Origin of the sequence: Chitinophaga polysaccharea, from assembly GCF_007829335.1 — a bacterium.
GTDB classification, from domain to species: Bacteria; Bacteroidota; Bacteroidia; order Chitinophagales; family Chitinophagaceae; genus Chitinophaga; species Chitinophaga polysaccharea_B.
The window spans coordinates 1-115,343 of the sequence record NZ_VIWO01000005.1; the positions used below are offsets into that span (position 1 = coordinate 1).

General features: G+C 44.0%; 97 protein-coding genes and 2 tRNA genes (1 of these 99 running past the window's edge). 48 read left to right on the plus strand and 51 right to left on the minus strand.

Annotated features, from left to right (window positions below):
* A partial coding sequence (locus FHW36_RS16955) for a DUF6443 domain-containing protein (RefSeq protein ID WP_222429110.1) occupies nucleotides 1-1,136 on the minus strand: 1,136 nt, incomplete at its 3' end.
* Nucleotides 1,137-1,592: 456 nt separating this feature from the next.
* Here FHW36_RS16955 and FHW36_RS16960 point away from each other — a divergent pair.
* The gene (locus FHW36_RS16960; RefSeq protein ID WP_145670768.1) at nucleotides 1,593-1,925 is read left to right on the plus strand and encodes a YegP family protein; all 333 of its coding nucleotides are present in this window, start codon (nucleotides 1,593-1,595) and stop codon (nucleotides 1,923-1,925) included.
* Between the two features lie 122 nt (nucleotides 1,926-2,047).
* On the opposite strand, the gene FHW36_RS16965 is transcribed toward FHW36_RS16960, so the two are convergent.
* Nucleotides 2,048-2,395, minus strand: coding sequence for a helix-turn-helix domain-containing protein (locus FHW36_RS16965; RefSeq protein WP_145670769.1), 348 nt, complete (start codon nucleotides 2,393-2,395; stop codon nucleotides 2,048-2,050).
* A gap of 261 nt (nucleotides 2,396-2,656) precedes the next feature.
* Between FHW36_RS16965 and FHW36_RS16970 the strand changes: the two genes are divergently transcribed.
* The 3 genes from FHW36_RS16970 (at nucleotide 2,657) to FHW36_RS30560 (ending at nucleotide 3,641) form a co-directional block, all read left to right on the plus strand.
* Nucleotides 2,657-2,887, plus strand: a complete 231-nt coding sequence (locus FHW36_RS16970; RefSeq protein WP_145670770.1) for a SymE family type I addiction module toxin — start codon at nucleotides 2,657-2,659, stop codon at nucleotides 2,885-2,887.
* A gap of 144 nt (nucleotides 2,888-3,031) precedes the next feature.
* Nucleotides 3,032-3,502, plus strand: coding sequence for a PIN domain-containing protein (locus FHW36_RS16975; protein ID WP_145670771.1), 471 nt, complete (start codon nucleotides 3,032-3,034; stop codon nucleotides 3,500-3,502).
* Nucleotides 3,489-3,641, plus strand: coding sequence for a hypothetical protein (locus FHW36_RS30560; RefSeq protein ID WP_186452495.1), 153 nt, complete (start codon nucleotides 3,489-3,491; stop codon nucleotides 3,639-3,641). Before FHW36_RS16975 ends, FHW36_RS30560 begins: the two co-directional genes overlap by 14 nt.
* A gap of 668 nt (nucleotides 3,642-4,309) precedes the next feature.
* Here FHW36_RS30560 and FHW36_RS16980 read toward each other — a convergent pair.
* The 4 genes from FHW36_RS16980 to FHW36_RS16995 form a co-directional block, all read right to left on the minus strand.
* A complete protein-coding gene (locus tag FHW36_RS16980; RefSeq protein ID WP_145671195.1) occupies nucleotides 4,310-4,945 on the minus strand; it encodes a P-loop NTPase family protein in 636 nt (211 codons plus the stop codon).
* Complete coding sequence (locus FHW36_RS16985; RefSeq protein ID WP_145670772.1) at nucleotides 4,914-5,813, minus strand: hypothetical protein; 900 nt, start codon at nucleotides 5,811-5,813, stop codon at nucleotides 4,914-4,916. Before FHW36_RS16985 ends, FHW36_RS16980 begins: the two co-directional genes overlap by 32 nt.
* Complete coding sequence (locus FHW36_RS16990) at nucleotides 5,813-6,097, minus strand: helix-turn-helix domain-containing protein (RefSeq protein WP_145670773.1); 285 nt, start codon at nucleotides 6,095-6,097, stop codon at nucleotides 5,813-5,815. The genes FHW36_RS16985 and FHW36_RS16990 overlap by 1 nt, the downstream gene beginning before the upstream one ends.
* A gap of 164 nt (nucleotides 6,098-6,261) precedes the next feature.
* Complete coding sequence (locus FHW36_RS16995; protein ID WP_145670774.1) at nucleotides 6,262-7,515, minus strand: hypothetical protein; 1,254 nt, start codon at nucleotides 7,513-7,515, stop codon at nucleotides 6,262-6,264.
* A gap of 836 nt (nucleotides 7,516-8,351) precedes the next feature.
* On the opposite strand from FHW36_RS16995, the gene FHW36_RS17000 reads away from it, so the two are divergent.
* The 3 genes from FHW36_RS17000 to FHW36_RS17010 all read left to right on the plus strand — a co-directional run bounded on the left by FHW36_RS17000 (nucleotide 8,352) and on the right by FHW36_RS17010 (nucleotide 10,917).
* Nucleotides 8,352-8,921 (plus strand): hypothetical protein, encoded by a 570-nt coding sequence (locus tag FHW36_RS17000; protein WP_145670775.1) that lies wholly within the window; start codon nucleotides 8,352-8,354, stop codon nucleotides 8,919-8,921.
* Between the two features lie 156 nt (nucleotides 8,922-9,077).
* The gene (locus FHW36_RS17005; RefSeq protein ID WP_145670776.1) at nucleotides 9,078-9,350 is read left to right on the plus strand and encodes a hypothetical protein; all 273 of its coding nucleotides are present in this window, start codon (nucleotides 9,078-9,080) and stop codon (nucleotides 9,348-9,350) included.
* Nucleotides 9,351-9,453: 103 nt separating this feature from the next.
* Nucleotides 9,454-10,917 (plus strand): TlpA family protein disulfide reductase, encoded by a 1,464-nt coding sequence (locus tag FHW36_RS17010; protein ID WP_145670777.1) that lies wholly within the window; start codon nucleotides 9,454-9,456, stop codon nucleotides 10,915-10,917.
* A gap of 562 nt (nucleotides 10,918-11,479) precedes the next feature.
* Here the strand turns inward: FHW36_RS17010 and FHW36_RS31070 are convergent.
* Both FHW36_RS31070 and FHW36_RS17020 read right to left on the minus strand, forming a co-directional pair.
* Nucleotides 11,480-11,716, minus strand: a complete 237-nt coding sequence (locus FHW36_RS31070) for a 2OG-Fe(II) oxygenase (protein ID WP_394349219.1) — start codon at nucleotides 11,714-11,716, stop codon at nucleotides 11,480-11,482.
* A gap of 291 nt (nucleotides 11,717-12,007) precedes the next feature.
* Complete coding sequence (locus FHW36_RS17020; RefSeq protein ID WP_145670779.1) at nucleotides 12,008-16,585, minus strand: ATP-binding protein; 4,578 nt, start codon at nucleotides 16,583-16,585, stop codon at nucleotides 12,008-12,010.
* A gap of 515 nt (nucleotides 16,586-17,100) precedes the next feature.
* Here FHW36_RS17020 and FHW36_RS17025 point away from each other — a divergent pair.
* From FHW36_RS17025 to FHW36_RS17055, 7 genes are all read left to right on the plus strand, one after another.
* Nucleotides 17,101-18,567 carry a P-loop NTPase fold protein gene (locus FHW36_RS17025; RefSeq protein ID WP_145670780.1) on the plus strand — a complete coding sequence of 489 codons (1,467 nt, stop codon included), beginning with the start codon at nucleotides 17,101-17,103 and terminating at the stop codon, nucleotides 18,565-18,567.
* A gap of 578 nt (nucleotides 18,568-19,145) precedes the next feature.
* On the plus strand, nucleotides 19,146-19,478 hold the full coding sequence (locus FHW36_RS17030; RefSeq protein ID WP_145670781.1) for a YegP family protein: 333 nt from the start codon (nucleotides 19,146-19,148) through the stop codon (nucleotides 19,476-19,478).
* A gap of 173 nt (nucleotides 19,479-19,651) precedes the next feature.
* A complete protein-coding gene (locus FHW36_RS17035) occupies nucleotides 19,652-19,999 on the plus strand; it encodes a hypothetical protein (RefSeq protein WP_145670782.1) in 348 nt (115 codons plus the stop codon).
* 75 nt (nucleotides 20,000-20,074) lie between these two features.
* Entirely contained in the window at nucleotides 20,075-21,184 is a 1,110-nt protein-coding gene (locus tag FHW36_RS17040; RefSeq protein ID WP_145670783.1) for a sensor histidine kinase, read from the plus strand.
* On the plus strand, nucleotides 21,181-21,885 hold the full coding sequence (locus FHW36_RS17045; RefSeq protein WP_145670784.1) for a LytR/AlgR family response regulator transcription factor: 705 nt from the start codon (nucleotides 21,181-21,183) through the stop codon (nucleotides 21,883-21,885). The genes FHW36_RS17040 and FHW36_RS17045 overlap by 4 nt, the downstream gene beginning before the upstream one ends.
* A gap of 214 nt (nucleotides 21,886-22,099) precedes the next feature.
* Nucleotides 22,100-22,912, plus strand: a complete 813-nt coding sequence (locus FHW36_RS17050) for a CPBP family intramembrane glutamic endopeptidase (protein ID WP_145670785.1) — start codon at nucleotides 22,100-22,102, stop codon at nucleotides 22,910-22,912.
* Between the two features lie 759 nt (nucleotides 22,913-23,671).
* The gene (locus FHW36_RS17055; protein ID WP_145670786.1) at nucleotides 23,672-25,033 is read left to right on the plus strand and encodes a site-specific integrase; all 1,362 of its coding nucleotides are present in this window, start codon (nucleotides 23,672-23,674) and stop codon (nucleotides 25,031-25,033) included.
* 348 nt (nucleotides 25,034-25,381) lie between these two features.
* On the opposite strand, the gene FHW36_RS30565 is transcribed toward FHW36_RS17055, so the two are convergent.
* The 5 genes from FHW36_RS30565 to FHW36_RS17080 all read right to left on the minus strand — a co-directional run bounded on the left by FHW36_RS30565 (nucleotide 25,382) and on the right by FHW36_RS17080 (nucleotide 29,013).
* On the minus strand, nucleotides 25,382-25,555 hold the full coding sequence (locus FHW36_RS30565; RefSeq protein ID WP_186452496.1) for a hypothetical protein: 174 nt from the start codon (nucleotides 25,553-25,555) through the stop codon (nucleotides 25,382-25,384).
* A 566-nt stretch (nucleotides 25,556-26,121) separates the two neighbouring features.
* Nucleotides 26,122-26,430, minus strand: coding sequence for a hypothetical protein (locus tag FHW36_RS17065; RefSeq protein ID WP_145670788.1), 309 nt, complete (start codon nucleotides 26,428-26,430; stop codon nucleotides 26,122-26,124).
* A gap of 119 nt (nucleotides 26,431-26,549) precedes the next feature.
* The gene (locus FHW36_RS17070; RefSeq protein WP_145670789.1) at nucleotides 26,550-27,626 is read right to left on the minus strand and encodes a helix-turn-helix domain-containing protein; all 1,077 of its coding nucleotides are present in this window, start codon (nucleotides 27,624-27,626) and stop codon (nucleotides 26,550-26,552) included.
* 213 nt (nucleotides 27,627-27,839) lie between these two features.
* Nucleotides 27,840-28,520: a hypothetical protein gene (locus FHW36_RS17075; protein ID WP_145670790.1), complete on the minus strand. Its 681-nt coding sequence runs from the start codon at nucleotides 28,518-28,520 to the stop codon at nucleotides 27,840-27,842.
* A 10-nt stretch (nucleotides 28,521-28,530) separates the two neighbouring features.
* Nucleotides 28,531-29,013, minus strand: coding sequence for a hypothetical protein (locus FHW36_RS17080; RefSeq protein WP_145670791.1), 483 nt, complete (start codon nucleotides 29,011-29,013; stop codon nucleotides 28,531-28,533).
* 181 nt (nucleotides 29,014-29,194) lie between these two features.
* Here FHW36_RS17080 and FHW36_RS17085 point away from each other — a divergent pair, with 181 nt between their 5' ends.
* Nucleotides 29,195-29,620, plus strand: coding sequence for a helix-turn-helix domain-containing protein (locus tag FHW36_RS17085; RefSeq protein WP_145670792.1), 426 nt, complete (start codon nucleotides 29,195-29,197; stop codon nucleotides 29,618-29,620).
* 182 nt (nucleotides 29,621-29,802) lie between these two features.
* Here FHW36_RS17085 and FHW36_RS17090 read toward each other — a convergent pair whose 3' ends face one another.
* The 6 genes from FHW36_RS17090 to FHW36_RS17115 all read right to left on the minus strand — a co-directional run bounded on the left by FHW36_RS17090 (nucleotide 29,803) and on the right by FHW36_RS17115 (nucleotide 33,136).
* Complete coding sequence (locus tag FHW36_RS17090; RefSeq protein WP_145670793.1) at nucleotides 29,803-30,402, minus strand: hypothetical protein; 600 nt, start codon at nucleotides 30,400-30,402, stop codon at nucleotides 29,803-29,805.
* A 37-nt stretch (nucleotides 30,403-30,439) separates the two neighbouring features.
* Nucleotides 30,440-31,213 (minus strand): relaxase/mobilization nuclease domain-containing protein, encoded by a 774-nt coding sequence (locus tag FHW36_RS17095; RefSeq protein WP_145670794.1) that lies wholly within the window; start codon nucleotides 31,211-31,213, stop codon nucleotides 30,440-30,442.
* Complete coding sequence (locus FHW36_RS17100; RefSeq protein ID WP_145670795.1) at nucleotides 31,203-31,565, minus strand: plasmid mobilization protein; 363 nt, start codon at nucleotides 31,563-31,565, stop codon at nucleotides 31,203-31,205. Before FHW36_RS17100 ends, FHW36_RS17095 begins: the two co-directional genes overlap by 11 nt.
* Nucleotides 31,566-31,790: 225 nt before the next feature.
* On the minus strand, nucleotides 31,791-31,973 hold the full coding sequence (locus FHW36_RS17105) for a hypothetical protein (protein ID WP_145670796.1): 183 nt from the start codon (nucleotides 31,971-31,973) through the stop codon (nucleotides 31,791-31,793).
* A complete protein-coding gene (locus FHW36_RS17110) occupies nucleotides 31,970-32,308 on the minus strand; it encodes a helix-turn-helix domain-containing protein (RefSeq protein WP_145670797.1) in 339 nt (112 codons plus the stop codon). Before FHW36_RS17110 ends, FHW36_RS17105 begins: the two co-directional genes overlap by 4 nt.
* Before the next feature lie 108 nt (nucleotides 32,309-32,416).
* Entirely contained in the window at nucleotides 32,417-33,136 is a 720-nt protein-coding gene (locus tag FHW36_RS17115; protein ID WP_145670798.1) for a hypothetical protein, read from the minus strand.
* 245 nt (nucleotides 33,137-33,381) lie between these two features.
* Here FHW36_RS17115 and FHW36_RS17120 point away from each other — a divergent pair, with 245 nt between their 5' ends.
* Entirely contained in the window at nucleotides 33,382-34,512 is a 1,131-nt protein-coding gene (locus tag FHW36_RS17120) for a hypothetical protein (protein WP_145670799.1), read from the plus strand.
* 542 nt (nucleotides 34,513-35,054) lie between these two features.
* Here FHW36_RS17120 and FHW36_RS17125 read toward each other — a convergent pair.
* The 3 genes from FHW36_RS17125 to FHW36_RS17135 form a co-directional block, all read right to left on the minus strand.
* Entirely contained in the window at nucleotides 35,055-36,881 is a 1,827-nt protein-coding gene (locus tag FHW36_RS17125; protein ID WP_145670800.1) for an ATP-dependent nuclease, read from the minus strand.
* A 40-nt stretch (nucleotides 36,882-36,921) separates the two neighbouring features.
* Nucleotides 36,922-38,214, minus strand: a complete 1,293-nt coding sequence (locus FHW36_RS17130; protein WP_145670801.1) for a hypothetical protein — start codon at nucleotides 38,212-38,214, stop codon at nucleotides 36,922-36,924.
* Between the two features lie 446 nt (nucleotides 38,215-38,660).
* Complete coding sequence (locus FHW36_RS17135; RefSeq protein WP_145670802.1) at nucleotides 38,661-39,641, minus strand: DUF4238 domain-containing protein; 981 nt, start codon at nucleotides 39,639-39,641, stop codon at nucleotides 38,661-38,663.
* Nucleotides 39,642-40,106: 465 nt separating this feature from the next.
* Here FHW36_RS17135 and FHW36_RS17145 point away from each other — a divergent pair, with 465 nt between their 5' ends.
* Both FHW36_RS17145 and FHW36_RS17150 read left to right on the plus strand, forming a co-directional pair.
* Entirely contained in the window at nucleotides 40,107-40,880 is a 774-nt protein-coding gene (locus FHW36_RS17145) for a hypothetical protein (RefSeq protein WP_145670803.1), read from the plus strand.
* A 47-nt stretch (nucleotides 40,881-40,927) separates the two neighbouring features.
* Nucleotides 40,928-41,137 (plus strand): hypothetical protein, encoded by a 210-nt coding sequence (locus FHW36_RS17150; RefSeq protein ID WP_145670804.1) that lies wholly within the window; start codon nucleotides 40,928-40,930, stop codon nucleotides 41,135-41,137.
* A gap of 83 nt (nucleotides 41,138-41,220) precedes the next feature.
* On the opposite strand, the gene FHW36_RS17155 is transcribed toward FHW36_RS17150, so the two are convergent.
* Nucleotides 41,221-41,532, minus strand: coding sequence for a helix-turn-helix domain-containing protein (locus FHW36_RS17155; protein ID WP_145670805.1), 312 nt, complete (start codon nucleotides 41,530-41,532; stop codon nucleotides 41,221-41,223).
* 199 nt (nucleotides 41,533-41,731) lie between these two features.
* Between FHW36_RS17155 and FHW36_RS17160 the strand changes: the two genes are divergently transcribed.
* The 3 genes from FHW36_RS17160 to FHW36_RS30570 all read left to right on the plus strand — a co-directional run bounded on the left by FHW36_RS17160 (nucleotide 41,732) and on the right by FHW36_RS30570 (nucleotide 42,785).
* Nucleotides 41,732-41,953, plus strand: a complete 222-nt coding sequence (locus FHW36_RS17160; RefSeq protein ID WP_145670806.1) for a SymE family type I addiction module toxin — start codon at nucleotides 41,732-41,734, stop codon at nucleotides 41,951-41,953.
* Nucleotides 41,954-42,283: 330 nt separating this feature from the next.
* The gene (locus FHW36_RS17165; RefSeq protein WP_145670807.1) at nucleotides 42,284-42,640 is read left to right on the plus strand and encodes a PIN domain-containing protein; all 357 of its coding nucleotides are present in this window, start codon (nucleotides 42,284-42,286) and stop codon (nucleotides 42,638-42,640) included.
* On the plus strand, nucleotides 42,627-42,785 hold the full coding sequence (locus tag FHW36_RS30570; protein ID WP_186452497.1) for a hypothetical protein: 159 nt from the start codon (nucleotides 42,627-42,629) through the stop codon (nucleotides 42,783-42,785). Before FHW36_RS17165 ends, FHW36_RS30570 begins: the two co-directional genes overlap by 14 nt.
* 264 nt (nucleotides 42,786-43,049) lie before the next feature.
* On the opposite strand, the gene FHW36_RS17170 is transcribed toward FHW36_RS30570, so the two are convergent.
* A complete protein-coding gene (locus tag FHW36_RS17170; RefSeq protein WP_145670808.1) occupies nucleotides 43,050-43,229 on the minus strand; it encodes a hypothetical protein in 180 nt (59 codons plus the stop codon).
* Between the two features lie 968 nt (nucleotides 43,230-44,197).
* Between FHW36_RS17170 and FHW36_RS17175 the strand changes: the two genes are divergently transcribed.
* Genes FHW36_RS17175 through FHW36_RS17185 form a run of 3 tightly spaced genes read left to right on the plus strand, consistent with a single transcriptional unit; the run spans nucleotide 44,198 to nucleotide 47,947 of the window.
* A complete protein-coding gene (locus tag FHW36_RS17175; protein WP_145670809.1) occupies nucleotides 44,198-46,228 on the plus strand; it encodes an ATP-dependent helicase in 2,031 nt (676 codons plus the stop codon).
* 52 nt (nucleotides 46,229-46,280) lie between these two features.
* Nucleotides 46,281-47,186 carry a hypothetical protein gene (locus tag FHW36_RS17180; RefSeq protein WP_145670810.1) on the plus strand — a complete coding sequence of 302 codons (906 nt, stop codon included), beginning with the start codon at nucleotides 46,281-46,283 and terminating at the stop codon, nucleotides 47,184-47,186.
* A 44-nt stretch (nucleotides 47,187-47,230) separates the two neighbouring features.
* Entirely contained in the window at nucleotides 47,231-47,947 is a 717-nt protein-coding gene (locus FHW36_RS17185; RefSeq protein WP_145670811.1) for a restriction endonuclease, read from the plus strand.
* Nucleotides 47,948-48,152: 205 nt separating this feature from the next.
* Here FHW36_RS17185 and FHW36_RS17190 read toward each other — a convergent pair whose 3' ends face one another.
* The 10 genes from FHW36_RS17190 to FHW36_RS17235 all read right to left on the minus strand — a co-directional run bounded on the left by FHW36_RS17190 (nucleotide 48,153) and on the right by FHW36_RS17235 (nucleotide 59,567).
* Nucleotides 48,153-49,124, minus strand: a complete 972-nt coding sequence (locus tag FHW36_RS17190) for a TIR domain-containing protein (protein ID WP_145670812.1) — start codon at nucleotides 49,122-49,124, stop codon at nucleotides 48,153-48,155.
* A gap of 2 nt (nucleotides 49,125-49,126) precedes the next feature.
* A complete protein-coding gene (locus tag FHW36_RS17195) occupies nucleotides 49,127-50,185 on the minus strand; it encodes a nucleotidyltransferase family protein (protein WP_222429111.1) in 1,059 nt (352 codons plus the stop codon).
* Between the two features lie 51 nt (nucleotides 50,186-50,236).
* Nucleotides 50,237-51,259: a nucleotidyltransferase family protein gene (locus FHW36_RS17200; RefSeq protein WP_145670813.1), complete on the minus strand. Its 1,023-nt coding sequence runs from the start codon at nucleotides 51,257-51,259 to the stop codon at nucleotides 50,237-50,239.
* 402 nt (nucleotides 51,260-51,661) lie between these two features.
* Nucleotides 51,662-54,445: a tetratricopeptide repeat protein gene (locus FHW36_RS17205; protein WP_145670814.1), complete on the minus strand. Its 2,784-nt coding sequence runs from the start codon at nucleotides 54,443-54,445 to the stop codon at nucleotides 51,662-51,664.
* Between the two features lie 126 nt (nucleotides 54,446-54,571).
* Nucleotides 54,572-55,204, minus strand: a complete 633-nt coding sequence (locus FHW36_RS17210) for a P-loop NTPase family protein (RefSeq protein ID WP_145671198.1) — start codon at nucleotides 55,202-55,204, stop codon at nucleotides 54,572-54,574.
* Nucleotides 55,173-56,072, minus strand: a complete 900-nt coding sequence (locus tag FHW36_RS17215) for a hypothetical protein (RefSeq protein ID WP_145670815.1) — start codon at nucleotides 56,070-56,072, stop codon at nucleotides 55,173-55,175. Before FHW36_RS17215 ends, FHW36_RS17210 begins: the two co-directional genes overlap by 32 nt.
* Nucleotides 56,072-56,350, minus strand: coding sequence for a helix-turn-helix domain-containing protein (locus FHW36_RS17220; RefSeq protein WP_145670816.1), 279 nt, complete (start codon nucleotides 56,348-56,350; stop codon nucleotides 56,072-56,074). The genes FHW36_RS17215 and FHW36_RS17220 overlap by 1 nt, the downstream gene beginning before the upstream one ends.
* Before the next feature lie 160 nt (nucleotides 56,351-56,510).
* On the minus strand, nucleotides 56,511-57,770 hold the full coding sequence (locus tag FHW36_RS17225; protein WP_145670817.1) for a hypothetical protein: 1,260 nt from the start codon (nucleotides 57,768-57,770) through the stop codon (nucleotides 56,511-56,513).
* 210 nt (nucleotides 57,771-57,980) lie between these two features.
* Nucleotides 57,981-59,243: a site-specific integrase gene (locus FHW36_RS17230; RefSeq protein WP_145670818.1), complete on the minus strand. Its 1,263-nt coding sequence runs from the start codon at nucleotides 59,241-59,243 to the stop codon at nucleotides 57,981-57,983.
* 251 nt (nucleotides 59,244-59,494) lie between these two features.
* Nucleotides 59,495-59,567, minus strand: a tRNA-Lys gene (locus FHW36_RS17235).
* 191 nt (nucleotides 59,568-59,758) lie between these two features.
* Between FHW36_RS17235 and FHW36_RS17240 the strand changes: the two genes are divergently transcribed.
* The 4 genes from FHW36_RS17240 to FHW36_RS17255 all read left to right on the plus strand — a co-directional run bounded on the left by FHW36_RS17240 (nucleotide 59,759) and on the right by FHW36_RS17255 (nucleotide 65,316).
* Nucleotides 59,759-60,571: an SDR family oxidoreductase gene (locus FHW36_RS17240; RefSeq protein WP_145670819.1), complete on the plus strand. Its 813-nt coding sequence runs from the start codon at nucleotides 59,759-59,761 to the stop codon at nucleotides 60,569-60,571.
* A gap of 209 nt (nucleotides 60,572-60,780) precedes the next feature.
* Nucleotides 60,781-61,608, plus strand: a complete 828-nt coding sequence (locus FHW36_RS17245) for an SAM hydrolase/SAM-dependent halogenase family protein (RefSeq protein WP_145670820.1) — start codon at nucleotides 60,781-60,783, stop codon at nucleotides 61,606-61,608.
* The gene (locus FHW36_RS17250; RefSeq protein WP_145670821.1) at nucleotides 61,605-61,898 is read left to right on the plus strand and encodes a putative quinol monooxygenase; all 294 of its coding nucleotides are present in this window, start codon (nucleotides 61,605-61,607) and stop codon (nucleotides 61,896-61,898) included. Before FHW36_RS17245 ends, FHW36_RS17250 begins: the two co-directional genes overlap by 4 nt.
* Before the next feature lie 184 nt (nucleotides 61,899-62,082).
* The gene (locus FHW36_RS17255) at nucleotides 62,083-65,316 is read left to right on the plus strand and encodes a glycosyltransferase family 117 protein (RefSeq protein ID WP_145670822.1); all 3,234 of its coding nucleotides are present in this window, start codon (nucleotides 62,083-62,085) and stop codon (nucleotides 65,314-65,316) included.
* A 275-nt stretch (nucleotides 65,317-65,591) separates the two neighbouring features.
* Here the strand turns inward: FHW36_RS17255 and FHW36_RS17260 are convergent, their stop codons facing one another.
* Complete coding sequence (locus FHW36_RS17260; RefSeq protein ID WP_145670823.1) at nucleotides 65,592-66,437, minus strand: sugar phosphate isomerase/epimerase family protein; 846 nt, start codon at nucleotides 66,435-66,437, stop codon at nucleotides 65,592-65,594.
* A gap of 172 nt (nucleotides 66,438-66,609) precedes the next feature.
* Here FHW36_RS17260 and FHW36_RS17265 point away from each other — a divergent pair, with 172 nt between their 5' ends.
* The 4 genes from FHW36_RS17265 (at nucleotide 66,610) to FHW36_RS17280 (ending at nucleotide 71,502) form a co-directional block, all read left to right on the plus strand.
* The gene (locus FHW36_RS17265) at nucleotides 66,610-67,704 is read left to right on the plus strand and encodes a vWA domain-containing protein (protein ID WP_145670824.1); all 1,095 of its coding nucleotides are present in this window, start codon (nucleotides 66,610-66,612) and stop codon (nucleotides 67,702-67,704) included.
* 26 nt (nucleotides 67,705-67,730) lie between these two features.
* The gene (locus tag FHW36_RS17270; protein ID WP_145670825.1) at nucleotides 67,731-69,239 is read left to right on the plus strand and encodes a sigma 54-interacting transcriptional regulator; all 1,509 of its coding nucleotides are present in this window, start codon (nucleotides 67,731-67,733) and stop codon (nucleotides 69,237-69,239) included.
* A gap of 165 nt (nucleotides 69,240-69,404) precedes the next feature.
* Entirely contained in the window at nucleotides 69,405-70,715 is a 1,311-nt protein-coding gene (locus FHW36_RS17275) for a Gfo/Idh/MocA family protein (RefSeq protein WP_145670826.1), read from the plus strand.
* Between the two features lie 49 nt (nucleotides 70,716-70,764).
* The gene (locus FHW36_RS17280; RefSeq protein WP_145670827.1) at nucleotides 70,765-71,502 is read left to right on the plus strand and encodes a 3-keto-disaccharide hydrolase; all 738 of its coding nucleotides are present in this window, start codon (nucleotides 70,765-70,767) and stop codon (nucleotides 71,500-71,502) included.
* A gap of 65 nt (nucleotides 71,503-71,567) precedes the next feature.
* Here the strand turns inward: FHW36_RS17280 and FHW36_RS17285 are convergent, their stop codons facing one another.
* Together FHW36_RS17285 and FHW36_RS17290 are read right to left on the minus strand one after the other, a co-directional pair.
* A complete protein-coding gene (locus FHW36_RS17285; protein ID WP_145670828.1) occupies nucleotides 71,568-72,053 on the minus strand; it encodes a GNAT family N-acetyltransferase in 486 nt (161 codons plus the stop codon).
* A gap of 455 nt (nucleotides 72,054-72,508) precedes the next feature.
* A tRNA-Cys gene (locus tag FHW36_RS17290) sits at nucleotides 72,509-72,579 on the minus strand.
* 204 nt (nucleotides 72,580-72,783) lie between these two features.
* Here FHW36_RS17290 and FHW36_RS17295 point away from each other — a divergent pair.
* The 3 genes from FHW36_RS17295 (at nucleotide 72,784) to FHW36_RS17305 (ending at nucleotide 75,783) form a co-directional block, all read left to right on the plus strand.
* Nucleotides 72,784-73,665, plus strand: a complete 882-nt coding sequence (locus FHW36_RS17295) for a nucleoside phosphorylase (protein WP_145670829.1) — start codon at nucleotides 72,784-72,786, stop codon at nucleotides 73,663-73,665.
* Nucleotides 73,666-73,703: 38 nt separating this feature from the next.
* Nucleotides 73,704-74,489: a diaminopimelate epimerase gene (dapF, locus tag FHW36_RS17300; protein WP_145670830.1), complete on the plus strand. Its 786-nt coding sequence runs from the start codon at nucleotides 73,704-73,706 to the stop codon at nucleotides 74,487-74,489.
* 115 nt (nucleotides 74,490-74,604) lie between these two features.
* Complete coding sequence (locus FHW36_RS17305; RefSeq protein WP_145670831.1) at nucleotides 74,605-75,783, plus strand: TDP-N-acetylfucosamine:lipid II N-acetylfucosaminyltransferase; 1,179 nt, start codon at nucleotides 74,605-74,607, stop codon at nucleotides 75,781-75,783.
* A gap of 9 nt (nucleotides 75,784-75,792) precedes the next feature.
* Here the strand turns inward: FHW36_RS17305 and FHW36_RS17310 are convergent, their stop codons facing one another.
* Nucleotides 75,793-77,280 carry a polysaccharide biosynthesis C-terminal domain-containing protein gene (locus tag FHW36_RS17310; protein WP_145670832.1) on the minus strand — a complete coding sequence of 496 codons (1,488 nt, stop codon included), beginning with the start codon at nucleotides 77,278-77,280 and terminating at the stop codon, nucleotides 75,793-75,795.
* 87 nt (nucleotides 77,281-77,367) lie between these two features.
* Between FHW36_RS17310 and FHW36_RS17315 the strand changes: the two genes are divergently transcribed.
* Both FHW36_RS17315 and FHW36_RS17320 read left to right on the plus strand, forming a co-directional pair.
* Nucleotides 77,368-78,306: a magnesium transporter CorA family protein gene (locus tag FHW36_RS17315; protein WP_145670833.1), complete on the plus strand. Its 939-nt coding sequence runs from the start codon at nucleotides 77,368-77,370 to the stop codon at nucleotides 78,304-78,306.
* Between the two features lie 18 nt (nucleotides 78,307-78,324).
* A complete protein-coding gene (locus FHW36_RS17320; protein ID WP_145670834.1) occupies nucleotides 78,325-78,777 on the plus strand; it encodes an NUDIX domain-containing protein in 453 nt (150 codons plus the stop codon).
* A 16-nt stretch (nucleotides 78,778-78,793) separates the two neighbouring features.
* Here the strand turns inward: FHW36_RS17320 and FHW36_RS17325 are convergent, their stop codons facing one another.
* The gene (locus FHW36_RS17325) at nucleotides 78,794-79,600 is read right to left on the minus strand and encodes a queuosine precursor transporter (RefSeq protein WP_145670835.1); all 807 of its coding nucleotides are present in this window, start codon (nucleotides 79,598-79,600) and stop codon (nucleotides 78,794-78,796) included.
* Nucleotides 79,601-82,005: 2,405 nt separating this feature from the next.
* Here FHW36_RS17325 and FHW36_RS31075 point away from each other — a divergent pair.
* Complete coding sequence (locus tag FHW36_RS31075) at nucleotides 82,006-82,458, plus strand: YfhO family protein (RefSeq protein WP_394349231.1); 453 nt, start codon at nucleotides 82,006-82,008, stop codon at nucleotides 82,456-82,458.
* 72 nt (nucleotides 82,459-82,530) lie between these two features.
* Here the strand turns inward: FHW36_RS31075 and FHW36_RS17335 are convergent, their stop codons facing one another.
* The 6 genes from FHW36_RS17335 to FHW36_RS17360 all read right to left on the minus strand — a co-directional run bounded on the left by FHW36_RS17335 (nucleotide 82,531) and on the right by FHW36_RS17360 (nucleotide 87,946).
* Complete coding sequence (locus FHW36_RS17335) at nucleotides 82,531-83,283, minus strand: glycosyltransferase family 2 protein (RefSeq protein WP_145670837.1); 753 nt, start codon at nucleotides 83,281-83,283, stop codon at nucleotides 82,531-82,533.
* Complete coding sequence (locus tag FHW36_RS17340) at nucleotides 83,280-84,536, minus strand: glycosyltransferase (protein ID WP_145670838.1); 1,257 nt, start codon at nucleotides 84,534-84,536, stop codon at nucleotides 83,280-83,282. Before FHW36_RS17340 ends, FHW36_RS17335 begins: the two co-directional genes overlap by 4 nt.
* Before the next feature lie 3 nt (nucleotides 84,537-84,539).
* The gene (locus FHW36_RS17345) at nucleotides 84,540-85,538 is read right to left on the minus strand and encodes a polysaccharide deacetylase family protein (protein WP_145670839.1); all 999 of its coding nucleotides are present in this window, start codon (nucleotides 85,536-85,538) and stop codon (nucleotides 84,540-84,542) included.
* 23 nt (nucleotides 85,539-85,561) lie between these two features.
* Nucleotides 85,562-86,254 carry a methyltransferase domain-containing protein gene (locus FHW36_RS17350; protein WP_145670840.1) on the minus strand — a complete coding sequence of 231 codons (693 nt, stop codon included), beginning with the start codon at nucleotides 86,252-86,254 and terminating at the stop codon, nucleotides 85,562-85,564.
* Nucleotides 86,247-87,185: a glycosyltransferase gene (locus tag FHW36_RS17355; protein WP_145670841.1), complete on the minus strand. Its 939-nt coding sequence runs from the start codon at nucleotides 87,183-87,185 to the stop codon at nucleotides 86,247-86,249. The genes FHW36_RS17350 and FHW36_RS17355 overlap by 8 nt, the downstream gene beginning before the upstream one ends.
* A gap of 89 nt (nucleotides 87,186-87,274) precedes the next feature.
* Nucleotides 87,275-87,946: a C40 family peptidase gene (locus tag FHW36_RS17360; protein ID WP_145670842.1), complete on the minus strand. Its 672-nt coding sequence runs from the start codon at nucleotides 87,944-87,946 to the stop codon at nucleotides 87,275-87,277.
* Between the two features lie 81 nt (nucleotides 87,947-88,027).
* Between FHW36_RS17360 and dnaE the strand changes: the two genes are divergently transcribed.
* The 8 genes from dnaE to FHW36_RS17400 all read left to right on the plus strand — a co-directional run bounded on the left by dnaE (nucleotide 88,028) and on the right by FHW36_RS17400 (nucleotide 102,483).
* Nucleotides 88,028-91,669: a DNA polymerase III subunit alpha gene (dnaE, locus tag FHW36_RS17365; RefSeq protein WP_145670843.1), complete on the plus strand. Its 3,642-nt coding sequence runs from the start codon at nucleotides 88,028-88,030 to the stop codon at nucleotides 91,667-91,669.
* Nucleotides 91,670-92,415: 746 nt separating this feature from the next.
* Nucleotides 92,416-93,975, plus strand: coding sequence for an autotransporter outer membrane beta-barrel domain-containing protein (locus FHW36_RS17370; RefSeq protein WP_145670844.1), 1,560 nt, complete (start codon nucleotides 92,416-92,418; stop codon nucleotides 93,973-93,975).
* 38 nt (nucleotides 93,976-94,013) lie between these two features.
* Nucleotides 94,014-96,311 (plus strand): beta strand repeat-containing protein, encoded by a 2,298-nt coding sequence (locus tag FHW36_RS17375; protein WP_145670845.1) that lies wholly within the window; start codon nucleotides 94,014-94,016, stop codon nucleotides 96,309-96,311.
* Complete coding sequence (locus FHW36_RS17380) at nucleotides 96,311-97,915, plus strand: T9SS type A sorting domain-containing protein (protein WP_145670846.1); 1,605 nt, start codon at nucleotides 96,311-96,313, stop codon at nucleotides 97,913-97,915. Before FHW36_RS17375 ends, FHW36_RS17380 begins: the two co-directional genes overlap by 1 nt.
* Before the next feature lie 233 nt (nucleotides 97,916-98,148).
* Entirely contained in the window at nucleotides 98,149-98,466 is a 318-nt protein-coding gene (trxA, locus tag FHW36_RS17385; RefSeq protein ID WP_133810785.1) for a thioredoxin, read from the plus strand.
* A 142-nt stretch (nucleotides 98,467-98,608) separates the two neighbouring features.
* The gene (locus tag FHW36_RS17390) at nucleotides 98,609-100,747 is read left to right on the plus strand and encodes a M43 family zinc metalloprotease (RefSeq protein WP_145670847.1); all 2,139 of its coding nucleotides are present in this window, start codon (nucleotides 98,609-98,611) and stop codon (nucleotides 100,745-100,747) included.
* Nucleotides 100,744-101,925: an aminofutalosine synthase MqnE gene (gene mqnE, locus FHW36_RS17395; RefSeq protein ID WP_145670848.1), complete on the plus strand. Its 1,182-nt coding sequence runs from the start codon at nucleotides 100,744-100,746 to the stop codon at nucleotides 101,923-101,925. Before FHW36_RS17390 ends, mqnE begins: the two co-directional genes overlap by 4 nt.
* 12 nt (nucleotides 101,926-101,937) lie before the next feature.
* Nucleotides 101,938-102,483, plus strand: a complete 546-nt coding sequence (locus FHW36_RS17400; RefSeq protein WP_145670849.1) for a DUF192 domain-containing protein — start codon at nucleotides 101,938-101,940, stop codon at nucleotides 102,481-102,483.
* 98 nt (nucleotides 102,484-102,581) lie between these two features.
* Here the strand turns inward: FHW36_RS17400 and FHW36_RS17405 are convergent, their stop codons facing one another.
* The 3 genes from FHW36_RS17405 to FHW36_RS17415 all read right to left on the minus strand — a co-directional run bounded on the left by FHW36_RS17405 (nucleotide 102,582) and on the right by FHW36_RS17415 (nucleotide 107,111).
* Nucleotides 102,582-102,959, minus strand: a complete 378-nt coding sequence (locus tag FHW36_RS17405) for a GreA/GreB family elongation factor (RefSeq protein ID WP_145670850.1) — start codon at nucleotides 102,957-102,959, stop codon at nucleotides 102,582-102,584.
* Between the two features lie 15 nt (nucleotides 102,960-102,974).
* Entirely contained in the window at nucleotides 102,975-104,540 is a 1,566-nt protein-coding gene (locus FHW36_RS17410; protein ID WP_145670851.1) for an FMN-binding glutamate synthase family protein, read from the minus strand.
* A 279-nt stretch (nucleotides 104,541-104,819) separates the two neighbouring features.
* Nucleotides 104,820-107,111: a DUF7133 domain-containing protein gene (locus tag FHW36_RS17415; RefSeq protein ID WP_145670852.1), complete on the minus strand. Its 2,292-nt coding sequence runs from the start codon at nucleotides 107,109-107,111 to the stop codon at nucleotides 104,820-104,822.
* A 148-nt stretch (nucleotides 107,112-107,259) separates the two neighbouring features.
* Here FHW36_RS17415 and FHW36_RS17420 point away from each other — a divergent pair, with 148 nt between their 5' ends.
* A complete protein-coding gene (locus tag FHW36_RS17420; RefSeq protein ID WP_145670853.1) occupies nucleotides 107,260-108,522 on the plus strand; it encodes a NupC/NupG family nucleoside CNT transporter in 1,263 nt (420 codons plus the stop codon).
* A 217-nt stretch (nucleotides 108,523-108,739) separates the two neighbouring features.
* Here FHW36_RS17420 and FHW36_RS17425 read toward each other — a convergent pair whose 3' ends face one another.
* Nucleotides 108,740-109,135, minus strand: a complete 396-nt coding sequence (locus FHW36_RS17425) for a DUF4259 domain-containing protein (RefSeq protein WP_145670854.1) — start codon at nucleotides 109,133-109,135, stop codon at nucleotides 108,740-108,742.
* A gap of 77 nt (nucleotides 109,136-109,212) precedes the next feature.
* The gene (gene smc / locus FHW36_RS17430; RefSeq protein ID WP_145670855.1) at nucleotides 109,213-112,743 is read right to left on the minus strand and encodes a chromosome segregation protein SMC; all 3,531 of its coding nucleotides are present in this window, start codon (nucleotides 112,741-112,743) and stop codon (nucleotides 109,213-109,215) included.
* Nucleotides 112,744-112,993: 250 nt separating this feature from the next.
* Between smc and FHW36_RS17435 the strand changes: the two genes are divergently transcribed.
* Nucleotides 112,994-115,228: an FUSC family protein gene (locus FHW36_RS17435; RefSeq protein ID WP_186452498.1), complete on the plus strand. Its 2,235-nt coding sequence runs from the start codon at nucleotides 112,994-112,996 to the stop codon at nucleotides 115,226-115,228.
* A gap of 111 nt (nucleotides 115,229-115,339) precedes the next feature.
* On the opposite strand, the gene bshC is transcribed toward FHW36_RS17435, so the two are convergent.
* A protein-coding gene (bshC, locus tag FHW36_RS17440; RefSeq protein ID WP_145670857.1) for a bacillithiol biosynthesis cysteine-adding enzyme BshC crosses the window boundary here: on the minus strand, nucleotides 115,340-115,343 show its 3' portion. It continues 1,583 nt past the right edge of the window; only the last 4 of its 1,587 coding nucleotides appear in the window; its start codon lies beyond the right edge, outside the window; the stop codon is at nucleotides 115,340-115,342.

The following is a 115,343-nucleotide window of genomic DNA, read 5'->3' on the forward strand; positions in this document are numbered from 1 at the left end:
TTATATAAAGCAGTCATTACCGGCCGGTTTAACCCATCGTAAAAAGTTGCCAGCCAGTTTTTTCCTTTCATATTACCATCACGGCTAAACGCTAATCTGTCCCGGACATCGTATACCATCTCTGTAGAGTCGGCGCCCGGTACTTTTTTTACCATCATCCGGTTGCGGCCATCGTAGCGGTAAATAAAGCAAAGCTCTCCTGCTACGGCGGTGCTAATCACCCAGCCACTGGAAAGAGCCACTTCCACTGCTTTGGGAGGAATCACAAAACGAAGGTTGCCTAAGTCATCATAAGCATAGTACGTACACAACCATCCCATATGCCCGGTACCAGGCGTGACAGATAATTGTACTTTCTTGAGCACCACCCGGTTTTCTTTGTCTTTGTACTCCACTACCTGGTTGCTGGCTTCATCGATAGTTACATTCTTATACAACTGACCCGCGGCATATATGCGACCGGCGGCACTGGTAGGTATTACCTGGCCGTTTGTAAAGTCCCATATTCTTACAGAATCGCCGGCGACATTCACCAGATACTGGCTCTCTACGTACTTATTTCCACCCCGTTCTACGCCGGCAGGATTGTTCTTTGCCCAGCTGGCGCCAGGAGCATAGGTTTTCAATACCCGGTTTAAAGGCGAGGCCTCGAAATCAATATTACTGTAATGTACTTTTTCACCCGGCGTTTGTGATAAGTAAAAAGTGTTTTGTGCATTAAACGGATCAGTTTTAAACTTTCCATCGGCCGTTCCGGGAGCTGCATAAGGCAGGTACTTCTGTTGTTCCCTGCCGAAAGCATCGTATATCACCGGCGCTACCAGGTCCTTACCACCCGGACTGACGGCTTTGGATACCGTTTGCAATGGTCTGCCCAGTCCATCAAAGTATTGGGTAGTTTGCCGCACCTGGTCTACCGTACGCACAGTAGCCGCAACATAGGCAGTATCCGTAGTGGCTACCGCAGGCTCCCAGGTGCGGACATAATTAATCGTTGTATTCGTATAAGCTCCTGGCACGGTAACCGGAGTTGCCAATGGACGAGTTGTGGCGACTGGTGTTTGGGCAACCAGACGGCTACCATGTAATAGAAGTGCCAGTATATAGCTATTTATTAGTAGTATACTTCGTTTCATAGATTTAACTTCCGCATTAAGGACAACAAGCGAAGGGCTCACAGCTATGTATTAATAGGTATATTCCAATAGCTCATAACGACCCTTGAAAATGAAAAAATGATGAATTAACTGGATTGAATAAATCAGCTACAGCCTTTGCCAGTATATAACTGGCGACATGACATAATCAGAGCTGCTGAATGGAACTAACGACAGGGTATTTCTCTTCATAAATATAGAGTACTTCTAAAGGGTTAAAGTACCAAATGCACCAGAATATAACTATTTGGTTACTCTCTATAAATATACATACTATTTATCAAAAATTGACGCCTCTTATTTAATACATTAAGCATGCATATGCCGTAATAATTCGCTTGGCATAAATTTATCTAGTATGGCTTTCACTGCTACAATGTCACAGCCTGTTTTGAAATATTACTTAACTTCAAGGACACCTAAACTCAAACCAATATGGGAAAATTTGTTATCACCAAGGACTCCAAAGGAGAGTTTCGCTTTAAACTCAACGCTGGTAACGGAGAAACTATTCTCGTTAGCGAAGGTTACACCACTAAAGCAAATTGCGAAAACGGCATTGCATCTGTACGCACTAATTCCCAACATGATGAACGATTCGAAAAGAAAACGTCTACTAACGGGAAACCCTATTTCAACTTAAAAGCCACAAATGGCCAGGTAATCGGCACCAGCGAAATGTACGAAAGTGTTTCCGGGCGCGATGGCGGTATTGCTTCCGTTAAAAGTAATGCCCCTACCGCTACTATCGATGACAAAACTGTATAAGACTTTATCATACATGGCCAGATCCTATGTCTGGTCATGTATACTCCCCCAATTACTTCCGGACTGAAGTGCGGTTAACCCTGTGGTTTACGTATAGACCTCGGTTTGTAATACCTGTTTTTTTATTCCATTATAGATTGAATTTTCAGTTTTGCCGTAAAAGCATCAATTACAGCTAAGACATGTTCCCGGTCTTTATATGAAAGCTTTTCAATCTTATTGAAATGTTCTATCAAGGCAGGTGAAATACTGTTTTCTTTCTTATCTACGTTTTGAATGTCCCGGATTAGATAATCTAGTGTACTGTCCAGGGCATCCGCTATTTTAGCCGCAACTTCAATAGAAGGTTTAATGGCATCACGTTCATACTTTCCTACCATATCTCCGGTAGTGCCAATTGCAGCGCCCAGCTGTGCCTGTGTTAATTTTTTTTCTCGTCTTACAAATGTGACTCTTTGTCCAAACGTCATTAGGGTTAATATTTAGATATTAAAAATAGGATTTTAAAGTAAAATGTCAGCCAATAGCAGGCCATATAGCACACGCATAACTATTTATAATAATATAAATCAATTTTCTCATTATCCCTTATTTGATGTTTATATGCCTTTTATGGCACATTAAACTTACAATTTAATGACATAAAAAAATTAAAATACTGCTTATCCGACTTGTTTCAATAAGTTAAATAAGGTATATTTACATCAAATAACAATTAAAAATTCTATCTTATGCAAAGTAAAACAGCTAGAATTCATGCAAGAGGGGGAGAAAGAGCTGATGGCAGAAAAACAGTTCCCTGGTTAAATTTATCGGGAATATGGCTTGAGAAAGCCGGCTTTGATATTGGAGACGGAATATCCATTTCAGTAGCTCCAAACTCTATCACGATTACCGTAACAGAAAAGATCCCTAAACCTCCAAAGCGTGGTTACTGCTTTGATAGTAACGAGGAACTATAAGAATGTATAACCTCTAATACGGACGCCTGGGATTTGAGGGCGGGCCATATTAATTAACAACATTCCCGCCCACAAACACCAGGTAAAAGGTTACCCCAGCTGAGTAAAAAAGAAAACTGTTTGTTAACCATTTAATGTCATTTCATGATACATGTTTATACTGATACATCAGTTGTAGGAGGATGTTTTGACAAGGAATTTAAAGAACACAGTCTTGCCCTTTTTGAAGAGTTTAAAATAGGCTCAAAAAAACTTATCCTTTCTGACCTAGTTAAAATGGAACTCGAACTGGCTAGTGACCTGGTAAATGCAAAAGTAGATGAAGTACCAGGTCGATTTAAAGTTGAAATTAAAAGTACGGTTAAGGCGGCTACACTTGCAGCCACTTACATTGCGCAAGGGGCGTTGAGTAATAAATGCTATAATGACGCGCTGCATATAGCTCTAGCTACGCTTCACCATGCAGATGTGCTAGCCAGTTGGAACTTTAAGCACATTGTTAATTTAGATCGTATCAAATTATATAATTCCATTAACTTGCTGATGGGGTACCGTTCAATTGAGATCAGAACTCCCCGCGAAATTTTAAAACCATATAGCCATGAAAAAAAATAAAAGCTACGATGCTGTAGCAGAAGCACGAAAGATCAAGGAAAAATTAAGCGTGAAGTATTGGGGCCATCCAGACCAGTTAATGAAAGACCTGAAAGCCGTAAGAAAAAGATATAGCCTGCGACTAAAAGCGGCAAAATAACCCACTCCCGGTACAGATATTTTCTCACTGTACAATCGTCCACCTCAATATTTAATAATGCCCAACTGACAACCCACGGTTGTTGTCAGCATGTGCTACTTATTTCGACTCAACATGGTATTCTTATACCTAATGCAACCTGCTATTGCCTGGGGTTGGGGCCGCCGAGGGGATAATTTGATTTAGAGGTAGCCAGGCCTGAAAGGGCTTGTTTTTCCAAAGAAAAGATAATAAAGAGGCCCGGGGAGAGGTGATCCCGGGCCTTTTGTTATGGAGTAAGTTTAATACTACTTACGGTTGCAAAGTACAGGGTGACGACCTGCCGGCAGGCTAATTCCGGAAACTCCTGGCTTACTGCCTCCTGCTCATGCGTGGTAAGCAAGCGGCCGCCGGGGGGCAGCTTTTAAAAGAAAAAAGGAAAAAAAGAAAGCCCTCTCCGCACCCAGCGCTGGCGGATATACCAAAAGGAAACGGAATAAATGCGTGGGTGATACGGTCTGATGGCTTGATGACGCTGGTGCAGGATCAGGTGTTGAGCATATGTTCTGAAGCTTTATGCCGTAGTCTTTTGGTATATCCACCAGGTGCTGGGTAATTTTGCTTTCTTCTTTTTCGCTTTTTCTTTTAAAGGGTGATCTCCATATCTATCATAACCTTGCTAAATAAGATTATTGCCGCTTATCTATTGAGTCGGCATGAAAGGGTAACAAATTAAACATTGCCCTCATCCGGCTACGAAGCCGATTACCATAATGCTCTTCTAATTCCTGGCTATTCAGGTTTGTTGTCACATGGGTAATCATCTTATTGGAGATAAACAGATCATATCGGGATAACAGTATCTCCCCCATTACATTGCAGTTATTTCCCCAGTAGTTCACTGTTTGCTCTACACCCAGGTCATCAAAGCAGTGTACCTTCGGTACATTGGTATACGGGAAAAATGCCTCGGTACTATACCGACTAATAACGTCGTATCCTATTTTGCTGAATTCAAAGCTGATTTGCCGGCAGGATATCATGTGCGGCCGGTATGACTCCGGCGCCAGGGCTCTTATAAGGCTTATCAGGGAGGTTTTACCACAGCCAATTTTACCCGTAAGCAATATGCCTTTATGCAGATCAATTCCCTCCACAGCAGCTATTGCTTCATCTTGCAGGAAGTAGGCCAGCAACTTAATCACCACCGGACGATCCACATCATGGAGCAAGAACTTAGGACCGTAGATAGTTTTTCCATGTTCTTCCAGCTGCCGGAAAAGCAGATAGTAATCATAGGGGCTCCGAATAGCTTTTGTTTTCATTGGTGTGGAGCTTTCCTGCCCCGGTTGATTGGCTGGGATGGTTGTCATGATGTTCCGGTTTGAGTGGGTGAATGTTGAGTATCCATTTGTGGGCGGCTGCCTGCCAGTTGGTGATCAACGTTTTGCCGCCCTGCCGCCAGCCATTGGCCTGGTAGTGATGAAAGAATTTGCCGGCTTCTGTTTCCGGGTACTTACAGACGGTGAAGAGTTCCTGCACCTCGGGCAGCGAAGGAATAAACCGCGCGGCGCCGGGTGTATTTTCCGCGCCGGGTGTATTCGGATCGTGCGGGAGGTTTTCGGTTTTATTTTTATTTTTTTTAGATGGGTGCGTGAGCGTGTTTTCTCCCTCCCGTTTACTATTGTTTATTTGTTTATTAAAGTGGCCCAGTTTGGGGCCTGTATGTGGCCCGGATTTGGACCGTGTTCCGGGCTCAATATTGGGCCTAATATGTGGCCCAGTTTTGAGCGGGTGCTGTGGCTCACTTTTGGGCCTCATATATGCAGCCTCCGGATCTTGAAACAGGAACAGCTGTTCGGGGTGAGGATCAGCAATAAAATCGGCCAGGGGAATGATGGACACATAGCTGGCGGCATACGCTTGCCGGGCCTGTGCGTAGATGATGTAACGGCAATGGTCCAGGTGCTTCAGGCAACGTACATAAGTGCTCCGGGAGCCGATGCAGGAAAGGCTCATGACTTCTTCGCGCAGGATGGGAAAGGGATTCTGGAAACGGTGATAGTTCCAGACCTGGAACAATGCCAGGTAAAGGCTTACATGATTGGCCTGTAAGCGGTTTTCTTTCCGCACCTGTGCGAAGAAAGCATTGAGGTGCCTGATATAGTTAGTGTGAGCTGATGGCGCCGACATCAGGAACGCTTAACAGGTTTCTGATTACCTTCCATCAGTTTGAGGATATCATCGTAATCGTAGTAGATTAAGCCGCCGATTCTAGTAAAGGACAAAGTACCATTGACACGCATATTTTGAAGAGTGCCGGGAGAAAGACCTAACATTTCACGGACTTCATATGTTTTAATCCATTTCTTGGGTTGGATGGTTGGGGCATTGAAATTGATCAATTCCCTCAGCTCCTGAAATAATTCAGCTTTGAAGGCTGCCAGGTCTTCGCGGGTTAGGATTTCTACTGTCATAAGATTTTCGGTTGTTTGTTATGCAACAAAAGAAAAAATATTACTTATGCAGGAACAGTCACAGGGGTGACAGTATCCCCTGTAACTGTTTGACTATTAGGAAGAAGAATTTGGTATAATTATTTTCTCAATATTATTGTTACCGTCTTATAATGAAAACAATATTATTGCAGGAGATAATTCATTACCAGGAAGGCGACCATGCCCGGCCCCTTATGTGACAGGTTGGCCAGCTGCATCAGGATATCCTGAACAGACCTGGATACAGCAGCATTGTCTTTATAGAAATTGGTACGCAGACTACCAGGCGATACACTGTCTTGCTTAACGGAAGTAAAGAAATAGGAAAAGAACTCCAGTACTTCGGACCTGTTTTTATTCAGATAAAGACCACTATCCAACAGGAGTTTGAGAATATGGCCCAACTGGGGAACGGAAAAAATGGTTTGTATTTTAAAGCCCTTCCAACGTATCAATTCATCCGGTAAATAGGCGCCGCCGTTAGCTGTACTGACCTCCTTGTAGTAGGTAATTTCTTCTGCCAGCCAAGCCTGCATTTTGTTTTGGAGCAAAGGCCTCATAGTATTAAATGCTAAAGCCGGTTTCAATACCGCCTGGCTTATCTCCTTTTGCAGATACATTAAGCGCTCCAGCTTTTCACGGATGGTATGATGGTTGGTAAGCGCTGTGGTGATCATGTTACGCCAGTATTCAAAATAATGAATGCTATTAAAGTTGATAAACAATAACAATTCATGCAGTTTCTCCGGAAAATGGTCGCTACCACCACTGGCATCGAGCAACTGGAACAGCCGTTTATTCATTTCAGTTAGATAATGTAGCTGACGATAAGTAAGCCTGGAATTGATATGGTTGCCCTTTGACAGCTCAAGGAACGGCATTCCTATAATGCTTTGTAATTGCTCATCGACGCCGGAGACAACAAGACCTTCGTTTAATAACGCGATGTCTTGCTGGAATTTCAGTCGCGCTTTAACCTGGTAGGAGGCTGGAACACAACAATCGATATCCAGGTATCGCTCAAATTTTTGCTCAATATAGGAAAGCAACTCCCCAAGGTTGTGGTAAATAACCTGGTAAAGATTGGGCCAAGTGTATTCAAGACATGGCACGTGGACCTGGAGGAGACTATCTGCCGGCAGATGAGCTGCTAACTGGTTCATTAAATTGACCAGGTGCTGTTGGCTATGCTGGATAAACCAACCTACCTGTTTCTCTTTCCGGAGTTCGTACAAGTATCTGCCGATGCGTTCGAGAATGTTGTTTTTCTCATTGGCGACTTTAGTTACCAGCTGCGTAAATAGCTCTTCATCTGGTTGTTTTTGTATGTGCGCCATTTGGGGCAGATCAACTTGAATGAGTTTTTCAAAAAAGGATAATGGGTAAAATTGTTGCATATGGGAGTTTTTAGTAAGCGTGCGGATAGCTGTTTTGGTTGCTTAATGGTTGTTCATATATCACGTGGTCGGGGTTACGACGCAGCAGGTATCAATAAGGGCTGCAAGAAAAGAATTTGTGCAGAAAATAAGTGTTAATGAATTGTTATTCAAACGCTTATAACAAGACCTTGCTTTATGGTGGGGTAAATGTCTGCGTAAGCAAGACCGTTAGCGCGTTTCTAATACCCTGGTTAATTGTGTAACATTCTTACGGCGATAATATTTAAAAAAGAGACTATAAAATATATTGTGCAAGCAGTTGCTTAACTGTTTACACAATATATTTTATAGTCTCTAACCATATTTGATCTCCCCTCCTTCAAAGTGCCCTACTTCTTACCTATAAAACTTGTTTGTACCTGGGATCTCTTAGTTTAAAAGATGGAAAAAATGAAAACGTCATATATAGATCCATGAGTGTTTGCTGGTCAATAGCCTGGAGATCAGCAGCCTTTAACTTATCGCCTTCCCCTGCCTTCCAGGCGCTTTCCCAAAACAAAGCCAGGTTCAGGCATGATGCCCTAAGATACACAGTAGCGATATCATTCCTAGTATTCCAGATTAACTTTATATATGCCCTGCTGTTAGCCGAGTCTGGCCTCTTTACAGATATGGACCCCGATGGGATCAAAAAAGCATCGATAAAGGTCAGGTTTGTGGTAGTTTAAGACATTGCCTATATTTATCTTCATCTGAGAGCTATGTCAAAAACCCATAACCCGAATTATATAACGTAGCTACAGAATTAGTTTTATTATTCTAAACCCTCATCATCCTTCTAATCTCCCGACGTTATGCAACTTTTACTGTCAGCCCGCCGTTCATCAAAAGAAAGCAAGCGCAATAAAGCCGAACTACAACGCCTTAAACATAAGCCACAGATTTTTGGAATCTTACCGGAAAAACAAAAGCAGGTAACAACAAGTACTGAAGGATTAGGTATCAGGTTAGGCAACTCGAATGCTACTCATAAAATAATAAATGTCTGCAACTCCTACTGTGACTCCTATGCTAAGGCGCATCCACCCATAGAAGAGCTGTTGCATACTAACCAGAATGTACAGGTACAAATCATATTTGTTGCCACCACGGAAACAGGCGATAGAAGGACTGCCCCCGTTAGACATCTATTGGCCATTGCTGACAAGGGTATAGAATCACTAACCCGCCAGGCACTGGATGACTGGTATTCAGCTGACAAAAGGGATTATGAAGCTTTTACAGCTAAATATCCTATGAATGAGGAGTTGGAGCAACAAAATACTAAAATAGAAGGAATGCTTGCATGTACAAGCACCTGGATGTTGCTTGTACACCTACATTTTTTGTTAACGGCTATCAATTACCAGACATATATAATGTAAGTGATTTAAAATATTTCCTTTCCGCATAGGCAGGCAGAAAGGGAATTGCCTATTATACCCGTGGCTATCGGTTGCAAACGATAACCAATTGCTAAGCCTCAATGCTACTGGGCTTTAAATAAGGAGCAGCTATATTCCAAACCTAAATTTTAAATTATGAAAAAGTTAAAATTAAAGACCTTGGGACTGGGTATTGACGAAGTTCTTACCCGCGAGCAATTAAAAAATGTTTTAGGAGGTAGTGGCAGCTCCGGTTCTGGAGATAAAATCAATTGCAATGTATATGGAACCACAGGTGATGGTACTCCTTACGATTTCACCGGACCTTGCGCGAGTTTAGATCCGGCATCATGTAACAGTTACGCGCAAGCACAGTGTGATGCATATATGACCAACCAGGGTGGAACCTGTAACTGGGGCTGTTTCTGATTTTCAGGTATATTATTCCATGGTGTACCTGGGATGTAACATTAGCCCGGGTACACTATTTTATCACTGAACAGTGTGTCTGTTTTTTTATAATCATTTTCTTATGAGTAATCCTTTTAAAATATTACTACTTCTATTGCTTTCTATCAGCTGTTATAACCTTGCTAAAGGCACTGTATCATCAAAAAAAGAGCACCAGGAAAATACACCACGGCATGGCGTAGATTCAGTTATAATATTATTTCATCTATCTCCAGGAGAAATAGCGCACTTTTTCTATCAGGATGACTATAACGATCTATTTAGGGCTACTCAAAGAACCGATGATTCCGGTTATCTCAGGATGGCATTGTATATACCCCATAACTTAGTAATAACGTTTACAAATCTAATGACTGTATATCCGGCACTTGTTATTCCAGGTGACAGCCTGATTGTACGTAAATTATATCAAAATGATCAGACCAGTTATGAATTTCAAAGTACTAAACATATTTACGCCAACTTTCTTAACGAATTGGAAAAAAAATATGGATTTTTCTATGGGTCTTTGCAGCTTTCACCGGATATGAATATTGAATACTATCTTAAAGAGATCAAAAATAGGAATGCTCAGAGATTACAATTGCTAAGAGAATACGGGAGAATAGATACTACGGGTAGTAGTCTGGCATCGTATTTACGGAAAGAAATAAGATCAGTATATATAATGGACTTCTGCGCGCCATACTATACGAAGAATTTTAATTATCGGGAGAAAGTTCCTCCTGAATACACTAATGAGTTGGGCACTTTACTGAATGAATTGAACTGCGATACATGTGTTACCTCGCCGAAATATCGCTTGGCAATAAGAAACTATCTATTGTATCTCACCAGAGATTCATTATCTGGAAATAATGAATTCACTACTATGTTTAGAAATGCATATTCCAGTTTTACGGGAAAAAGCAGGGATGTTGCGCTTTTCATAACGATGAAAAGCTACCTCGAAAAAGATAATTCTGAGGCGATCAGCCACCTCCCCTATTTTGATACGAAATGCGTGAATACTGGATACCGACGCTATATTGATAGCTTAGTAAAAAGAGAAAGCAGGGCATTGGATAGCACTGAAGGCTCAAATTCAATGTTAAGCGACCTGACGGGAATAACCATTCCATTTAAGTCCATCATATCAGAACAGAAAGGAAAAATAGTGCTATTGGACTTTTGGGCAAGTTGGTGCGGTCCCTGCCGCGCAGAAACACCAGCCATGAAAGCCCTCATTGAAAAATATCAGAAAGAAGATTTGACGGTAATATTTATTTCAATTGACGACAACAAAGATAAATGGGCTACGGCTGTAGATCAATTAGGTATTAAAACGGCAGGCAAACATTATCTCCTGGATTCAAAACAGCCATTATGTAGGCTAGTTGGCATTCCTCCCATTCCAAGATATATTTTAATTGATCAATCTGGAAGGATTACTGCCTTTAATGCACCAAGACCCAGTGAATCAGAACTAAGTCTGAAAATAGAAAAACTATTACACAATAACAGTATCAAAATAACAGCGAAATAAATCAATATATAGCCCTTACCAGGAAATATCACTAACTGATTCAGCATATTTTTCTCTGTTAAACTCGAGTAATATCGAAGAAACAATAGCCTTACATGTTCCGTAGCTCAAAAGAAAGAACAGCTATGTTAATCTAAATCTATAAAAATGAAAAAGTTAAAATTATACCCATCTATCATCATTATAGTAATTTCTCTGAAATGACATTGCTTTCCGGAGTAGCTATTAAGACAGAGGCATCATCGGAAATTACCAATGTAGTATGCCAATATTCACGGACCTAAGTTTTAAAGAAATAGTATTCAAACATGACTTTTCAGGGTACAGTAATATGTATCGGCTTTTTAATACACAATACAAATTTCCGTTGAGCCATATCTCAAGGCTGCTTAATTTTATATGATCAATGAAAATATTCCTCCAAAACAATATTTGTGATATTACAACCCCTTTCCATGATATCAAAGCCAGGATAAGGCATCTTTTTTTTGAATTATGTGATCGATTAAAACGAATGGTATGAATCAGGGCAAAAGCATATGAACATATCCAAGATATTTTCTTACATCACTAATCGGAGGTGAGCTTGATACGAAAAATCAGTAGTATTAAACAACGCCAGTCTGTTAAAAAGGGGAAGAATTTTCATTTTGTATGATTTCATTTCCTTATCCTGCAATTCAAAGTTTCCACCATTGGACGGATCTAAATTCTCGTTCAGATATACTAACAGATAAATTCTTTTGTCCAGCTTCATAAAAGAATGTCTATTAAAATCGGCATGTATTAAGGAAGCCACCTGGCTGCGGCCATCTATAGGTATTTCCGTTTATACTAAACCGAAAGATCAAACCGAAAAGAGCCACAACAAACAAAGCCCTTTCACTCATTGAATTAAAGAAAAGCCAATTAATCATCGAGAGCCAGGCAGTAGGTGCTGGCTTTATCCCGCCGCATAAATTCAAAGCGAATTTCCTGGATTATTATGAGGAATATGTAAAAAAAACACAAGTGTAAAGGCATGACGATCGTCACCTAGATCATTCAGGATTTTGATACCAAACTGACACACCAGCTCACAAATATCATATTATCCAATCTCCTCCAGGACCGCCTCTACATTTTCACCAAATCTAAAATCCTTTAATGTAGTATCCAGAGATGTTAGCAGCCTATTTCTAGCAGTTCTACTTTGCATGTCATTCAGTTTGATAGTATTAAAAGCTGCTACAACAAATTTCACAGCATTCTCCTGTCCTCTAAAAAAGTTCATGTCTTGACCTTGTCCCAGACTGCGTTCTATACAAAGGTTGAACAATTCAACACATTTAAATGGAGATCTAGCACATTGCTCAGTTAAATAATCAAGGAGATCATTACTAAATGTAAAATTAGGCATATCAATAAATTGCCTAATAACATCTTCAATTTCATCAATCGGAATATGATCTATATTAAAAAGACTAATTCTTGCCTCTTCCTTTTGTACTAATGCAGCTTTATTCATTAAAATCAGTAAAATACGATGTGACTTGTTAGGAAACAAAAGGTAGTTTTCGGTAACATGATACAACATCCTATTTAACACATCTGGAAATTTGTCAATAAATGTATCTAGTAAGTCCTCTGAATCACTCTCATCATAAAGATAAGCACGATAGAGAATAGGAAATAAATCTTCTTGTTCGTCTTTACTAATCTCAGCCAATGCTGTAATACTTCCAATTGCTTTCTTTACTTTATCAAACGCATGTGCGCTAATATACGACAATGACCAAAGAGCAGAAACCTGAACCCTTGCACTTTGTTCTTTGTTAAAATGATCGACGAATACCCTACATGTCCTTTCAAGGTTTAAATTCATTAAATAAGCAAATTTAAAATACATGCAAGCACGTTTCCTCTCTCCACCGGTTTCAAGTATTTTCTCAACTATACTGAATAATAGATCTTCATATCTTTTGTCCACTACATGCACTAATGCTATAATGGCTGCACCAGGAATAGAATTAACCCCCTCCTCCAATAGCTTCATTTTTTGTGACGGCTCAGTATTATAAATATTCCGTGGAGTATCCTCTATCTCTCTTTCAGCAAATGAGATCAATAAATTTAGCACCTCAATATCAACAACCTCTCCCGAAATCAAATATCCAGCAACGGTGATTAAAAGCCGCTCCTGCCCTGATAATTCTTCAGTCCGCTCTTTAACGACCCGCTTAAACAATGGAAGTATGATAGCTCTCTCTACATTCGCCTCAGTTAGTCCCAACAATCCCATAATTATATAGTCAATATGAATGCTGTTATCCCCTATACTAGCTGCAATCACTAAAACCACTACATTATTAGGGTTCTCCTTAATGCAATTTCTGAATGCCTGAGCGTGTTGGTATAGTCCTCCTTTCAAAAAATCGCTCCTTTTATAGTCGGAATGCTCTCTTTCTTTGTTATATCTCTTAAAAGACTTCAACCACTGTTTCGCCCCCATTTTCTTATAAGCACTTTCCTTCAGTGGATTCCGAACCATTCCTCCATGGGGCAACGGCAAAATGGTGTCAGGATCTACTCCAAATTTTCTGTTTAGTTCCAAGAAATCTCTTCTTAGCTTCAAATCACTATCAATGACTGCCTGCGGAAATTTTTGCAACAGTGCATGTTTACATTCCCCAAATATCTTGTAACGGTGGTTTCTGTCTTTCATTAGCTGTATTTCTTCCTGTACAATGAGATATTTTACAGCATTAATTACATACAGTTGCTCTTGTTCTCCCCACATGGAAAATGTTAACTGAAGAAGTGCTCTAAATTCACGATCAAAATTCCTTTCAAATCGCAGATTCCTGAAAGCATGAAGATGCCTAAACAACTCGTATATTTCATGGTGAAAAACCTGTTCATTAGTGGTAAGGCTGTAGACTAATAATCTCAAGATAAAAGTATGCACAGAGTTCCCAAACCTCTTTAAAAACAAAACAAATTCGGGAGCACTTCTTCCTGCTGCGGTACGCAAGCAACCTCCAAGAAGCCAATAAATATATTCGATACCTGAACGTTGTTCAGAATTCCAGTTTACTTTATCAAACTTCCACTCTAGACTAAAAAGTTTAGTATCATTTGGCTTATCTCCCAAATAACTCACAAAAACATCCGTAAGAAAATTTATCATTTTCTCCGGAATCTTTTCAGATAGTATACTTAGGACCTTTTTCTCGTCCCGGCTAACGGATTCTTGCAATTCGTCATCTAAATCAATTTCCAGCCTAATTCTACTCAGTGCTTGATGGGGGGCTGTTTCTGACATCTGCTCTAATATATGCTGATACACAATAGGGTCCTTGTCTTCCAATTCTTTGCACTTTTCTAATAAAATATGTAATCTAGGGTCTTTCCAGCTATCTATCCTAAAAAGTACTTCCCAAATAAAATAATTGTCATTGACTCTCATTAGAAAATCCCATCCAACAGAATTATCTCGCTCTATATGATATCGGATTAAATTAACCACCTGAAACCATTTAAATCGTTCATTTCTCTGCTGAAGCCCTAACGCACGTACATCTATCTTACGCCAAGGCATATCATCAGCTATCTCCAGGTACGCCAACAAGTTATTGCGTATCAGAAAAATTAGCCATGGGGTTGATCGACAATGCTTAACCAATAAGATTTCAAGTTCTATGGATGAGGAGATTGCATTAAGAACTATACGATATTCTTCCTCAAACGGTTCGTCTATATAGGCTAATATAGACATTAGCAAATGCTTAATGTGGAAGCAGATCTCATTATCCTCAAAAAGACATTTAATAACATCAAAATAGCTTTTAGGATCGAAGTCGCGTAAATAGCTTAAAATCATCTTTATCGCTGATCGGACATGTATGGATTGATCTTGTTGTTTAATATATTCGACCAAGTTTTCACCGTCCTCAATAAATCTTTTAGCAAAAACGTAATCATAGAAAGTTTGATGAAAAAACTGAACTTGTTGCCTATCTCTAGTAATTAAATGTTCGCTCTCCAAATATAAAACCTCTCTATTATAATCATCTAGCAAATGATCGCCTATGGTTATCTGTTGTTTCTCAAACATACATTTCACCATAAAAAATGCCACCTTTTTCACATCTTTTCCAGAAAGGTTTGATAAAGATGATATATTACTCACTTTTTGTTTCCAAAGGGCTGAATATAAACTCTGTAAACTTGTAAAACCAAAATCTGTTTCACCGGCTGCAACAATCTTCGAAAAGACATTCAAATTATTAGGAATTCGCAATAACTCAATCAGCCGACTAGAAACCTGTAACTTTGATACACCTAACCGTTCGAGATGACTCAATACCTGGTCATCGCTTAAACTACGCACATCTATAGTTTTTGATCCTTTATAATAATTCAAGGATGGATCAAAGTGAAGATCAAATGTTCTGATTGAAATAATGATCCTTATATTTTCATCATGTGTGTAGTTATCGATAAGAGACTTAAATGTATTGATGTACTCTCTATTTGAAGACAATGCCTGCGACAACGCATCAATTTGATCAAATATTAAAATAGTTTTGCTATACTGCTGTTTACATTGCTCTATGAAATCATATACTGGAATAGAGAGACCTATTTTCTGCTGCAAATCGGACATATTTGATGCATATAGCTTATCAGCTTTTAATGCAAGAGTGGCGATCCCTTCTCTTTCCAATTTATCATATAGATCCTTTAATATCGTTGTTTTTCCTATGCCTGCATTTCCCGCCAAAAGGCAGATATTTAGATCTCGGCCCTCTTTATCCTTCACCACGTCATTTTTTACCCACATCAACAGTTCTTCGGTTTCGATTCGCTCGATATGGGAATCGGGAATATCTGCGAAGACATTCTTTTCAAATCTCAAACTTGAAGATCCTCGCTGTAATTCGGCCTTAAGCTTGTTGTTATCGAGGTTCTTGTTAAAATGTCCATCAAATTTCTCTTCAAATCTCTGTATTGCGCTATTATCGGTGACAACTCGAACACTAAAAAAATTTTGAATAATGTCGGAAGAATCGTCATTAGATAACATGACGTCCATGTCTACCGGAAATATTTTTCTTATCTTGATCTTCAATAGAATAGCCAATACTTTAGGCCTGACCAGAACTGGATCTAAATGGGAAAGCCGTTTAAAACTATTTATATTTTGAGTAATCCAGCTATTCAGATCACTTTCCTCCTCTATCAATTCGCTAAACTGATCTATAAATTCAGTACACTTCTGTACAAAGCCGGTCGAAACGGCAATATAATAGGTAAAATCATCCAGATCAGAAATTAACTTTTCATCTTGTGTTCGGTGCAAAGCGAACTTAGTAATCTCCAGGCCAAAGTCACTTTTACTCAGGCTATTTTTGTGCTTTTTGCATTGAATTACCCCTCTATTCCTTCCTTGTTTAAGCAAAACACTGTCTCGCCCTTTTTCTCCAACACCCTGCATTAATGATATTGTGTCAAACTCCGGTAGCTCTCCTTTTTCGATACGTCTTTTATACAAGCTATAGACCAATTCTTCGAATCTTCTATCATCAGCTAAGTCATTATAGGAAAAAGATTTATTAGCTATTGGCGCTAGCTTTTCAACACTCATATCTGACATGCCCTTATTTGCTTTTTCTCTCTTTGCCATCAATATTGCAATTTAAACAACCCCATCCCACGTTCATTTGACTAATGAGAATGTTACAGGATCAACTTTTCTGCTAATCTCAATGTCTGCTCCTAATACTCTATTAAATATTTAATGATACAAAATGTATTATTAGTGGCTATACCTTGGGATATATTATATAATTGTGGTTACCAGCATTTAAATTTTTTGGTATCTCGAGTTCAGGTTAAATGTAACAAAAAAACAAATTTTAGCAAAGGGGCGCCTTGATCTCAAAGCTGCTCTTTTTCCAGTTATCCTTATGTGGTGCCTCTTGAAACGTCTCTATGTATAGAAAATGTAGTACAACCAAATATATACATGAAAAAGCTGCTTTCTGATTTACTTTGCACTTATTATTCAATTCAATCGAGACTGCTTTTTTGATCTCTTAATCTATATTGGAATTCCAGAATAAAATATAACTTCGATCTCGTGATTTAATAGCCCGATTATCGAAACCTGTTCTTAATTAGTACATTATAGCTTAATATATGGCAGTCCCTTATTATAAAGAAATATTTGAGTATCCCATTGCTGAATTTACCAAACACCTGGAGCTAGAATTCAATGAAAGAATTTTCTTTTCTGGCAAATATGGAACTGGGAAAACCACTTTCCTTAAAAAATATTTCGAGCAGAGTGATATCAAAGAAAAGTATGAGCAATATCACCTCTTTCCAGTTAACTATTCAATTTCTTCTAACGAAGATATTATTAGATATATTAAGTACGATATCATTCTGACTATGCTGGAGCGTCACGATACCTTTGCCGAAGAAGGTAAGAGTTATCTAAAAGACCTTCCGGCATTCATGCTCAAAAACATGGATAAGGTCCTTGAAGCCATTATTGCAATGGTTCCAGTAGTAGGAAAGAATGTCCTCGAAATGTATGAAAAACTCGGAGCACTGAAAGATAAGTACCTAGCCTATGCCAAAGAGAACAGCAAAGGAGATGGAGAAAAATTGATAGAATATTTGAATCTTCTTGAAGGACAATCGGGAAGCCTGATGGAAAATGATATAATAACTAAGATCATCTCAGAGAGAATAAAATTCAGTAGTCCTAAAAAATCAGTACTCATTGTGGATGACCTAGATCGTCTTGACCCTGAACATATATTCAGAATATTAAATATATTTGCAGCCCATTTTGACACCAAAGCAAGTACCCGTGGTCCAAATAAACTCGGTTTCGATAAAGTCATCATAGTGGGCGACATTGAAAACATCCGCAATATCTTTCACCATAGGTATGGTTTATTAACAGATTTCGCAGGTTACATCGATAAATTCTATAGCGCAGACATTTATTACTTTGATAACCGGTTAGCGGTATCGAAAATCGTTAATAGAATACTTTACAGCTATACAGTAGATGGCGATAACAAGGTTGCAGGCAGAGTCTATTTGGATGACAGGTGGATTGGCGGAATAATAACACATCTCATCGAAAAAGGTGACCTCAGCCTGAGAGCCATTTTAAACACTCATGGTAAGGAGCTTTCATACCATATAGAGGTCGTAGATCTAATGGTTGGCAATCTTACCGATGCCCATCGTGTACCTCTGATTTACAAACTCAAATATCTTACAGAACTATTAGGTAGTACGGGTAAATTGATTACTATTTTGAAAAAATTTTCAAATGAGAATATCACGCTGCAACATATACGTCTCCCACTTGGCAGCCTTCTTTATATTCTAAATTACAGGCTCATTGAAAAAAACGCTGACCGACCATTCCTTTTGGATCATGGCAACCAAAAATTCTTTATCGAAGAACAAAGAGATTTCTATTCACATATGATTACAGAAGTAGAAATATATAAATCTGTGCCCTCTGGTGAAACTGACCAATTCAGTAAAGGAGAAAAATACTACGGACAACCGAGGGAATTTTGGGAGCTCTGTATCCAGGTTGTCAATCATTTAACGGTATTAGGGTATCTAAGATAGCTTCTTGAAAAATGTGTCCTATCTTGTTCAATCATAAATTATTAACGATTGCAACGATATCTTCTCGATTTTGTACCTCTACCATTTACTTATAGATTTCCCTCTGGATAATGTTCAAATTTTTAAGCATAAGGAACATCGATTTTCAAAGTGTGATGTCAGGGTTCATACAAAGAAGGAAGATACCTTTGTAATATATTTTATACTGAATTAATTAAGCCTAAAATAGATGAAAAAACTCAAACCCAAGCATGGTGGGAAACGAAGAATAGATGATGGGTTACTACCGTCTGGAATATGTTCTCCAGATGGCCAAAGTTATGCCGTCGAGCATATGTTCCTCAGCTGCCCCCATCATCTGTTCTCACGGACGCCGCGCGATAGTACAATGCTGATCAGGGTACCGATGCTGGTGTTCGCGCGCCTGGTTCTCCCGAACATTTCTTTATTTCTTACCCTCACCCACCTTCCCTCCCTTGAGACAAGAACCACACACATATTATTCATTCAATAATCCTATAACTTGGATCGTTTTGATTTATTAAGTAACTTCCTATGTAATAAATAAATATTCTGTTATGGGTAAATTTGTTATCTCCAAAGACGCCAAAGGTGAATTCCGTTTTAAATTAAAAGCGGGTAATGGCGAACCAATCCTGGCTAGTGAAGGCTATACAACGAAAGCTAGCTGTGAAAACGGCATCGAATCTGTGAAAACCAATTCTCAGGTGGATGAAAGATTCGAGAAAAAGACTTCCGCTAATGGGAAACACTATTTCAATCTCAAAGCGTCCAATGGACAAATCATTGGAACCAGCGAAATGTACGAAAGTAGTTCTAGTCGTGACAATGGTATTGCATCCGTTAAGTCAAACGCAGTTAGTGCAACCATTGAGGATCAAACGGCTTAATGTTTCTTAAAGTAGTGGCTGCCTGGCCAGTGGGCAGGTCGGCCGCTATTAAACTGCGGCTTCTTACTGTAAATGATTCATTAACTGATTTCAGAGCGGACACGGTCAATCCACATTTAGACGCAAGTCCGGATATAATTTTTGTTAGCACCAGGTAAACTATTTAAGCTAAAATGCTAGATCGTGATTTTTGTGAATTTTTAGAGTTCGAACTCTGTAAAGCATTTGCAAATGCTGAAAACAATGATATAAAATCTCTTTGGTGTGATGGCATTTTACTAGCTGTAACTGCCGACAGCTACTCCCAAAAGCACATCAACGATAATAGACAAGCTACCTTAAAAGCGTTTATAGGAACTGACGGTCAGTCGGAATATGACCTAATACTTAAATTTGGGAACAAAGCATTGAGTAGATACGCAAGACAATTAGACATTAAACATTGTATTCCTATTCAACACAAAATAAATTGGTTCAATATTGACGTTGAAAAGAAAAAAATTGAAATACAACTTGATTGATAACATCTGTAATGTTGAGATAAAGGCCTAACAACGTTATATTGATAAGACGGCTTAAAAAATGCAACTTTAGGTATGTCAATGTCCCAATCCCAATTTTTCCTTGATCCAGGCAGGGGGTTGCGCTGGTTGCAGCATGGTCTGTTCTGGTTGTTGCTGCTCGGATTGCGCTTTTACCTTACAAGTATTTCCTTTAATGTCTACGGTGGTTTCCCGGCAAGCAGCGTGTTACTGTTGAACATCAGCAGCACCGGCATTATTGTTCTGTTTTATTATGTCCTGGTTTACTACCTATGGCCAAAATACCTGGCCAGCCATCACTACGTTAAAGGTGTATCGTTGATCTTGTTACTTTTGGTGGTTTATACGATCTCCGATGCTAGTGCCGAGAAATTTCTGATCAGCAGTTGTGTACCCTGCGCAACCCGGTTGGCGCAGACGCAACCCGGCTACTTTCAGCTTATACAATCCAATTTAAGCAACATTGTTCTCGTTCGCCTGGTAACTTTTGGCACCCCATTTTTTCTGCTGCTTACCCTAACCATTCCGATCAGTATCAAGACCGCCCTGAATGGTTACCGCAGCAATATGAGGAGTGTAACCCTGGCAAAAGAAAAGCTGGAGCTGGAACTTAAATTTTTACGGGCGCAGCTGAACCCGCATTTTTTATTTAATTCCATGAATAATATTTACGGACTGATCATCAGCGGGAACACGGAACGGTCGGCCGGCCTGGTATCCCGTCTGTCTGAATTGTTGCGCTATATGCTTTATGAATCCGAAGCGGACACTATGCCACTTAGCAAAGAGGTAAAGCTGATTGCCGATTATATTGAACTGGAAAAAGTAAGGTTGAATTTTACAACGGTGACGTTTAACCCGCCGACCATTTTGGCCGACATCGGAATCGCCCCATTACTGCTTATTCCGCTGATCGAAAACGCATTTAAATTCACACCGGACGAACCAGGTGCTTTTATCGATATTGCATTAACTGTCACTCCTGATTCGATTAATTTTAAGATAGAGAATAGCGTTGACCCCGCCAGGCCGAATGGTCCGTCCGGCGGTATCGGCCTGGTCAATATGCGGAAGCGGCTCGAATTATATTATACCGGTCGCTATCGTTACGAGGTCAGCAACAATGGAAATAATTATTTGGTGAATTTATGCCTGAGCCTATGAAAAAGATCAATTGCATGATCGTTGATGATGAGCCAATCGCACGGGATATCCTGCAAACTTATATCCAGCGCGTTCCCGAACTGGAACTCGTTAAAAGCTGCCGCAACGCCACTGAAGCCTATGAAGGACTTTACGGGCAGCAGGTCGACCTTATTTTCCTGGACATCCAGATGCCGGTCATTACCGGTACAGAATTCATGCGCTCGCTGCGCAAGCCGCCGTTGGTTGTTTTTACCACGGCTTATTCCAGCTATGCAGTAGAAGGATTTGAGCTCAATTCAGTTGATTACCTCTTAAAGCCGATCACTTTTGAACGGTTTTACCAGGCCGTGCAAAAAGTAAACGAAAGAATGGCTATCAAACAGATCCCGGTACCAGAAACAGAACATCAGCCGGACTACCTGTTCATCCGCCAGGATAACAGGCTGGTTCGTGTGGAGCATGACCAAATTTTATATATACAGGCGGAAAGAGACTTCAGTTCGGTTTATTTAAAGGAAACAAGGTTGCTCGCAGGCATGCACCTGAAACTATTCGAAGATCTGCTTCCGCTCAAGCAGTTTCTCCGGGTGCACCGGTCATATATCGTCAATCTTAAAGCGATCCGCGCGATCAAAGGTAATGTCATCGAATTGGAAAATGCCGAGGTCCCCATTGGGGCAAGCAACCGGGAAGAACTGTTTCAAAGATTGCAGCTCTAAAAAAACGATGATAGTCGGAAAGATTCAAAGATTCGTTTCAATCATTTTTCAGGCTGCATTTAGGAAATCAATATGTCCAGATTCCTGCAGGAGAAGCTGACAACAGTGCTATCGTCGGTTAGGACAGTTTGGTTGCCGATTCAAATGGGTTCGTCGATTTTATTTTCCGGCTTGGACAAAATGATTTCTTTTTGCAGGCAATCACGATAAAAAAATGGAAAGAAAAAAATTGATTGATCGGCTGCCCGTCTGGCTAAGGGTAAGTGTTTATTTTACTATTATTATTGTAGCCGCTTATATCGCCGTAGTCGTCCCCGCGCTTGACAGTATCTCCTTTTATTTCGGGATCGCGTTACTTTTGAGCTTTTTGTTCCTCAAAGCTGAAGGTAAACCGTTAACCAGCCTGGGATTTGTGCCTGCCTGTGCTACCGATTGGAAAAATTTCTTCCGCGGGCTGCTCATCGGCTTGTTGGCATTATTGACAAGTGCAGGGCTTACGATCTGGCTGAATAGCGGCCGGCTGGTATTTACCGGCCGTGCTGATCCTATATATTTGCTGATATTGATTTTTATTCATCTCTGGTCGTCCTTTGCGCAGGAATTTACCTACCGTGGTTATCCCTTTCAACGTTTGCTAAAGTCGTATGGGCTATGGGTCGGTCAACTGGCGATCACACTGCCGTTCGCCATCATGCATCTTAAGCTGAATACCAGCATAACCTGGCAACAGTTCCTGATGACCTGGCTCACCACCGGCCTGGGCTCTTTACTTTACGGGCTTTGCTACCTAAAAACGGGGAAACTGGTATTGTCCATTGGTCTGCATATGGGCTGGAATCTGGCCCAAGCACTCGTTCCCCGCTCGCCGGGGGAAAACAAAACCATGCTTTTTACCCTTGTGCAGAATGCCCGGGATTATCATCCCTTAAATGTGCTGCTGCCGTACATAGGCGTTACCGCAATCCTGATGCTCTTTATATGGCGGTCGAAGACCTGGCAAGCGAATGAAAAATCCAGCAACTCATGATGATCTTTATACTGTGAAACGAATTGGTTTTAACGGCCCAGCCTACGCGGCAAACGTCATATTATTGATCTATTCACACCAGTTTCAATCAATCCTGTCACAAAGGACTTAGGTCCGTTGCAAATAAATCAAGCGATATCAATGGTAATTGAATATTGCCATTAGCATAACACCTATTTTTTATCAAAAAGTCTATGCAACCAAAAACCTATAACAAACACGGAATCTTTTCGGATCAAAAAATTTCCGTTGATCAAGCAATGAAAACTTTAAGAAACAAGGTATTGAAACAAATGAAGCCCAAACTAAAGTGATACTGAATTTCCTCTACCTGTTTGCCAAACTGCGGAATAGTCGAGGATCTAAAGGCCCTTCGGATAATTTTCCCCAGAAGGAAATCGAACACTAAATTATTATTTAAAGTAATTAAAGGGATGATATATTCGCATGGTCACGAATTAGAGAATGATGTGCACACAAAAAGTCGAACCGTTCTAAAGTTTGCAAATCCATCTATAAGATGCTGTAAAACAGCAAGTTGGTTGAAATAAAAAAGGAGACGATCAAAATTGATCGTCTCCTTAAGTGATCCCGCTGGGATTTCGTTTAGCCTTTTTAAGTTTATAGGTCTTTACCTAACTTAATTCTAAAGTTCTGATTTTCAACATTCTATAACATCAATAAAAAAATTTACGCCTTACCTTTATATCGGTTAACAGCATTGAACTCAACTAAAAACTCGACTAAAATTTTTTGAGTATGCTGTTACCAATCAAACTAATCTGCCCAAAGGGCAAAATGCGCAAAGATGGCACCTGTATCGTTTTTATCCAGTATTGCGGGGATAAAACCATTCTCCTGAATACAGAAATAGCCATTCCTCCCAAATACTGGAACCGGAAGTTTCACCGTATTACCGCCGATCTCCCAACAACATACGGGGCCGCTGACGATCTAAACAGCCAACTGGCAGCCCTTCTACGAAAGGCAAGTGATATTATTTCCCATGCGGTGAAAAAGAAAATACAGGATATATCTGCCTTTGCAAAGAAAACCTTTCACCCGGCTTTTGACACGGCCACATTGGAAGAAAAGGCCAAACAGGCGGCGGCCCTCAACCCCAAAACAAATTTAGAGCTGATATTTCAGATTGAAGATTATATCAAATGTAAGCGGGATAAGGTTTCTAAGGGTATGCTAAATGTCTACAAAAACATGAAAGATCATATGGCAGTCTTTCAGGAATACAGGAAAGCTCCTATTACATTTGATTCTTTTGATTTTAATCTCTATGAAAGCCTTGTTAACTACCTCACTTATGACTATGTACAGCGCCGCAAATCGGAAATAATTAACGGCAAAAGAGAGCAAATTAAAGGGCTTAAAACCTCTACAGTTGGCAAAACCATCAAACAGCTACGTATATTCCTGCGGGATAGGATGCGCCGTAAAATCATCTCCCCGATTGATTTATCGGACTTTAAAATACTGGATGAAGAAGCAGACGCCGTGTATCTGACATGGGCGGAAATCGCCCGAATATATCAAATAGACCTTTCCGAACAACCGCACCTGGCTAAATACCGGGATTTGTTTGTTCTCGGCTGTCTGACTGGTTTAAGATTTTCCGATTTTTCCTCTATACAACCGGAGGACGTGCGGAAAGGGTCACTATATAAGAAACAGGAAAAATCTGATCATTGGGTTGTTATACCGTTAAGAGATGCAGCAGAAGAAATACTGATCAGGCGCTTTAACCGCCAGATCCCCATTGTAAGCAATCCTGAATTTAACCGCCATATCAAAGAGGTGGCCCAACTGGCGGGCATTTGTGAGTTAATAAAGTTCTCCCACAAAAAAGGTAATAAGGATATAGTACAGATAAAGCCCAAATATGCGTGGATTACCTCTCACACCTGCCGCCGCTCATTCTGCACCAATGAATTTCTGGCGGGAACTCCTGTCGAGCTTATAATGAAGATCAGCGGCCATAAAAGCCTGCGTGATTTTTACAAGTATATCAGGATCACCCCTGAAGAAGCAAGCCGGAAGATCCGGGAAATATGGGAAAAAAGAGGTGATATCGGCATATCTGCCGCGGCTTTGCAAAATGTAGGGTAACTAATAAGGGGAAGGCTTTACCCCTCCCCGTATTACCTATCCTAATAATACTATTGAAGGTTGAAAAAATTACCGTCCAAACCTTCTTAGCACTTTTTCAAGATCATTAAAGGATTTGTTCGTATCAGAAATGCTTCGTTTTACGGACCCATTACCATCTTCCAATTGTATATTGACTCCACAAGAACATCGTACGGTCCTCCTAGTAGTCACGTCCTTTAATGTAACCTGATGATTTCTGCCGCATCCACATTTGACACTGACTTTTTGTTTCGATATATCAAACATCCTTTTGCTTTTTAAGAGGTAAACAAGGATGAACAGTTAGAGCTGTTCATCCTTGCATGCTTATTTTTCCTTTGTTACTCCTTTGAAAGGTTTTCCATCTGATTTCCCATCTATAAACCTACCTGTATTTGTATCTCTTTTTATCCAAACCTCTGTTTTAGGATTATAAGTCTGGGTTCTTTCCTTTACTGCTCCATTGCGGTGACCATCACCGACTTTGCCGTTCTTAGCCATAGTTAAACATTTTTAAGACTAAATAAATTGTTAATTGAAAGAGTATCTCTTCCAAGGAATACGAGAAGGATCAATTCTTGATAAAAAGTTGACAATGTCCTTTCTACCCTGGTAAGTAGGTCTCCCTCGTCCATCTTGGGCCATCAAAATCAATGGAACACCCGGAAAAAGCCTTCCAATATTTTGCCGAGCATTCTCGCATTCATTTATACTACTTAGCACATAGGCTCTTACTACCACTATGGCAAAAGTCACTCCTTGCTCCCTTATTAGAGCTCCATCGATCTGCATTTCAATAAAATTAGTTATTAGTAATTCATTGCTCTCGTACATCACGGAGTTAGAGCAGTAAGCCGGTAGATTTGTGGCTGATTGTTGAAAAAGTAGTTTGTTTTTTCAAATAAACTACTACCTTTGTGGTCTGAAAAATCATCAACAATAGCTGGAATGCGAGGGGGTACCAACCCCTGCTAAGCTTTCTACTGCTTTAAAAACATTCCTACGACAATGCCTTATAAGTTCCCGCTTTAAGGCATTATTTGTTTTTGGTAGTTTATATTTTTCCTCTATTTAAATACATTCATTAAAAACTCACGACGCTGCGTGTCTTCTATGTTCTGACGAAAAAAATCAGCAGGTGAAACAGAGTTAACACCAAAGTTAGCGGCGATTTCTCTATAAAATTGAAACTCATCTTCAATTACCATTACACATGAATTAGTCACGCACAGGTGAATCACTAAAAGGCCTCCCTTTCCGATGTGAGACATATAACTAGAATGCGTCTCTGCAAAATCAAGTGCATCTGCTCCGTCATCAACAAGATCAACTATGCCAGCCCCGATCATACGGTTGATCAATGTTTGTTTCTCCAAAGAGTAATAAGAAATTCTGAACTCTGAAATGATTATTTTACAGCCATTATCAATAATTGGTTTGACTAAGCCACACCTGTCAAGCGTTATCAATAAGTCTATATTGTAAAAAAAATATATCATTTGATCTCTAGCATTCCATTTCTATACATTTGTTCCAATTTATCTATTGGCGTATTAGTCAATTCTGCTGCTTTTTCCCATGTTATTCTTTTTTCAGCAATAGCCTTAGTAATCAAGTTCTCAATTCGAGCAGGCTTTTCAAGACTCTTAGTATATCTTCCAAGGCTCATTTGGCTATCTCTCCAAATATTATAAGTCTGTAGCCAATTATCTTTTGTTATGTTATTTATAATTCCAACATTATTTGCGCGTATGATGATTGCAGGAATGGAAATTCCGTAGGCTTCCTTTAATGAAATAAGCTCTATAAGAGAAATCGATGTCCGATCCTTTCCGATCGCTGATATCAACACCTCATCGGGTAGAAGCATGGCTGCTGCAAAGTAATGACACATATTTTCTTGATCCCTCTTTGTAAGAGTAGAGCTAAACCTTAATAGCAGGTGAGCTAATTCATGAAGAATTGTAAATCGTTTCCTAGTTATTTCTGGGTCATCGAATGTGTTCACTATAATTACAGGTATATTTCCACTAGTATCTTCAATGTAACCACAAACCCCAGAAGAACCTGTAGGTCTTTCAATTGTCAAAATGATAAACCCTTTCAATTCAAGAAATTCTGTCACATCGTCAATTGGAGAATCGGCTATTTTCCATTTTTTTCTCAGCTTTTTAGCCGCTTTTTCAACATCACTATTAGTGCTTATTTCAGTATCAGCAACCGGATTATCAAATAAAATTCTTTCATTCATTATTGTGACAAGGTCCAAATATTTCTGGGCAACTGTCACTATCAATTCTCTTATTGTGTTTTTTTCTTTTTCCTCATCTTGGAGTGTATGACCATCCCTAAACTCAATCAATTTTATCGACTGTGGCGGAGCGGAAAAGAAATGCCAAACCCTAACACCTAAAGCCTCTGATATTTTCTTTAATACCTTATTACTAGGAGTGATTGTTCCATCCTCATATTGTTGAATAGCAGGTTTGGAAACACCGACTAAGTCGGCAAGTCCTTGGATGGAAAAGCCTTTTTTAAGTCTTAGTTCTTTTATTTTGTCTCCGAATTGCATAAAAATCTACTTCGTATAGTCAAAGTTATGTTTTTTATTTTACACTATACGATTTTTTTCAAAAAATTTAACTCTCGGACATTTCGCACAACAATTATTCATAATATATATCCGTAACAAGAAAGATCCTAACAGAGTTTCAAACAATGTAAGCTCAAAAAAAGAGCGTTTGAATCCCAAACGCTCCTTTTCTTCTGTAACCCACTATAGTCCTCATGCTTCATCCTTTTTCTGGTTGGTTTCATTAATTATTTTATCGTAAAAAGATTGACGATATTCCCTAACATCAATCAGGTGGCCCGCTTCGATGAGTTTTTCGAGATGCTTTTTTATGCCCAACATATCAAAATCTAATGTTTCATCAAGAAACGTTCTCCGAGATATGCCCATAGAAAACAATTCACGGAGTAACTCTCGCCATTCCCCCAATGTAAGAAAGGAAAAGAATTTTCCTAACACCTGATATGGGTTTAAAAACTCTTTATAGGTAAGGCTTCTAGGGAAATTTTCCCATACTTCACGATAAGCTATGGCTTCCCCTTTACTCTGCCTAATCCATGCACAAAATAACCGGGGGTTCATCAGGTCAATTTCTTCTTCATCTTCGCCTTGTATGGTGATCGCTTTCCTTCCGCTGTTGTCCAATTGTTCAACCAAAAAGGCGGCTTCAATTAGTAATTCCGTTCTTTCATAAAAGAATTGCAGCCCGGATGCCGATAGCTTGCTAGGCTTTTCCTTACTGGTTGAACATAACCACTTATTCAAAATTTGCCTTGCCCGTGGCATATCATGCGCAGAATAGTATTCGTGTATGACTTCGTACGGGTCGCGGATTTCCTCTGTTGTTAAGCGCAGGGGAAGGTTATCCCACGCGCGGGGAGTAGTAAAATACATAGCTGGGGATTTATAAGTTTGAAATACTGGTTTGTGACTTCATGCAACCGGGAAAGGCTGTAAGGATGCGCCCCCCGCTATCCGTTAAAACGGTTAAAAGGCTGGTAGGAAGCTGGTTAAAGTCGTGGCCTATTGTTTTCCCGGTATCAATAACCCTTTTAAGGTAGGTAGCCCCGGCAACCTGTTCAACCGGCTCTGTATTGGCATCCCGGAGCAAGGCCAAAATTTCCACTACCGGAATAGTGAATTTACTGACACTGGGGTGTCTGGGAATTTTAAAATGATGCCTTTCCATAATATGAGCCAGCGCCCCGACACTGATATAATAAGATCTGCGGAATAACTTTTTTCTGTCCTTCATTGGTACGCTGATCATAGCAGCGTTAACCAATTCGTTTAGCCAGTTTTGCGTGTCGCTAAGTAGGAAAACCAGCCTTAGCCACTCATCTTCATTAAATGGCGGGCTTAGGTGAATCTTTTCTATTTCTTCCATAACTTAAATTTTGGAGGTTATTTAAACATGGATGCAAGATCAGATGTAATAAAATCATAATCAATTCGTTACTAGCATAGTTTATGGGGATAATCAAGTATTTTATCAGGTAAATTATCCGGGATAAAGGCATATTTTAGCAGTAGAAAAATCTTATATTTGTTTAATGAGCATTACTACTATGAACAAAAGCATCCATGAAGGCCGGAATATCAAGCGATTCCGGGAAATGTTGAATATAACCCAAGAAGCTATGGCTTCTGACTTAGGTGATGATTGGACACAAAAGAAAATTTCCTTGCTTGAAGGAAAGGAGAAGGTAGAGCCTGAAGTCATTGATCAGGTTGCAAAGGTGTTGGGTGTATCTGCCGAAGCTATAAAGAACTTTAGCGAAGAAGCAGCTGTAAACATTATATCAAATACTTTTACCAATAATCAGCAGGCAGCCGGTTATATGGTAAATCATAACCCGACTTTTAACCCTTTGGATAAATATGTAGAGGCGATTGAAGAAAACAAAAAGCTCTATGAGCGTTTGTTGCAGACCGAACGTGATCGGGTAGAAATGCTTGAGAAGCTGTTGAATGAGAAGAAGGGCGGTAAATAAAATACCATAGCAATCAAAATAATAAAAGCCACTGCCTAAAAGTAGTGGCTTTCATGTTTTCTATCTTGATGGTAAGATAACAGGAACAACAACAAAACACGTTCCCCCATTGTTTGAAACCCCTGCCGGGAGGGGGCTAGGGGGATGGCGCGGCAGCAGCGCCTCCCCCGGACAAATATGCGTTAACGAATTTTTCCTGCTCTATTCCTTAACTGGCCTGCTTCTTCCTCCTTTTCCCGTGCTTCTCGTAGCATAGCTGCTATGCGTTCCCTTTCATCCTCCCACTTTATAACGCTATCCCGGAAGGCTTGCGGGTTTATGTGATACAGGCTATCCGTTTTAGACAAGAAAGGGCGTAAGGGCTTCCCAGCCTGTAGCAATACGTAACGGTATTTTATATCCCCGGCCTTGTAGTCCTGTAGCATTGAGCGGGTATTGAATAACCATACGCCCCCTAAGACAAGTAACATGAACAGGCAAGCGGAAACGATTACCCCCGCATGTAAATGATGATGATGCTTGATTTCTTGTATGGGCGGACGTTTCAGCAGATCATTATTTACTTCAAGATGTTGCGATAGTGCATAAACTGCCGCCGAAGGGAATTTCATTCGTTCCGGTATTCCTGCTACATCTGTTTTTATCTGCTCTAAAGAAGTACCCACACCCTTTAACTGTTCCGTGTAGTCTGGTGTTTGCGGCGCTGTGCTATTTATTTGCCGGATACCTTCATCAACTTTATTTAACTTGTCTACAATCGTCTGCAATAGCAACTCATTCATAATACATAGTTTAATTCATTTTTAAATAGATTTACTGTTACAAGCGCAATCCACGCCTGTTTTGCGGTTTCTGTTCCTGTGCCATCTGCTGCCACATTGCCTTTTGTAGCCCTGTTATAGAGTACTTCCGGTCGATGCTGCTACCCTTAAAGGCATACAAGCCTTTTTTGAAACTAATCCCCTGTAGTTGCTGCGTATCTCCTTTGTACTTATACTGTATATCTATTCCTTTTTTCGTCAGCTCCTTTTCCAGTGCTGTCAAGGTTTTACAGCGGTGCAATGCTGATTCGATGGCCTGAAATATTTCATAACGGGCCTGCTCTTCATTGTTAAGGGCTTGTAGGTTGGTAAGGGCTATTTTCTTTTCAATAGCAGGAATTAACTGATACTTCTGTGTAAGCTGTTGCGCGGCCTTCTTCCCACGCAAGCCTATCCAACTATCGCTGATCGACTGCCCTTTGTTATTAACCAAATTAGCGACAATGTGCAAGTGCAGGTGGTTGGTATCTGTATGTTTGGTTATCACATATTGGGTATCTGTGATGCCTATTTTTTCCAGATACTCCCGCGCAATCTGTGCCATCGATTCATTGGTTAACTGCTCACCAGGATAAAAGCTAAGGATGCCATGAAAAACAGCTTTTCGTTTATCCGGTAACTGCTGCCGGTTCACTTCAAAGTCATGCCCCATATACCGGTAGCTGTACTCTCTCACCCCTTCCGCTTCCAGTATTTCCGCCCGCTGTTCATCGGCGCAGATATAGCGGCAGCAGCCATAAAAGGATTTACCGGTTATTACTTTACTTATCACGCTTTAACCAGTTTAAAAGGTTATCAATCTGCTGACGGTAACTTTCAAAAAGTAGCATCGCGCTCAACATCCCCTCTTTGTGGGCCTGTTTTGATACCTGATTGATATTATTGGCCATTCCTATCAACTGTTTGATATATGCCCGTTCTTCGTCATTTAAACGGGCTATAACGCCTCCAAACAATGCCATCTGACGGATATAGCCAGTGTAACGCATACGGGCATTAATGGCCTTCTCCTTAACGATAAAATACTCGGCTTTGGTAAACCTCACGCCTGTACGTATTTCCTTCCTCACGGCTTTGGCGGGTCTGCCGCCTTTGCCTTTCTTCTTTTCCTGTGTCTGTTCCATATCAGCTACGTTTTAATCTTCAAGGGCTGGCAGCTTTGCTGCCCTGCCCGATCTTCCCGTACAGGTGGCAACGCCGCCTGTACAATCTCCGCTAAGCTCTCCGCACTTCCCCCTTGCGACCAACGGGAGAAAGGGGGCGAGCGGTTTTTGCGCAGCAAAAACACCGCTCGCTAACGGAGCGAAGCCCGTTCCGAATCCGCGAACGGGATGCCGAAGGCGGCCCGTTCAATCTTCACGGGTGGGGCCTGCGTGGAGCAGCCCCGCCCCATCTCCGCGTACAGGTGGCAACGCCGCCTGTACCATCTCCCTGAACGGGATGCCAAAGGCGGCCCGTTCGGTCTTCGCGGGCGGGCCTGCGTAGAGCAGCCCCGCCCCATCTCCGCGACCGGTAGCAACGCTGATTGTCATCTTTCCGATTGTTCTCCGGGCTGCAACAATTGCTGAATGTCGTTCCAAAGGAAATAGACCCTCGACCTGATTTTGTACGGTTTTAGTTTGCCGTGCTTTATCCAGTCATAAATGGTAGGCTTGGTAACCTGAAATAGTTGACAGACCTCACCAATTTTGTAGAGGGGTTTATAGGTGAGGCCGGGGGTATCATATGCCGGGATACGTATCGGCTGCCTTTCCAGTTGGCTGACTTCTTCACGCACCAATACACGCAGCATTTGCCAAAATTGTTCCGGCTCCATCGGGAACAGTATTGGCGCTGTCGTCTGCACACTTCTTTCTCTCTTTTCCATATTATACCGATTTATACAGCAAATATGGTTGCTCAGGAAAAAGAAAACGGGTTAAGTATACTTGTTTGGCGGAAAAGGAGGGTTTTGGCCGTGTCTTCATCAATGATATTAGGGCCTTTGAAATTGTTGCTCCAACTGCTTTAGCCGTTGGATACCTTCATCAAACTGCATTGCTTCTAAGACAGCATAGGCTTCTTCAAAACTTTTGCTGACCTCTACAAGATGGCGATGTTCCAATTTGGCCCTCTTATCCTTCTTAAAGATCAGGTCAAGTGCCTTTTTGATTCCATCAGGGCTTGACCCGAAAATTTTGTGTAACAGGTCTGCACATTTATCACTGGGAGTTAGGTAATTCGCTTTGCTGGCTTTGTCAAATGCGTAGAAAAAAAGCACCAAGGCCCGGTTGGTTAGCTGATCTTGTTTACACTTTTCCAGCAATGCACGTTCACGGCCTTCATACGTTGCTATCACCGTTTCCAGCTTTGGCAGAAAATCACTGGTAAAAATGGGCCGGTAAAGAAGGAAATACAATGGCAGATACGCGGCTATACCTAACGTCACACCGACAAGTATATGCATACCATTCAATTGACCATTGTAAAACCAAACAGCAGGAGCGGCTACACCAACCAGCAGCAAATAATGCCAAAGTGCATTACTCCAATATTCGTTAATCAACTGGCTGCGTGTTGCCTCTGCTGGCCAATTGGCATAAATATCCCGCTGACCTTCATGGGTTCTACGAAAACGGGAATAAATGTAGCTGTATTTAACGGGGAGGTCAAAGGTGAAAAAGGATTTCAACCACTTCATATTCGTACTTCTCATTTCCTTTTATTTTTGGTGATAGAATTTTTATACTTCCTAAATTTACGAAACGGGAAACGCCTTTTCCAAATTTTTCTTACACAACTTTCCACCTGAGCTATGCAATGGGAATAGTAAATACTAGAAGGTTAAATTTGCCTCGGTCTGAATGGTGTTCTTTATCTCTCTACGGTGTGAATTACTTCTTTTTAATAATTTACGCTTTATAACTATTTTTCTTTACTTTAAATAGAAAATCGGTCTTTATGATTCCCATTGCCTCAAAAACCTCTTTTGGGTCTAAATTAGCTATTACGCTTTTTGTGACCATAGCAATAGTAAATAGTTATTCTTCTGTTGTTTATTTCCGTCTCTCCATGATCCCCAATTTTGCACTGAATAATACTATCTACAAATACCTAAACCCTATTTTGATCCTTGCCGGGTTAGCTTTCGTCATAGTATTTCCAATATACTGGCAACGCAGGGAGAATAAACAGGAAATCGGCAGCAAAAAGATACGCGCTTGGTTCATTACAATCATACGCTATTGGCTGGCGCTTGAAATAAGCGGCTATGGCTTTGGCAAAATATTTCATCAGCAGTTCGCAGAATCTTATGTAAGAAATGATACCATAGTTAGCAAGCTATCAGGATATTCACTTACATGGAATTACTTTGGTCACTCGTACGCGCTTAGCTGCGCTATAGCTGGGCTTCAAATCATGGGGTCAGTTTTGTTGCTTTTCCGACGCACAACCTTATTGGCTGTGATTTTATTACTACCCGTAATGACTAATATTGTATTAATTGATATATTTTATGACATACCTGCTGCTGCTACGCGAAATGCCATATTTTTTACGACAGCTCTATTGTATTTGTTGCTATTGCATTGGCAAATTATAAAACCGGCATTATTCCAACCGCTTGAGCAAACAGTCGCAGGTAATGGATTAGCTAAACAAATTTTTCGAGTGCTGACTATTGGGTCCAGCTTCGCATTCATCATATATATTACGTATTTCGTATTAGAAAAGCCAAAGATTGCAGGTAAATGGGAAGTAACAGAGACAATCAGAAATAACGAAACTATAGACTCTCACAGATGGCTCACTGATAGCACTGATTGGAAAAACATTTATATCGAACGCTATAAGAGGATCACGTGTTCTCCCAATCCTTATGTCATTGAAGAAAAAAGAGCGCAGAACGGAGAATACTTCCTTCAAAGGGGAAAAGATAGTATCAAAATAATTTTATTTGAGAGAAAGGCTCCCATTTTGATAGGTGTTAGGTATGCGGACGACAATCACATGGAGTGGCGGTATAAAGATGGGAATGATACTGTCATGCTCAAACTGGCTCGATCGACCAGTTCTTCTGCTAGATTATAATTGTTTTTTCTCATCCTCAATTTGCCAACTTTAAGCAGTAGATTCTTTGTATCTTAGTAAAAGCTGATTAACCTGTATAAAGTACGGGAAAGAAATCGGGGTTATATAAAAGGAACTCAACTAAACGCTCGACTAAAAAAGTAAAACCTGCGACCAGCGCAGGTTTTGAAAGTTGTCTGTGATCCCGCTGGGACTATATCAAAGGCTTAATTGCCGCCGCTTTTCGAGGATTTATTAGCTACTGTAGACGATTTTGTAGACTCGTGAAATAGCTTACTTTGTGAGGGTTTGAAAGAACTTGTAAACAGTACAAATATACGAAAACCCTTGCTGAATCGTTGCAAAACAGATCATAATCTGTTGAATTTAAATGCACGCAATAATACAAGCTTACTAACACGGCAGATCAACAATATTTTGTTGTGCTTATCAGAAGAAACACAACGAATCGTAGCCTTTAAGTGCGCATGATCCATTGAGACGATGCAGGCCCTTCTCCTACCAAAAGCAGCTATTATGTACTCAAGACTTCAGAAATGGATTCAATTTCCGTCCCTGACCTTTTCTGTTAAAAATGAAATAAGTCTTCTAAAATTGTTCATTGTCTGAACAGACAAAGGTACTTCTATTTTATTTATCAGTAATTCCTGTATAGTTCTATGGAAATTTGTTTTATCGTACCTTGTTGTGTCTGGAAATGATTTTTGTTGAATCAATAGTAATTCGCTGGGATCAAAGAGCTTTTCAATTCCATGCTTCTTCCAAAAAGCATCAATATCATCCAGCGTAAAGATTCGTTGCTCTACAATAATCCCAAAGCTATCAATATACTTAGTCTTCTGAGATTTACCCTCCTTGTCCGAATCAAGTAATATAATAAACTCCTTTCCCCAGCCCATGTATAGGCTAATTAGTGTATTTAAGTTACTAGATCCTGTACTTGGAACTAAAGCAATGTCTCCTGGGATTTTTAAAATCACTTCTTTCAAATACTTTAACACATAAAAGTCTGTTTTCCCTTCTAAGAAAACTGCATTTGAGATATTTTCTAAATCACTAGGCCTATAATCTAAAACGTCTAAAATAGGTTGAAAATAAGCTGTATTGTGCGGGTGAGCGGCAGCAAACTCGCGATATGTTTTAATAGAAATATTTGTCTGTTTAACATTGTAACTATCAGTAGCATCAAATTTCAATGCTTCATTTCTAACAATAAACGTGCTCTCTAGCCAGTTGGGGTTTATCAAATGATGGCTATGAGTTGCATAAATTATCTTACTGTTCAATGTCAAGTTTTCAAAACTCTTTAATAATTGTTTTTGTGCGTTTGGATGCAAATTAGATGCAGGTTCATCAAAAAGAAAAATGACATTTTGGGGAGTATCCTTCCTAAATGGTCGAAATTGAGTAAACAATAGAAAAATAAAAAACCACCTAAAACCTAAAGAACGCTCATTAATTGAGTATATTCCATCATCCGCCTCAATGTCAATTTCCAAGTATGCTAAATCCTCATCGTCTGAAGCATAGTTGATAACTATTCTTGTCGCAGAAACCTGCTGCTTAAAGATTCTACTCCAAGCCTCAAAAACCACATCAGTTACCTTTACGGCCATTTTCTGAACGAGCCGATTTAAACTCTGTCTTTCTTTATTCTTTATCCTCTCTACCAAATGGGTTTTAATGTTAGTTGAATTATCCAAAGAATATAAAATATCTTGAATTAGTTCAATATAAAATTGTTGCTTAGGAGAAGGATTTTCTTTGGTTTCTAAATATATTCTAGAAGGAAAATCAAATAAAAAATTGGGAAAATATAAAATACTTGGAATCAAACTACGACAAAAAGTTGCCAACTTAGTATTTACATGATTATAACTAATATCTCCAATATCAACCGTTTTATATCCGTTTTTCAAAACACCTTCAAAGCCACTCCACTTTGAATCTAAGTCCTTAAACTTAGAATTCTCAAAGTTATAATGCCTGAAGTATGTTAAATAGTTTCTGTCTCGTTTAGGAGACACCTTTTTAAACTCCGTATGCTCCTTAGCATAATCGTTAATTTTTCTTAAATCGTCCTCATCAACTGATAACTTAAAGGCTAAACTAACTCTGTCGTTAAAATTATCACGCTTGCTAATTGGAATCATTGAATTCGGATCCTTTATAACAGAGCCAGGGATTTCCAGTGCTTTTAGTTCTTTATTTAACGGACTAAATAGATCAATAGCCTCTAATATTGTAGTTTTTCCACTCTCATTCAAACCAACAAGAGTAAATATATTGGCTTCGGGAGATTTCTCTAAATTTAAAGTTAGCGAATCAATCCCTTTAAAATTCGTAATCTTGAATTCTGAAAATTTCATAGTGAGTAAATGCCAATTAATGTTATAAATTGGATAAGAATTACTTTAATGATGGCAACTTGTCCGGAATAACAATTGATTCTGCTATAGCGATATTTCTAAACTCTTGCTTTTTACTAACATTATTCTGGAATAAGCTATCCAGACCTTGTGCAAGGTAAAATGAGAACCATGATTTGCTTAGTTCTTCACAAACAAACTGCACAATCTCTTTATTTATCGGTAAGTATTCAATATATTGACGATAACCTGTGGAGTCGTTATTAAGCGTATTCCAGAATTTGTAATAGCTTCTGTCTGGCTCTACAAATAATTTCTGATAAAGAGCTCTATCATAGCCATTATGTCTTAATATTTCCCTGTCAAGCGGATCGTCCGAATATCGCTTCTCTGTCGCAAAAAAATCATTCGCTTCTTGAATCTCATTGGCTGGAATCAAATTATTTCTTAGTAGAGAAGCATATATTTTAATGCAACTATTTCGCTGCAGAATTTGAGTTTTCCACAGTTTTCGAATTTCCTGTGATGTATAGTTCAATAGTTGAATAACCTCAGGGTATTCGTCTATATAATGAAACAATTTATCATGATCAGACTTAAGGTAGTCTAACATCGATTCTTTTACCGAAATGGCTGGCAATTTTAAAATTTCGAAAATAAACCCATTGCGAGATTTATAAGACCAATCATAGGTTGCTTCGATTATTTTAAATGCCTCATTCCAAAAATAAGGTAATTCTGTTTGATCTACGGATGAATAAATCGATGAAACAAGTGGGGTTAATGGAGTTCCTTCAGGTGTCTGATTATGATCATAATATACGGTCAACTGATTTAACAAAGATGCCATCCCTCCTTCGATGGTTATTTTAGGAAGATTACTTATCATGAAAGTCCAAAATGCCTCTATATGTCCCGCAACAATGATATTATCTTTATTGTGCGCGCAATCGTTACGCCTATCTTTCCAGTAGGCAATCTGCTGGCGCAATCCATCACTTAGCGGGAAAAAAGGGTCTTCTGTTCTTGTCCGGCTTGACCCAGAACCCGTTGTTGTCTCCTTTTTCTGTAAGGCACTGAAAACTTCGGCTTCCCAGAGGTCTTCATTTCGCAGGGCGGCCAACTTGTCAAGCCACTTTTGTTGCGGTAGTAATGGAGGCTTGTTCCCAGCCATTATACGACTTTTAATTATCACTAAAAAGCCAAGATAGGACATCAATAAGGACGCTCTGTAAGCGGATGTCTTGTAACAGATTATCGCGTCTAACAATAGTGGTTCTGCTGCATTAGGAAGCTTTTGAGCTTCCATCCACTTTTCAAATCCTAATTTCATACTTAGTATACTTTCACTCCTTCGGACAAAGAAGGAATTTTTGCTTGCAAGTGCATCTTCTTCTGATAGTAGGGATTAATGTGTTTGGGTCTTGAATCTTCCTAGGTTTCATCAAAACGCAGAAGAACGTTTGTGAATCTGCAACCATAGGCTTGCGCAACCGATTTTCGTGATAAATCCGATCTTGGTAATGTTACGTTCTAATTTTCATGAATAACAAGCTATAAAATTCAATGTACGAAATTTAAACGCATAGCTAAAAAATATTTTCAGTTTTCATAAAATCAAATAATCGCCTTTAAGTATATAAGTTCAGCAAGAATATTGCTTCGTATTTAATGCAAGCTGTTAGCCTATATAAAACACGTGAACGCAATAGGGGTTATATCAAAAGAGTTCGTTCAACTAAAAAACAAAACCAGCGAATAATGCTGAGAAATAAATATTCAGGCCACAGTAACCCCTGGTCGCTGCAAATTCAATGGCTTACCACCATTTTCTTTTATTGCGGTAACTATCACACTAAAATCGTTACGTGCGCTATATACGTCCCTGTTGGCGAAAGCATATTGATATAAATTGTTTCTATCTCGCATCCTGTTTGTCAATGGAACAAAAGAATCTAAGGCAAAATTCTTGTTATCAAAGCACTCAACATCATACATGGAAAGCAAGATGTTACTTGCTAAAGGGAACAATACTTGGGCGCCCTTCATACCTAACCCCTGAAACACGAATGGCTGATTGGGTATCTGAGAAATGGTCGCAATAGGATAATCTGAAGTGTAAAGGTCATTGCTAGAAGATACCATAAACCCCCATGCTTTTTTCAGAAGTATTTCCCGGCCTTCATCAAGGAGCTGCTGACTAGTGTAAATTTGAGCATGAATAACAGCTTTTTGCTCCCTATCTTCATTAGTTTGCACCAAATCCATTGAATCTTTCCACTCTGGATTCTCGGCTTTAAAAAAAGCATTGATTAAATCCAGTCTTTTGCGGTTTGCAGAATTGTACATTTTATAGAACCTCTCGCTTACTTCTGGTAGTCTAAGGAATTGAACTACGATAGAAAGTGATAGCTCCTCTTTCTCCAAACTAGTTAGTACCGCGTCCTTATTAGGATTCAATATCCATCTAGTCGCCTTCTCTTTAATATTCGCTAATTGTATTCCATACTCAGCTTCAATGCCAGAAGAAAAAAACTGCTTTTCAAAGTATTTTTCATCCCAAGTAGGCATTTTTTCTTTTGCTATAAACTTATCCTTAACAGTGTATAGATCCTCTTCGCAACCCACATTTTTTGTCGATTGGGAATATGACTTATTCTTGTTTTTATTATACACAAATAAGCTCTTTCCATTTTCACTAAATCCTTTCAAATAGCAAACAGGCACATAATGGTGTTTCTTATTAGGCTCATTTTTCATCTTGGCAATTTGAACCTCCAATTTAATACAAAATACCGTTTAAACGCGTAGTGACTCGACAAGTCTCCTAACAGTAAATATGCCTTTGATAAGGATTAGACGAGCCAATGACTATAGCAAAAAGGCCGAAATCTGATTTTCGTCTATTTTGATAAATTGACAAAACTCAGCCACAGTTACCATATCCCCTTTCCTCTTCCCGTTGGCCTGCCTTATCTGCTGCAAGATTTTTCGGGCCGTTCGCTCACTCCTGCCGGTAATGTTCATCACATCTTTTGCATAAATCACTATGCGGTTAGGTACTATTTTCTGCGAAAATGGCATAATCGGAATGGAAATTTTTCTGGGTTAAAATGCCGGCTTAGGTTTGGGGTGGTTACCGCAAAAGTACCGCATTCTGCGCAGATGCGAGCCTAACGGGCTTGGCTAAGTAAACAGCCCTTTCTATCATTCAATTGTTTCTATATGGCAAGACAAAGTGGAATCATTCCCCTGAAAGGAACAATCGGCAATATCACCTTTTACAAAACGAAAGCCGGACACCTGGCACGTGAGAAAGGTGGCATAGATGCCAGCAGGATCGCAACAGATCCGGCGTTTATCCGGACCCGTGAAAACGGCGCGGAATTCGGTCGTGCCGGCAAGGCCGGTAAGCTGTTACGTACAGCCTTCCGGGCGCTGCTCTTGAACATCGGGGATAGCTATATGTCATCCCGCCTGACCCGCGAAATGGTGAAGGTGATTCAGGCAGATGCAACCAATGTACGCGGCCAGCGCAACGTCATTGACGGTGAGGCAGAGTTGCTCAAAAGTTTTGAGTTCAACAGTAATGCCCGGTTGGGCGGTACGTTGTACGCCCCGTTTACCACGGCCATTGATCGCGCTGCCGGTACCCTGATTGTCGATATTCCGCCGTTCGTTCCTGTCAACATGGTGGCCGCTCCTGCAGGTGCTACCCATTTCAAAGTTTTGGCAGCCGGTGCGGAAATCGACTTCGAGGCAGAAACGTTCATCAATGGCAGTGCGGCAAGTGCTGAATTGCCCATCGATGCCACCCCTACTGCCGTCATGGCTTTGACCGTAAACGTGACAGACAACACCACTAAGCCGTTGTTCCTGGCTTTAGGTGTAGAGTTTTACCAGCAAGTTAACGGGGCTTTGTATAGCCTTAAAAACGGCGCTTATAATGCGCTGGCGCTGGTAGACATCTCCGGTATGCCGGCAGCACCAAACCCATAATAACAGGCCTGTATGGGCCGGCTTTTCTTCACTTCTAAATTGTGTGTATGAAACTTGCACAACGACTCACTGCATCAACACCGCCTTTTTTCAGTAAGGTTCGCAATATAGGTTTGATCCTGACAGCGATTAGCGGCGCCCTGATGGGCATTCCCGCTATCCCTGCGATCATCGTCAAAATTGCCGGTTATATTGCTGTTGCCGGTACTGTCATGAGTGGGGTCAGCCAGACAGCAGTGTCAAAAGAAGGCGGTTAGACCGCTGTTAAATCGTTTCCCGGCTAAGGTGTGGTTACCTTTGGGATTGTTTGGTGTAAAGGCTTCCGCGCAAGCGGGAGCCTTTATCTTTTGCCTTGTAATTTCTCTTTAGCTTCAAATGCTTCAATTACAGCCATAACGTATTCTCTATTGATCGGCGAAAGTTGTTTGATTTTCTCTGCTAGTGCGTCTTCCCGGTTAATATCTCTTATTAAAAAGTCCAGTGAACTGTCCAGGACTTCCGCAATTCTGGCGGCTATTTCAATTGAGGGTTTTGATTCATCGCGTTCATACTTCCCTATAATATCCCGCGATGTGCCAGTCGCATCGGCCAGCTCCGTCTGTGTTAACTTTTTTTGTTTTCTGGCTATGGTAACTTTTTCACCAAACGTCATAATGGATGATTTTCGCGCTAAACTACTGATTTAAAATTTAATATGAAGTAGAAGCAGCATGATGAACTAACAAAGCCGGAAAAGTAGATTATTATCAACTTTTTATGACAATAAAATGACCTAAAACTCTACAAAACACGACATTTAAAGATTATAATTATCTACATTTTAGTTATATTTGTAGAAAATAATCAACTTTATGAAAAACCAGCCAAATGAACGAAAAGCCAAACTGCATTATAAAAGTTCGGAACGCCTCTGTCACTGGATAAAAGTACCGTGGTTAAACCTATCCGGCATTTGGCTGCAAAGAGCCGGCTTTGACATTGGAGACAGTATCTCTATTGCTATTGAAAACCGAAAACTGATCATTACAATTACCCGCAAAGCGCCTCCAGAAAAACCATTTTGGCAGAAATAGGACAACTCCACCTGAACACTAGGTGACTGAGGGCGGACTGTATCATGAACCGCCGCCCACAGGAACCCAGCAATTAACTGTTAACCCAAAACCATATTTAATGAAACACCGCAAAGCGCCGACTTAGTCCGGCAGCGAAAACCGTATTTAATAGTTACCCCAACAGAATACAAACCGGGAATGCAACATTGTTTTTAACCTCTCCAACCATTTTTTATGATTCATGTTTATACTGACACCTCAGTTATTGGAGGTTGTTTTGATAAGGAATTTAAAGAACACAGCAACGCGCTGCTTAATGAGTTCAGATTAGGTATAAAAAAGCTGCTTTTGTCTGATATAGTGATGATGGAGCTGGACCCTGCGAAAGATGAAGTAAAGGCCAAATTAACGGAAATTCCGAACCGTTATAAGATTGAGATCAAAGGGCATCCCAAAGCGATTAAACTGGCGGAAACCTATATTGCGGAAGGAGCCCTGAGCAATAAATGTTATAACGATGCACTGCACATCGCGTTGGCTACGTTGCACGGGGCTGATATCCTCGCCAGCTGGAACTTTAAACATATTGTAAACCTTGACCGGATTAAACTGTATAATTCTATAAATTTGCGTATGGGGTACCGCATAATTGAAATCAGGACCCCGCGGGAAATCTTAAAGCCAAATGACCATGAAAAAAAGTAAAAAGTATGACGCAGTGGCTGAAGTAAGAAAAATCAGGGAAGAGTTAAGCCTGAAGTACTGGGGCCATCCTGATTTATTGTTGAAAGACCTGAAAGAAGCCAGGGAAAAATTTCACCTGGAACAAAAAGCCCTAAAAGGGCGCTAACCCTCCCCACCTCTTTTTCCCAAATTCACAACAGCATTAGTAAAGGCTTGCCGGTATGGCAGATCAGCAATATTTTGCTGTGCCGGAAGGCTTCTGTTTCATGATGATTCACCTGTTTAACCAGGTGCGGGGGCTGCGTGCCGGGGAAGGTCGGGGCCGATCCATTGGGAGAACCGCTGCGGTCAGGAGGCGGCGAAGCGTGAAAGAACCGCTTTTTTAAAGAAAGTAAACAGATAGGCCCGGGGTGATCCCGGGCCTATCTGTTTACGGCATTAGTTTTATGCTGTTTACGGTTGCAAAGTACACCATGACGACCTGCCGGCAGGCCAACTCCGGAAACTCCCGGGCAACGGCTTCCTGCTCGCGTGTGGTGAGCAAACGGCTGGCGCCATTAGCACAATTGTAGATGGCCCAGTAGGTAACAAACTTTTTGATGTAAAACATAATGGTTGTGTTTAGGGGGTTAAAAGGTTGGTGTTCAAACGCCCCCGGGGGCAGCTTTTAAAAGAAAAAAGGGAAAAAAAGAAAGCCATCTTCGCACCCAGCGCAGGTGGATCTACCAAAAGGAAACGGAATAAATGCGTGGGTGATGTCGTCCGATGGCTTGATGTCGCTGGTGCAGGATAAAATGTTGAAAATATATTCTAAAGCTTTATGCCGTAGTCTTTTGGTAGATCCACCTGGTGCTGGGTAATTTTGCTTTCTTCTTTTTCGCTTTTTTCATTTAAATGCTGTCCCATTATGGTTTCCGCTTTATTCTCCCCGTTGATCTCCCAGCTGTTGATCAGGGTACAAACGTTGGGCAGCTATAATCTCCCGCTAAATAGAATTACTGTCGCCCCGCCCCCGCCGCCCCTCCACCCCCGGCCGCGGCGGCGGTAGCCAGAGCGCAGGCCCTGGAGCGCAGCGGAAGGGCCAAGCGAGGGCGAGCCGCAGCAGGCCGCGCCTTCGACCTATGTCTGGCCGGGAGCGCCAGCGGACGGCAAAATCAAAAATGAAAGGCCGGGGGTGGCGGGCGGGGGGCGGACAAAATGGGCAGCGGAGGAATGGCGGGCATAAAGGCCACCAATTGTAAAAACAGCCCTTAGCCAGACCGGGAGCTGCCCGAACGAAGGCGGAGGGAGCGCGAAAAGGGTGACAGGACGGAGCGCAGCCCCTGTAGCGCAGCGGAAGGGGCAAGCGAGGGCCTGGCGCCCTTTTTGCCGACTGACGCCGGAGTGAGACCTTTGATAGCCAATAGCTTTACAGCACCCAGCTAGTACAATTTTTCACCTACTCTCTTGTCTGTTCTTTGAATCAAAAAAAGTATATTGTGTATATGTTTAAACAACACCCAACACCCAATATCCTACAAAATCAACCATATATATAATATTAAATACTTGTTATCTTAATACCTATAGTTCTACAATATGGCTATTACACCACAACAACTGCAGAATGCAAAGCTTATTCAAGACGCAGCTGCTCAAGACAGAAATCAAACCATCAGACTGGTTGCAGGGCCAGGTACAGGAAAATCGTTTGTTATTGAGGGCAGGGTATATTGGCTGCTAGCAAATCAAAACATCCCGGCCGAAAGCATTGTCGCAATTTCCTTTACAAGAGCAGCTGCAAAAGATCTAAAGGAAAGAATATACAATTTTTGCATTGGAAAAAATCAACCAACAGTAAACAACGTAAGAGTTTCCACACTTCACTCCCTTGCATTATACATTCTTAGACAAACAGGCAATTTAAATCGATATCCTGTTAGCCCAACAATTATGGATGATTGGGAGCTTTCGGAAATATTTGATGCAGAATTTTCCAAAACTGCAAACCTTAACTCCAAAAGATGTGGGGAAATAAGAAGAGATCACGAAGCCTTTTGGAGCACAGGTGTTTGGAATCCACCCAACCTTGCAATAATAAATCCTGTAACTCAAGTAGAAAGAAATACCTTTACGGCTTTCTATACACCAAGAACACAGGCTTATTCTTGTGTTTTGCCAGGAGAAATTGTTCGCACATGCGTTGAACAAATTCAAGCAGGACTAATCGATCCGGTTGCTGTTCTCGGTATACAACACCTAATAGTTGATGAGGTTCAAGACTTAAACAGCTGCGATTTTGATTTTATTAATGAATTAGTACAACGAGGGGTAAATGTCTTTATTTCTGGAGATGACGATCAAAGTGTATATTCATTCCGTCATGCTTATCCACAAGGAATACAAAACTTCACAAATAAATACCCTGCCTCCTCTAATCATATATTAGATGCATGTTTCAGATGTACCTCTTCAATACTTACTTCGGCATTGCAAGTAATTACTAACTTTCCTGCACCAAATAGAATACCCAAAAATCTAACATCAGTTTATTTAGCGTCTAATCCAGTTAATCCCGGATTTACACAATCCAATATTTTCAATAGTCCTGCCCAAGAAGCCAGATATATAGCAAATTCTTGCTTAAGCTTGATAAACCAAGGAGTTTTGCCTCAAAAAATAATGATACTAATCAGTAATAAAAGAGCACAACTTCAACAAATTACAACAGAATTAGATCGCTTGAATATTGGATATGATGCAAACCAAAGAGATGAGTTTAAAGACACGAATCATGGGCGATTCTTTCAATCAATTTTAAGAATTATTGATGACAATACTGACTACGTTGCACATCGCGTTCTTTTAGGTACTCCAAGAAGAATTGGAATAACAACTTGCAATAATATTACGGATAAAGTTGTTGCTAATAATTTAAATTATCGAAACATATTCTACAATCAATTACCAGCAGGAGTTTTTACTAATCGAGAAATAAATACAATAAATAAAGCAAAAACTAATATCGCCAATATTCAAAATTGGAATCTAAACGAAACGATTAATACAAGATCCAATGATATAAACAATCTATTCATAAATAATTTTACTACAGCTGAGTTAACAAGCTGGCAAAACTTCATTAATGGTCTACCGGCTGATATGACTCTGGAGGAATTAAAGGATTTTCTACAAACGGACTCGCAACAGGAAAAAGACAAAATAATAAATACTGTCAATGAAAGATTAAATGCGAATCAACAAAATCCTAATCAGGCAGTGGCAGCTAATAAAATCAGGATAATGACGTTCCACTCATCAAAAGGCCTTAGCGCAGATGTAGTATTTATTCCAGGACTAGAAGAAAATATATTTCCGAACCCATTTGCGATCCAAGTTCCTGGATTGATTCTAGAAAGCGCCAGACTACTATATGTAGCCATTACTCGTGCTAAAGCCGCTTGTATTTTAAGTTATACTCGCTATAGGGTTGTAAATGGGACTAATACTGCAATGACACCATCAAGATTCTGTGCAGCAACAGGAACGGTTTTTAACCAACAAAACAATTCCGAATTTACAAATGGTGAGGTCCAAACAATACTCACAAGTATCACAAATCTTTCCTAAAAACTATCAAACGCTCATTTTCAATATAGAAAACCAATAAATGATCTCAGAAATGAATAACGGAAAAAAAATTTCGCCACATGCAATTTTGGCTTTAAAGGAGGCCCTTTCTGTCATCTATTGGAAAAAAGAAGATCTGCAAGACTTTATCAAATTGACTCTTGAAAACAATGCAATTGTTGGAACAATAAACTGGAATGTTACCAAAAGAGAAAGTGTTAAAGAATTAATTGAGCGAATGGTGAATAGGCAAGATATTTTCAAGAATGATTTGATGAACCTATTCTTTGCAGTTACAGATTTTGACGACTACGGCAATTTAGCATTTTGGGACGAAGATGGCTCTAAAACCAAAAGAGCTAAAGATGCAGTAAGCAAATTAAGAACACTCACAAAAGGATATATTGAAGTAACAAAAGAACAAGATGAAGCAAAGAAGCGAAAAATTGAATCAGAGAAAAAAATTTTGAAGAATAAATCCTTGAATGAAGAGTTAAGCATATTAAAAGACAAGTTCAATTCAATTGCAACTAATAAAGATTTTCAAAAGCGCGGGTTTGAACTAGAAAAATTCCTTTATGATCTATTTCTTCTTTATGATTTAGAGCCTAAAGGCTCGTTTAAAATATATGGCGAGCAAATTGATGGTGCATTTACTTTTCAGGGAGCAGATTATTTACTCGAGGCGAAATGGAAATCACAGGTAAGCAGAGGTGATTTAGCTACATTTTGCTACAAAGTTGAGACCAAATTCAAGACTGCAGTAGGCCTCTTAGTTACAATTGATGGAGTAACTCCCGAAGCAATATCCCCTGATTTTAAGTCGATAATCATAATGGACGGATTTGATATTATTTCCATCCTTGAAGGTCGGATAGGACTAACTGACCTACTCTTCCGAAAGAGAAGAAAAGCCATTGAAACAGGAAAAATTTATCTAAATGTAAATGAATTGTAAAATTGTCCATAAGAAAGACTAAACTACTAATTAAAATTTAATCTATGTCGTCCGACTGGAAAAAATACGAAAAACAGATTGTTGATAAGTTGAAAACTGAATTTCCCAAGACAGACATCAAACTGAATGTGAAACTGGATGGGATTTACAGCAAAATTCAAAGGCAGGTTGATATACTTGTAAAGGGAACGATGGTCGGGAAAAGTATTATTGGTGTTATTGAATGTAAGTGTTTTAATAAGAAAATAGACGTCAAAATAATAGATGGATTTATTGGATTTCTAGAAGATGTACAAGCCAATATGGGAATATTGATAACCAATGTTGGATATACAACCGGGGCATTTAATCGTGCAATGGCAAAGGGTATCAAGATTGACATTGTAGAATATATCAAACTATCATCTTATCATTTCGACTGGGACAATTGCGAAACATGTGATTTCAATGGCCACTACAACGAAATCTATTGGGGGACAAAGATGCTTTGCAAAACAGATTCTTTAGCTGTTACTATTCAAGTAGGACATTGCTCGTTCTGTAACACCACACATATTAAATGCGAAAAATGCAAAACTGTCATATCTATCTCTGACGGCGACTATGACAAAGATCATCATTGTAGTTGCGAAAACAAATACCTTGTAACATCGGAATATATTGGAGATGGAATGAATGAAGACAATTTCTACCTTATACTAGGACGTAAAAAACTATCATTCAATCCGATTAAGGCCAAAGAAAGAAGGGCAAGTTTGTAAGAATTCAGACTATTGACTTATAAACCCGACTGCGCGGCTTGTCTCATTTTTTGAATAATCGAATATTGCAATCTTAATATCCAAACAATTCTTTAAAAAAATGAAATAATTATCAATATGGCGTGAAGAAACTTATATATAGGTGTTTGATGTTTTTGTTTGTTTATAGAAGCAGAAACATCAAACACCGGTAATAGTTTTAAATTTAAATAGTGACGTCAGTATGAATTTTGACATTCCCTTTTGTTATAGAATTCTTTCCTACCAAATATTTGAGAGTTTTTGCAAAATTAAACAACTCACGCTTTTCAAGTCGCTCAACATCAAAATCGGTCCCAACTTCTTTTGCTGGAATATACAGCTTCAGACTCTCTACGATAGTACTAAGAGTGCCAGGAACGTCTAAAATTTGCAATGAAATCTCTTCATGCCCCTCTTGTGTAGGCTCAACTTTAAAATGAAATGCATAACCACGCCCTTGCGACGACATCTCAACATCGATATATGTAGATGCTTTTTGTAACTGATGCTTTCTATTGTAAAGCATTGTAAAATCAGCAACCCCATTATCATCAAGAGATTCAGGTATAATCACATTAATTAAAAAGTCCCTCACTTTTACCTTCTTACTATCAATACTTACATATTGAGTTCGATGTACTTCCTCGCAAACCTTCTTTACAAAACTATTATAATAGCCAATAGCTAGGGCAGTTGATGGCAACAAGCCCAATTCACTCAACTGCGATGACTGACTAATCTTGCTTTTTACCGTTTCAACCAACTTGTCCAACGAGTTATACTGACCAGAAATTCTGGTAAATTTGGCGACAGTAATACCATCAAGATCTGACGGCAAATCAGCTCCCTCTTCAGCAAAAAGAAAACACTTTTCGGAGCCGGTCGCACCAAAAAACAAACCAAACTCAAATATGACATTATCACGAGGTTTCATCACCTCCTCTCCTCGATGATTCGTCAAATCATCTTTAGTCGCGATCAGAATGGCAAAATCGGATAATCTTGTCTGTTTGATAAGCGAATCCAGGCCACTTTTGTTGAGACTAAAAGCATTCGTCCATGGAACACATTCAGCAACGTCGCCGATAAGCTTTTGAATCTCGTTTAATGTAGTCAATTGCTCCGATGAGGAGCCTAAAAAAAGTCTTGGTTTCATAATTATAAAATTTGTGTCCTTAAATCTGTAGCAACAACATCAATTTCAGCGATTATATTTTTCAACCCCTGAAGCTTTTGGGGATTATCTTTAAAAATATACTCCTTGCCGTCTACAGACTTTACGTTATCAGACAATAATGAACTACTGGAAATTCTCGTAAGATGATATTGTAACACAAAGACAAGCTCATAAAAAGATATTGATTGATAGTCATCAACAGCTATGGAATAGCATATAGCATTAAAATCGAAACTTGTTAAATCGATTGATAATGATGATTTAGCTTTTATGTTTTTTAGGAACCTTATCATCTTTTTCAACCGTCCTCCGGTCTCAGCGCTCCTCGAATTAATCCTATCAATACTCATAAATGGGAAGTCAATTTTTCCACGCACATTCAGCAGCTTATTATACACCTGAATACCACGACTATCACCTTTGTCATTCACAATGGAATTAACATCATCATACCAATTAGCAATAACAACATCAACATCCCTACCTAAATCCTTATTCCTTATTTTAATTGACTTTGGCTTAGAGATATCGCAAACAGTATACACATCACACAATACAGTTTCAGAGCCAACTCTTAACCTACAAAGGTCAGAACATACATCACCTTTGTAGAGAGGAGCCGCTTCCTCTCTCTTAAGTTTCTCTATTTGCGAAGTGTAATAACGGCGTCTAGCCTCAGCATCTTCCAAAACTTTTTTTATACCCGCGTTATCACAGCTATAAAATTGTTTTGAAACAGCAAGTAGATCAATATCACTAACTCCTTTTATATGCGTATCCGTCATAACAGAACCTTGATACTTAAAATCAGCCGATATTCCACCATCTATCAAATGGTTTTTCACTCGTTCTCCAGCCTGTTTACTCCTTGCTGTATAATCCGTATCAACAGCTCGCATAGCGTAATTGACATACTCCCTTACTTCTCCATACGAGAGCGTCGACAAGTCCTCATTCAATGACTTTGTAAACACCCTACTTTCGGGATCTAATCGATTCCTAACACCTTGTATCAACTCTCTATAATTATTGCGCTGCATACTTATTAAATTTAAAACTATAACTAAACACAATTTCCCTGACATGATTACTTAATACGAATTAAGCATGCCACTAACCCTCCAACTCGTTGATAGCTCCTTCTGAACATCCTCAGTAAGAGTATCTAAATCTGACTTCAGCAATCGAAGTTCTGGCACAATATCATCGCTACTTAGCGGATATTCCAATCCATTAGGGCTTTTTACCCCCTTCCTGTAGAGAGGATTATCAATTACATAACCAACATGAGACGAAATAGCCTTAGCTATGTCAAGATCCTTTCCAGGTGTATAATATAACAACGAATCTTGCATAGAATAAACAATAGACGTTAGCTGAAATCCCTTCAAGAGATTGAGTTCTGGCTCTGAATCTGCTTTCAATGTTTTCAGCAGCCGAATACCTCTTCTCGCCCCGTCTCTGGTTACATCTCCTTTGTAATTAACATTGTTTAGATGAGCAAATGGGTAATCTGCCACGATGCTGCTTGCTTTGAATTTAATACCTCTGTAGTGTTCATTGCTTGTCCGTTGATACTCCTCCGAATTGTACCAAAAGCAAAACACTACATCAACCTTCCGATTCAAGGATTTATTGAATATAGAAATACACTTTTCATTACTATTATCCACATAATCGTAAATGCCATTCAATGTATGGTAAGACATTGATCTCAGATCTTTTATATCTGAGGATGGATCTGAGGCTGTATATGGGTTAAGATTAGGAAGCCGTGGATCAATATAATGGTATTTATCAATAACAGTTAGTAAATCAACATCACTATGCACCTTTATGTTGGTATTTGTTTGAACTGAACCTTGTCGCTTGTACGCTCTGCTAAAATGAAGTTTCAGATTAGCCTCAAGGTGATTCATTACACGATCCGCCGCCAAAACAGTTCTGTCATTGTACTTTTTATCAATTGGCCTCATAGATTCCAATAGATACTTAAGGTTGTCAGGAATTTCATTGGAAGAAAACGAGCGGGATGCGAATAATTCGTTAAGTTCCTTATCAAATCTTCTATCCTTAAGATTCGATAGTCTTTTTGTATAATTTAATACTGCCATTTTTTGCATTTAAACTTCACATGACGTACCTTACTGCTACAGGAAGAATTTCCAGTACAGCATTTGGGTCAAAACGACTGGCGTCAGAAGTGAGAGAAATTGGTTTATAAAATAAATCGGTCAACCATTGATGAAATCTCTTAAAAAAGAGACCATACGCATTTGTAATGTCTATCCACTAAAAACTATCATGTAATATGCTTTTTGTTACTTCAACCTTCCACTTCGGCATTGAAAATATCCGGACAACTTGCCGCTAACAAAAAAAAATGTACCTTTGGCAAAACAGTCTTCAAATAATTATGCACATTTCAATAACTTAATAGCATAATTCGCCTTCCCAAGCAATTTTGAAGATTCAGAAAGCGGAGATGTTGTCAAATCTTCGCTTTTTTCATATAACTAGACTCTTTTTTTTATTAAATCGATTACCACTCTTAATTCTTTTATGGTATCCTGTAATTCCTCACCCGCTTTCAGATACTCTAAAGGAAAATCCTTCTTAAGATATTCCATAAGTAGAAAATAAATTGGCCTCAACATCGTTTTAAAATCAACTCTAGATTCTTCAAACAAAGACAAACACGAGTTATATCTTTCTTTGGCAATCAACAAAAACATATAGTTTGATACCTGGTTGAGGACTGAATTAATAGATGATGACAAATCTTTATCCTGATTATCAGCTTCAGTTATAACCTTCGATAATTCAGTATAAGTACTTTGAAAATAATACAAGGCTTCTTCTTCCCGATCATTCCACAGCAGAATGCGTGCATATAACAATTTATCGGACAAATCCAACTCTTCGAATGGAGGAAGATGCTTTTTAAATAAGTGCAGTGCATACTCTTTTTTATCTGTCCGACCGCTTGAATAAATACTGCCTATGTAACAAACAACTCCGTAGCCACTCTCAAGCTCTAACGACTTTTCAAACATTTCATCTGACGCCTCGTAATTTTTACTATCGCTATATATGTGCGCCAATTGATGTGCGGATTCAGCGTCTTTGTGCTGAACACCCAACTCAAACATTTCTATTGCCTTTCTTGTATCCTTCAAGTCTTCCATATATAGATCACCTAAAAGAGAGTAGCCTTTTACAATCCCTGCATCAATAGCCTTTTTGAAATAGAGCTCAGCTTTGGAGAAATTTGGGCGCTTCCTAACACGGTACCAGATGCCCATATCTATGAGAGCGTCCTTTTCATTCGCCTTTATAGCCTCATTGAAACACTTTTTCGCATTTCTTGTATCATTAATTGTCGCATATAAAATACCCAGCTTCGAATTCGCTCCCTCTACTTTCGCAATAATAGCTTCAGAATATAGTTCTTTTGCCTTGTCAAATTCTTTCTCACGAAGAAATATATCTCCAAGAAAAATCAGAGAAGACTTGAAATTCTTTTTAATTGCTTGTCTATGATACTTCTCTGCCTCTACAAGATCATGCCTGTACTTGTAGGCTATATTTCCCATTCTACTTGCAGCGTATGGATGAATAGGATTCTGTTGGAGGCTATTTTTAAGATAATACTCAGCCTTTTCAATATCACGTATATGATCCTCATAAATAATCCCCAGTATAAGAGCAGCATTAGCATCGTTCTTATCGAAAGATAAAACATACTCAGCAGCTTCTACACTCTTACTATAATTTCCAGTGACCAAAAAAAGCCATGTTGCAATTCTATAATATTGTATATCTTTCGTTGTCACCTGTTCCAATAGATCAAGAGCCTGATCAAATTTCTTCTCTTCCGTAAGTGATTGAATTTTTTGATAAATAAAATCACCAGGCGCAAATGACTTAGCCAACCTTTCTGGAAGTTTAGATTTAGTCTCTTTATATAGGAGCATTTTTAGCTCTTGAGGCACATTTTCACAGGATAGGAATGTATTTCCCATGTCAATTGCTGCATTAACATCGAATTCTCCCCCCTGCAAATTATCTATATGCGCAGCGACCCTCTTAGCTAATTCAGTCTCATCACACCAAGCATCGAAGAATCTAACGAGCCAGATAATACTATCTTTGTCATGCTTCCTACCAAAGCGCATTAGATACCATATATTCATAAAGCGCTCGCGAATTCGATACAAGTGATTCTTTGTATTTGTACGTACAATTTCAATCATTTGATTTTTCTCTAAGGCCGCAAGAATCGATGATACATTCTTACTTTCGAAACGTGTAAGTCTGGTAATCTCTTTTACAGATACTGCATCCCACCTTCTAGCAATGACATCAACCACTTTTTGTTGCTGAGGCGACAACTGGTCTAATTCTGCTTTGTATAAAAAGGTAAGAGTATCAATCAATATGTACAGGTCATTTATTGCCTTACCATTTTCGTTATCAAGAAAAATCTGGAATAGATATGAAATAGTTCTTGGAACTCCTCCCGTCAATCTCCTGAGGGACTCAACTCTGCCTGGATGATTCTCAATTATATAACGTATATCCTCCTCTGCTCCATATTGGCTTCCAATTCTGAGTAGCATAACCTCACATTCCTCACGACTTAAGCCCCCTAATGTTGTTACATCAAAATAATTATAAGGGGGTTCCTCATAATTAATATATCCGTCAAAATAAGAGGTCGAAGACGCTAACAAATGAAAATTTAAATTGGATGTGAATACTTCTTTAAATTTATCCCTCGCTTCTTGATCTAGTTTTCTTAAGAAAACACTTATATTCTCAATAAATAAAATGACGTTCTTGTTTTCTTTTTTTAACCGCTTATCCAACAGATCAAATACTAAAGGCTCATAGCCTCTCTCATTGTTGATGAGAATTTTCTCAATTTCCCGATAGAAGCCAATCCAGCCAAAATTATCCTCAAGGACGCTTGCAACTGTCTCCCATAGATTCACTAACTCTGACAAATTATACTGTTCTTCAGTTAGCATTATAGGAAACAATACATCCTTTAAATTCTGATCGGATTCTATTTGATATTTCAATCTATATAAAAGCGTTGTTTTACCAGCACCGCGTTGTCCTATTACTAAATTCGGCCGCAGCTTGACATTTCCCACGCTCAACCGTTTGATGTTCTTGTATATCTGTTCAAACTCCTTGATTCGGATTACAAACCCTTCTACAAGAATATCCCTTGACTTATTTCCAGTATTATTTCTAAAAAGCAAATCCTCTTTCTTGACCTTCGTAACCATATGACGATTATTTTCTCGTCAAAGATAATGACGATTATTTTCTCGTCAAAACATTTTGACATTTTTTTTATCGCCAAAATAAAATATGCAATTGACATAAATCATAATTTATTCATTTTAAACAAATTACCTCTTATCCTTTGCAGTAGTGTCAAATGAAAGGAGATTAAACATCGCCCGCATCCTACTCCTCAGCCTATTCCCATATACATCCTCCAGCTCCTGGCTATTCAAATTCGTCGTCACATGAGTAATCATCTTGTTGGAAATAAAAAGATCATACCGTGAAAGCAGTATCTCCCCCATCACATTGCAGTTATTCCCCCAGTAGTTCACCGTCTGCTCCACGCCCAGGTCATCAAAACAATGAACCCGCGGCACATTGGTATAGGGGAAAAAGGCGTTGGTACTATATCGGCTGATAACATCGTACCCGATTTTGCAGAACTCAAAGCTGATCTGCCGGCAGGACACCATATGCGGTCGGTATGACTCCGGCGCCAAGGCTCTCATAAGGGTCATAAGGGAGGTTTTACCGCATCCGATCTTGCCGGTGAGAAGTATCCCTTTATGCAGGTCGATCCCCTCCACAGCGGCTATTGCTTCGTCTTGTAGGAAGTAAGCCAGCAGTTTGACGACCACCGGCCGGTCCACATCATCGAGCCAGAAGCGGGGACCGTAGATATTCTTTCCATGTTCCTCCAGCTGCTGGAAGAGCTGATAGTAATCATAGGGGCTCTGAGTAGCTTTTGTTTTCATTGGTGTGGAGTCTTCCTGCCCCGGTTGATGGTCTGGTATGTTTGTCATGATGATCGGGTTTGGGTGGGTGAATGTTGAGTATCCATTTGTGGGCGGCGGCCTGCCAGTCGGTGATCAGTGTTTTGCCGCCCTGCCGCCAGCCGTTGGCCTGGTAGTGGTGGAAGAATTTGCCAGCTTCCACCTTCTGGTACCGGCAGACGGCAAAGAATTCCTGCACCTCGGACAGCGAGGGAAGAAGCCGCGCGGCGCCGGGTGAATTTTCCGCGCCGGGTGCATCCGGATCGTGCGGGAGGTTTTCAATTTCATTTTTATTTTTTTTTGTTGGGGGCGGGAGCTTGTTTTCTCCCTCCTGTTTACTATTGTTTATATGTTTATTAAAGTGGCCCACTTTTGGGCCTGTATGTGGCCCGGAATTGGGCCATGTGTCGGACTCAATATTGGGCCTCGTGTGTGGCCCAGTTTTGAGCAGGTGATGTGGCTCACTTTTGGGCCTCATGGAGGCGGCTTTAAGGTCCTGAAACAGAAATAGCTGTTCAGGATGAGGATCTGCGATAAAATCCGCCAGGGGAATGATGGACACGTAGCTGGTGGCATAAGCCTGCCGGGCCTGTGCGTAGATAATGTAGCGGCAATGATCCAGGTGCTTCAGGCAACGTACATAGGTGCTCCGGGAGCCGATGCAGGAAAGGCGCATGACTTCTTCGCGCAGGATGGGAAAGGGATTCTGGAACCGGTGATAGTTCCAGACCTGAAACAATGCCAGGTAGAGGCTTACATGATTGGCCTGTAAGCGGGTTTCTTTCCGCACCTGTGCGAAGAAAGCATTGAGGTGTTTGATGTAGTTGGTATGAGCTGCTGGCGCCGGCATCAGGAACGCTTAACGGTTTTCCGGGTGCCTTCCATCAGTTGGAGAATGTCGTCGTAGTCGTAGAAGATTAAGCCGCCGATTTTGGTGAAGGACAGCGTACCGTTGATACGCATGTTTTGAAGTGTGCCGGGAGAGATGCCCAGCATGTCGCGGACTTCGTAGGTTTTGAGCCATTTCTTGGGTTGGAGGGCCGGGGCGTTGACGAGCTCCCGTAGTTCCCGGAATAATTCTGTTTTGAAGATCGCCAGATCTTCGCGGGTGAGGATTTCTGCTGCCATATGATTTGGGTTTGTTTGTTATGGCAGCAAAAGAAAAATTATTACTCACGCAAGAATAGTTACAGGGGTTTTACAACCCCTTGTAACTATTTGATTATCAAAATAAATAATTTGATATAATTATTTTCACAATATTAGAATCGGTGCATGATAGGTAAAATCAGAACTGTTGCAGGAAACAATTGGCTATCAGGCAGGCAACCACGTTTAAGCCTTTATGTGACTGATTGATCAGCTTCATGAGGAGATCGCGTACAGACTTTGACACTGCGGCGTTGTCGTTGTAAAAGTTGTTCCGGAGGCTACTGGGAGAAATGCTGTCCTGCTTTACGGAGGTGAAGAAGTACGAAAAGAAGTCCAGGACTTCCGCCCTATTCTTGTTTACATAAATACCGCTATCCAGCAACAACTTTAGAATATGGCCGATTTGTGGGACCGAAAAAACGGTTTGCACTTTAAAGTCTTTCCAGCGGCTTAATTCCTCCGGCAGGTGCGCTGCGCCTGACGTGGCGTTGATTTCCTTGTGGTAAACAATTTCTTCTGCCAGCCACGATTGCATTTTATGTTGAAGCGGAAGACGTTGGGAATTGAATACAAATGCGGGCTTCAAGGTGGCCTGGCTAATTTTCTTCTGTAGGAACATTAGCCGTTCCAGCTTTTCGCGGAAGGTGGGAAAGGTGGTTAGCTCTTCGGTGATCATGCCGCACCAGTATTCAAAATAGTGGACGCTGTTGAAATTGATGAACAGCAACAGGTCGTGCAGCTTTTGCGGAAATACAGTTTGCTCTCCGCTGGCATCGAGCAGCTGAAATAACCGTTTATTCATTTCTGTTAGGTAGTGCAGCTGCCGGTAGGTAATAGGAGAACTGGTATGAATGTTCTTTGTTAGTTCCAGGAAGGGCATGAATACAACGTTTTGCAGTTGCTCATCTATGCCGGAGGAAAGAAAACCCGCTTTCAGCAATGTTATGTCTTCCCGGAATTTAGCCTGGGCTTTTAGCAGGTAGCATGGCGGAACTTTGCAATCAATGTCGAGATACCGTTCAAATTTTTGTTCGAGGTGTGCCAGTAGTTCGGCCAGATGGAAGTAGAGGATTTTGTAGAGGTTTGACCAGGTGTGCTTACCCGTGGGCATGGCATCACCGACCAGGCTTTCAGCCGGCAGGTTTCTGGCTATGCTATTCATCTGTGCAACCAGCTGCCGCTGACTTTGTTGTATGAACCTTCCAATCTGCTTTTCCTTTGGGAGGTCGTACAGATAGTTGCCAGTGCATTCCAGGATCTTGTTTTTTTCGTTGATGATGTCTTTAATGGCTTGCGTGTAGAATTGTTCGTCTGGATGTTTTTGTTCGGTTGATGCTTGTTGCAGGTCAACGTGAATAAATTTTTCAAAAAAGGATAATGGGTAATACTGTTGCATATTGGTGGTTTTAAAATGTGCGCAGTATAGTTTTGATTGCGTAATGGTCATTCATAGTCACATGATCGGGGTCTGGGGTTGTGATACGCTAAGTATCAACAGGGATTGCAATAAAATATATCGGGCAAAAAGAAGATGTTAACGAGTTGTTAATCAGGCACTTACCAAAGCAGACGGGCCTTTCAGCCTGTCTGCCTTGATAAGTTAGAATCAGGCTACAGCCTTGCTCAGCATGGATTCCGGCAATTTAAGGTTAAACCGTTGCTTCAATACCTGCATATCTTCACTCACTTTACTGGCGACTATCTTAGCATAGATCTGCGTGGTGCGTATGGATTTATGCCCCAGCATGGCGCTTACTGTTTCAAGTGGTACACCGTTGGCCAGCGTAACGGTGGTTGCAAAGGTGTGCCGCGCGGTGTGCGTGGTGAGGTTCTTATCAATGCCGCAGAGGTCTGCTATTTCTTTGAGGTATCCGTTAAAGCGTTGATTGCTTTTGATGGGCAGTAATACGTTGTTGGCAACGCAGTGCGGATGCTCACGATACTTCCGCAGGATTTCTTTCGCTAACGGTAACAGGGGAACGTTTTCGCGGCACCAGGTCTTTTCCCTGTTTTTCACGATCCAGTCTTCGCCGTCGAAATATTTAGCGATACTGTCGGGAGTGAGCAGCAGCGCATCTTTATAGGCGTAGCCGGTGAGCGTCATAAATACGTAGGCGTCTTTTGCTTCCTGCAGGCGGGGAATGGAGAATTCTTTATGATACAGTGCGCTGAGTTCTGCCACGGTGAGTATATCCCGCTCCGGGTTGATATAGGAGCATACATAATCCTGCAAGGGGTTACACTGCAACCATTTCCGCTGGACTGCCAGTTTTAACAGCTGCTTGGTATTCTTCAGGTATTTCATGGCGGTATTATCCTGGATACCTTCCGTAAGGGTGAGATAGTCGAAGAAATCTTCTGCAAAGGAAAACTCAATTCTTTCCAAGGGGATATCTTTCATTTTGAGAACGCCGGAAAGAAAGACCGTGATCTTATCCTTTGTGGTGAGCCATTTTTTGTAGGTGCTGTTTTCCCGCTTTCCCTTATCTACTTTTTCTTTAAACTTCCCGTTGTGAAAGTCTACGACTTGCAGCAGTGTTTGTTTTTCCTGATGAACGCCCAGGTAAGCGTTTTTGATCATAGTGGGGGTAACGGTTGACCCCTGCTTTTTCAACAGGTTGTAGTGCCGAAGTAGCTCACCTTTGACATGCAATAACTGATTATTAATCTCAATTACCTCTGTTGATCTGCCCATGACGACGCCCGCCCTCTTGTCAAACCTGGAGGGATCGACCTGATAGCCGATAGAAAAACTGTCTTTGGGAAATCCGGTAACAGTGATACGGACGCAGATAGTAGCTTTTCCGTTTGTGTTATTGTTGTCGTACCGGAGATAATAAAGGATTGATAAATCCTGACTTACTTTCATAGTCTACTAAGTTTTGGTTACCGATTTTTGGTGTTGTTTGGTGTTTTTTAGATCGGTTTGCAAGTCCTAAAACCCTTTACTGGTAAGTATTCCAGAAAAAAATGTCTACACTAAATTTAAATTTTTAAGTGTAGACATTTTTGTAGACGTTTAAAATCGTTTGATCTGATTTATCTTTTCATACCAAAAGCAGAAAAGCCGCTTAAATCCTACGATTCAAGCGGCTTTAATTTCCTTTGATGATTTAGTAGTGATCCCGCTGGGACTCGAACCCAGGACCCATACATTAAAAGTGTATTGCTCTACCAACTGAGCTACGGAATCCTTTGCTGTTAAGCGGTTGCAAAAATAGGAATATTTTCATTCCTGCCAAATTTTTATTCAAATTTATTCGCGAACCCGCTGCTGTGGTTTATTATAACGCATAAACACCCAAAATAGTTCAGTACATTTCTGTAAATGCCTTATAATAAATTGATGTTACTCACCTATTTTTGTGTCGCTAAATTATACCCATGAATACGTATTTTCAGAATAAGACGGTAGTTATTACCGGCGGATCTTCAGGAATTGGTAAGGCACTGGTCGTTGACCTGCTGGCACAGGGCGCTACCGTAGCGGTGTGTGGCCGCAAGCAGGCGGCGCTGGAGGCATTGCAACAGGAACTTGGCAGCCAGCAGCTGTTTACCTTTGTGGCCGATGTGAGTGTGGAAGCCGATTGTAAAGCGTTTATTGATGCCACGCTGATGAAGTATGGTAAGATAGATGTGCTGATTAATAACGCCGGGATTTCTATGCGGGCGTTGTTCCGTGATTTGGATATTAAGGTGCTGAAATCGCTGATGGATATTAATTTCTGGGGTACAGTATATTGTACCAAGTTTGCGTTTCCGTCTATTTTGGCGAACAAGGGTACTATTGTGGGCGTGTCTTCTATTGCGGGCTACCGGGGATTACCGGGACGCACAGGCTACTCTGCTTCTAAGTTTGCGATGCAGGGTTTCCTGGAGGCGCTGCGTACAGAAAATTTACATACAGGCGTTAACGTGATGTGGGTATGTCCTGGATTTACGGCGTCGAACATACGTAATACAGCGTTGAATCCGGAAGGTAATGCACAGAGTGAAACGCCGTTGGATGAAGCGAAGCTGATGAGCGCGGAGGCGGTAGCCGCTGAAATTACGAAAGCGATTGCTAAGCGCAAACGTACGCTGGTACTTACCGGCCAGGGAAAGCTCACGGTGTTCCTGAGTAAGATCTTGCCGGGGGTGTTGGATGGACTGGTATTTAATCACTTTAAAAAGGAGCCTGGTTCTCCGTTACAGTAGCCAACAGCCGTTGACGTTAGTGGGAAAAAATTCCGTTCAAAATACGATCGCCTCGGGTTTTTTATCGTTATTTGCACTAAGTTCAGCTCACGTAACCCCCATGGCATCTTTTTTGGAAGGAAAGCGCACATTTAAACTTGCCATTCTGAAATGAACAAAAGGTGAGAACGGGATTTTGAACATAGGGATTTGGATTTAGATTTTCGGGCATGTCCATCATAACATTAACATCAGACATAGGGATGCAGGATTACCTGGTAGGTGCCATCAAAGGGCAGCTCTGGCAATACTGCCCGGAATGTCATGTTACCGACATCACCCATCATATCAGTCCGTTTAACTTACCCCAGGCCACTTACATCTGTAAAAGCGCCTTCGCCTATTTCCCGCTGGGCACCTTTCACTTTGTATTAATCAACTTATTTGATAAAAGACCCGATCATGTACTGGTAGCAGAACATAACGGGCAATATATCGGTTGCGCCGATAATGGCCTGCTCACCATGATTGCAGGAGGTATGCCGGAGAAGGTGATCAAATTGCCCCTTCCGCCCGACGCACCTAAGAATACGTTTACCATTTTGCAACTGCTGGCGTCTGCCGCCAGGGAACTAAGCCGGGGCAAGGCCCTCGGCGAACTGGGACCGCTCACCCAGCAGATCCAGGTAAAGAACAACCTGCAGCCACTGGTGGGGGAAGACTTTATAGAGGGCCAGATCATTCATATCGACAGCTTCGAGAACGTGGTGGTCAACATCACCCGCCAGCAATTCGATATGCAGTGCAAAGGCCGCAAGTTCCGCATCTTCTTCCGCCGCGATGAGGTGATCAGCCAGATCAGCGAAACCTACGCCGACGTACCGGAAGGTACCAAGCTGGCCATTTTCAATGCCGCCGGCTATCTCGAAATCGCTATCAATAAAGGTAACGCCGCCGGCCTCTTTGGCCTCCAGGGCTTCCGGAGGGAACAGCTCACCCAGCCCGCCGGCTACCAGCAACTGTCATACTACCAAACTGTAAGAATAATTTTTCAATGATCAACCGTATCGTTAAAATGGAATTTGACCCGGGAAAAGTAGCCGACTTCCGGGCCCTCTTCACCCGGCAACAGCAACAGATCCGGAATTTCCCCGGCTGCCTGCACCTGGAGCTCTGGGAGCATGGCGCCTCCGGGAATACCTATTTTACCTTCAGCCAATGGGAGTCCGAAGCCGCTCTTGAAAACTACCGGCAGTCCCCCCTGTTCCGGGAAACCTGGGCCGCCACCAAACCGCTTTTTAATGCCAAACCCGCCGCCTGGACCGTTACCCAGGCTGTAAGCCTGTAATTCCGGGGCCAAAGCCGCTGAATTCTAATGGATTTTTAATGTCCCCGCCAACGCAAAACAGGATGCTGAAAACCAGTAGCCAAAGGCTCCCAATTAAAAAGATATTTACAAAAAGTTAAAACTGTTCACCAGATTAGCATAATTTGCTGTTTTTTATATTTTTGTCGGACCTTAAAACAACCTTATGAATTTCAAAAGGACCAACAACATGGTCGGCTGGGTCATTTGCATCATTGCCTGCTTTGTTTACATTAAAACGATGGAAGCTACAGGCAGCTTGTGGGACTGCGGCGAGTTTATTTCAAGTGCTTATAAAGTACAGATCCCCCACCCGCCCGGAGCACCATTGTTCGTGTTGCTTGGAAGATTGTTTAGTATGTTCCTGAAACCCTCCCAGGCTGCATTGGGCGTAAATACCATGACTGCCCTGGCCAGTGGTTTCACTATCCTGTTCCTGTTCTGGACCATCACCCACTTCGCACGCCGCCTCATGGTGAAAGCCGGGGAAGAAATTTCCCGCGAAAAAATGATCGCCATCATGGGCGCCGGCATCGTTGGTGCATTGGCTTATACCTTTTCTGATTCATTCTGGTTTTCCGCCGTGGAAGGTGAAGTATATGGTATGTCCTCTTTCTTCACCGCCATCGTATTCTGGGCTATCCTGAAATGGGAACACGAAGCAGATGAACCCTACTCCGATCGCTGGATCGTATTGATAGGATACCTGCTCGGTCTGTCTATCGGCGTGCACCTGCTCAACCTCCTCACCATCCCCGCCATGGTAATGGTGTACTACTTCAGACGCTACAAAGTAACCGGCTGGGGTACCTTCTGGGCTTTTGTAATTGGTTGCGGCCTTACTGGTATCGTACAGAAATACCTGATCCAGGACACCGTGAAAGCATCCGGTTATATGGATGTATTCTTCGTAAATAGCCTGGGAATGGGTTATTTCTCCGGTTTTATCTTCTACTTCGCTTTAATCACCGCTATATTGATCATCGGTTACCGTAAGCCGAAATTCGCGCTTTATGCACCGCTGATCGTTATTGCTACCATTATACTGGTTCCCGCTTTCAACGACGCCAGCGGCGGTACTATCTTCTTTAAAATAGTATTGGCTGCGCTGTTCGTGGCGATCCCCTACCTCCTCAAAATGGTAGGCGTAAAGCTGGACTTTATCAGAACTACCCACGCCAGCCGCCTGTCGATCCTGTTCGTGCTGTTTATGCTGCTGGGATATTCTACCTATGTAACCACCATGGTACGCTCTACCGCCAATCCGTCGGTAGATATGTACAACGTAGATAACCCTATCTCCCTGGTAGGTTACCTGGGCCGCGAACAATATGGCGATTTCCCATTGGTATATGGCCAGGTGTTCACTGCACGTCCTACGGAATACAAGGAAGGCGGTAATATCTACGCCCGTGGCGCTAAGAAATATGAAGTAGCTGGTAAGAAAATGGACCCGGTGTATGCTCCGGATGATATGATGCTGTTCCCACGTGTATGGGATGCCAGCAACGACCAGGGCCATGCCGACTACTACAAAACCTGGCTGGGACTGCAACAAGGCGAAAAACCAGGCTTCGGCGATAACATCAAGTTCTTCCTCCAATACCAGGTGAACTTCATGTATTTCCGCTACTTCATGTGGAACTTTGCCGGAAAACAAAATGATACCCAGGGCTACGGTAACGTAAGAGATGGTAACTGGATTTCCGGTATTCCATTTATCGATAACCTGATCTATGGCGATCAGTCCATGATGCCCGACAGTCTCAAGGACAACAAGGCACACAATACCCTGTTCTTCCTGCCGTTTATCCTGGGTCTACTCGGATTCTTCTATCAATATAATAACCACCGCAAAGATACCCTGATCGTATCCCTGCTCTTCTTCTTTACCGGTTTAGCGATCGTTATTTACCTGAACCAGGCCGGTAACCAGCCACGTGAACGTGACTACGCCTATGTAGGCTCTTTCTACGCTTACGCTATCTGGATAGGATTGGGCGTACTGTCTGTATATAATTTCCTGAAGAAGAAAACCAAAAGCGCACTCTCCCCTGCCCTGGCCACCGCTGTGTGCCTGCTGGCAGTACCGGTGCTGATGGCCTTCCAGGAATGGGATGACCACGACCGCTCTACCAAATACGTAGCCAGAGACGTGGCCAAAGATTACCTCGAATCCTGCCAGCCTAATGCCATCCTGTTTACCGTAGGGGATAACGATACTTACCCGCTCTGGTACGCCCAGGAAGTAGAAGGCATCCGTCCGGATATCCGGGTAATTAACCTCAGCCTCCTTGGGGTGGATTGGTACATCGACCAGATGCGCAGAGCCGTAAACCAAAGCCCTGCCGTGGATATGTCGTGGACACCGGATAAATACAAAGGCGAAAACCGCAACTACATCCGCTTCTTCGACCCCGGAAATATTCCGGCCGATAAGTCCTTTAACCTGAAAGAAATCGTGGCCTTCATGGGAAGTGATGATGTAAACAGTAAAGTGACTACCCAGGATGGCGGCTCTGAAAACTTCCTGCCTACCCGTCAGCTGTATGTGCCGGTAGATAAACAAGCCGTACTGGCCAACCACGTGGTAGCAGAAAAAGACAGCGCGAAGATCCTGCCTTCTATGCCGTTTAAGATCAGCAAAAACTTCCTGTTGAAGAATGATCTCGCGGTATACGATATCATTGCTACCAACAACTGGAAACGCCCGATCTACTTCACCAGCCCAACAGACCTTGGCCTGAATGAATACCTGCAAACAGACGGTCTTACCTACCACCTGGTGCCATTGCCTAAGCAAACCGCACAAGACCCACTGGGTATGGACATCAACGCCAACGTAGGGGCAATGTATGATAACCTGATGCATAAGTTCGAATTCGGTGGCGCACAAATCCGCGGCACCTACTTCGATGAACCTAACAGGAAAATGATCATGTACCTCCGCCAGGCATTCACTAAACTGTCGGTAGCCATGACCCAGGAAGGCAAATCTAAAGACAGCGCCCTCAACGTGCTCCGTTACATGGATAAAAACATCATGGAAACTAACTTCCCTTATGCGATGACTACTCCGGGTAACATGCACAACTACACTTCCATCCAAACCATCTATGCTTACTACATGGCTGGTGATGCGAAGAGAGCAGAGGAGTTGTCGGCGCAGGTGGTGAAGGATTGCGAACAGCAATTACGCTACTACGCTTCCCTGCCTGCCAGCAAAATGACCAACGACTTACAACGCGATGGCCAGAATGCACAGCAGTTCATCACCTGGTTGGGCCAGATGAAATCTGACTTCGGTGTAAATGGTACTAAGAGAAATAAAGAAGGATTACTCCAGGTAAATACCCAGGAAGATTCCAATGGTACCAAGGCGCCTGATTCCGCCAAGTAATCATTTTATATAAAATAGGAAGGCCTCCCACGCTCTGGTGTGGGAGGCCTTCCTATTTTATATAGCCACCTCTACTGGTTCGGTAACAAAAGAAATCTGGGGCCAGCCTCCATTTTTTTTCGCCGGATATTTTGCGGTGAAAAGCGCTATTATTCTCCGCAAAATATGCGGTGAATACCCCTCCTAATCTTCGCATCACCCATCTAAAACAAAAAATCCGGAAGCCATGGTACTACCCATGACCTCCGGACAATATCTTCGCGACTCGCTATAAACTACAGGTTGCTCACCATTGTTCTCCAGAAAGCAGCGCTGGCTTTCACTTCTGGCACGTTGTTATCCCAGTTGTACTCGTATTCTGCAGAAAACAGTCCTTTGAACTTCTGGTTTTTCAGTGTTTCCAGCACTTTAGGCATCTGGCTTACACCATTGCCCCATACTACGTCGTGAGATTCAGGCGATTTATTATCCAGGTCTTTGAAGTGCAGGCTGATGATATGACCATCCAGTTTTTTGATGCACTCTACCGGGTCCAGGCCGGAACGTACCCAGTGACCGATATCAGCACAAGCGCCCATCAGCTTGCTTCTGCCTTTGATAGCGGCCAGCACGATGTCGGGGTTCCAGTAATGACTGGGTTTGGGGTGGTCGTGGATAGCCAGTTTGATCTGGTATTGGTCGCACAGGGAAGAAATCAGATCCAGGTCTTCTTCTTTAGGCTCAGAAGTGATGCTCTGGATACCCATCCTGTTGGCAAAATCAAACAGCATACGCCATTCTGCCGCGGAAGTAGGTACTACCACGCCGAAAGCCATTAATACTTTGTGTTTCTTTTTAAACAGGGCTTTTACCTGCTCTTGTTTGTCGGGTGACATATGGTAGTCGAATTTACCTTCTATACCGCCACCAATGGTTTGTCCGGGAAAAGCTTCCACATACTGGATACCGCAGCTATCCATCTTATCCAGGGCCTCCGCCAGGGTAAAATGATTGAATGTCCATGCCTGCGCTCCCAGCTTCCAGCCCAATGCATCTGCCCTGCTTTGTGCAGCCGCGGACTTTGCAAATAATGCAACTGCCAGGCCACCCGCCAGCATCAATGCATTTCTCAGTTTTTTCATATAGTTATTTTTTTGATGATTGAAAGTAATTGCTTTCAAGGTAAAATGCAAGTTTTCGGAGAAGAAATTACCCCGTGGCCAGATCGCCGGCAATTGTTACCATGTGGTCACTTTTCTCTCTCCCCTTTCTTCATTCCCCTAAAAGTGGTAAATTTAATTCAGAAGACGTGCTATGAGAGGAATACAATTTACCAGGTTCAACCCGGACGATAATAAGAAAACACCCTTCCAGAAACTACTGGACCTTTTCACCCAACTTCTTACCTACACCAGCGGGGATGTGACAGAAGCACTGCAATGGCTCACCGAGCTGGATAACCAGTACCAGCTCACCAACCAGGAGTATGGTATAGGCGACTTTATTGAGGAGTTGAAAAACAAGGGGTATATCCGCGAAAATGAGGAAAGCGGCGAAATAGAAATCACTTCCAAGGCAGAACAAACCATCCGTAAAAATGCCCTGGAAGAGATCTTCGGTAAACTCAAAAAATCTGCTACCGGCAACCATAACATCCGCAAATCGGGCATGGGCGACGAACTCAATGCCGAAACCCGCCCGTTTGAATTCGGCGACGGGGTAGATCAGCTGGATATTACGGCTTCCATCCGGAATGCCCAGATCAATCACGGTATCGACAGCTTTTCTATCCAGCAGGACGACCTGGAAGTGAAGGAAACCGACTTCAAAACCCAGACGTCTACCGCCCTCATGATCGACATCTCCCACTCCATGATCTTATATGGAGAAGACAGGATCACCCCGGCCAAAAAGGTGGCTATGGCGCTGGCGGAGCTGATCACCACCCGCTATCCCAAAGATACCCTGGATATCATCGTTTTTGGGAACGACGCCTGGCAGATCGAAATCAAAGACCTGCCCTACCTGCAGGTGGGCCCCTTCCATACCAATACGGTAGCCGGACTGGAACTGGCCATGGACTTACTGCGCCGCCGGCGCAATCCCAACAAGCAAATTTTCATGATCACAGATGGTAAACCCACCTGCCTGAAGATTGGGTCGCAATATTATAAAAACAGCTTTGGCCTCGACAGGAAAATACTGAACCGTACCCTGAACCTGGCCGCCCAATGCAAAAAATTAAAAATTCCTATCACTACGTTCATGGTGGCCACCGATCCATGGCTGCAGCAGTTTGTACAGGAATTTACAGAAACCAACAACGGTAAAGCCTTCTTTTCCGGCACCGATAAATTGGGACAATTTCTTTTCCGGGACTTCGAAAACGGGAAAAGAAAGTTCTATTAAACATATATCACTCGTAAATATCTCAGATGAATACCAGCATAAAAACATTAGGCGAGCTCAAAAAAAGTGGCTATAAACCAGTTTCCGTAAAAGAAGAGATCAGACGAAACCTGATTAAAAAATTACAAAATAAGGAAAGCACCTTCCCCGGTATCATAGGCTATGAAGATACCGTGATCCCCGATACTGAAAGAGCCCTGTTATCCAGGCACAACATACTTTTCCTCGGTTTACGCGGACAGGCCAAAACCAGGATGGCCCGGCAAATGACCGACCTGCTCGATGAATACATTCCCATCGTGGAAGGCTCAGAAGTAAACGATGATCCGTTTAATCCGCTATCCCGCTACGCGATTGACCTGATCGCCGAAAAGGGCGATCAAACACCCATCGCCTGGGTACATAGCAGCGCACGGTACGGCGAAAAGCTGGCCACACCGGATGTTTCCGTAGCCGACCTGGTAGGTGATATAGACCCGATCAAAGCCGCCAACCTGAAACTCAGCTATGCCGACGAGCGCGTGATCCACTTCGGCATCATTCCCCGCTCTAACCGCGGTATCTTCGTGATCAACGAATTGCCCGATCTGCAGGCCCGTATACAGGTATCGCTCTTTAATATTTTACAGGAAGGCGATATCCAGATCAGGGGCTTTAAAGTGAGAATGCCGCTGGATATCCTGTTCGTATTTACCGCTAACCCGGAAGACTATACGAACCGTGGCTCTATCGTTACGCCGCTGAAAGACCGGATAGAGAGCCAGATCATTACCCACTACCCTAAAACCATCGAAAACGCCCTGCTGATCACCGAACAGGAAGCCGATATACACGACGACCAACAAGCCAAAGTGCAGATTGCCGATATGGTAAAACGCCTCATAGAACAAGTATCTTTTGAAGCACGCACCAGCGAATACGTAGACAAGAAAAGCGGGGTATCTGCCCGCCTCACCATTGCCGCTTACGAAAATGCGGTGAGTGCCGGGGAACGCCGCGCTATTATCAATAAGGAAAAGGAAACACAGGTACGCATTGCCGACCTACAGGCCATTATCCCGGCTATTACCGGTAAAATAGAACTGGTATATGAAGGAGAACAGGAAGGCCCGCTACAGGTAGCCCATAACCTGCTGGATAAATCGATCCGTACCCTCTTTGCCACCTATTTTCCCAATCCTGACTCCTTTAAGAAAAAGAAGCAAAACGCTCCGGCAGAAAATCCCTACCGCAGCGTGATACAGTGGTTCGACAAAGGCAATGCCGTACAGCTGCTCCAGGATATCAGCGACAAACAATACGAAGCTACCCTCTCCCGGGTAGAAGGACTCAAGGAACTGGTGAAGGCCCGCTTTCCCAAAGCCAATAACAAGGAAGCACTGCTGCTCATGGAATTTGTGCTCCATGGCTTGTCGTCGTACTCGCTCATCAGCAAAAAAGTGGTGGAAAATGAAACCCGCTTCAGCGACCTGCTTGGCACGATGATGAATTTCGCGCTGGGCGGCGATGGCGACGGGGAAGAACCAGAAGAATAAATATTTTAAATGAGAGAAGTCCCTGTGGACTTCTCTCGTTTTTTGTAATGATACCCCCTACCACCGTCCTTCACAAAATCATCGTGAAAAGTGAATATCCTCGCATTTTTTCCTATTTTGTATTATTAATTGTCATTTTAACAATTCCACAAAACGTTTTATTACATGAACAATTCCCGTAGACACTTTATTAAGTCCGCCTCCACGTTGATAGCGGGCGCCGGGCTGGTATCCGCCCTTCCATCTACCCTGAAAGCGGCGGTAGCGCCGAGCGACCGGCTCAACGTGGCCGCTATAGGCATTAATGGCATGGGCTGGGCCGACCTTACCTCTATGCTGAAAAATCCCGCGGCGCAATGTGTGGCCCTTTGCGATGTAGATCAAAACGTGCTGGACAAACGCGTAGCAGAGCTGGCGCAAAAAGGCATTAAAGTAAAAGCGTATTCCGACTATCGTAAGCTGCTGGAAGACAAAAGCATTGACGCCGTAGTCATTGGTACCCCAGACCACTGGCATTGCCTGCAAATGACCGACGCCTGCGCCGCTGGCAAAGATGTATATGTAGAAAAGCCAATGGGCAACTCCATCATTGAATGCCGCTCTATGGTGGCTGCCCAGCAAAAATATAACCGTGCCGTACAGGTAGGGCAATGGCAACGCAGTCAACAGCACTTCAAAGATGCCATTGAGTTTGTACATTCCGGCAAGCTGGGTCAAATACGCCTGGTGAAAGCCTGGGCCTATATGGGCTGGATGAAATCTATCCCTGTTAAGCCCGACGGCACGCCGCCTCCAGGTGTAGATTACAAAGCCTGGCTGGGCCCTGCTACTACCCGCCCTTTCAATGAAAACCGCTTCCACTTTAACTTCCGCTGGTACTGGGATTATGCAGGTGGCCTGATGACCGACTGGGGCGTACACCTCCTGGATTATGCCCTGCTGGGCATGCAATCGGCCGCACCTAAATCTGTGATGGCCGCCGGTGGTAAATTCGCGTATCCCGATGACGCCGCAGAAACACCAGATACGCTTACTACCGTATATGAGTTCGACGGTTACAACATTCAGTGGGAGCAGGCTATCGGCATTGATGGCGGCCCTTACGGACGTGATCATGGTATCGCCTTCATCGGTAACAACGGCACGCTGGTATTAGACCGGGGTGGTTGGGAAGTGATTCCGGAGAAAGGAAAAATGGAGGCCGTGCCCAGGCAAAAATCTGTAGACAATGGCCTCGACATGCACACCACCAATTTCATAGAAGTGATAAAATCACGCAACTTTACGGACCTGCATGCCCCGGTACAGGTAGGCGCGCTGGTAGCCACCACGGCGCAAATGGGTAATATCGCCTATCGCACCGGCAAGAAAGTATACTGGGATGCCGCCGATGGTAAATTTACTGACCGCGATGCCAACAAACTGCTGGCAGCTGCTTACCACAACGGGTACAAACTACCTAACATAAAAGCATAAACGAAAATAACCTTACCTGTTCATCTCTCTGAAAAAATAAAAGCATCATATGCGCACCTTATTATTCGCCGCCTGCACCCTGCTGTCGGCAACCGCCCTGGCACAAAACAACGGGCAGATGAAACCCGAAGAAACAGAAGTATGGGAACCTGTTCCAAAGGTAATTACTCCTGGTAATGAAACCCTGACACCGCCTTCCGACGCCATTATCCTGTTTAATGGCAAAAATCTCGATAACTGGGAAGCCGAAAAAGGTGGTCCGGCCCAATGGGAAGTGAAAAATGATATCATGACGGTAGTAAAAGGTACCGGCGTGATTAAAACCAAACAACAGTTTGAAGATTTTCAACTGCATATCGAATGGCGTACCCCGGCAGAAGTAAAGGGAGAAAGCCAGGGCCGCGGCAACAGCGGTATTTTTATGCAGGAATATTATGAACTGCAGGTATTGGATAACTACAACAACCGCACTTATTCCAATGGACAAGCGGGCAGCTTCTACAAACAAAGAATTCCGCTGGTAAATGCCTGTAAAAAGCCGGGCGAATGGCAAACGTACGATGTGATCTGGACCGCACCCCGGTTCAATGAAGATGGATCGGTGAAATCGCGCGCCAGGGCTACCGTATTGCAAAACGGCGTATTGGTACAGAATAATGTGGAATTGGATGGCCCAACGCAGTATATCGGCAAGCCTTCTTATGTAAAGCATGGCCCTAAGTCCCTTGCCTTGCAAGATCATGGTAACCCGGTAAGCTACCGTAATATCTGGATCAGATCATTATAAACATAAAATAACCAGCTTTTGGCAGAAACGTTGATACCGCCTGCCAAAAGCTGGTTTCATACGGCTCAATGCGTTACAGGCTCTATATTCAGCGATAAATATACCGCATCACTGATAGGATTATCGTAATAAGCCGCTATCGGCTCAAATCCGAGAGAAGTATATAAATCAATGGCCGGGCGCATATGTGCCAGGGTATCCAGCAAAATACGCTTGTAACCCAGCTTCCGGCTCTCCTCGATGGCTGCACTGGCCAGCAGTTTACCTACGCCATGTCCTTTATAGGCATCTTTTACAAAAAGACGTTTCATTTCTGCAATGCTGTTATCAAACGGCCGCACTGCCACACAACCCGCCAGTTGTCCATCTACCAACGCAAGAAACAATGCCCCCTGGGGCGCTACATACACTCCTGGCAAATTGGCCAGTTCTTCTTCAAATCGCTGAAAACTAAGGTCAACATTTAACCAATTGGCATATTCGCGGAAAAGTAGCTTCACCTGGGCCAGGTGCTGGGTATCTTCGGCGGTTACTTTAATAATCTCTGTCATAACCCCTTCTTTTAAATGGTACATAAAACGCAAGAAGCCTTCTGCATGCAGAAGGCTTCTTGCTTGTATTATTCATGGGAAACTTACTTTTTAGTAGCAGTATTCCCTATATCATCTTATGATCAATTACGCGGTGTAATGTAATTTATTAATCATGGATAAATATCATGCCTTCTGTAATCATCGTCCCTCAATGCGGGGGATGCAATATAACCTTTTACATCGACATTTACATCACTCTTAAAATAAATCTTTATTAATACTGAAACTGGCTGGCAGTAAGGGCTTGGAAGAGCGAGCAGGGCTCGCAAAGAGAAGAAGGAGTAAAGCAGCAAAGAATTTTATACCCTCGTGAAGAGGGTATGTTTTAACAAAATGCCTTTGCTATTTAGCTCCTTTACATGAGCTTTTTGCGCAAAAAAAAGAGCTGCATCGCTGCAGCTCTTTCAGATTCGAGGTTCGAAGCGGATTCGAACCGCTGTACGAGGTTTTGCAGACCTCTGCCTAGCCACTCGGCCACCGAACCATCTTATCAAAATGTTCGCCGTAACTCCCCCACTGGCGTACATCTCATTCGTTTTGTGGGATTGCAAAAGTAGTGAATTTCTGATAACTGCCAAATATTATTTAAAAAATATCTAAAAAATATTTTGATAATAAGGGAGAACGGTGGAATATTGAGGCGGAAAACCTGGAAACATGACTTATGAAAAAATAAAAAATTAGTACCATGGATAATCAACGTATCGCCGAATCAGAGCTGATCATCAACAACCGCGGAGCCATATATCACCTCGATGTAAGACCGGATGAACTGGCTGATACCATCATCACTGTAGGCGACCCGGATCGGGTAGGATCTGTCAGCAAACACTTCGATAAAATAGAAGGTAAATTCCAACACCGCGAATTCGTTACCCATACCGGGTACATCGGTCATAAACGTATCTCTGTAGTATCTACCGGCATCGGTACTGATAATATCGACATTGTACTCAATGAACTGGATGCTTTAGTGAATATTGATTTCAATACCCGGCTGGTAAAACCAGACCTTACTTCCCTGAAGATCATACGCCTGGGCACTTCCGGCGCACTGCAGGAAAGCATCCCGGTAGACAGCTTCGTGGTTTCTTCTCACGGGTTAGGCCTGGATAATCTCATGCCTTATTACGCCTTTGAAAATACTACGGCAGAAAAACAACTGCTGGAAGCCTTCCGCGGACAGGTATTCCTGCAGCCAGGCGGCGCCAGTCCCTGCCTCTTTGAAGCCTCCGCAGCACTGCACCCTCATTTCAGAGATGGTTTTCATACAGGCATCACCGTTACCTGCCCCGGCTTTTACGCACCACAAGGACGCGCTTTGAGAGGCACGCTCGCTAATCCAAACCTGATCGACAACCTCACCGGGTTCTCGTACGAATCGCACCGCATCACCAACTTTGAAATGGAAACCTCCGGTATTTACGGCATGGGACGCGTACTGGGCCACCAATGCCTGTCTATCAGCGCCATTGTAGCCAACCGTATCCGCAAAGAGTTCAGCAAAGACGGAGGCGCCGCTGTAGCCGCACTGATCGAAAAAGGATTGGGTATTATCGCCACCCTCTAAGAGGGCACACACATCGCTTATTTTTTTATCTTTGTTCCATGAACAATATCCACTTCTATAAATACCAGGGAACCGGCAATGATTTCGTGATCATGGACAACCGGAACGGACAGTACGACTGGCTTACAGACGAACAGGTGAATGAACTCTGCGACCGCCGCTTCGGCATCGGCGCAGATGGATTAATGCTGCTCAACAAAAGTGAAGACTACGATTTTGCCATGAAATACTACAATGCCGACGGTCGCGAAAGCAGCATGTGCGGCAACGGAGGCCGCTGCCTCGTGGCCTTCGCGCACAAAATGGGCGTTGGCGACGGTAACCTCTATTTCATTGCGGTAGACGGCGAACATGAAGCCACCATGGACGGCGATAGCTGGGTAAACCTGAAAATGCAAAACGTGGATGATGTAGAACATGGTCCACTTTACTACTATCTCAACACCGGCTCCCCACACTTTGTAAAATTTGTGGAAGATGTACAGGCGGTAGATGTATTCAATGAAGGACGCGCAATCCGCTACAACGACCGCTTTGCGGCCGTAGGCACCAACGTCAACTTCGTACAGCCATTCGAATCCGGCATTTTTGTACGCACCTATGAAAGAGGTGTGGAAGATGAAACCTATTCCTGTGGCACCGGTGTAACTGCTGCCGCTCTCACTTTTGCAGGTAAGGAAGAAAAAGAATACGTGGTGCCCGTACAAACATTGGGCGGTCAACTGGAAGTACGCTTCACCAAAACCGGCGAACGCACTTTCGATAACATCTGGCTCTGTGGCCCCGCTACACTGGTGTTTGAAGGCGATATCACCGTAAAATAAAAACTAACCATCCGTTTCTACCCCACCTGGTAGCGTGGGGCAGAAACGGCTACTCTCCCACTACCCGGACGCTGTTTACACCAGGCACCTATCCAAAGACTATAAACCAGGCAGCATGAATTACCATATAATGGCCGATGACAAATTCATCAATGATTTTATCAGGGATGCAGAAGCAGTGGCCCCCGGCAACAATACCTATATCATCAATACCACCAAAGCCAAAGCCACCTTTATCAAATCCGACCAGGTAACTTACCTGCCTTTTTATACACCGGCCTTTAAAGCGCTGCTGAAGAAAATTTCTGCGCAGGACCGCCTTTTTATTCACTGGGCCTCCGAAGAAGCCATACAGGCGGCCTTATCTCTCCCCACAAACATTACTATCGGTATGTTTTTCTGGGGTGGCGATATCGTGGAAATACCAGCTTTCCGCTTTAAACACAGCGTATACGGCCCTATGAGTCTCCGGTACTTTGAGCAGTATGAAGAACGCCCCAAGCTGAAGCTGAATCCCATGCGGCCTAAAAGGGCGCTCACTTCCTTTGCCCAGCGCTTCTTCAACTACAAAGCACCCGACCGGAAAGTAGCCCGTACCCGCGACCTGTTCTTTAAACGGCTCAACCTCTTCCTGCACTGGAATCCCATCGATTTTGAATGGGTACAGCGGCATTATACCACCCATGCAACCTACAAGTACTTCTTTTACGATGTAAATCCGCATCCGGGCGAAGATGAGCTGGCCATCATGAACGCTCCTAAAGAAGAAAAGGTAACCACCATCCTGCTGGGCAACTCAGATACCTCCACCAACAACCACCTCGAAGCACTACACGCATTGGCCAGGTACAAAGACGAGCCCATTAAACTGGTGATCCCGCTCAGCTATGGCTATCAGCAATATGGCGATGTGATTGAAAAAGAAGCTATCCGGCTCTTTGGACACGAGAAAGTAATGGCTTTGCGTACTTTCCTGAACCGGGAACAATACTTCAAAATGCTGGCCCAGGTAGATATTGCGGTCATGTATCATTTCCGCACCCAGGCCGCCGGCAATGTGATTGCCCTGCTGCACCGGGGTAAAAAGGTGTTCATTCACAGTAACAGCACCCTGTATCAATTGCTGCAACAACATCACGCAGCCGTTTTTGATGCCAAAGCCATTGACCACCTGGATTTTAAAGACTTCAGTACCCTGCTCGATAAAAATGATGTACAGGAAAATATCCGCATTACAGAAGCACTCTTCAACAAACCAAAGAAGTTTGCGGTGCTGGCAGAAGTACTGGGATAGCTTTCAGCTTTATTGCTTCCTTCTCAACTTATGAATGGTTTCGTTCACCGTACTGTTCACGTCGTCGGATACACGAAGTACCAATGTCAGTCCTATAAATATGGCGGCAAACAAAGCGCCTTTAACGGCTATATCGATAATGGGATGGATAATAAACGGTATCCAGGTAACGCCGAAATAGGCCACCAGTGATACGCCGATCGCTTTTACACTGTTGACCGTAAAAGGTTGTAATCCAAATTTTGCCCAGATAAAAACATAACGGATCAGGTTAAATACCGCCATTGAAATCAGCGTAGCAAACCCGGAACCTATCAATCCGTAGTGGTTAATCAGGTAAAAGTTGAGCGGCAGTGATAACGCCAGCAACACGGCGGAGCTATATAAATCATATCGCCATAGCCTGGAGGTAGCCAGTAACTGACTATTCAGCCCTGTGCCCATATCTATTACCCGGGAAATGCCATAGCAAAGCACTACATATTTTGCTTTCGCAAATTCGGGAGGTAACAGTTTGAAAAAGCTGTCGATATTCAGCCAGATGGCCAGGAAAATGAACAAGGCGTAAATTAATTGCAACAGGGAAGATTTCACATACACTTCTTCTATCTTACTCATATTCTTTTCTTTCCAGGCCTGCGCCAGCACCGGCAGTCCGATAGCGGAAATGCTGCGCTGCGGGATCAGTATCAGCATCGACATGTAGGTAGCAATCGTTTGATAGGCCACATCGTCCAGCCCCTTCGTGCTTCCCAGGATCAGTGGCGCTACATTGTTGGCCAGCAGGTTGAACAGGATAGCTCCCAGCAGGGAAAATGCGTAGATGGACATTTTGGGCAGCAAACGGCGGCTTACGGTACTTACCCGGAACGTAAAATGCAGGAAATGATGCCGGTAAAGATACACCAGCAGCGCCACCAGCAATACCCCATACAGCAGTGAAAACAACCACAGGAAAGTGGTAATATCCATCAACTTGAAATAATACAGGAAGATCAGCAAAGTAGTCAGGAGCCGCAGTACCAGCTCTTTCAGGAAATTAGGAAATACCGTCAGGTGCCTTGCCCCGCTATAGCTTTCCAACACCGCAAAAAATGCAAATAGGAAAACGTTGGGATAAACGAGATAGAAATAGTCGACAAACAGCGGCGACTTCTCAATAAAAGCGTTAATGATCTGCTGCCGGAAGAATAGTGTACCCAGGGAAAATATGCCGCACCCCACCAGGGTGGCCAACATGGCCCAGGTTAACATATCATTATCTTTATCCTTCAGGCGGCTGGAATAATAAGGGAAAAACCGGCTGATGGTAGGCACGGTACTCAAGGTACAAATGGGTACCAGCATCATGGCAATTTCAGGCAAAAGCCGCGTCAATGCAAACTCTTCATTGGAAAAGAAATGGGGAAACAGGAAAACAATATTAATACCACCAATGGCAAACCCAATATAAATCAACAAGGTGGACCTGATACTCTGTTGCTTGATTACTCCCATTTATATAAATATATTTATCTTTTTCCTGATGTGCAATATTACGCCAATTGCTAACAGGATTCAACATTTTAACTACCTTTGCGCCCGATGATCCAGTATTTCACAAATATAGACTCCAAAACCGTTGAAATTAAACAGCCCGAAAACGGGGCCTGGGTAAATATAACCCCTCCCCTCAAACAGGCTGAATTTGAACAACTGTCCGAGGAACTGGACATTCCGCTCGACTTCCTCACAGACTCCCTGGATATCGATGAAAAATCGAGGTTCGAACTGGAAGACAATGTAAAGCTCATTGTACTGAAAACGCCTACCGAAAACAACTCGATCAATGAAAGTGACGCCTTTTATATCACCATTCCTATCGTGATCATATTGACGCACCACCAGATCATTACCGTGAATTCTTTCGACAATACCGCCATCAAAAAATTCCTGAATACCTTCCATAACCGCTCCCCGGAGAAAAGGAATATGATGGTGCTGAAAATATTCGAAAAGGTGGTTATCAATTTCCTCGACTACCTCAAGGAAATCAACCAGCGGAGGAATATGCTGGAGGCCAAACTCTACGACTCTAACCGGAACGAGGAATTGCTGGGTATTATGCGTATCCAGAAAAGCCTGGTGTACTTCGTAACGGCCCTGCGCAGTAATGAGTTGCTGCTGATGAAGCTGGAGCGCACCAATTTCCTGGGGCTCAACGAAGACGAGAAGGAATTCCTGCAAGACCTCATCGTAGACACTTCCCAGGCGTTGGAAATGGCCAATGTATACACCAATATCCTCAGCAGTACGATGGATGCCTTTGCCAGCATCATCTCCAACAACCTCAACGTGGTGATGAAACGGCTGACCTCCATCACCATCATTCTCACCTTCCCTATGCTGGTAGCCAGTATATACGGGATGAACGTAGATATTCCCTATCAGCATACTATGCATGCCTTCTATATCCCGGTCATTCTGTCCATCGCTATTTCGGTAGTGATCAGCTGGTATTTTATGAAGAAGAAATGGTTTTAGCCTAATTTATACAACAACATGCAAACAGGATTTAACGTAAGAGTATATGGCATCATGATCAATGATCAACGTCAGGTACTGGTGAGTGATGAATATATCCGTGGCGGTTATTATACCAAATTCCCCGGCGGAGGACTCGAATTCGGAGAAGGCACCCTGGAGTGCATTGTCCGGGAATGGCAGGAAGAGCTGAACCAGGACGTGAAAGTGGTGGAACATATTTATACCACGGACTTCTTCCAGATTTCTGCCTTCGATAACGAAACCCAGATCATCTCTATTTATTACCTGGTGACTCCTACCTCCCCCTTTATTGCCAGTGTAAGCAACAAACCTTTCGACTTCACCGTGCCGGAAGGCGTATCAGAGGTAGAACGCGCCCGCTGGATCGACTGGGACGAGTTTTCTTCGGCAGCGGTTACCCTCCCCATAGATAAGGTGGTAGCGGACCTGGTGAAGGGGAAGTATTAGAAAGCAGCTTTCAGCTCTATTCACTCACCACCGGATCAACAAAAGGATGTTCCTTGCCCATGGCTGCTGCCTTCATTTGTTTGGCAACATCATGTCCCAGGAAACGTTCTATCCGGTGTTCCAGTAAATAGATCAGCGGCGTGAGCACAATGGCTATCACAAATTTATAGCTGTAGTTAACCATACAAATAGCCAGCACCCGCTGCCAGCTCCAGTTATTACCGAGCTTAAAGGCGATATACAATACAATAAAGCTATCTACCAACTGCGACACAATCGTAGAGCCGGTAGCCCTTAGCCACACGTGCTTATCACCCGTCCGTTTCTTAATGCGATGAAACACTGTTACGTCCACGATCTGGCTCACCAGGAAGGCCGTTAAGCTACCCAGTATAATCCACATGCCCTGTCCGAAGATACCCACAAAGGCCGACTGCATATTAGGTACTCCATCGGCGGCTTTGCTGCCCAGCCACCAGCCATCGGCCGGCACGCTCATGGCCACGAAAAACATGATAAAGGCATAGGAAATGAGCCCCACGGCGATATAGGAGATCCTGCGCACCGCTTTGGGTCCGAAATATTCGTTCACAATATCTGTCATTACAAATTCCAGCGGCCATAACAATACCCCTGCCGTAAGCGTATAAGACAGGCCGCTCTCGCCAAAGAGCGTAAAGGTATGTACAGGCAATCCCAATAACTTCTCCAGGGAAAATAATTTACCGCCAATACATTCTGCAATAAGCGCATTGGCCACGAAAAAGCTGGTAAATATGACAAAAAGCTTGGTGGGCTTGTCGTTTAATAGGTTCCGGATCATTTAATAATTAACTATGAGTTGAAATATAAAGATGGCAATGTTGCACAAATATACCCACGGAGGCAATGTCTTCCATTGTATTTTTTTTAACAATAACAACACCGCGGTGAGTATACATAAGATCCCATTCAGCGGAAAGGCAATGCCTACACCCAATACCAGCACATGATTCACCAAAGTATCCAGCGAATGGCTATACGTAGTGATACGGAGGATTTCACTGATCAGAAAGCACAGATTGCATATAAAAGCAAATTTTAAAAGAAACCGTATCCAGTGCATATTGAAATTTCGGATAAATTACAGTTATTTTTGTTTCTTTAAAACTAAATCCAAAATATCCGATGAAGCAAAACTGGCTAAAAGCCGTTCTTCCGCATCTCGCGGCAATAGGGATCTTCCTGTTGCTGGCCATGGCATATTGCGCTCCTGCCCTGGAGGGTAAAGTAGTAAACCAGGCCGACATGAAGAATGTAGAGGGAATGGCGAAAGAGGCAAAGGACTACTATGAAGCAACCGGTGACCGTCCGTTGTGGACGAACAGCATGTTCTCTGGCATGCCTTCCTATGTGATCTATACTGGTCCGGGTACCAACAAAATGGGGTACATGAACTGGATTATCACCCTGAAGACGCCCTTCCCTATTAACATGCTGTTCCTCGCCATGCTGAGCATGTACCTGCTGCTCTGTGTGCTGGACCTCAAGTACTGGATCCGCGTCATGGGCGCCATTGCTTTTGCGTTTTGCTCGTACAACGTGATTATCATTGATGTAGGCCATATCACCAAAATGTTCGACATCGCCCTGATGCCTGCCGTACTGGCGGGTATCATCCTTACCTACCGGGGCCGCCTGCTCACAGGAGCCGCATTAACCGCCCTGGCTACCGGTATGCTGATCTATAATAACCACCTCCAGATTATCTATTATACCTTGATCATGGTAGCCTGCCTGGCGGTGGGCGCGTTTGTACACGCCTTTAAAACCCAGCAGCTGCCACAGTTTTTCAAAGCATCCGGACTACTGGCCATCGCCGGCGCACTGGCCATCCTTACCTCTATGGATAGCCTGATGATCCTGCGGGAATATACCGACTATACCATGCGTGGCAGCAAATCAGAGCTGACGCTCGATAAGGACGATGCCGCACAGAAAAAGTCTACCGGCCTGGATATCGACTACGCTTACGACTGGAGCTATGGTAAAGCCGAAACAGGCACTTTCCTCATCCCTGGTTATGTAGGTAACTCCTCTGCCCAAAAACTCAGTCCCAGCTCCCACTTCGGCGAGCAAATGGTGAGCCTTGGCGTACCGGCTGCACAGGTAGACCAGTTCCTGTCTCAACAAAAATTACCGATGTACTACGGCGCCCAAAGTAAAGGTACTTCCGGACCGGTATATGTGGGCGCCATTATCTGCTTCCTGTTCGTATTATCGTTACTGTTAGTAGACAGCTGGCATAAGTGGTGGCTCATTGCTGTTACCGCTATCGGCTTTATACTGGCCTGGGGTAAAAACCTGGCCTTTATCAACGACTTCCTGTTTTATCATCTTCCCCTGTACAATAAATTCCGTGCTCCCGCACAAGCGCTGGTACTGCCTTCGCTCACATTTGTAGTACTGGGCTGCTGGGGATTGCAGGAAGTAGCTGCCGGGAAATATACCAAAACAGTGCTGCTGCAAAAACTGAAACAGGCTTTGCTGATCACTGGTGGATTCCTGCTGGGCTTTGTATTGATCACCAACTTCTTCACCGGTTTCAGCAGTGCCAGCGATGCCAGCATGCTGCAATATTTTGCACAGATGATGGGGGGCGAAGAAAATGGAAAACTCCTGATCCGCGCCCTGGAAAAAGACCGCAGCAGCCTGCTCTTACAAGATACCCTGCGCTCTGCCATCTTCATCCTGATCGCTGCCGCCGCCATCTGGGCTTACCTGAAAGATAAGATGACCTGGAAAGTTTCGGCCATCGTTATTACCGCTGCCGTAACCATCGACCTGCTGCAGGTAGACAAGAACTATCTCAACAGCGACAGCTTCGTAGATGACCTGAGCTTTATGCAGGCACTGCAACCATCGCCCGCAGACCAGCAGATTAAACAGGATCCAGATCCCTACTATCGCGTGTTCAACGTAACCACGGCGCCTTTCGATGATGCCTCTCCTTCCTACTTCCACAAAAATATTGGCGGTTACAGCCCGGCTAAATTGTGGCTCTACCAGGATTTGATCACGCACCAGATTGCGAAAAACAATATGCATGTGATGAACATGCTCAATACCAAGTACTTTATTGTACCGGATCAGAAAACAGGGCAACCCATCGCACAGCGCAATCCCGACGCTTATGGTAATGCCTGGTTTGTAAAAGATATCATCTGGGCGCCCGATGCCAACACCGAAATGAAAACGCTAGATTACCTGAATACCCGCGATTCTGCGGTGATCGACAAGCGCTTCCAGGCACAGGTAGGCAACTTTAAACCGGGAGCCGACAGCAGTGCAGCCATCAAGCTCACTAAATACGGACCTAACCAGCTCGAATATACGTCGCACAACTCCCAGGAAGGCTTCGGCGTATTCTCTGAAATCTATTACCCTGCCGGATGGGAAGCATCTATCGATGGCAAACCGGTAGATATCATCCGCACCAACTACGCCCTGCGTGGATTTAAAATCCCAGCCGGTGATCATAAAATTGAGATGAAGTTTGCACCTAAAACATTCTTCACCGGTCTTAAAATTGCCGGTACCACCTCTACCCTGCTACTTTTACTGGTAGTATTGATATTTGGATGGGAGTTTTACCAGCAGATGAAAAGAGAAACCGTGCCGGCACCAGAAAAGAAAAAATAAATACCTTACTAATATGAAAAAGGCCTGAGCAAAATGGTTCGCTCAGGCCTTTTTTTATGGTAGCAGATAATGTTAGTACCGCTTTGAAAAAATATAGCGCAACCCAATAAACAGGTGATGTGCAAAGTTGGGAATATGCCCATAATACCGGCTCAATATCTTATAACGTTCCTTCCAGGCCAGCTGCTGATGCTGCTTGGAAGTGCCTCCCACCCGGAAGCGCGCTACCACCTGGTGAGTATTACATATTTTTTGAGACGCCTTCAATGTACGGATCATCCAGTCGATATCCGCGCATACCCTATACTGCAAATCATACAAGGGGCTTAAACTGCGACGGATAATATAGGCCTGGTGCGACACCACCATGCCATGTTTCAGGCTTTTCCAGGTGAGCTGATCCGGTACTTTATGCGGCGTTTGTTCAGAGCGTAAGCCAATGTCTACCCCATTTTCATCCATAAACATGGCTTCTCCGTAGTATACATCGGCATGTGCACAGACGGCAAACATGTTGGCGACTACAGTATTGTCGGCCAATACATCATCAGCATTGAGAAACAACAGGTAATCACCAGTGGCCAGCTGTATTCCCTTGTTCATGGCATCGTACAGTCCCTTGTCCTTTTCTGAAAGCACGGTGGCAATACGGGAACGGTATTTTTCAATCACGTCCATGGTATTGTCGCGGGAGGCGCCATCAACAATGATATATTCGATATGCGGATAGGTTTGCGACAGCACGCTTTGAATGGTACTTTCAATAAATTTTTCCGCGTTAAAACATACGGTGATAATACTCAACACCGGGGAAGCTGCACTCATGTATTAGTTATTTGCGGTGATGCTATCACCGATTCAAACAAATGATAATATTGTTCGGCTACTACCGGCATACTGAAATGCTGTTCGGTATGCACCCTGGCTGCCTGGCCAAATTGGCGGCAGGTAGCCGGATCACGCAACAGCGCCAGTGTTCTGGCGGCAAACTGTTCATGCTCTCCTGGCGGTATCACATAGCCCGTGCGGCCATCGATCACTATTTCCCGGCAACCACCTACATCAAAGGTAATACAGGCCGTTTCACAGCTGCCGGCTTCTATCAGTACATTGGGCAGGTTGTCGGCCTTGGTTGGATAAAAGAAGATATCGCTGGCACTATAGCACTGCATCATTTTGACAGTATCCTTCACATAACCAGTATACACACATTGGAGATGCCTGAAAGTGCCGGGCAAACGGTCATTTCCTATCATCAGCAGATATACCGGGCTGTCGAGCTGCGCATCCAGCAAGTGCAGGATTTTAAGTAGTTCCGCTCCTCCTTTAAACTCGCTGGCAAATAAACGCTCGGATACGAAGGTGATCACCGGTGCATCGGCAGGGAGTCCCAGCAATTGCCGGGAAGCGGCCTTGTCCTGCGGCCGGAAATACGCCGTATCGATCGGGTTGGGGATATGATATAAAGGCTTTTCCCGGGTCAGCGGGCTTTCCCGGGTCATGTGGTACAGCCAGCTGGAAGGCGACACAATGTGCAGGTTGCTGGCGGCGTACAGCCGTTGCTTTCTTTTAATGAGATAGTTGCCATTGGGTAATCCCATATAAGGCGCATGCTTGTGCTCATTTTTCCCCGCCTTGCCTGTCTTCCAGGAGGTATCGCCGAAGCTGTGGGCGGCGCTCCCGGTGAGCGCCCACATATCATGCAGCGTCCACACTACCGGCGCTATGGCTGATAAACGGGGCAGTATGGAAGCATCAAAATATCCCCCGTGGATATTGTGCAAACTGATAATGTCTGGCTTAAAGGCGGCGGTATACCCCAGGATAGCCGGGGTGGAAAACGGGAAGTATAAATATTGCAGCCCTACGCGGTTGGTGAGTACATTGATACCCCGCTCTATTACGTTGCGCACCGTTCCCGGACGTGTCGCGGTTACCTTTGGAGATGAAGTGCGATGGGTGCCTACCAGGAAATGATTATCGGTATGGTAATATTCCTCCAGGCCGGTGGCAATGCGTTGTGCTGCAATGGCCGCTCCTCCGCTATTTTCATATTTATTGATAAAAAGTACTTTCACGGGCTAGTATTTAAAGAACTGTCGCATATGCGCCTGGAATACGTCCAGTGGCCAATCCCTTACTAATATGCGGGGCAGGGCATATGGATTGCTCCAGCTATGTACCTGTCCGTAATAGTTGGCGGTTACCAGCTGTAATCCCAGCGCTTTACAGGCTTTGATGCTATCTGCATTATAGTAGCGTTTAGTGCCCAGGAACTTGCGGCCGCCGAAAGGATAGGAAAAGTGTACCTGGGGTGTACCCAGCACGCCTTCCAATATCTCTTTAGACATGCCTATTTCGGTGTATTGTTCTTCGTAGCTGAGCATGCCCACAGCTGGATGCCGGTGGGTATGGCAACCGATGGTGGCATAATCTGCATTGCCCATAGCTTTCACTTCTTCCCAGGTCATTAACCGGTGCGAAGGGCGGCCGGTGGCCGATTTACCCGACCAGTCGTACAGCTGTTGCATAACGGCTTCTATGACCGCAGGTTTACAAAAACGTAGTACCTGTTGCAGGGCATAGTACGTTTCGCGTATAGCCGTGAGCGTGCCGGTATTATATTCCCATTTCTTTCCGTCAATATCTACTGTTAATGTCAGCGGTAGTTGATCGGCAGTCAATAAGATGCGCTCCAGGTCGTCCCACCACAGCTCAAAGTTGGTATTGATTTTAGAAGTAGTGATATAAAACAGTGCCGGCACCTGCTCCTGTTGCAGTAAGGGCAGGGCTTCGTGGTAGTTGTCGGCATACCCGTCGTCGAAGGTGACAAATACCGAGCGCTCCGGGAATGCTTTTTTATTTTTTACGTGATAGAGAAACTGATCTGCGTCCAGTACGTTGTAATCTGCCGCCAGGTGTGCCAGTTGCGCCCGGAAGTTGGCAGGGGTTACCACCAGTTCCTGTGGGTCCCGCTCCAGGGTAGTTACCCGGTGGTATAACAGGATGACAGCCGGGCGTTGCACTTTGTTGGCTACATAGTGTGCGACAGCAAATATTTTTTGGCTCAGGTTTCCCATCAGTGATATAACTTTTATGGTGTTTACGCCTTCCTCGCTCTCACGGCAATGATAATAGGATATACGGGGTCCTGGTAGTCCAGTTCTTCCCGCGTAAGTTCTTCTGCTGCCAGGCCCTGCAAAATAGCCGTACAGGTAAGTACGTTGCCATAAGCGGTGACTTCCACATTGTCTTTTCCAAAAATTTCTCCGAATACTTTTTCGGCCGACTGGGTGGTAAACCGCCAGTAGTCACCCCAGCGGGCGGCGTCGTAGGCAGATACCTGGGTAGCGCCCCCTAAGGTAGCCAGCAATACCCCACCGGGCTTTAGCAGGTGCCAGGCGCCGGCAATGGCCGTTTTAAAATCGTAGATAAAGTTGAAAGTCTGGGTACAAATGAAGCAATCGATCTGGTTGGCAGGCAGCGAGGCGGTATTGGTCAGATCTCCCACGATGGTGACGTTTGTGCCGGGCTGCACATGTAATACTTCAAAACTGGTAACCTGGCTGCCAAATTGTTTGGAATAACTGCTTTCCGCAATCTCCAGCACATGACCGTGAATATCAGCGCGGTGGGCTTCCAGGAAAGCGGCAATATAGTGGCGGTCCACAGGGGTGCCCCGATCGAATCCAAATTTGGTAGACATCGGTTGCAATCTCCTCAAATTATCCCACTGTACCGGCGACACTACGTCCCGCTTCAATTTCCTGAATATATTCCGAACTGTTTTAAGCATGGCCCGTTATTTTTTTCCAGTATTTTTTAAGTCTGTTTTTAATCTTCGCGGAAATGGTCATACCCGCATGATATCTCAGGAAGCGGGCAAACACTTTTTCCATCGCGAGGTTATTTTCTACCGGGATATCCGTTACCGGGATTTCATCCTGGTAGATCTCCGTATACAACCAGTCTTCTTCTTTATAGTGATGCGTGGCCGAGGCCACATTACCATCGTGCCGTACCAGCGATTTTACCGGGTAAAGCGTGAGCATATCATGCAGATAAGCAGCGCCTCTCCAGCGAATAGCCCAGGAACTTACTTTTCCATGCTTATGCTGGTGCAACATGCGAAAAAAAGGATAAGCGCCCCAAAAGTCAAAAGCCCGTTTCAATCCTTTTTCCCGGATGCCGGCAATCACTTTATCGGTATCTCTTTCAAATTTATCCCAGGCCCTGGACCAGGTACCCCAGCCTAAACTTCCCGGATCATGCACCAGGAAGGTGCTATGGGGATAGTTGGCCGGCATGTTAAACGGGTACAGGTACCCGTGTACCGCCAACAGTTTTTCGTCCTTTTCGTATTTGGTCAACGCATCGTTCATGTATTGCAGGAAGTGGGGCGATACCGTGAGGTCGTCTTCCAGTACAATGATCTTACCATGTTTGGCAATTACTTCCGTAACCCCATCAATCACGGCGGTGGCCAGTCCTTTGTTCTTTTCAGCTTCGTATACCACCACTTTACCGCACCAGGGCTGGCTATGCACAATATCTCTCACTTCCTGTATCAGCTGCCGCTGTTCGGGACTGGCGCCGGCTTTGGGCCCATCACAATAAACATACAGTGTACTCTCCGCCGCTTCTTTATTCTGTTGCAGGTGCTGCAGGGTATTCCGTGTGAGTGCTGGCCGGTTGTAGACAAATAATACGATGGGAGCAAATTCCATAATGCCAAAGGTACTGCACAGAGCAGCAGATTAAGTTTAAACGGTAAAAATCGTATAAAATTAACAATAAAACAAATGTGTTGAAGTGGCTACAGTCGCCCGCCGCCGGCAAAATACTTCTTCCAGTAAGGTTCTTTCAGATCGCTGATCATCACGCCATTGCTGGTAGAGGCATGTACAAATTTGTCGTTTTCCAGGTAGATCCCTACGTGAGAAATACGTTTATGGTGTATTTTGAAGAATACCAGGTCGCCTTCATGCAGGTCATGTACCGGCAATCGTTTCACCTGTGTAAAAAGATTAGTGGAATTACCGGTCAGCCCCATTTGAAAGACGGTATTCATGAGAGTATTTACAAAGCCGGAGCAGTCAATACCATCTCTGGTTTTCCCGCCCAAACGGTACGGGGTTCCCCACCATTCTTCGATAAAATTATACAATTTGTAATTCAATACATCTTCTACCGGTACATCGAGCAGCTGTGCATATTTGAATTGCCAGCTCTGTGCATTTTCCAGGTTGGCACTGCCCCTGGTAATGTTTTTGCTGATGCTGATATCCCTGTTGTTATAGTTGTTGGTGTTGTGTGTATGGCGATTGGTAGCAATGCCGTCTATAAATTCAACACGGTGGTTGTTATTGGCAGAAGCGGGTGTGGTAGTGGTTTTCCTGGTGGTACTCTTTTTTAGTGAAGCGCAGGAGGTAAGTGACAATGCACAAATCGATACCTTCACAATAAGATGTCCCTTTACTCTGATCATAAGCTCTGGCTAAATTTTCGCTAAAATGCAAAGAAAGCCTTTTTTCCCGTATTTTTGTCGCTTGACGAAAAAGACTAGCAGATGATTTTTTCCCACTTACACGTTCATACCCAATTCTCATTACTGGATGGTGCCGCAGATATCAAGTCACTGTATAAAAAGGCCATGGCTTCCAATCAGCCGGCATTGGCCATTACAGACCACGGTAATATGTTTGGCGCATTTCAGTTTGTGGCAGAAGCATATAACAATAAGTTAAACCCGGCCGATCCCAAAGATAAAAGACTGAAAGTAAAACCGATTGTAGGATGCGAATTTTACGTGGTAGACAACCGCCATAAACGTGCCTTTACAAGAGAGGAAAAAGATATACGGTATCACCAGGTATTGCTGGCCAAAGATGATGAAGGTTATCGCAACCTGATCAAGCTTTGCTCGCTGGGCTATATGGAAGGGTTATACGGTAAATATCCCCGTATCGATAAGGAGCTGATATTGCAGTACCACAAGGGGTTGATTGCCACTACCTGCTGCCTGGGCGCCTCCGTTCCCAAAACCATTATGCGTCATGGCGAAGAGGCGGGTGAAAAAGAATTCCGCTGGTGGCTGGATATTTTTGGAGATGATTTTTACATAGAAATGCAGCGCCACGGTATTCCGGAACAGGACCAGGTAAATGCCGTATTATTGCGTTTTGCAGAGAAATATAATGTAAAAATCATTGCCTCCAACGACTCCCACTACGTAGACCAGGCCGATGCCAACGCACACGACATCCTGCTTTGTATCAACACCGGTGAAAAGAAAAGTACCCCTACCAACAAAGAATTTTCGGATGACGAATCAGCGGTAAAAAACCGCCGCTTCGCTTTCTATAACGACCAGTTCTATTTCAAGACCACGGAAGAAATGACTAAGCTGTTTCATGATCTTCCCCAGGCCATTGACAATACCAACGAAATCGTAGACAAGGTGCAGCTGTTGGATCTCAAAAGAGATATCCTGCTGCCCAACTTCCCTATCCCCAAAGAATTTATTACCCAGGACCAGTACCTGCGCCATATCACCTATGAGGGCGCCCGCAGCCGGTACCTAGAAATGACCGCCGATATTGAAGAACGCATCAACTTTGAATTGCAGGTAATCGAAAACATGGGGTTTGCCGGTTACTTCCTCATTGTGGCCGACTTCATCAAAGCCGGGCGCGAACTGGGCGTATTCATAGGCCCGGGACGTGGTTCCGCCGCCGGTTCGGCAGTAGCCTATTGTATTGGTATCACCAATATAGATCCCATCAAATACAACCTGCTGTTTGAGCGTTTCCTCAACCCGGAACGTAAGAGCATGCCCGATATTGATACGGACTTCGATGATGAAGGCCGTCAGAAAGTAATTGACTACGTAGTTCAGAAATATGGCCGCAACCAGGTAGCGCAAATCATTACCTACGGTACCATGGCGGCTAAAATGAGTATCAAGGACGTAGCCCGCGTAATGGACCTGCCCCTCGTGGAGTCCAATATCCTGGCCAAGCTGGTACCCGATAAGCCCGGTATACAGCTGGATCGTATCTTCAATGCCCCGCTGGAAGGGGAAAAAAGCCTGGCCGATAAGGAAGGCCTGGCAGGGGAAGATATTGAAAACGTGAAAAAACTCCGGGAGCTGATCAAAGGGGAGGATTTACAGGGAGAAGTGCTCCGTGAAGCCTGTGTACTGGAAGGATCGGTGCGAAATACCGGTATCCACGCGGCGGGTATCATCATTGCCCCGCAGGACCTGTACGACCTGATCCCGGTGTCGACCGCGAAAGACTCCGACCTGCTTGTTACCCAGTTTGAAGGTAGTATCATTGAATCGGCCGGCGTAATCAAGATGGACTTCCTGGGGTTGAAAACCCTTACCATCATCAAGGGCGCCCTGGAAATGATCCGTCAAAACCATGGTATCAGCATCGAAATTGATAACATCCCGCTGGACGACGCCAAAACCTATGAACTGTATCAGAAAGGCGAAACCAACGCCACGTTCCAATTCGAGTCGCCCGGTATGCAGAAATACCTCCGGGAGCTGAAGCCCGATAGGTTCGACGACCTCATCGCTATGAACGCCTTGTACCGGCCGGGACCGCTGGAGTATATCCCTTCCTTTATCCGCCGTAAACATGGCCTGGAGCCCGTACAATACGATATTGCGGAAATGGAGGAATACCTGAGCGATACCTACGGTATCACGGTATACCAGGAGCAGGTGATGTTGCTGAGCCAGAAGCTGGCTAACTTCTCCAAAGGTGATGCGGACGTACTCCGTAAAGCCATGGGTAAAAAGCAGATTGCCGTACTGAATAAGATGAAGGCGCAGTTTATGGAAGGGTGCGCTAAAAATGGCCACGATCCAAAGGTTTGCGAAAAAGTGTGGACCGACTGGGAAGCGTTCGCCTCCTACGCGTTCAACAAGTCGCACTCCACCTGCTACGCCTTCGTAGCTTACCAGACCGCTTATCTGAAAGCGCACTACCCTTCCGAATACATGGCTGCCGTGCTCAACTGTGCCAGCAATATTGAAAAGATCACCTTCTTCATGGAAGAATCCAAACGCATGGGTATCGACGTATTGCCACCCGATGTGAACGAGTCTTTCAAAGGTTTTGCCGTGAACAAACAGGGACAGGTACGTTTCGGTTTGGGCGGTCTGAAAGGCGTGGGTGAAGCGGCTATCGAAAACCTGCTGGAAGAGCGTAAAAAAGACGGTCCTTTTAAAAATATATTCGACTTCATCAAGCGCGTAAACCAACGTGCTGTCAATAAAAAATCGCTCGAAGCCCTGGTGATGTCCGGCGCTTTCGATAGCTTCCCGGAACTGCATCGTGCCCAGTATTTTCACAAACCGGATGGCGACAACCTTACCGGCCTCGACAAAATTGTAAAGTTCGGACAGCAAGTGACTGCTGGTTCATCCAACATAGGCAGCCTCTTTGGCGCCGATGAGCTCCCGGATGTAGAGCCCCCTAAAATTCCGAACTGCGACCCCTGGCCGCTGATCATGAAGCTGAACAACGAACGGGATATTACCGGTATCTATATTTCCGGCCACCCCCTGGACGATTACCGCTTTGAACTGAAACACTACCATATGAATACCGTGCAGGAACTGGTAGAATATCAAACGGAGATTGCACAGCCCGGCGGCACCGGTGGGCGCTCCAGGGAACGTAATTTCCGCCTGGCAGTGTACATCACCAGCGCCCAGGAAAGGATTTCCCGCAATAACCGCCAATTTGGGGTAATGACTATTGAGGATTATACCGGCAAATTTGAGTTTGCCCTCTGGAGTGAAGACTTTATCCGCTTCGCCCCTTACCTCAAACCAGGCCTCTGTCTCTTTATCAATGGTGGTTTCAAATCCAAGCGCTTCAATGATAATGAATACGAGTTCAAAGTAGGTAGCATACAATTGTTGCAGGAAGTAAAGAAAACGCATACCAAACAGGTGTACCTGAATACGATGCCCAAGTTCCTTAACAGGCCCACCGTCGACTTCCTGGTAGACAATGTGAACCGCTTCCCGGGCAATAGCGTACTACATGTGCATCTCACCGATCGTGACGATAACACGCACGCCAAACTGCATACCTTTAACCGGAATATAGAAATGAATGATGAACTGGCGGTGTTCCTCAATAAACAACCGGATATAGATGTGTATATAGAGATTGTGAACAAATAAGTATCGACAATTCCTAGTTATAATAGCAGCGGCAGGAGGCTCTCCTGCCGCTTTTGTTTATCGTTGATAGACCCCGGCAATCCCCCGTCCAATAAGGTAAAATATACCCTTTATACCATTTGGCGCTGAATCCATTATACGTTAAACCGGGAAATAAGAACTTTCCCGGTTTTCTTTTGACAATTGGCCAAAATATTTTCTCTACATAAAAAACCTGTTTTATCTTTAATTAAGAAGAATACACACAATAAGTATCTCTGTTTTACGTTAGCTGGCAACGTTGATAGAGAGTAACTAACCGAATACTTTAAACTACTCCTCGATACCTTCTGATAGTTGGATCATTCTTATCGCATATTTTAACCACCTCTTGTGAGAGCATTTTAATGGCGAGTTGTATTACCTCATAACCATCGACGCATGTGTCCTACAGGATATGCATCTCTCCATCTAAAATCCGTTTAGAATTAGGTCGTATTACTATTAACCGCAGCACATTGATTCTATATTTATGCATCCCCAGATGATGCTATAGCCCTTCATTGTCCACGGCAATAAGTAATCCCCCCTTTTCAGTACCAAAAAACATACATCATATTTTCTTCCAGCATGGTTGCGTAACCAACTAATTGGCTATTAACTAAACTATAATTATTTGATTCGATAACAGGGTGCCGTCAGGCGTCCAGGTAACAGCTGTTTGCGCTTCTCAATCATTTTATCAATTACCTATCAAAACAAAAGTCATGAAGTGTAGAATTTTTACGGTGATCTTGTTCTTATTAAGCACCTCCGCAGCGTTTGCGCAGTTAAAGGTAGGTTCTAATCCCAGCCAGATCAACAAATCCTCCATACTGGAACTGGAAAGCACCCGTCAGGGTCTTTTACTGCCGAGGATACCGGGCGCGAACCTCACTGCCGCACCACTCAATACTGCTCCAGACGGTATGATCATTTATGTTACAGATTCTTCCAGCCTCTTTATCCGGAAGAATGGCTTATGGCAGAAAATGTCGGTAGACAGTGTGGCCAACAATGGCAACTGGAATACCATTGGTAATGCCGGCCTGGACTCCAATAAAAATTTCATCGGAACTATTGATCAGCAAGCATTGGTATTCAAAACAGGCAATGCTGAAAGAATGCGTTTATCTGCCAACGGCAATATTAAAGTGGCTGCAGGTACAATCCCTGCCGGCACCAACCAGTTGCAGGTAATGGTGATAGACCCTGTCACAGGTACGCTCCTGCAACGTACCATGGCTGCTTCTGCCTTCAATAACGCCATTGTATCATTAAACGGGTTAAGAGATACTGTACAGACATTTGCGATCGACAGCACTGCGGCAAAAGATTTCTCCATTACTTCCACCAATGGTGTACATACTTTCAACATTCCCACTCAAAGTGGTACTGGTGCTACGTCTCGTGGTTTCTTATCTTACAACGACTGGCTGCGGTTTGATTCATCCGCAAGGTTCCAGATACTGCACACTTTATTTTCTACTGCACCAGACCCCAATGGTATTAGTGTGAATAATGGTACGCTGACACTGCATGCCGCCGATGCCACTAATCCTGGCGCTGTTTCAGCAGGCGACCAAACCTTTGGTGGTAATAAAACTTTCCAGAACAATGTGCATGTCGTTCAAAATGCCACTATAGATGGTAACGTAGTACTGACCAATATTAATAGTGCTGCACCCACCGACAGCAATAATGTACTGCTCCGCCGAACAGACGGTACAGTTGTAAAAAGACTGCTGAATGATAATGCCTTTAAAACACTGGTCATCGGCAAGAGCCCTGGTACTGTAAATGATATCAATATCGATAGCAGCTCGGCTACACAAACCGTGATCAACGTTCCTGATGCCTCCACTACTGTAAGAGGGGTCATCAATCTCCTGAGCGGCCAAACTTTTGCAGGTTACAAGAGCTTCCGCGATTCGCTGGCAGTAGGCGTTGCAGAAGGTACCAAGGCTAATTCCAGCTTCCAGGTGGTTGGCTCCATGGCTACCAATCTGACCAAAGTAACCAGCAACTATGCTGCCACCGCAGGCGACAACACCATCCTCGCAGATGCCACCGGCGGCGCGCTTACTATCACTTTGCCCAGTCCCAGTACTATTGCTGGCCGTATTTATACCATCAAAAAAGTAGGCAGCGGCGGCATTGACAAAGAAGTCACCATCGCGACCACTGGCGGTACTATAGACGGATCCAGTAATTACATCATTTACAACGACTGGACCTTTGTTACCATACAAACAGATGGAACAGACTGGTATGTGATTAAGAAGTAGCGGTTTCTCCCACTTCTCTCATCATTCAACTAGTTGCTATGAAAAGCATATTTCATTTCCCCCTGCTGGCGGTGTTAGTATTGTTATTTCCTTTGTTTTCAGTTGCGCAACAACTGAAACTGGGTAGTAACCCCAGCACCATCAATAAGGCTTCCGTATTGGAACTGGAAAGTAAAAACCAGGGATTATTACTTACCAGGATTGCAGATACAACAGTAGCCCCTTTGACTACTGCGCAAGACGGCACCCTTCTCTTTTACAAAGGAGATAACAGTTTGAGGGTACGTAGTGCCGGCGCCTGGAAAAAAGCTTTGTTTGCGGTTGATACGATTGATATAGCCAACTTCAGCGTGAAAGTGAGGAGCCTGTTCTCCGGAACGGCTCCTATCACTTACAACAACGGCGTAATCGGTATCAGCCAGGCTTCCACCAGTACAAATGGCTATTTAAGCAGTGCGGATTGGAATACTTTCAACAACAAACTGTCTTCCATCGATACTACCAACATTGCGAATTTTAGCGGGAAAGTGAGGAGCCTGTTCTCCGGAACAGCTCCTATCACTTACAACAATGGCGTAATTGGTATCAGCCAGGCTTCTGCTACTACTAATGGTTATTTGAGCAGCACTGACTGGAATACTTTCAACAACAAACTGTCTTCCATCGATACCACCAACATTGCGAATTTTAGCGGGAAAGTGAGGAGCCTGTTCTCCGGAACAGCTCCTATCACTTACAACAACGGTGTAATTGGTATCAGCCAGGCGTCTTCCACTACTAATGGTTATTTGAGCAGCACTGACTGGAATACTTTCAACAACAAACTGTCTTCCATCGATACTACCAACATTGCGAATTTTAGCGGGAAAGTGAGGAGCCTGTTCTCCGGAACAGCTCCTATCACTTACAACAACGGTGTAATCGGTATCAGCCAGGCTTCTGCTACTACTAATGGTTATTTGAGCAGCACCGATTGGAATACTTTCAATAACAAACTGTCTTCCATCGATACCAGCAACATTGCGAATTTTAGCGGGAAAGTGAGGAACCTGTTCTCCGGAACAGCTCCTATCACTTACAACAACGGCGTGATTGGCATCAGCCAGGCTTCTGCCACTACTAACGGATACCTGAGCAGCACTGACTGGAATACTTTCAATAACAAACTGTCTTCTGTCGATACCACCAACATTGCGAATTTTAGCGTGAAAGTGAGGAGCCTGTTCTCCGGAACAGCTCCTATCACTTACAACAACGGCGTAATTGGTATCAGCCAGGCTTCTTCCACTACTAATGGTTATTTGAGCAGCACCGACTGGAATACTTTCAACAACAAACTCTCCACTATTGATACTACCAACATTGCAAATTTCTACTTAAAAGTACGTTCATTGTTCAGTGCAGGAAGCGGGATTACCTATGACAAGGTTAACGGTACCATTTCTTTTTCAGGCTCCGTAGGCGGCTGGCTGTTGGGGGGCAATGGCGTAACCGCGGTACAAAACCTGGGTACCACCACCAATTTTGACTTACCATTTATCACCAACAACACCGAAAAAATGCGCATTAGCTCTACCGGCAGCGTAGGTATTGGCAGCAATTCATTTAATGCCACCAACCCCGAACGTTTGCTGGTAGACGGTGGGACCTCTACTTCGACTAACCTGATACGCGGACAGGGTAGCGTGAATAATAGTCTGGAAATGAGTATCACCAACAACCACGGTGGTCCGGGCGCCAGCGCAGATGTTGTGGCCTATGCCAACAACGGCAGCGCTACCAACAACTTCATTGATATGGGTATTAACTCCGCAGGTAATGTTAATAGCACCATCATAGGCGGTATCAATACGACATACTTATACGGTACCGGCGGCGACATGGTGATTGGCAATACTTCCACTAATAAAAACCTGATATTTATCTCCGGCGGAACCGCCAGTACCAGCGAAGCTATGCGGGTAGACGGGTCTGGTAACGTGGGTATTGCCAATGCTGCACCATCCGCTAAACTAGATGTAGGTGGCAATTTTAAACTAGGCGCCAGTGGTACTGTGGTTAGCGCTATGATTAAATCAAGCTTCTCCCTGTCAGACGCAACCAATATCACTGCTACTAATAGTCTCACTAAAACTGCTACTGTTACAGGCGCCAATGTGAATGCTTCCGTGATCGTAAATCCACGTGCCGCATTGCCACAGGGATTGGCCATTGCTTATTCCTTTATCAGCGCCGCCAACACCATTACCATCAACTTTATCAATACCGGCGCAGGTAGCGGCGGTAACCAGAAACTTGGCTCCATAACTTTTGACGTCACCATTATCAATCCCTGATGCGCTGGTTTACACTACATATGATCACCTGCCTCTTAACCGGAACACAGCTATGCCTGGCGCAAACCGGCGTATATGTTCCCCCTGGAGGAAATATCGGCGTGCATGCGCATGATACGGTAGCCATTTTCAGCGATGTAAAAAACGAGGGCCGGTTTGGTTCACTAAAAGGAAGTGTGATCAATTTTTACGGCAGCAAATGGGAAAACAGCAATGATGCTGCCTTACCGGATGAAAATGATTACAACAATACTCACCAATCAAATATGGGCGGCACTTTTCGCTTCCTGCAGGTAAAAGGTATTAACATAGGTGTCCAGCATATATACGGAGGCTATAGCGCCAGTGGGAGCACTGGCGCCAGCTTCCCCAACCTGAGCATCGGCAACAGCAATAATATTCACCTCGATGATTTAAGTGATCTGAAAGTACGCTACAACCTGAATTTTGAAACCGGCCGCCTCCTGTTGAATGGCTGGAACCTGGTGGTAGGCAACGGCGATCCGGGTACTATCACCGGCTATTCCAACAAAGCCTTTGTGGTAACTGGCAGTCAACCGGCCGGCGGTTTCCTTTTCAGAGAACAGGTTACTCCTGCCAATGATATGGTGGTATATCCCGTTGGCAGCACTACCGACAGCTACTCTCCCATAACAGTGAAAAGCAACAGCAGCGCGCCGAAAACCATCCAGGCCAGGGTATTCGATAACGTTTACCAATACGGTCTTTCAGGAGATATGAACACTTCCGGTTACACGCTAAAAACCTGGCATGTAAAACAGGACTCCGGCGCATTAAACAACGTCACCGTACTGTTACAGCACCCTGAAGAAAGTGAAACGCCTGCTTTTTCTATTAACCGCGACAGTAGCTATGTTACCCGCCTCGCAGGCGGCGTGGCATGGGATACCACGGCGCCTTCAGGAGTCGTTGCTCCGGGTACACTTACCACCGGCGCAGCTTTACGCAACAACTATATTAATAACAGAACATTCGGTGACGGCGGGGAAGTGAACACCTTCCTGTCGTTAGCCTCATTCAATAAAGTCACTTCCGATGTGGCGCTTTTCTTTGAAGCTTACCGCGAAACCATCCGTTGGGTGGGCACCCATTGGCGCACCACAAAAGAACTCAACCTGGATCACTATGAATTACAGCGTCACCGCGAAAATGAAGATAGTTTCTACACCGTGGCCCGGATTGCCCCGCATAGCCTGAACGGTACCAGCATTGGCGCGCTCGACTACAACTACCGCGATGATGATGAGTATGATAACTGGACTTACTACCGTTTAAAAATATACGGCCGGGATGGTAAAATCTTCTATAGCGCCATTAAAAAGGTACCATGGCTGATTGAAATCACCATCAGTCCCAACCCCAACAACGGTAACTTCACCGTAAACCTGGTGGGTATACATCATAAACTGCGCATGGTTACACACGATGTACTCGGCAGAGAACGGGATAACCGGCTACTCACCAGTAACCATACTTTCGTTTCCAAATCAGATCTGCCGGCTGGATTGTATATCCTGACATTCTATGATACAGAAGATTCCGACCGGGTAGTGATGACTGCTAAGATGGTGGTGGTGCATTAAACAAGCTGTCATGACATCTTTTCCGCCCTTTCCAGGCAATCTATTGTTGAAAACACGCTAATAATCACAAAATCACTACTTTTACACTCTGTTTAATCAATACCTGTATAGAGATAATCAATAAGTAGCGTGTCAAAAATGCAGTAATTTGCATTCGGATCAGGATTTGATGACTATTATACAAATTTGAAAATCAAAACAATCATTAATATACCTTTTTAAAACTTTTGAATATGGCTTTAGAAATCACAGATGCGAACTTTGAAACAGAAGTTCTGAATTCCGATAAATTAACTGTTATCGACTTTTGGGCAGAATGGTGTGGTCCTTGTCGCGCGATCGGTCCGGTTATCGAAGAATTGTCTAAAGATTACGCAGGTAAAGTAAACATCGGAAAAGTAAACGTGGACCAAAACCCACAGTTATCTATCAATTATGGTATTACCAGCATTCCGGCTATCCTTTTCGTAAAAGGCGGTCAGGTAGTTGACAAACAGGTAGGCGCAGTGCCTAAATCTGTGCTGGATAAGAAAATTCAGGCCAATATGTAATTTTTATAAAAACTGAGTGAAAAAGCGTTCCGGTATACACCGGGACGCTTTTTTTATTGACACCACTTTTCCGTATTCCTTTTTTCGCGACGTATACATTCGCAGATTCTTTCTCGTATCTTCATTCCCAAAACTTACCTTTTTGCGTTATTTCTTTATTATCCTGTTTACCTCTTTTTATGGCCTGACAGCGGTGGCGCAGCGGAAGTGCGGCACGGCGGAAGTCATACAACAACGTGTAAACGAAAACCCGCGATTGCTGCAGATTGTACAGCAAAATGAACGTCAGATGATGCTGGGGCAAGCCCAACGCGCTAAAGTAGAGGCCATCCCGCAAACGGTGTCTATCCCCGTGGTGGTGCATATTGTGCTCGATGATACCAGCGCGGTTACCTACAACCAGGTGCTCTCCCAGATAGATGTATTAAACCGTGATTATAATGCTGCCAATACCGATATCAGCCAGGTGCCGGCTGTATGGCAGCCACTCATTGGTAATACCCGTATTAACTTCTGCCTGGCCCAGCGCACGCCGGACGGAGAGCCTACCAGCGGCATCGTAAAGGTGAAAACCGCCGCTGGTCAAAGTTTTTCGATCAATAGTGGCGCTGCCGATGCCAAATATAACAGTACCGGCGGTTCTGATGCCTGGGACCATTCCAAATACCTCAACATATGGGTTACCCGCCTTTCCGGCAATTATCTCGGCGTGGCAGCTCCTCCGGGTACCGGCTTCCCCGAAGAACAGGAGGGCGTGGTGGTACACTACACGGCCTTCGGTACCACCGGCAGCGTAGGCAGGGTATATGACCTGGGCCGCACCTGTACCCATGAAATTGGCCACTATTTTGGTTTAAAACATATCTGGGGAGATGATAACGGCGGTTGTACCATTGATGATGGGATTGCCGATACGCCCCTGCAGGGCGATAATACCTATGGTTGCCCCACTTTCCCTAAACTGGATAACTGCACCACAGTGGCGCCGGGTGTGATGTTCATGAACTACATGGACTATACCGACGACGCCTGTATGCACCTTTTCACTGCCGGCCAGGTAGACCGTATGCGCTATGTACTGGAAAATATTACCGCTACCCTGATGACCTCCGATGGTTGCGTACCACCTATCCTGGTGGCCAACGACGCCTCGTTGGTCAGTATTGAAGCGCCTTCCGGTAAAATATGCGATACCCGTATTAACCCGGTGGTGACCATCCGCAACAGGGGCAGCCGCCCGCTTACTGCTGCTACCATCTGGTACCAGCTGAACAACGGCCCGCTTACCTCCTATCAATGGACGGGTAACCTGAACCCATTGCAACAGACCACAGCTACCTTGCCGCCGGCCAACGTGGCCATTGGCAGCTATAACCTGAAAGCCTATACGCAATTGCCCAACGGCGTAGCCGATGAAAATGTGAGCAACGATACCGCAAATATCCGCTTCCGTTACGATGCCGAAGCACGCCTTCCTTTCAAACAGGGCTTCGAAGACGATAGCTTCCCTCCTCCCGGATGGGACCTCTATAACCCCGACCGTAGCTTCACCTGGGAACGTAGCCGCGACGTAGGCAGGAACAGCAACGCCTCCGCACTCATGCGTAACCTGGGCTATAATACCAACGGGCAGGTAGACGACCTCATTACGCCGGTGCTGGATCCGCAAAACAGCGACTCCGTATTCCTGTTCTTCGATGTAGCCGCCGCCGTATACACTGACCCGGCTACCGCATCTCCTTCCAATCCCTGGGATACGTTACAGGTACTGGTAACCACCGACTGCCGCCAAACCGCCCAACTCCTCTATTCAAAATGGGGCGCCAACCTCATCACCCGGCCAAAAGCAGTTCAAACCGAATTTGTACCCACCGTCACCGAATGGCGCCGTGATTCTGTGGATCTGACCGCTGCTATACATCAATCAAAATTTCAAGTAGCCTTCAGAAATATCTCAAATTCAGAGAATAACATTTATATTGATAATATAAGAATTGTTACCAAAGAAGTGAACCCTACCCTGAGGGAAAAAGGCATTTTAGTGAATCCTAACCCCACTACCGGGGTAGTTTGGGTCACTTTTTACCAGGTGCCGGAAGACCTGGTACAGGTATCTATTTACAATGCCGCCGGACAGTTTATAATGAGCAGAATAGCTAAGGAGATAGGCATTGGGAACCGGCTGACCTTTAATTTGGTAAATGAGCCAAATGGTGTTTATTTTGTAAAATTAATTTACAGGAACAGGGCCAATACCATTAAATTAATGAAAGTAAGATGACGACGAGAAAAGATAATCCGGCAGTTCAAGCGCTCCTGCAGCAAGCCAACATAGATGCAGACATCAAACGCATTGCAGAGAAGATACTCCAGGCAGAAAGAATTACACCCGCAGAAGGGCTGATCTTATTCGAGAAAGGCGATGTAGGCCTGTTGGGCGCCTTAGCCAACCAGGTACGCGAGCGGATGCATGGCGATAAAACTTATTTCAACCGCAACTTTCATATAGAACCTACCAACGTTTGCGTTTTCACCTGCCACTTCTGTTCTTATTCCCGCCTGTATAAAAACCGGGAAGATGGATGGGAACTCAGCATAGACCAGATGATGGATATCGTAAAAAAATACGATAACCAGCCGGTAACAGAAGTACATATTGTGGGTGGCGTACATCCTAAAATGCAGCTCGACTTCTTCGTGGAGCTAATTCAAAAGATCAGGGCACATCGTCCGGATCTGCATATCAAAGGATTTACTGCGGTAGAACTGGATTATATGTTCCGCAAAGCGAAAGTGAGCATCGACGAAGGGATGCGCATCCTCAACGAAGCCGGTCTGCAATCCATGCCCGGCGGCGGCGCAGAAATCTTTGCCCCGGAAGTACGCGCGAAAATCTGTCACGATAAAGTAGATGCCGACGGATGGCTGGCCATTCACAAAGCCGCCCATCAACGCGGTATGCATACCAATGCTACTATGCTGTATGGCCACATAGAATCTTATGCCGACCGTATCGACCATATGGAACGCCTGCGTCAATTACAGGATGAAACCGGTGGCTTCAATACTTTCATTCCACTGAAGTTCCGTAATAAAGGCAATGATATGGCCAATATCCCGGAAAGCTCTATCGTGGAAGACCTGAAACTATACGCCGTAGCCCGTTTGTACATGGATAACTTCCCTCACCTGAAAGCCTACTGGCCTATGCTGGGAAGAAATACCGCACAGCTCACCCTCTCTTTCGGTGTAAATGACCTCGACGGCACCATCGACGATACCACTAAAATATACTCGATGGCAGGTGCGGAAGAACAAAACCCTTCCATGAACACCGCCCAGCTGGCCACCCTGATCAAACAGGCTGGCAGACGTCCGGTAGAAAGAGACACCGTTTACAACGAAATAAAGGATTATACCGAAGTTGTTTTTTCTGATGAAGAACTGCTCACCAAATAGTATTTCTATCTTATGCAACTACACCTTAAATGTATATTGATAGCCAGCTTATACGCTGCGGGTTGTCACCAGCAGGGAAGTAACAATGGCAGCAACAATACCGCTACTACGGAAAACAGCGCTGCTACTGCTACTACCACCCCTGACGTGGCCGGCGAAACCTCCAATGGGATTGCTTTCAAGAAACAGGGCGCCCTGGCTTTCATCGCAAAATCAGGTGCAGACACCCTGCGTAAAATTGATATACAGCTGGCCCAAACCGATGAGCAACGCGCCGATGGGCTGATGTACCGCAAATCTATGACGGACGGCCAGGGCATGTTATTCATTTTCCCCGATATGGAAGAAAGGGCCTTTTGGATGAAAAATACTTACATCTCCCTCGACATTATCTATATCGCAGATAATATGGAAATCGTGTCCATTCAGAAATACGCTACGCCCTTGTCGGAACAAAGTCTTCCTTCTTACAAAAAAGCGAAGTATGTGCTGGAAGTAAACGGCGGCTTCTGTGATAAATACCACATCGGTTATGGCGACAAGATCAGCTACCAATAAGTAATAATAACTTTTCTATAAAAGGAAGCCCCCGCACGAAGCGGGGGCTTTTTTTGCTCTATTGATACATATTTGATCGCTAACACTAATAGCTTCTTTTAAACTGCTGCCGCAGGCGTATTTACGACCTTCAGGATATGCAGCTGCGTTTTGCCCGCAGGTACCTCCCAGTCTATCACGTCACCGGCACTATAGCCCAACAAGGCAGTACCTATCGGCGAGAGAATTGATAATTTGCCCAGTTGTATATTGCTGGCGGCCGGCAATACCAGCTGAACGTTTCTTACGGCGCCACTGCGCTCATCTCTGAACTGCAGGGTGGAGTTTACCTGTACTACGTCATCCGGTACCTTACCTTTCTTTATCACTGCTCTGTCGAGCTCCTCTCTCAGCTTGTCGGAACCCGGTGCATGGTAGCACAGGGTTTTCAGGATGTCGTAATCATGTAGGGACACGATAATCTGTTTCTTTTTCATGATAACCGGTTTTTATCAGTTGTTTACAGATGGCCCCGGATAGAGCGCCGCTCCCGCTTTGCTGTTGTAATCCGGAGCATATATTTCTTCATAAGAGCGTACGTCCGTTCGGGTAATACGCCTGTAAAGTGCGGCTGGATTTACCTTGTCGGGGGAAGCAAAACCACAGGCCCCCATCAGTTCCGCCAGCGCATAAATGGTATTGCGGTGAAAGTTAGCCACCCTTACCTTTTTGTCTGCTACGTTAACGCCCTGGTACAGCGTTGGATCCTGGGTAGCTACGCCTACGGGGCAACTGCCGCTATCGCATTGCAAAGCCTGGATACAACCCAATGCCAGCATCATTCCGCGGGCACTATAACAGGCATCCGCTCCCATAGCCAGTACTTTCATAATATCGAAGCCGGTAATAATCTTGCCACTCGCCAGGATACGTACATGCTTTTTGAGCCCGTAGTGCCTCAGCATATTTACTACCAATGCCAGTGCGTCATACAACGGCATCCCGATAGAATCCGTGAATTCCAAAGGGGCCGCCCCGGTACCGCCTTCTGCACCATCTACCGTAATAAAGTCGGGGTAAATACCGGTATTAACCATAGCGGTGCAAATACGCTCAAACTCATCTGCGCGGCCTACGCACAGCTTAAACCCTACCGGCTTGCCTCCGGAAAGGTTACGTAATTGCTGCAAAAAGGCCAGCATCTCATACTCATTACTGAAGGCGGTATGGCCGGCTGGCGACAATACGCTTACCCCTGGCGTTACCTTACGGATCGCCGCAATTTCAGGGGTATTCTTAGCTGCAGGCAATACGCCTCCCTTGCCAGGCTTAGCGCCCTGGCTCAGTTTCAGCTCTATCATTTTAACAGCACCTTCCGCTGCCGCTTTTGTAAATACTGCAGGGGAGAAATTACCCTGCTCATCCCGGCAACCAAAGTAACCGGTACCGATTTGCCAGATCAGGGCGCCACCGTTTTGCAAGTGATAGGGACTGATACCTCCCTCGCCGGTATTGTGCGCAAAACCACCTAATTGTGCGCCCCCATTCAGCGACGCAATAGCTGTTTTACTCAACGCACCATAACTCATGGCGCTGATGTTTAGCAGGCTGGCGTTATAGGGCTGTTCGCATTGTTCATTGCCAATGGTTACCCTTAAATCCTCTGGTTTCACCTTCATAGGAAACGCCGTATGAGCGGCCCATTCATAACCCGGTTCATACATATTGTCCAACGCACCGAAGGCAACAGTTTGCTTTACATCTTTTGCGCGCTGGTATACCACCGCACGCTGACGCCTGCTGAAAGGCCTTCCATCGGTGTCGGATTCAAAAAAGTACTGCCGCATCTCCGGCCGGATCTGTTCCAGCAGGTAGCGCAAACGCCCGAGTAACGGGTAGTTACGCAATAAGGCATGCTTTCCTTGCAGCCGGTCGTAAATCGTTAACAGGCTCAATCCTACTGCCACGGGCAACAGGAACCAACCACTTAAATATCCACGGTAAAGGCTTGCAGCGACGCTCACATCCAGCAACAGGCATAAAAAATAAATTGCCCATCGCGCTATCCGATGATTCATAAAACTGATTTTATAAGATTGTTTTGGAAAAAATACTAGATGGAATAACACTACACAGCTACAGATGCAATGATTCCCCCGGGTACAACATTTTACAAGTTAAAAGTTGCCCGGGATTACGTGTTGAAGTCTTTGGGGCAGGATAAGAACGGCAAAAGGAACCCGCCTATGCATTTAGATGCACAGGGAGTATATGAAAGAGGTAATATGTTATTTGCCGGATGCAATGATTCATCAATTGTATCCGGCAAATATAGGACTTTTATTAAAAGAAAAACATCATTTCGGTAATTCACTAGCGGTGAAGGGCTTCTGACGGCCCTGGTTCTGCTTTCTCACCTGTTGTACATCTGCCGCAGTAATTTTGCCCGCCTTATTATTCCAGGCGCTGCGCAGGAAGGTGAGCACCTCCGCAATATCTGCATCGTTAAACTCATCGCTGGCGCCAATACCTGGCATATCGCCGTTGATCTCCGGTGCTTTGTACACTTTACCATGTACTTCTACCGGGCCGGTTAAGCCAAATAATACTATAGAGATAAACGCATTTTTATTGCCATTCACCCAATTGCTTTCATTCAGCGGCGGCGCCATGGAGGCAATGCCCTCTCCATTTTTACCGTGACAGGTTTGGCAAACGGTATTGAAGATCTTATATCCTCTCGGAAGCGATGTACGCAGCGCTTCCATCTTCCTGGCATTGGCTTTATTGTCCAGGTTCTTCAACACTGCCAGCAGTTGCTTACGCAACACCAGCGTGGTATCAGGATTCCAGGCAGTAACTTGTTTTAACAAGGCAGCTTCCCGATTCACCGCATTATTTACCAGCGCTGCCGCCACATAACGGTTAGGGGCATACGCTTTTATCATTTTGTCTTCCAGTCGCGCTGCAGCGGCTTTATCTGCTTTACCAAGTACCGGCAACACATACGCCACTACCGGCGCCAGGTAACTATTGTCTGATAAGGTATCCAGCGAAGCCACGACAGCTTTTGCATTACCGCTGTTTAACACGGAAGACAATGCAGCCAGACCTTGCACTTTCAAAGAGGGATCGGGTTGTTGCCATACAAAGGCGAGATCTTCGGGATTGAGCTGATGCAGCCCTTCCAGGGTCCACAATGCATGCCGTTGCGTGAAGGGATGCTGGCTGTCTTTCAGCAGCTCCCTTAAACGGGGCGCCTGGCTTACCTCATGATGATCGATCAGCAACTGCTGTGCTTTATCCCGTATGGCGCCGTTATTGCTGAGCAACAGGCCGCACAGCGAATCAGGATGCAGTGCTACATTTGCCGGATGGCTGCCGGCCGGGATAACCCGGTAAATACGACCACAGTTGAGCGGCAGCGTGAGCTTCCGCATCTTTATTTCATTTTTTAAATATTCAGTGAGATAAGTTTTGTGCTGGAGTATCCCGCGGTACATGTCTGCAATATAGATAGCGCCATCAGGGCCGGTCACTAAGTCGACCGGGCGGAAACGCTCGTCATTGCTGGCCAGGAACTCTTTGCCCTGGTAAGCCTGTACACCTTTTGCCACAAAGCTGCTATCGGACAGGATGTTTCTTTTAATAAGATTAGCGGAGGGCTCTGCTACAAAGGCGTTGCCGGCATAGGTGGCCGGCAGCAGACCTCCACGGTAAATCAACGGACCGCAGGCGGCGGTAAAGTTAACCAGCCGTAGACTATCATCCAGCGTACCTTTCTGGTATCCGCGGTTTACGCCTGGTGTAGGATGGAGCGGATACGTGCGGTTGTCGGGCACAATTTTTTCGTCGAAGCCGGCAGCCCGCTGCTGCAGCGGATTGGTACCACCAAGTCCTGGCGGGAAATAATCGCCCAGCAGGTTCTCGGAGTTATTATTATAGTACAGGCGGCCCTGGTCATCTTGTGTGATACCCCATTGTCCGCGGAAATGGGTATCTTGTTTCAGCCATTTGTTGCCCACTTTGCGGTAACGTTTATCTGATTTTGCATTATAGATCCAGTTGTCCATGGCGCGCAATAATCCATTGGGCTGGTGCTCTACGTTACCACCGGCTGCATACTGATCGTCCACCAGCGTCCTTTTGCCGGGTTTATCATGATCATTTTCTATAAACCATAATTGTGGAGGCGTGGCTACCAGTACGCCGTTTTCCACCAGGCAAACGGCCCTGGGCAATACCAGGGAGTCGAGGAATACGGTGCGTTTATCCATGATCCCATCGCGGTTGGTATCTTCCAGGATCACAATTTTTCCATCGGGTTTATCTTCACCGGTACCGGCAGTATCGGGCATAAAGCCCGTCATTTCTACTACCCACATGCGCCCTGCTTCATCGAAAGTCATGGCCACCGGGGCTACCACCAAGGGCTCGGTGGCTACCAGCTGTACTTCCAATCCTTTGTCGAACACCATGTGGCTGATGGCCGTTTTTCCGTCTAGTACGGGCGAGTTGGCATACTGTTGCCGCATGGCAATTGAGTCTTCTTCGTGTTTGCTTTTTTTATCTTGTTGTTTTCCCTGGTGACATGCGCCCAGTAAGGCGATGGCTAACGTGGAAAGGAGAAAATAATGATTGCGCTGCATGTTTTTAATTCGATTGCAAAAGATAAAAATACATTTCTGCCTATATTTTTTCTGAAAAATTATATGAGATAACAGTTTAGTATTTCCAAAGGCAAAAAAACCTATCTTCGTCGCTTCATTGCATACATTTTACGATTTATTTGCATTTATGGAACGCTTTCAGGGCATTTTTGGCATTGTCCTCATCCTGGGTATTGCCTTTTTATTTTCCAACAACAGGAGTAAAATAAATTACCGGCTCGTTGTTACCGGTATAGGATTACAACTACTGATTGGCCTTTTGGTATTCAAGGTTCCGCCTATTACCTGGTTCTTTAAGAAAGTAGGTGATGCTATGGGTAAACTGGAAGCATTTGCCGCCAAGGGAGCATCCTTTGTATATGGTGGTATCGGCGTATCGCAGCGGGATGGCAGCATCAAGGATTTTGCCGGCGGTGGATTTGTATTTGCCTTCAACGTAACAGCCACTATCATCCTGGTATGTGTGCTGGTAGCCGTATTATATCATTATGGCATTATGCAGCGCGTGGTAGCGGTTATTGCCCGGGCGATGAACGTTGTGATGCGGGTAAGCGGCGCCGAAGCTTTAAGTAACGTGGCCAGTGCATTTGTAGGCCAGGTAGAAGCCCAGGTAATGATACGTCCTTACCTGTCGAGCATGACCAAAAGTGAAATCCTGGCTTCCATGAGTGGAAGTTTGGCTTGTATTGCCGGTGGTATCCTGGTGGTATACGCCAACATGGGCTTCCAGGCAGGAATGGACATTGCGCCTTTCCTGATCACCGCCAGCCTGATGGCGGCGCCGGGCGCGCTGGTGATTTCCAAAATCGTATTTCCGGAAACAGAGGAAAGCGTGACTATGGGCCGTGTTAAAATGGAAGTAAAGAGCAACTATACCAACGTGATTGATGCCATTTCCCATGGCGCCGGCGATGGTTTTAAGATAGCCATGAACGTTATTGCCATGCTGATCGGTTTTATTGCACTGATTGCACTGGTAGACTGGTGCCTGATCAATATCGGGCATTTGTTCAACCCCCACTTCGACCTGAGCCTGGACTGGATTTTCGGTAAATTGTTTATGCCGATGGCCTGGGCCATGGGCGTGCCTAAAGGAGATGTACAAAGCGTGGCTACCCTGCTGGGACAAAAGCTGACCATCAATGAGTTTGTAGCGTTTAAAAGCCTCACCAGCCATAGTGTACCGGTGATATCTCCGAAAGGGATAGCTATAGTGACCATTGCCATTGCAGGCTTTGCCAACTTCAGCAGCGTGGGTATGCAGATTGGCGGTATCGGGGAACTGGCGCCTGACCGGAGAACAGACCTGGCTAAACTGGGACTGAAAGCGTTGTTATGTGGTACGCTGGCCTCGTATATGTCGGCCACCATTGCAGGCATGCTGATCTAATAGCACGCATCTATCATATTCGGAAAGCTGGTCAATCAGATCAGCTTTTTTTATGTTGCCGACGGGTATATATCTCCATAAAAAAAACAGTGAATAGCGCGTAGCCAACCACTGTTTAAATATATTTATCGGAAAAATATTTCAAAATAAGGGTAGACAAAGCCAGGGTAAAGCAATTGCCCACCTTCGTTTGCCTGTATCCGGTTCCGGGATCAGACTACTCGAGTCTTTTCACCAGGTCGGCCTGTACAGCTGCCCATGCTGGACCCTGGCCAGATTCTTCCCAGAATTTCTTCATTTCAGAACCAGCTACAATCTTGTTTACCACAGCGATGGCCTGATTTCGGATTGCGCGGGTAGCAATCAGATTTAAGATATCCAGTCTCTCCAGCGGGTCTTCCGGAAAATCTTCGCTGGGACGGCTCACCAGTGCCGCCACTGTTTCTGCTGCTGCCAGCCCCTCTTCACAATCTGGTATCTCCAGTGTTTCGATGTTGTTCATGATACGTGCTAACGTATCCGTCACCAATCCACCATCTTTGTTGTCTATCAGGTCAAATATCCAATCCTGTGATCCTTCATTTTCAAAATTCCTGGTGCCCCATGCGCCCATAGTGTTTACGTTTTTTTATTTTTTCTAGAATAAAGAATAAAGTTGTCGAATGCTTTTACAACAATTAAACCAGTTAACTAGTTCAGACTTCTGAAATCTACTGGTACCAGCTTACTTACCCCCGGTTCCTGCATAGTAACGCCGTAAATAACGTCTACAGCGGCCATGGTTTGCTTGTTGTGTGTTACAATAATAAATTGTGAATTATCGGAAAACTTCCTGATCATATTGGTAAACTTGCCCACATTGGCATCATCCAGTGGCGCATCCACCTCATCGAGGATACAGAACGGCGCCGGTTTGATCAGGTAAATGGCAAACAACAGCGCGGTAGCGGTCAGGGTTTTCTCCCCTCCCGACAGCTGCGTAATAGCCGCGGGGCGTTTACCTTTTGGTTTCGCGATAATTTCAATACCGGTATCGGCCAGGTTTTCGGGATCACTCAGGATCATATCGCACTGGTCTTCTTCGGTAAACAACGCCTTAAATACACGGATAAAGTTTTCCTTTACCTGGTTGAAAGTGTCGAGGAACTTCTGGTTGGCGGTTGACTCTACCTCCTGGATAGTGGCCAGCAGAGAGTCTTTCGCGTTTACCAGGTCGGTCTTTTGTTCCAGGATAAATTCATATCTCTTTTTCATTTCCTGGTAAGCTTCGATGGCAGTAGGGTTAATTTCACCCATATTCTCCATGCGCTTCTTGAGTCGCTCCGCACTGGCCTGCAGCTCTTCTACCGGCAGTTCGGAACTCCGCTGTTCATCAATGATTTCATCGAGGTTCACTTTAAACTCCACGCTGAGCCTTTCCTTCATGGTGGTCAGTTGCAGTTTCAGCTCATTCACTTTATCCTTGATGGTATTAAGTTGTTGTTCCAGTTGTTCTTTGGCCCGCTGTTTAGTTCTCAGTGTGCTTTCCAGCTCCTGGAGGTGGTTACGGAAATTATAGTATTCCTGGTCTTTTTCGTTGAGCGCCTTTTCGTCTTCTTCACGCTGGCGGAATAGTTCTACCAGTCCATCATCTGCGTGGCTTAATTTTTCCACCACGGTGGCTATATTGGCGACCGCATCTTCCAGCTGTGTTTTATTGCTGGTGATCTGGGTGTGGAGATCGGTCAGCTGTTTGCGTTTAAATTCCAGTTCCTGCTTGAGGGCCTGTACCTTGCTCTGCTGGCGGGTATGCTGCAGGTTCTGGTTATTAAACTGTACAGTGGCCATGTTAAACTGTTGTTCCGCCTCCTGGGCCATGCGGTCGGCATCTGCGATGCTGTCCTGCAGTTCAGCTACTCTTTCATTCAGGCTATCGAGTTCGTCTTTTACGCCGGAAATGCTTTCCTGGTTGGTTTCCAGGGATTGCTGCATTTCTTCGAGGCGTTTATCGCCGGCTTCGATGAGGTGGTGAAAGTTTTCAATCCGGTTCTGGAGGCCAAAGAGCTGGTTGCTCAGTTGGTTTACCTTTTCACGGGCGGCGTTGAGGTTACTTTCGTTTAACTGGCTGTTATATCCGAGTACTTCGTTGTGTTTGTCTTGCAAAGCCACTCTCAGCCGGCCTACTACCGCTTCGAGGTCTTTGATTTCTACTTCCAGCTTTTCCAGGTTCTTGGCCCTTCCCAGCTTTTTGCCTTCAAAGAGTCCTACAGAACCACCACTGATATTATATTTACCGCGATGCATGCGGCCAGATTTCTCTACCAGCAGCATTCTTTCGTCGGCCAGCTGGCTGAATTCCAGGCGGGTGAGGTCTTCCCCGATAAACACTTTACCGAGCAGGTGCTGCCCCAGGCCTTTATATTTTTCTTCTATTTCCACCACTTCCAGCGCGGGGATGGTGCCAGGAGGCGCCAGCAGCGGCGTGGAGTCAGTACGGAACTGGTCCAGGATAAAGAAGTTGGCTTTCCCTTTCTTGTTACTGTCGAGCAGCTGGATGGCCTGTACCGCCTCGTGCACATTGTTGACTACGTAGTAGCTCAGGTAAGGCTCGAGGAGATTTTCCACGCAGGTACGGTATTCTTCCTTACAAAAGAATATATCACTGAGGATGGGGGCATTATTATTCCAGTCGGGATTCTTTTTCAGGAACTTGATACTTTCAGGGTAGCCTTCCAGGCTGTCTACCAGCGATTTGAGGAGGTCGTACTCGTTCTTTTTGGAATCGAGGCTACGGTTTTCATCCACCAGTTTATCGCGGAGTCCTTCAATATCGGATTGGGTAGCGAGGATCTTGCTTTTGGTTTCTTCCTGGAAGCGGACCATGTCATCCAGCTCTGTTTTGCTGGTATTCAGCGTTTCCTGCAGGGCTGTTTTCTCCGTTTCCAGTTGCGCAATTTGTTGCAGGCGATTGGCCTTTTCTTCCTGGAGTTGCTGCATACTACGTTGCAGGTTCATCACGGAAGTATCGGCAACGGCTACTTTCTTTTCGGCTTCAAACTGTTGGCGTTGCCAGCGTTGCTGGTCGTTGCGCAGGGTTTCGAGGGCCTGTTTCTTTTGATGGAAGCGTTCTTTCTTTTCCTCCACCATGTCGCGCAATGTTTCCAGTTCGTCGGCCATGGTTTCGAACACTTCGTTCTCCTCTACCACCTGTTTTTCTGTAAATTCAATGGAGGCGGTGAGTCCCTGTAATTGTCCTTCTGCACTGTTGAGGAAGTCGTTAATATTTTTTTCCCGTTCGCGCAGGTAGGTCAGTTGCTGCGTGGCGAGGTTTTTATCGTTTTCTTTGGTACGGATGGTGGATACCAGCTCATTAAAAGATTTCTGCATGGATTGCAGTTCTCTTTCTTTGGCTACGAAATGGAGCTTATCTTGTTCCACGGCCGCTTCGGCGGTGAGGATTTCTGTTTCCAGGGCCAGTTTACGGTCGCTTTCCGATTGTTGGGTATCCGACAGTTCCTTGAAGGTGATGTTAAATCCTTCCAGGGCGGCTTTGGCCAGTTCAATGCTGATATCGCGGTATTCCTTTTTTACCTCGTAGAAGCGTTCGGCTTTGCGGGCCTGGCTTTCCAGGGTTTTAAGGTTATTGTTGATCTCGAACAGGAGGTCTTCAATGCGGTTCAGATCTCCTTCGGTGGCATCCAGCTTGGATTTGGCTTCCTTTTTACGGGTTTTGTAGATAGAGATACCGGCCGCCTGTTCCAACATCCGGCGACGGCTGTTTTCCTTATCCTTGATAATATCGTCTACCATTCCCAGTTCGATGATGGCGTAGGAGTCGGTGCTCACGCCGGTGTCCATGAACAGGTTATGGATATCTTTCAGGCGGCAGGCTACGTCGTTGAGACGGTATTCGCTATCGCCATTTTTGTAAAATTTGCGTGTAATCGTCACCGTGGTAAACTCGGTGGGGAGTACATTTTTGGTATTCTCGAAGGTGAGGCTAACTTCCGCCATCCCGCTGGCGGAACGGCTTTTGGACCCATTGAATACCAGGCCAGCCTGGTTATCAGATCTGAGGTTGCTGATTTTATGTTCGCCGATTACCCAGCGAATGGAGTCGATGATATTACTTTTGCCACAACCGTTTGGCCCAATCACCCCAGTGATGCCTTCGTCAAACTGCAAAACGGTTTTATCTGCAAAACTTTTAAAGCCTTTAATTTCTAGTGTTTTTAAGCGCACGTCGTACTCCGAGGTTTTTTAAGGCGTCAAAGATATAATTTTAAATCAAAAAGTAATTTAAGTGAGAAGCCATAATATACCGTAATTATTTATACACAATTGCCAGCCAATAGCCTCTGTCCGCAGTATGCCGCGATCACCTAAGAGTCTGATTATAAATATAGTAAAAAGAACAATTACAATTAAATTTGGTGTTGGAAAAAACCGAAAAGCTTTTCCCTATCTTTGGCCATCAAAAACCCGTATACGTTTGCGTACAGAACAGCGAATCAATAACATTAAAAATTTCCTTTACAGTTATCATTTCAGCAACGGTATGCGTACCACCATCAGTGTGGTAGTACCTTCGCTGGTATTTGCGTATTTCGATGAGCTGGGATTGGGCATTGCCATGTCGATGGGGGCGTTGTGTACTGCTCTCAGTGATGTACCGGGTACTATTATCCATAAACGGAATGGGCTGATCATCAGCACCATCCTCATTTTCTTTACCGCGTTGGGCACGGGACTGCTGATCCCTTACCCTATCCCAATGGCCTTCTGGATAGTGGTTTGCTGCTTTGTTTTTGCCATGATGCTGGTATACGGGAACCGGGGCGGCAATATCGGCACCGGCTGTTTACTCGTCATGGTATCCATATTGGGCGAAACCCAGCTCACGCCGCAACTAACTCTCCTGCACGCTTCTATGGTATTGCTGGGTAGTATCTGGTATGCCGCGCTGGCACTGGTGTTGTGGCAGATACGCCCCTATCTCAACGTACAACAGGCCCTGGGCGATTGTATCACCCAAACAGCCCGCTACCTGGAGCAACGGGCCAATTTTTATACGCCGGGCGTCAATGTGATCGACAACTATAAGGCGGTACTGGCGCAACAGGTGATCGTTAACGAAAAGCAGGAGAATGTCCGGGAGCTGCTGCTGAAAAGACGTTCCGCTCAACAGGGAACTACCAGCATCAACAAAAGCATGGTGCTTATTTTCCTGGACATGGTAGACCTCCAGGAGCAGATCATGGCCTCCCAAACAGACTACAACGCCCTGCAGGCTGATTTCAAAGACCTGGACATACTAGAAAAATTCCATACCGTCATCCTGGCCTTTGCACAGGAGCTGCGCAATATCGGTATCGCCGTAGCTGCCGGTCAGCGCTCCTTACCTAAAAATAACCTGAAGGCAGAAATGGAAAAGGTAAAGCAAGCCATTGCCGACATTACGCTGCAACTGCCCACCCTCAAGGAAAGAACCCGCACCATCCCGCTTACCAACATCCTGCAAAACCTGCAGGACATGGCGCAGCGTATTTATAACCTGCATCGCCTTACGCGGTTGGAGCGATTGAAAGACGAATCGATAGATCCCAAGCTGGAGCTATCAAAATTTACCACCCGCCAGAAATACGACTTTGAAACATTCCGGGATAACCTTACGTTCAAGTCACATATCTTCCGGCATGCCATCCGTGTAAGCATGGCTACCGTAGCGGGTTATGGGCTAGGGCTTGCCCTGCACCTGGACCGGGTGTACTGGATTTTACTGACCGTAGTGGTGATCCTGAAGCCCGGTTTCGGGCTTACCAAATCGAGGAGCATTCAACGCCTGATAGGCACTGTTACCGGCGCCTTATTTGCCGCAGGGCTGCTATACCTCACCCACAACAATACCGTGATCTTCATCATGATGCTGCTCTGTATCCTGGGCGCTTATAGCTTCATGACTATCCAGTATACGCTGAGTGTATTTTTCACTACGCCCTTTGTCATTTTCCTGTTACATTTCCTGCATCCGTCCGACCTCTACAATCTTACCCAGCGGGTGCTGGATACCTTTATTGGCGGAGGCCTGGCCTTTTTTGCCAACATGCTCCTCTGGCCTACCTGGGAGCATAACTTCCTGCCGGATTATATGAAGAAGATGATGAGCGCCAACAGCAAATATTTTGAGTTGGTGATGCGGGCTTACTCCAACGAAAAGGTGGCCGTCACTGATTTTAAACTGGCAAGGAAAGACACCTATGTAGCTTCTGCCAATATGATGGCGGCCTTCCAGCGTATGCTGTCAGAACCAAAGAGCAAACAAAAGCATCCATCGGAAGTATATCACTACGTGGTACTGAATCACACCCTTACCTCTCATACCGCTACCCTGGCGGGTTACAGCATGCATCATGGTGTGCAGTTTCCCCGCCCGGAATATCGTGAGATCACCGATTACCTGTTGCATTACATGGATCAACTGCAACTGATGATGGACCCGGCTACCAGCGCCAACGCCCAGCCATCGCCCATTGTTCACGCCTTTGACCGGCTCGATGCGCACCTGGAAAGCCTGGTGCACCAGCGCCAGCAGGAAATTAATGAAGGTAAAGGGGCTACCCCTGTGAGGGATGAGATGCTGGAAACAAAACAGGTGCATGATCAGCTGGTTGCTATCCTGTCGCTGATGAAGGACATGAATAAAGCGTTGGGGCAGATAAAATTTTGAAAATTTCTTTGCAACATATCGTTATAAGTAATTAATAATGAGATATTTGACAAAATACAAACGCCGGTAAGGATATTACCGGCGTTTGTATTTTTATTAAGTTTATTTCCTTTAT

What these genes read in the sequence shown, in the direction of transcription:
- FHW36_RS17260 (WP_145670823.1), bottom strand. Translation starts at nt 66,437, where the DNA reads ATGAAAAAACTGAGAAATGCATTGATGCTGGCGGGTGGCCTGGCAGTT.
- FHW36_RS17135 (WP_145670802.1), bottom strand. Translation starts at nt 39,641, where the DNA reads ATGAAAAATGAGCCTAATAAGAAACACCATTATGTGCCTGTTTGCTAT.
- FHW36_RS16995 (WP_145670774.1), bottom strand. Translation starts at nt 7,515, where the DNA reads ATGCAACAATTTTACCCATTATCCTTTTTTGAAAAACTCATTCAAGTT.
- FHW36_RS17350 (WP_145670840.1), bottom strand. Translation starts at nt 86,254, where the DNA reads ATGCTTAAAACAGTTCGGAATATATTCAGGAAATTGAAGCGGGACGTA.
- FHW36_RS17130 (WP_145670801.1), bottom strand. Translation starts at nt 38,214, where the DNA reads ATGAAATTAGGATTTGAAAAGTGGATGGAAGCTCAAAAGCTTCCTAAT.
- FHW36_RS17020 (WP_145670779.1), bottom strand. Translation starts at nt 16,585, where the DNA reads ATGGCAAAGAGAGAAAAAGCAAATAAGGGCATGTCAGATATGAGTGTT.
- FHW36_RS17275 (WP_145670826.1), top strand. Translation starts at nt 69,405, where the DNA reads ATGAACAATTCCCGTAGACACTTTATTAAGTCCGCCTCCACGTTGATA.
- FHW36_RS17075 (WP_145670790.1), bottom strand. Translation starts at nt 28,520, where the DNA reads ATGTATTTTACTACTCCCCGCGCGTGGGATAACCTTCCCCTGCGCTTA.
- FHW36_RS17215 (WP_145670815.1), bottom strand. Translation starts at nt 56,072, where the DNA reads ATGCCGGCGCCAGCAGCTCATACCAACTACATCAAACACCTCAATGCT.
- FHW36_RS17225 (WP_145670817.1), bottom strand. Translation starts at nt 57,770, where the DNA reads ATGCAACAGTATTACCCATTATCCTTTTTTGAAAAATTTATTCACGTT.
- FHW36_RS17010 (WP_145670777.1), top strand. Translation starts at nt 9,454, where the DNA reads ATGAGTAATCCTTTTAAAATATTACTACTTCTATTGCTTTCTATCAGC.
- FHW36_RS17305 (WP_145670831.1), top strand. Translation starts at nt 74,605, where the DNA reads ATGAATTACCATATAATGGCCGATGACAAATTCATCAATGATTTTATC.
- FHW36_RS17115 (WP_145670798.1), bottom strand. Translation starts at nt 33,136, where the DNA reads ATGAGAAGTACGAATATGAAGTGGTTGAAATCCTTTTTCACCTTTGAC.
- FHW36_RS17370 (WP_145670844.1), top strand. Translation starts at nt 92,416, where the DNA reads ATGAAGTGTAGAATTTTTACGGTGATCTTGTTCTTATTAAGCACCTCC.
- mqnE (WP_145670848.1), top strand. Translation starts at nt 100,744, where the DNA reads ATGACGACGAGAAAAGATAATCCGGCAGTTCAAGCGCTCCTGCAGCAA.
- FHW36_RS17325 (WP_145670835.1), bottom strand. Translation starts at nt 79,600, where the DNA reads ATGATCCGGAACCTATTAAACGACAAGCCCACCAAGCTTTTTGTCATA.
- FHW36_RS16990 (WP_145670773.1), bottom strand. Translation starts at nt 6,097, where the DNA reads ATGACAGTAGAAATCCTAACCCGCGAAGACCTGGCAGCCTTCAAAGCT.
- FHW36_RS17170 (WP_145670808.1), bottom strand. Translation starts at nt 43,229, where the DNA reads ATGTTTTACATCAAAAAGTTTGTTACCTACTGGGCCATCTACAATTGT.
- FHW36_RS17405 (WP_145670850.1), bottom strand. Translation starts at nt 102,959, where the DNA reads ATGAAAAAGAAACAGATTATCGTGTCCCTACATGATTACGACATCCTG.
- FHW36_RS17090 (WP_145670793.1), bottom strand. Translation starts at nt 30,402, where the DNA reads ATGAATGAGTTGCTATTGCAGACGATTGTAGACAAGTTAAATAAAGTT.
- FHW36_RS17195 (WP_222429111.1), bottom strand. Translation starts at nt 50,185, where the DNA reads ATGCAGCGCAATAATTATAGAGAGTTGATACAAGGTGTTAGGAATCGA.
- FHW36_RS17000 (WP_145670775.1), top strand. Translation starts at nt 8,352, where the DNA reads ATGCAACTTTTACTGTCAGCCCGCCGTTCATCAAAAGAAAGCAAGCGC.
- FHW36_RS17055 (WP_145670786.1), top strand. Translation starts at nt 23,672, where the DNA reads ATGCTGTTACCAATCAAACTAATCTGCCCAAAGGGCAAAATGCGCAAA.
- FHW36_RS17150 (WP_145670804.1), top strand. Translation starts at nt 40,928, where the DNA reads ATGAAACTTGCACAACGACTCACTGCATCAACACCGCCTTTTTTCAGT.
- FHW36_RS17375 (WP_145670845.1), top strand. Translation starts at nt 94,014, where the DNA reads ATGAAAAGCATATTTCATTTCCCCCTGCTGGCGGTGTTAGTATTGTTA.
- FHW36_RS30565 (WP_186452496.1), bottom strand. Translation starts at nt 25,555, where the DNA reads ATGGCTAAGAACGGCAAAGTCGGTGATGGTCACCGCAATGGAGCAGTA.
- dnaE (WP_145670843.1), top strand. Translation starts at nt 88,028, where the DNA reads ATGATTTTTTCCCACTTACACGTTCATACCCAATTCTCATTACTGGAT.
- FHW36_RS17360 (WP_145670842.1), bottom strand. Translation starts at nt 87,946, where the DNA reads ATGATCAGAGTAAAGGGACATCTTATTGTGAAGGTATCGATTTGTGCA.
- FHW36_RS17180 (WP_145670810.1), top strand. Translation starts at nt 46,281, where the DNA reads ATGAATAACGGAAAAAAAATTTCGCCACATGCAATTTTGGCTTTAAAG.
- FHW36_RS17160 (WP_145670806.1), top strand. Translation starts at nt 41,732, where the DNA reads ATGAAAAACCAGCCAAATGAACGAAAAGCCAAACTGCATTATAAAAGT.
- FHW36_RS17070 (WP_145670789.1), bottom strand. Translation starts at nt 27,626, where the DNA reads ATGCAATTCGGAGACAAAATAAAAGAACTAAGACTTAAAAAAGGCTTT.
- FHW36_RS17100 (WP_145670795.1), bottom strand. Translation starts at nt 31,565, where the DNA reads ATGGAACAGACACAGGAAAAGAAGAAAGGCAAAGGCGGCAGACCCGCC.
- FHW36_RS17240 (WP_145670819.1), top strand. Translation starts at nt 59,759, where the DNA reads ATGAATACGTATTTTCAGAATAAGACGGTAGTTATTACCGGCGGATCT.
- FHW36_RS17035 (WP_145670782.1), top strand. Translation starts at nt 19,652, where the DNA reads ATGCTAGATCGTGATTTTTGTGAATTTTTAGAGTTCGAACTCTGTAAA.
- FHW36_RS17355 (WP_145670841.1), bottom strand. Translation starts at nt 87,185, where the DNA reads ATGGAATTTGCTCCCATCGTATTATTTGTCTACAACCGGCCAGCACTC.
- FHW36_RS17050 (WP_145670785.1), top strand. Translation starts at nt 22,100, where the DNA reads ATGGAAAGAAAAAAATTGATTGATCGGCTGCCCGTCTGGCTAAGGGTA.
- trxA (WP_133810785.1), top strand. Translation starts at nt 98,149, where the DNA reads ATGGCTTTAGAAATCACAGATGCGAACTTTGAAACAGAAGTTCTGAAT.
- FHW36_RS17410 (WP_145670851.1), bottom strand. Translation starts at nt 104,540, where the DNA reads ATGAATCATCGGATAGCGCGATGGGCAATTTATTTTTTATGCCTGTTG.
- FHW36_RS17420 (WP_145670853.1), top strand. Translation starts at nt 107,260, where the DNA reads ATGGAACGCTTTCAGGGCATTTTTGGCATTGTCCTCATCCTGGGTATT.
- FHW36_RS17155 (WP_145670805.1), bottom strand. Translation starts at nt 41,532, where the DNA reads ATGACGTTTGGTGAAAAAGTTACCATAGCCAGAAAACAAAAAAAGTTA.
- FHW36_RS17105 (WP_145670796.1), bottom strand. Translation starts at nt 31,973, where the DNA reads ATGACAATCAGCGTTGCTACCGGTCGCGGAGATGGGGCGGGGCTGCTC.
- FHW36_RS17220 (WP_145670816.1), bottom strand. Translation starts at nt 56,350, where the DNA reads ATGGCAGCAGAAATCCTCACCCGCGAAGATCTGGCGATCTTCAAAACA.
- FHW36_RS17045 (WP_145670784.1), top strand. Translation starts at nt 21,181, where the DNA reads ATGAAAAAGATCAATTGCATGATCGTTGATGATGAGCCAATCGCACGG.
- FHW36_RS17175 (WP_145670809.1), top strand. Translation starts at nt 44,198, where the DNA reads ATGGCTATTACACCACAACAACTGCAGAATGCAAAGCTTATTCAAGAC.
- dapF (WP_145670830.1), top strand. Translation starts at nt 73,704, where the DNA reads ATGAACAATATCCACTTCTATAAATACCAGGGAACCGGCAATGATTTC.
- FHW36_RS17250 (WP_145670821.1), top strand. Translation starts at nt 61,605, where the DNA reads ATGATCAACCGTATCGTTAAAATGGAATTTGACCCGGGAAAAGTAGCC.
- FHW36_RS31075 (WP_394349231.1), top strand. Translation starts at nt 82,006, where the DNA reads ATGAAAACGCTAGATTACCTGAATACCCGCGATTCTGCGGTGATCGAC.
- FHW36_RS17295 (WP_145670829.1), top strand. Translation starts at nt 72,784, where the DNA reads ATGGATAATCAACGTATCGCCGAATCAGAGCTGATCATCAACAACCGC.
- FHW36_RS17040 (WP_145670783.1), top strand. Translation starts at nt 20,075, where the DNA reads ATGTCAATGTCCCAATCCCAATTTTTCCTTGATCCAGGCAGGGGGTTG.
- FHW36_RS17345 (WP_145670839.1), bottom strand. Translation starts at nt 85,538, where the DNA reads ATGGGAAACCTGAGCCAAAAAATATTTGCTGTCGCACACTATGTAGCC.
- FHW36_RS16965 (WP_145670769.1), bottom strand. Translation starts at nt 2,395, where the DNA reads ATGACGTTTGGACAAAGAGTCACATTTGTAAGACGAGAAAAAAAATTA.
- FHW36_RS17335 (WP_145670837.1), bottom strand. Translation starts at nt 83,283, where the DNA reads ATGAGTGCAGCTTCCCCGGTGTTGAGTATTATCACCGTATGTTTTAAC.
- FHW36_RS17315 (WP_145670833.1), top strand. Translation starts at nt 77,368, where the DNA reads ATGATCCAGTATTTCACAAATATAGACTCCAAAACCGTTGAAATTAAA.
- FHW36_RS16970 (WP_145670770.1), top strand. Translation starts at nt 2,657, where the DNA reads ATGCAAAGTAAAACAGCTAGAATTCATGCAAGAGGGGGAGAAAGAGCT.
- FHW36_RS17085 (WP_145670792.1), top strand. Translation starts at nt 29,195, where the DNA reads ATGAACAAAAGCATCCATGAAGGCCGGAATATCAAGCGATTCCGGGAA.
- FHW36_RS17120 (WP_145670799.1), top strand. Translation starts at nt 33,382, where the DNA reads ATGATTCCCATTGCCTCAAAAACCTCTTTTGGGTCTAAATTAGCTATT.
- FHW36_RS17185 (WP_145670811.1), top strand. Translation starts at nt 47,231, where the DNA reads ATGTCGTCCGACTGGAAAAAATACGAAAAACAGATTGTTGATAAGTTG.
- FHW36_RS17400 (WP_145670849.1), top strand. Translation starts at nt 101,938, where the DNA reads ATGCAACTACACCTTAAATGTATATTGATAGCCAGCTTATACGCTGCG.
- FHW36_RS16975 (WP_145670771.1), top strand. Translation starts at nt 3,032, where the DNA reads ATGATACATGTTTATACTGATACATCAGTTGTAGGAGGATGTTTTGAC.
- FHW36_RS17025 (WP_145670780.1), top strand. Translation starts at nt 17,101, where the DNA reads ATGGCAGTCCCTTATTATAAAGAAATATTTGAGTATCCCATTGCTGAA.
- FHW36_RS17255 (WP_145670822.1), top strand. Translation starts at nt 62,083, where the DNA reads ATGAATTTCAAAAGGACCAACAACATGGTCGGCTGGGTCATTTGCATC.
- FHW36_RS17190 (WP_145670812.1), bottom strand. Translation starts at nt 49,124, where the DNA reads ATGAAACCAAGACTTTTTTTAGGCTCCTCATCGGAGCAATTGACTACA.
- FHW36_RS17415 (WP_145670852.1), bottom strand. Translation starts at nt 107,111, where the DNA reads ATGCAGCGCAATCATTATTTTCTCCTTTCCACGTTAGCCATCGCCTTA.
- FHW36_RS30560 (WP_186452495.1), top strand. Translation starts at nt 3,489, where the DNA reads ATGAAAAAAAATAAAAGCTACGATGCTGTAGCAGAAGCACGAAAGATC.
- FHW36_RS17265 (WP_145670824.1), top strand. Translation starts at nt 66,610, where the DNA reads ATGAGAGGAATACAATTTACCAGGTTCAACCCGGACGATAATAAGAAA.
- FHW36_RS17285 (WP_145670828.1), bottom strand. Translation starts at nt 72,053, where the DNA reads ATGACAGAGATTATTAAAGTAACCGCCGAAGATACCCAGCACCTGGCC.
- FHW36_RS17425 (WP_145670854.1), bottom strand. Translation starts at nt 109,135, where the DNA reads ATGGGCGCATGGGGCACCAGGAATTTTGAAAATGAAGGATCACAGGAT.
- FHW36_RS17205 (WP_145670814.1), bottom strand. Translation starts at nt 54,445, where the DNA reads ATGGTTACGAAGGTCAAGAAAGAGGATTTGCTTTTTAGAAATAATACT.
- FHW36_RS17280 (WP_145670827.1), top strand. Translation starts at nt 70,765, where the DNA reads ATGCGCACCTTATTATTCGCCGCCTGCACCCTGCTGTCGGCAACCGCC.
- FHW36_RS30570 (WP_186452497.1), top strand. Translation starts at nt 42,627, where the DNA reads ATGAAAAAAAGTAAAAAGTATGACGCAGTGGCTGAAGTAAGAAAAATC.
- FHW36_RS17230 (WP_145670818.1), bottom strand. Translation starts at nt 59,243, where the DNA reads ATGAAAGTAAGTCAGGATTTATCAATCCTTTATTATCTCCGGTACGAC.
- FHW36_RS17145 (WP_145670803.1), top strand. Translation starts at nt 40,107, where the DNA reads ATGGCAAGACAAAGTGGAATCATTCCCCTGAAAGGAACAATCGGCAAT.
- FHW36_RS16985 (WP_145670772.1), bottom strand. Translation starts at nt 5,813, where the DNA reads ATGTCGGCGCCATCAGCTCACACTAACTATATCAGGCACCTCAATGCT.
- FHW36_RS17270 (WP_145670825.1), top strand. Translation starts at nt 67,731, where the DNA reads ATGAATACCAGCATAAAAACATTAGGCGAGCTCAAAAAAAGTGGCTAT.
- FHW36_RS17210 (WP_145671198.1), bottom strand. Translation starts at nt 55,204, where the DNA reads ATGAAAACAAAAGCTACTCAGAGCCCCTATGATTACTATCAGCTCTTC.
- FHW36_RS17110 (WP_145670797.1), bottom strand. Translation starts at nt 32,308, where the DNA reads ATGGAAAAGAGAGAAAGAAGTGTGCAGACGACAGCGCCAATACTGTTC.
- FHW36_RS17245 (WP_145670820.1), top strand. Translation starts at nt 60,781, where the DNA reads ATGTCCATCATAACATTAACATCAGACATAGGGATGCAGGATTACCTG.
- FHW36_RS17200 (WP_145670813.1), bottom strand. Translation starts at nt 51,259, where the DNA reads ATGGCAGTATTAAATTATACAAAAAGACTATCGAATCTTAAGGATAGA.
- FHW36_RS17380 (WP_145670846.1), top strand. Translation starts at nt 96,311, where the DNA reads ATGCGCTGGTTTACACTACATATGATCACCTGCCTCTTAACCGGAACA.
- FHW36_RS17320 (WP_145670834.1), top strand. Translation starts at nt 78,325, where the DNA reads ATGCAAACAGGATTTAACGTAAGAGTATATGGCATCATGATCAATGAT.
- FHW36_RS17310 (WP_145670832.1), bottom strand. Translation starts at nt 77,280, where the DNA reads ATGGGAGTAATCAAGCAACAGAGTATCAGGTCCACCTTGTTGATTTAT.
- FHW36_RS17030 (WP_145670781.1), top strand. Translation starts at nt 19,146, where the DNA reads ATGGGTAAATTTGTTATCTCCAAAGACGCCAAAGGTGAATTCCGTTTT.
- FHW36_RS17125 (WP_145670800.1), bottom strand. Translation starts at nt 36,881, where the DNA reads ATGAAATTTTCAGAATTCAAGATTACGAATTTTAAAGGGATTGATTCG.
- FHW36_RS17080 (WP_145670791.1), bottom strand. Translation starts at nt 29,013, where the DNA reads ATGGAAGAAATAGAAAAGATTCACCTAAGCCCGCCATTTAATGAAGAT.
- FHW36_RS16960 (WP_145670768.1), top strand. Translation starts at nt 1,593, where the DNA reads ATGGGAAAATTTGTTATCACCAAGGACTCCAAAGGAGAGTTTCGCTTT.
- FHW36_RS17005 (WP_145670776.1), top strand. Translation starts at nt 9,078, where the DNA reads ATGAAAAAGTTAAAATTAAAGACCTTGGGACTGGGTATTGACGAAGTT.
- FHW36_RS16980 (WP_145671195.1), bottom strand. Translation starts at nt 4,945, where the DNA reads ATGAAAACAAAAGCTATTCGGAGCCCCTATGATTACTATCTGCTTTTC.